General features: G+C 60.2%; 97 protein-coding genes and 4 pseudogenes (2 of these 101 cut by a window edge). 57 read left to right on the top strand and 44 right to left on the bottom strand.

All coding sequences use genetic code 11. The features are described 5' to 3' along the window. The 4 genes from HKK53_RS18700 to HKK53_RS18685 form a co-directional block, all read left to right on the top strand. Positions 1-65: the 3' end of a DUF2164 domain-containing protein gene (locus HKK53_RS18700; protein WP_008024930.1), read on the top strand. 193 nt of this gene lie to the left of the window's left edge; 65 of the gene's 258 nt are visible here — the last part of the coding sequence; its start codon lies off the left edge, out of view; the stop codon is at positions 63-65. A gap of 42 nt (positions 66-107) precedes the next feature. Next, positions 108-845 (top strand): 1-(5-phosphoribosyl)-5-[(5-phosphoribosylamino)methylideneamino]imidazole-4-carboxamide isomerase, encoded by a 738-nt coding sequence (gene hisA, locus HKK53_RS18695; protein WP_010464588.1) that lies wholly within the window; start codon positions 108-110, stop codon positions 843-845. Between the two features lie 9 nt (positions 846-854). Continuing rightward, the gene (gene hisF / locus HKK53_RS18690; RefSeq protein ID WP_092274691.1) at positions 855-1625 is read left to right on the top strand and encodes an imidazole glycerol phosphate synthase subunit HisF; all 771 of its coding nucleotides are present in this window, start codon (positions 855-857) and stop codon (positions 1623-1625) included. A 75-nt stretch (positions 1626-1700) separates the two neighbouring features. Continuing rightward, positions 1701-2456: a substrate-binding periplasmic protein gene (locus HKK53_RS18685; protein WP_169372050.1), complete on the top strand. Its 756-nt coding sequence runs from the start codon at positions 1701-1703 to the stop codon at positions 2454-2456. Here HKK53_RS18685 and HKK53_RS18680 read toward each other — a convergent pair. The 5 genes from HKK53_RS18680 to gpmI all read right to left on the bottom strand — a co-directional run bounded on the left by HKK53_RS18680 (position 2447) and on the right by gpmI (position 9232). Next, positions 2447-3943: a trypsin-like serine peptidase gene (locus HKK53_RS18680; protein WP_169372049.1), complete on the bottom strand. Its 1497-nt coding sequence runs from the start codon at positions 3941-3943 to the stop codon at positions 2447-2449. The two genes, HKK53_RS18685 and HKK53_RS18680, sit on opposite strands and share 10 nt — an antisense overlap. A gap of 186 nt (positions 3944-4129) precedes the next feature. Continuing rightward, a complete protein-coding gene (locus HKK53_RS18675; protein WP_169372048.1) occupies positions 4130-4906 on the bottom strand; it encodes a divergent polysaccharide deacetylase family protein in 777 nt (258 codons plus the stop codon). A 1-nt stretch (position 4907) separates the two neighbouring features. After that, positions 4908-6236: a S41 family peptidase gene (locus HKK53_RS18670; RefSeq protein ID WP_149659104.1), complete on the bottom strand. Its 1329-nt coding sequence runs from the start codon at positions 6234-6236 to the stop codon at positions 4908-4910. 34 nt (positions 6237-6270) lie between these two features. Further along, the gene (locus HKK53_RS18665) at positions 6271-7566 is read right to left on the bottom strand and encodes a murein hydrolase activator EnvC family protein (protein ID WP_169372047.1); all 1296 of its coding nucleotides are present in this window, start codon (positions 7564-7566) and stop codon (positions 6271-6273) included. A gap of 136 nt (positions 7567-7702) precedes the next feature. Further along, a complete protein-coding gene (gene gpmI, locus HKK53_RS18660) occupies positions 7703-9232 on the bottom strand; it encodes a 2,3-bisphosphoglycerate-independent phosphoglycerate mutase (protein WP_169372046.1) in 1530 nt (509 codons plus the stop codon). Between the two features lie 153 nt (positions 9233-9385). Between gpmI and HKK53_RS18655 the strand changes: the two genes are divergently transcribed. Genes HKK53_RS18655 through secB form a run of 3 tightly spaced genes read left to right on the top strand, consistent with a single transcriptional unit; the run spans position 9386 to position 10580 of the window. Then, entirely contained in the window at positions 9386-9799 is a 414-nt protein-coding gene (locus HKK53_RS18655) for a rhodanese-like domain-containing protein (protein WP_169372045.1), read from the top strand. 1 nt (position 9800) lies between these two features. After that, the gene (gene grxC, locus HKK53_RS18650; protein ID WP_010464569.1) at positions 9801-10055 is read left to right on the top strand and encodes a glutaredoxin 3; all 255 of its coding nucleotides are present in this window, start codon (positions 9801-9803) and stop codon (positions 10053-10055) included. A gap of 39 nt (positions 10056-10094) precedes the next feature. Next, positions 10095-10580, top strand: a complete 486-nt coding sequence (gene secB, locus HKK53_RS18645) for a protein-export chaperone SecB (RefSeq protein ID WP_169372044.1) — start codon at positions 10095-10097, stop codon at positions 10578-10580. A gap of 110 nt (positions 10581-10690) precedes the next feature. Here secB and HKK53_RS18640 read toward each other — a convergent pair whose 3' ends face one another. Then, the gene (locus HKK53_RS18640; protein WP_007949025.1) at positions 10691-11146 is read right to left on the bottom strand and encodes a tRNA (cytidine(34)-2'-O)-methyltransferase; all 456 of its coding nucleotides are present in this window, start codon (positions 11144-11146) and stop codon (positions 10691-10693) included. Between HKK53_RS18640 and HKK53_RS18635 the strand changes: the two genes are divergently transcribed. Next, a complete protein-coding gene (locus HKK53_RS18635; RefSeq protein ID WP_169372043.1) occupies positions 11145-11585 on the top strand; it encodes a hypothetical protein in 441 nt (146 codons plus the stop codon). The genes HKK53_RS18640 and HKK53_RS18635 overlap by 2 nt on opposite strands. Positions 11586-12162: 577 nt before the next feature. On the opposite strand, the gene ntrC is transcribed toward HKK53_RS18635, so the two are convergent. The 5 genes from ntrC to glnA all read right to left on the bottom strand — a co-directional run bounded on the left by ntrC (position 12163) and on the right by glnA (position 17723). Beyond that, on the bottom strand, positions 12163-13599 hold the full coding sequence (gene ntrC / locus HKK53_RS18630) for a nitrogen regulation protein NR(I) (protein ID WP_133837829.1): 1437 nt from the start codon (positions 13597-13599) through the stop codon (positions 12163-12165). Continuing rightward, positions 13596-14681, bottom strand: a complete 1086-nt coding sequence (gene glnL / locus HKK53_RS18625; RefSeq protein WP_169372042.1) for a nitrogen regulation protein NR(II) — start codon at positions 14679-14681, stop codon at positions 13596-13598. The genes ntrC and glnL overlap by 4 nt, the downstream gene beginning before the upstream one ends. A gap of 230 nt (positions 14682-14911) precedes the next feature. Next, on the bottom strand, positions 14912-15532 hold the full coding sequence (locus tag HKK53_RS18620) for a DUF4124 domain-containing protein (protein ID WP_169372041.1): 621 nt from the start codon (positions 15530-15532) through the stop codon (positions 14912-14914). Beyond that, a complete protein-coding gene (locus tag HKK53_RS18615) occupies positions 15529-16038 on the bottom strand; it encodes a DUF4124 domain-containing protein (protein WP_169372040.1) in 510 nt (169 codons plus the stop codon). Before HKK53_RS18615 ends, HKK53_RS18620 begins: the two co-directional genes overlap by 4 nt. Positions 16039-16316: 278 nt before the next feature. Beyond that, positions 16317-17723, bottom strand: coding sequence for a glutamate--ammonia ligase (gene glnA / locus HKK53_RS18610; RefSeq protein ID WP_149659114.1), 1407 nt, complete (start codon positions 17721-17723; stop codon positions 16317-16319). Positions 17724-18053: 330 nt separating this feature from the next. Between glnA and thiI the strand changes: the two genes are divergently transcribed. Next, positions 18054-19508 (top strand): tRNA uracil 4-sulfurtransferase ThiI, encoded by a 1455-nt coding sequence (thiI, locus tag HKK53_RS18605; RefSeq protein WP_169372039.1) that lies wholly within the window; start codon positions 18054-18056, stop codon positions 19506-19508. A 139-nt stretch (positions 19509-19647) separates the two neighbouring features. Next, a complete protein-coding gene (gene typA, locus HKK53_RS18600; protein WP_054055316.1) occupies positions 19648-21468 on the top strand; it encodes a translational GTPase TypA in 1821 nt (606 codons plus the stop codon). Positions 21469-21657: 189 nt separating this feature from the next. On the opposite strand, the gene HKK53_RS18595 is transcribed toward typA, so the two are convergent. Next, on the bottom strand, positions 21658-22098 hold the full coding sequence (locus HKK53_RS18595) for a YkgJ family cysteine cluster protein (RefSeq protein ID WP_178117491.1): 441 nt from the start codon (positions 22096-22098) through the stop codon (positions 21658-21660). A gap of 260 nt (positions 22099-22358) precedes the next feature. Here HKK53_RS18595 and HKK53_RS18590 point away from each other — a divergent pair, with 260 nt between their 5' ends. The 5 genes from HKK53_RS18590 to HKK53_RS18570 all read left to right on the top strand — a co-directional run bounded on the left by HKK53_RS18590 (position 22359) and on the right by HKK53_RS18570 (position 31819). Next, entirely contained in the window at positions 22359-24809 is a 2451-nt protein-coding gene (locus tag HKK53_RS18590; protein WP_169372037.1) for a glycogen/starch/alpha-glucan phosphorylase, read from the top strand. A gap of 259 nt (positions 24810-25068) precedes the next feature. Further along, a complete protein-coding gene (locus tag HKK53_RS18585) occupies positions 25069-28683 on the top strand; it encodes a DUF2339 domain-containing protein (protein ID WP_169372036.1) in 3615 nt (1204 codons plus the stop codon). Then, positions 28680-30053, top strand: a complete 1374-nt coding sequence (locus HKK53_RS18580; protein WP_169372035.1) for a DUF3999 domain-containing protein — start codon at positions 28680-28682, stop codon at positions 30051-30053. Before HKK53_RS18585 ends, HKK53_RS18580 begins: the two co-directional genes overlap by 4 nt. Before the next feature lie 148 nt (positions 30054-30201). Next, the gene (locus HKK53_RS18575) at positions 30202-31212 is read left to right on the top strand and encodes a class 1 fructose-bisphosphatase (RefSeq protein WP_123511179.1); all 1011 of its coding nucleotides are present in this window, start codon (positions 30202-30204) and stop codon (positions 31210-31212) included. A 4-nt stretch (positions 31213-31216) separates the two neighbouring features. Continuing rightward, positions 31217-31819, top strand: a complete 603-nt coding sequence (locus tag HKK53_RS18570) for a DUF924 family protein (RefSeq protein ID WP_169372034.1) — start codon at positions 31217-31219, stop codon at positions 31817-31819. A 125-nt stretch (positions 31820-31944) separates the two neighbouring features. Here the strand turns inward: HKK53_RS18570 and HKK53_RS33055 are convergent, their stop codons facing one another. Both HKK53_RS33055 and HKK53_RS33050 read right to left on the bottom strand, forming a co-directional pair. Continuing rightward, positions 31945-32709: a methyl-accepting chemotaxis protein gene (locus HKK53_RS33055; protein WP_371927683.1), complete on the bottom strand. Its 765-nt coding sequence runs from the start codon at positions 32707-32709 to the stop codon at positions 31945-31947. Between the two features lie 93 nt (positions 32710-32802). Continuing rightward, positions 32803-33825: pseudogene (locus HKK53_RS33050) on the bottom strand (HAMP domain-containing protein); the annotation flags it as partial. Positions 33826-34120: 295 nt separating this feature from the next. Between HKK53_RS33050 and HKK53_RS18560 the strand changes: the two are divergent. Next, a complete protein-coding gene (locus tag HKK53_RS18560; RefSeq protein WP_169372032.1) occupies positions 34121-34375 on the top strand; it encodes a hypothetical protein in 255 nt (84 codons plus the stop codon). Positions 34376-34406: 31 nt separating this feature from the next. Then, positions 34407-34976 carry a lipocalin family protein gene (locus HKK53_RS18555; protein ID WP_149659124.1) on the top strand — a complete coding sequence of 190 codons (570 nt, stop codon included), beginning with the start codon at positions 34407-34409 and terminating at the stop codon, positions 34974-34976. Positions 34977-35100: 124 nt separating this feature from the next. On the opposite strand, the gene HKK53_RS18550 is transcribed toward HKK53_RS18555, so the two are convergent. Next, complete coding sequence (locus HKK53_RS18550; RefSeq protein WP_169372031.1) at positions 35101-36465, bottom strand: formimidoylglutamate deiminase; 1365 nt, start codon at positions 36463-36465, stop codon at positions 35101-35103. Positions 36466-36611: 146 nt separating this feature from the next. Between HKK53_RS18550 and hutC the strand changes: the two genes are divergently transcribed. The 21 genes from hutC (at position 36612) to HKK53_RS18440 (ending at position 62556) form a co-directional block, all read left to right on the top strand. After that, entirely contained in the window at positions 36612-37322 is a 711-nt protein-coding gene (gene hutC, locus HKK53_RS18545) for a histidine utilization repressor (RefSeq protein ID WP_178117490.1), read from the top strand. After that, a complete protein-coding gene (locus tag HKK53_RS18540) occupies positions 37319-37885 on the top strand; it encodes a HutD/Ves family protein (RefSeq protein WP_169372029.1) in 567 nt (188 codons plus the stop codon). Before hutC ends, HKK53_RS18540 begins: the two co-directional genes overlap by 4 nt. Before the next feature lie 479 nt (positions 37886-38364). Continuing rightward, a complete protein-coding gene (hutU, locus tag HKK53_RS18530; RefSeq protein WP_169372028.1) occupies positions 38365-40047 on the top strand; it encodes a urocanate hydratase in 1683 nt (560 codons plus the stop codon). Positions 40048-40185: 138 nt separating this feature from the next. Next, a complete protein-coding gene (locus tag HKK53_RS18525; protein WP_169372027.1) occupies positions 40186-41658 on the top strand; it encodes a purine-cytosine permease family protein in 1473 nt (490 codons plus the stop codon). A 69-nt stretch (positions 41659-41727) separates the two neighbouring features. Further along, on the top strand, positions 41728-42696 hold the full coding sequence (locus tag HKK53_RS18520) for an ABC transporter substrate-binding protein (protein ID WP_169372026.1): 969 nt from the start codon (positions 41728-41730) through the stop codon (positions 42694-42696). Positions 42697-42766: 70 nt separating this feature from the next. Continuing rightward, entirely contained in the window at positions 42767-43618 is an 852-nt protein-coding gene (locus tag HKK53_RS18515; RefSeq protein ID WP_133837848.1) for an ABC transporter permease, read from the top strand. Next, positions 43615-44445, top strand: a complete 831-nt coding sequence (locus HKK53_RS18510; protein WP_054054680.1) for a quaternary amine ABC transporter ATP-binding protein — start codon at positions 43615-43617, stop codon at positions 44443-44445. Before HKK53_RS18515 ends, HKK53_RS18510 begins: the two co-directional genes overlap by 4 nt. A 158-nt stretch (positions 44446-44603) precedes the next feature. Next, positions 44604-46127 carry a histidine ammonia-lyase gene (gene hutH, locus HKK53_RS18505; RefSeq protein WP_169372025.1) on the top strand — a complete coding sequence of 508 codons (1524 nt, stop codon included), beginning with the start codon at positions 44604-44606 and terminating at the stop codon, positions 46125-46127. Between the two features lie 114 nt (positions 46128-46241). Further along, a complete protein-coding gene (hutH, locus tag HKK53_RS18500) occupies positions 46242-47774 on the top strand; it encodes a histidine ammonia-lyase (RefSeq protein WP_169372024.1) in 1533 nt (510 codons plus the stop codon). A gap of 146 nt (positions 47775-47920) precedes the next feature. After that, on the top strand, positions 47921-49330 hold the full coding sequence (locus HKK53_RS18495; protein WP_169372023.1) for an amino acid permease: 1410 nt from the start codon (positions 47921-47923) through the stop codon (positions 49328-49330). Positions 49331-49346: 16 nt separating this feature from the next. After that, entirely contained in the window at positions 49347-50552 is a 1206-nt protein-coding gene (hutI, locus tag HKK53_RS18490; protein WP_169372022.1) for an imidazolonepropionase, read from the top strand. Between the two features lie 10 nt (positions 50553-50562). Continuing rightward, a complete protein-coding gene (hutG, locus tag HKK53_RS18485; protein ID WP_169372021.1) occupies positions 50563-51363 on the top strand; it encodes an N-formylglutamate deformylase in 801 nt (266 codons plus the stop codon). A gap of 209 nt (positions 51364-51572) precedes the next feature. Then, positions 51573-52520 carry a choline ABC transporter substrate-binding protein gene (locus tag HKK53_RS18480; protein ID WP_169372020.1) on the top strand — a complete coding sequence of 316 codons (948 nt, stop codon included), beginning with the start codon at positions 51573-51575 and terminating at the stop codon, positions 52518-52520. Between the two features lie 25 nt (positions 52521-52545). Further along, a complete protein-coding gene (locus HKK53_RS18475) occupies positions 52546-53463 on the top strand; it encodes an alpha/beta hydrolase (RefSeq protein WP_169372019.1) in 918 nt (305 codons plus the stop codon). Between the two features lie 104 nt (positions 53464-53567). Further along, positions 53568-54539 carry a prolyl aminopeptidase gene (gene pip, locus HKK53_RS18470; protein ID WP_169372018.1) on the top strand — a complete coding sequence of 324 codons (972 nt, stop codon included), beginning with the start codon at positions 53568-53570 and terminating at the stop codon, positions 54537-54539. Then, positions 54536-54973, top strand: a complete 438-nt coding sequence (gene dtd / locus HKK53_RS18465) for a D-aminoacyl-tRNA deacylase (RefSeq protein WP_169372017.1) — start codon at positions 54536-54538, stop codon at positions 54971-54973. The genes pip and dtd overlap by 4 nt, the downstream gene beginning before the upstream one ends. A gap of 276 nt (positions 54974-55249) precedes the next feature. Then, positions 55250-57073 carry a glucan biosynthesis protein gene (locus HKK53_RS18460; RefSeq protein ID WP_169372016.1) on the top strand — a complete coding sequence of 608 codons (1824 nt, stop codon included), beginning with the start codon at positions 55250-55252 and terminating at the stop codon, positions 57071-57073. After that, positions 57066-59636 (top strand): glucans biosynthesis glucosyltransferase MdoH, encoded by a 2571-nt coding sequence (mdoH, locus tag HKK53_RS18455; RefSeq protein ID WP_169372015.1) that lies wholly within the window; start codon positions 57066-57068, stop codon positions 59634-59636. The genes HKK53_RS18460 and mdoH overlap by 8 nt, the downstream gene beginning before the upstream one ends. 297 nt (positions 59637-59933) lie before the next feature. Further along, entirely contained in the window at positions 59934-60731 is a 798-nt protein-coding gene (locus HKK53_RS18450; RefSeq protein ID WP_169372014.1) for a transporter substrate-binding domain-containing protein, read from the top strand. Between the two features lie 138 nt (positions 60732-60869). Further along, the gene (locus HKK53_RS18445) at positions 60870-61829 is read left to right on the top strand and encodes an amino acid ABC transporter permease (protein ID WP_169372013.1); all 960 of its coding nucleotides are present in this window, start codon (positions 60870-60872) and stop codon (positions 61827-61829) included. Beyond that, on the top strand, positions 61822-62556 hold the full coding sequence (locus HKK53_RS18440) for an amino acid ABC transporter ATP-binding protein (RefSeq protein WP_169372012.1): 735 nt from the start codon (positions 61822-61824) through the stop codon (positions 62554-62556). The genes HKK53_RS18445 and HKK53_RS18440 overlap by 8 nt, the downstream gene beginning before the upstream one ends. 103 nt (positions 62557-62659) lie before the next feature. Here HKK53_RS18440 and HKK53_RS33045 read toward each other — a convergent pair whose 3' ends face one another. The 11 genes and pseudogenes from HKK53_RS33045 to ubiE all read right to left on the bottom strand — a co-directional run bounded on the left by HKK53_RS33045 (position 62660) and on the right by ubiE (position 70846). Beyond that, the gene (locus HKK53_RS33045) at positions 62660-63373 is read right to left on the bottom strand and encodes a methyl-accepting chemotaxis protein (RefSeq protein ID WP_429528432.1); all 714 of its coding nucleotides are present in this window, start codon (positions 63371-63373) and stop codon (positions 62660-62662) included. Between the two features lie 144 nt (positions 63374-63517). Next, positions 63518-64576 (bottom strand): annotated as a pseudogene (locus HKK53_RS33040) (methyl-accepting chemotaxis protein); the annotation flags it as partial. A gap of 207 nt (positions 64577-64783) precedes the next feature. Beyond that, positions 64784-65491, bottom strand: coding sequence for a 16S rRNA (uracil(1498)-N(3))-methyltransferase (locus tag HKK53_RS18430; RefSeq protein ID WP_169372010.1), 708 nt, complete (start codon positions 65489-65491; stop codon positions 64784-64786). Continuing rightward, positions 65488-66282, bottom strand: coding sequence for a twin-arginine translocase subunit TatC (gene tatC / locus HKK53_RS18425; protein WP_169372009.1), 795 nt, complete (start codon positions 66280-66282; stop codon positions 65488-65490). Before tatC ends, HKK53_RS18430 begins: the two co-directional genes overlap by 4 nt. Continuing rightward, positions 66279-66731 carry a Sec-independent protein translocase protein TatB gene (gene tatB, locus HKK53_RS18420; RefSeq protein WP_169372008.1) on the bottom strand — a complete coding sequence of 151 codons (453 nt, stop codon included), beginning with the start codon at positions 66729-66731 and terminating at the stop codon, positions 66279-66281. The genes tatC and tatB overlap by 4 nt, the downstream gene beginning before the upstream one ends. A 10-nt stretch (positions 66732-66741) precedes the next feature. Further along, complete coding sequence (locus tag HKK53_RS18415; protein ID WP_149659152.1) at positions 66742-67020, bottom strand: twin-arginine translocase TatA/TatE family subunit; 279 nt, start codon at positions 67018-67020, stop codon at positions 66742-66744. 25 nt (positions 67021-67045) lie between these two features. After that, the gene (locus HKK53_RS18410; protein WP_007909355.1) at positions 67046-67378 is read right to left on the bottom strand and encodes a phosphoribosyl-ATP diphosphatase; all 333 of its coding nucleotides are present in this window, start codon (positions 67376-67378) and stop codon (positions 67046-67048) included. Continuing rightward, entirely contained in the window at positions 67371-67772 is a 402-nt protein-coding gene (gene hisI / locus HKK53_RS18405) for a phosphoribosyl-AMP cyclohydrolase (protein ID WP_169372007.1), read from the bottom strand. Before hisI ends, HKK53_RS18410 begins: the two co-directional genes overlap by 8 nt. A gap of 79 nt (positions 67773-67851) precedes the next feature. Beyond that, positions 67852-69456, bottom strand: a complete 1605-nt coding sequence (gene ubiB, locus HKK53_RS18400) for a ubiquinone biosynthesis regulatory protein kinase UbiB (RefSeq protein ID WP_169372006.1) — start codon at positions 69454-69456, stop codon at positions 67852-67854. After that, positions 69453-70076 carry a ubiquinone biosynthesis accessory factor UbiJ gene (locus HKK53_RS18395; protein ID WP_169372005.1) on the bottom strand — a complete coding sequence of 208 codons (624 nt, stop codon included), beginning with the start codon at positions 70074-70076 and terminating at the stop codon, positions 69453-69455. Before HKK53_RS18395 ends, ubiB begins: the two co-directional genes overlap by 4 nt. Next, on the bottom strand, positions 70076-70846 hold the full coding sequence (gene ubiE / locus HKK53_RS18390; protein ID WP_007948968.1) for a bifunctional demethylmenaquinone methyltransferase/2-methoxy-6-polyprenyl-1,4-benzoquinol methylase UbiE: 771 nt from the start codon (positions 70844-70846) through the stop codon (positions 70076-70078). Before ubiE ends, HKK53_RS18395 begins: the two co-directional genes overlap by 1 nt. A gap of 155 nt (positions 70847-71001) precedes the next feature. Between ubiE and HKK53_RS18385 the strand changes: the two genes are divergently transcribed. The 3 genes from HKK53_RS18385 (at position 71002) to HKK53_RS18375 (ending at position 72785) form a co-directional block, all read left to right on the top strand. Then, the gene (locus tag HKK53_RS18385; protein ID WP_169372004.1) at positions 71002-71277 is read left to right on the top strand and encodes a polyhydroxyalkanoic acid system family protein; all 276 of its coding nucleotides are present in this window, start codon (positions 71002-71004) and stop codon (positions 71275-71277) included. A 223-nt stretch (positions 71278-71500) separates the two neighbouring features. After that, the gene (locus HKK53_RS18380) at positions 71501-71923 is read left to right on the top strand and encodes a phasin family protein (RefSeq protein ID WP_169372003.1); all 423 of its coding nucleotides are present in this window, start codon (positions 71501-71503) and stop codon (positions 71921-71923) included. Positions 71924-71933: 10 nt separating this feature from the next. Further along, positions 71934-72785 (top strand): phasin family protein, encoded by an 852-nt coding sequence (locus HKK53_RS18375; RefSeq protein WP_169372002.1) that lies wholly within the window; start codon positions 71934-71936, stop codon positions 72783-72785. Between the two features lie 184 nt (positions 72786-72969). Here the strand turns inward: HKK53_RS18375 and HKK53_RS18370 are convergent, their stop codons facing one another. The 10 genes from HKK53_RS18370 to HKK53_RS18325 all read right to left on the bottom strand — a co-directional run bounded on the left by HKK53_RS18370 (position 72970) and on the right by HKK53_RS18325 (position 85949). Next, entirely contained in the window at positions 72970-73590 is a 621-nt protein-coding gene (locus HKK53_RS18370; RefSeq protein WP_149659161.1) for a TetR/AcrR family transcriptional regulator, read from the bottom strand. A 59-nt stretch (positions 73591-73649) separates the two neighbouring features. Beyond that, positions 73650-75332, bottom strand: a complete 1683-nt coding sequence (gene phaC, locus HKK53_RS18365) for a class II poly(R)-hydroxyalkanoic acid synthase (protein ID WP_169372001.1) — start codon at positions 75330-75332, stop codon at positions 73650-73652. 125 nt (positions 75333-75457) lie between these two features. Further along, positions 75458-76312 (bottom strand): poly(3-hydroxyalkanoate) depolymerase, encoded by an 855-nt coding sequence (phaZ, locus tag HKK53_RS18360; RefSeq protein WP_133837875.1) that lies wholly within the window; start codon positions 76310-76312, stop codon positions 75458-75460. Positions 76313-76457: 145 nt separating this feature from the next. Continuing rightward, on the bottom strand, positions 76458-78137 hold the full coding sequence (gene phaC / locus HKK53_RS18355; RefSeq protein WP_169372000.1) for a class II poly(R)-hydroxyalkanoic acid synthase: 1680 nt from the start codon (positions 78135-78137) through the stop codon (positions 76458-76460). Between the two features lie 264 nt (positions 78138-78401). Continuing rightward, entirely contained in the window at positions 78402-78779 is a 378-nt protein-coding gene (locus tag HKK53_RS18350; protein WP_092274514.1) for a gamma-butyrobetaine hydroxylase-like domain-containing protein, read from the bottom strand. 119 nt (positions 78780-78898) lie between these two features. Further along, positions 78899-80239 carry an ATP-dependent protease ATPase subunit HslU gene (hslU, locus tag HKK53_RS18345; protein WP_133837878.1) on the bottom strand — a complete coding sequence of 447 codons (1341 nt, stop codon included), beginning with the start codon at positions 80237-80239 and terminating at the stop codon, positions 78899-78901. A gap of 55 nt (positions 80240-80294) precedes the next feature. Next, positions 80295-80825, bottom strand: coding sequence for an ATP-dependent protease subunit HslV (gene hslV / locus HKK53_RS18340; RefSeq protein WP_007899242.1), 531 nt, complete (start codon positions 80823-80825; stop codon positions 80295-80297). Between the two features lie 221 nt (positions 80826-81046). Beyond that, positions 81047-81754, bottom strand: coding sequence for an SPOR domain-containing protein (locus HKK53_RS18335; RefSeq protein ID WP_169371999.1), 708 nt, complete (start codon positions 81752-81754; stop codon positions 81047-81049). A 1-nt stretch (position 81755) separates the two neighbouring features. Further along, positions 81756-83492 (bottom strand): arginine--tRNA ligase, encoded by a 1737-nt coding sequence (gene argS, locus HKK53_RS18330; protein WP_169371998.1) that lies wholly within the window; start codon positions 83490-83492, stop codon positions 81756-81758. A gap of 237 nt (positions 83493-83729) precedes the next feature. Beyond that, entirely contained in the window at positions 83730-85949 is a 2220-nt protein-coding gene (locus HKK53_RS18325) for a primosomal protein N' (RefSeq protein WP_169371997.1), read from the bottom strand. Positions 85950-86119: 170 nt separating this feature from the next. Between HKK53_RS18325 and rpmE the strand changes: the two genes are divergently transcribed. The 3 genes from rpmE (at position 86120) to HKK53_RS18310 (ending at position 88614) form a co-directional block, all read left to right on the top strand. Then, the gene (gene rpmE, locus HKK53_RS18320) at positions 86120-86347 is read left to right on the top strand and encodes a 50S ribosomal protein L31 (RefSeq protein ID WP_169371996.1); all 228 of its coding nucleotides are present in this window, start codon (positions 86120-86122) and stop codon (positions 86345-86347) included. 14 nt (positions 86348-86361) lie between these two features. Continuing rightward, entirely contained in the window at positions 86362-87165 is an 804-nt protein-coding gene (locus HKK53_RS18315; protein ID WP_169371995.1) for a thermonuclease family protein, read from the top strand. Between the two features lie 180 nt (positions 87166-87345). Continuing rightward, positions 87346-88614 (top strand): malic enzyme-like NAD(P)-binding protein, encoded by a 1269-nt coding sequence (locus HKK53_RS18310; RefSeq protein ID WP_054054610.1) that lies wholly within the window; start codon positions 87346-87348, stop codon positions 88612-88614. 224 nt (positions 88615-88838) lie between these two features. Here the strand turns inward: HKK53_RS18310 and HKK53_RS18305 are convergent, their stop codons facing one another. Next, positions 88839-91280 (bottom strand): penicillin-binding protein 1A, encoded by a 2442-nt coding sequence (locus HKK53_RS18305; RefSeq protein WP_429528431.1) that lies wholly within the window; start codon positions 91278-91280, stop codon positions 88839-88841. 218 nt (positions 91281-91498) lie between these two features. Between HKK53_RS18305 and HKK53_RS18300 the strand changes: the two genes are divergently transcribed. From HKK53_RS18300 to hemE, 11 genes are all read left to right on the top strand, one after another. Then, positions 91499-92563 carry a pilus assembly protein PilM gene (locus tag HKK53_RS18300; RefSeq protein WP_169371993.1) on the top strand — a complete coding sequence of 355 codons (1065 nt, stop codon included), beginning with the start codon at positions 91499-91501 and terminating at the stop codon, positions 92561-92563. After that, positions 92563-93129: a PilN domain-containing protein gene (locus tag HKK53_RS18295; protein ID WP_169371992.1), complete on the top strand. Its 567-nt coding sequence runs from the start codon at positions 92563-92565 to the stop codon at positions 93127-93129. The genes HKK53_RS18300 and HKK53_RS18295 overlap by 1 nt, the downstream gene beginning before the upstream one ends. After that, the gene (pilO, locus tag HKK53_RS18290; protein WP_169371991.1) at positions 93126-93749 is read left to right on the top strand and encodes a type 4a pilus biogenesis protein PilO; all 624 of its coding nucleotides are present in this window, start codon (positions 93126-93128) and stop codon (positions 93747-93749) included. Before HKK53_RS18295 ends, pilO begins: the two co-directional genes overlap by 4 nt. Next, a complete protein-coding gene (locus HKK53_RS18285) occupies positions 93746-94273 on the top strand; it encodes a pilus assembly protein PilP (RefSeq protein ID WP_169371990.1) in 528 nt (175 codons plus the stop codon). The genes pilO and HKK53_RS18285 overlap by 4 nt, the downstream gene beginning before the upstream one ends. A gap of 13 nt (positions 94274-94286) precedes the next feature. Beyond that, positions 94287-96377 carry a type IV pilus secretin PilQ gene (gene pilQ / locus HKK53_RS18280; protein WP_169371989.1) on the top strand — a complete coding sequence of 697 codons (2091 nt, stop codon included), beginning with the start codon at positions 94287-94289 and terminating at the stop codon, positions 96375-96377. A 4-nt stretch (positions 96378-96381) separates the two neighbouring features. Next, positions 96382-96900 carry a shikimate kinase AroK gene (gene aroK / locus HKK53_RS18275; RefSeq protein ID WP_169371988.1) on the top strand — a complete coding sequence of 173 codons (519 nt, stop codon included), beginning with the start codon at positions 96382-96384 and terminating at the stop codon, positions 96898-96900. Between the two features lie 151 nt (positions 96901-97051). Then, positions 97052-98152, top strand: a complete 1101-nt coding sequence (gene aroB, locus HKK53_RS18270; RefSeq protein ID WP_169371987.1) for a 3-dehydroquinate synthase — start codon at positions 97052-97054, stop codon at positions 98150-98152. Positions 98153-98162: 10 nt separating this feature from the next. Further along, positions 98163-99746 carry an SPOR domain-containing protein gene (locus HKK53_RS18265; RefSeq protein WP_169371986.1) on the top strand — a complete coding sequence of 528 codons (1584 nt, stop codon included), beginning with the start codon at positions 98163-98165 and terminating at the stop codon, positions 99744-99746. Positions 99747-100096: 350 nt separating this feature from the next. Beyond that, complete coding sequence (gltB, locus tag HKK53_RS18260) at positions 100097-104542, top strand: glutamate synthase large subunit (protein WP_169371985.1); 4446 nt, start codon at positions 100097-100099, stop codon at positions 104540-104542. A 33-nt stretch (positions 104543-104575) separates the two neighbouring features. After that, positions 104576-105994, top strand: coding sequence for an FAD-dependent oxidoreductase (locus tag HKK53_RS18255; RefSeq protein ID WP_157711003.1), 1419 nt, complete (start codon positions 104576-104578; stop codon positions 105992-105994). A 154-nt stretch (positions 105995-106148) separates the two neighbouring features. Further along, a complete protein-coding gene (gene hemE / locus HKK53_RS18250; RefSeq protein ID WP_169371984.1) occupies positions 106149-107216 on the top strand; it encodes a uroporphyrinogen decarboxylase in 1068 nt (355 codons plus the stop codon). A 59-nt stretch (positions 107217-107275) separates the two neighbouring features. Here the strand turns inward: hemE and HKK53_RS18245 are convergent, their stop codons facing one another. From HKK53_RS18245 to HKK53_RS18235, 3 genes are all read right to left on the bottom strand, one after another. Then, entirely contained in the window at positions 107276-107920 is a 645-nt protein-coding gene (locus HKK53_RS18245) for a retron system putative HNH endonuclease (protein WP_169371983.1), read from the bottom strand. Continuing rightward, complete coding sequence (locus tag HKK53_RS18240) at positions 107917-109182, bottom strand: AAA family ATPase (RefSeq protein WP_169371982.1); 1266 nt, start codon at positions 109180-109182, stop codon at positions 107917-107919. Before HKK53_RS18240 ends, HKK53_RS18245 begins: the two co-directional genes overlap by 4 nt. 78 nt (positions 109183-109260) lie before the next feature. After that, on the bottom strand, positions 109261-110538 hold the full coding sequence (locus HKK53_RS18235; RefSeq protein ID WP_169371981.1) for an MFS transporter: 1278 nt from the start codon (positions 110536-110538) through the stop codon (positions 109261-109263). A 118-nt stretch (positions 110539-110656) separates the two neighbouring features. Between HKK53_RS18235 and HKK53_RS18230 the strand changes: the two genes are divergently transcribed. Both HKK53_RS18230 and HKK53_RS18225 read left to right on the top strand, forming a co-directional pair. Next, entirely contained in the window at positions 110657-111559 is a 903-nt protein-coding gene (locus HKK53_RS18230) for a LysR family transcriptional regulator (protein ID WP_169371980.1), read from the top strand. A 350-nt stretch (positions 111560-111909) separates the two neighbouring features. After that, positions 111910-112239 (top strand): DUF6124 family protein, encoded by a 330-nt coding sequence (locus HKK53_RS18225; protein WP_169371979.1) that lies wholly within the window; start codon positions 111910-111912, stop codon positions 112237-112239. Between the two features lie 206 nt (positions 112240-112445). Here HKK53_RS18225 and queC read toward each other — a convergent pair. The 4 genes and pseudogenes from queC to HKK53_RS18205 form a co-directional block, all read right to left on the bottom strand. Continuing rightward, positions 112446-113147 (bottom strand): annotated as a pseudogene (gene queC, locus HKK53_RS18220) (7-cyano-7-deazaguanine synthase QueC). Positions 113148-113212: 65 nt separating this feature from the next. After that, positions 113213-113458 (bottom strand): annotated as a pseudogene (locus tag HKK53_RS18215) (ribosomal protein bL12); the annotation flags it as partial. A gap of 249 nt (positions 113459-113707) precedes the next feature. Further along, positions 113708-114154: an excinuclease gene (locus HKK53_RS18210; protein WP_169371977.1), complete on the bottom strand. Its 447-nt coding sequence runs from the start codon at positions 114152-114154 to the stop codon at positions 113708-113710. A gap of 29 nt (positions 114155-114183) precedes the next feature. Then, positions 114184-115343: the 3' portion of a beta-ketoacyl-ACP synthase gene (locus HKK53_RS18205; RefSeq protein ID WP_169371976.1), read on the bottom strand. It continues 67 nt past the right edge of the window; 1160 of the gene's 1227 nt are visible here — the last part of the coding sequence; its start codon lies off the right edge, out of view; its stop codon occupies positions 114184-114186.

Genomic DNA, 115343 nt, shown 5'->3' with positions numbered 1-115343 from the left:
AGACGCACCTCAAAGAGAGGTTCGAAAGCATCGAAAGTGACCTGTGGGCGCTCGAGAAAAACTGATTTTCGAGCGAAGCTGAACAATCGAATTTGAAGGTTTGCCAGATGCTGATTATTCCCGCTATCGATCTCAAGGACGGTGCCTGTGTTCGTCTGCGCCAGGGCCGCATGGAAGATTCCACAGTGTTCTCCGATGACCCGGTGAGCATGGCTGCCAAGTGGGTGGAGGGCGGTTGCCGTCGTCTGCATCTGGTCGACCTGAACGGCGCCTTCGAAGGCCAGCCGGTCAACGGCGAAGTGGTCACCGCCATCGCCAAGCGCTACCCGAACCTGCCGATCCAGATCGGCGGCGGTATCCGTTCCCTGGAAACCATCGAGCACTACGTGAAGGCTGGCGTGAGCTACGTGATCATCGGCACCAAAGCCGTGAAAGATCCGGCCTTCGTCGCTGAAGCCTGCCGCGCGTTTCCGGGCAAAGTGATCGTTGGCCTGGACGCTAAAGACGGTTTCGTCGCCACCGACGGCTGGGCTGAAATCAGCACCATCCAGGTGATTGACCTGGCCAAACAGTTCGAAGCCGACGGCGTGTCCGCGATCGTTTATACCGACATCGCCAAAGACGGCATGATGCAGGGCTGCAACGTTCCGTTCACCGCCGCGCTGGCCGCCGCCACGCGCATTCCGGTCATCGCTTCCGGCGGTATTCACAACCTCGGTGATATCAAGTCGCTGCTCGACGCCAAGGCGCCGGGCATCATCGGCGCGATCACCGGCCGGGCGATCTACGAAGGCACCCTCGACGTCGCTGAAGCGCAAGCTTTCTGCGATTCGTACAAAGGCTGAGGACTGACCATGGCGCTGGCCAAACGCATCATCCCTTGCCTGGACGTGGACAACGGCCGGGTCGTCAAAGGTGTGAAGTTCGAGAACATCCGCGACGCCGGTGACCCGGTGGAAATCGCCCGCCGCTATGACGAGCAGGGTGCCGATGAGATTACCTTCCTCGACATCACCGCCAGCGTCGATGGCCGCGACACTACGCTGCATACCGTCGAGCGCATGGCCAGCCAGGTGTTTATCCCGTTGACCGTGGGCGGTGGCGTGCGTACCGTGCAGGACATCCGCAATTTGCTGAATGCCGGCGCGGACAAGGTGTCGATCAACACTGCCGCGGTGTTCAACCCGGAGTTCGTCGGTGAAGCGGCGCAGCATTTCGGCTCGCAATGCATCGTCGTCGCCATCGACGCGAAGAAGGTTTCACTGCCGGGCGAAACCCCGCGCTGGGAAATCTTCACCCACGGCGGCCGCAAGCCGACCGGCCTCGACGCTGTCGAGTGGGCGATGAAGATGGAAGGCCTGGGCGCCGGTGAAATCCTGCTGACCAGCATGGACCAGGATGGTATGAAAAACGGCTTCGACCTGGGCGTCACCCGCGCCATCAGCGATGCGCTGGGTATTCCGGTGATCGCTTCCGGCGGCGTCGGCAACCTGCAGCATCTGGCCGACGGTATTATCGAAGGCCACGCCAGTGCGGTATTGGCGGCGAGTATTTTCCACTTCGGCGAATACACCGTGCAGGAAGCCAAGGCCTACATGGCCCATCGCGGCATCGTGATGCGCTAAAACCGGTACAGGCCAGTGGACAGCATGGCGGGCTCAAGGCACTCTTGGGCACGCCATGGATTTCGGTAGCCCGACATGCTCAAACGTTTTCTTCTTGTCCTCGCCAGCGCTTCTCTGTTGCTCATCAACGCAGCCCGCGCCGAAGAAAGTCCCGCCACCGACCTGGTGCTGCTGACGGAAAACTTCCCGCCCTACAACATGGCGAAGAACGGCAAAAACTTCGCTCAGGACGAGAACATCAATGGCATCGCCGTGGACATCGTCCGCGAGATGTTCAAGCGCGCCAACATCACCTACAGCCTGACTCTGCGTTTCCCCTGGGAGCGAATCTACAAGATCGCCCTGGAAAAACCCGGTTACGGCGTATTCGTGATGGCGCGGCTGCCGGATCGCGAAAAACTCTTCAAGTGGGTCGGCCCGATTGGTCCGGACGACTGGATCATGCTGGCCAAGGCTGACAGCAAGATCACCCTCGAAACGCTGGAACAGGCGCGCAAGTACAAGATCGGCGCCTACAAGGGCGATGCGATTGCCGAAACCCTGGCGAAGCAGGGGTTGAAGCCGATTGTGGTGCTGCGCGATCAAGACAATGCCAAGAAATTGGTCAGTGGGCAGATCGATCTGTGGGCCACTGGCGATCCGGCCGGGCGTTATCTGGCCCGGCAGGACGGCGTGACCGGTCTCAAAACCGTGCTGCGCTTCAACAGCGCCGAGTTGTACTTGGCGCTGAATAAAGAAGTGCCGGACGAGATCGTCGCCAAGCTTCAGTCCGCGCTGGATCAACTGCGCAAGGAAGGCGTGGTGGACGACATCATGGCGCGTTATCTCTGATCCAAGGATTCCAGTAAATCGGTACGTACGCTGGACGTATTCAGATCACTCCTTGTAGTAAAGCTGCAAAGCGTCCGGGGAAGTGAATCCATCCTCACCACAAATCCAGTGTCTGCGCGCTTGTAATCCTGACGGTCAATTTTCGTACAATCGGTTTCCCCTACCGGACCTACATAATATTGAGTCCAGATAGAGCGCGAGATTTCTTCTCGCAACTTGACTCCCAGGTAGTATCCGTAGTTCTCGAGAATGTAAGTCGGTTCTGGCGGTTGAGGAGCGACAGGCTCTACAAGGCGCGCCGTCAATATTTGCGTATTTCTGCGTAACCCGGCACTTGGTCGCTGTTCAGCAGATTCAACGCCTATGAGACAAAGGAAATACAAACCCGCCTCTCGACCAATCGTTGCATCAATCCTCGCATTGGCAGTACTGATAGCGCCACTGTATTGATCCGACGAATAACAAGCGTGTGCATCTCGAACTGTTTTAAAGCGATAAAAAGCTGTGCTCATTGAAAAGTCGACGCCCCAAGTGGGAGCTTTGTCATGACGGTCGACAGGTTTTTTATGCAGTGTAATGTCGGCATTTCGTTCGGATTTGAATTCGAAGTTAGGTTTCAAAGTGCAGCGTTGTGCATCTATATTAAATCGTTCGTTGGTGAAGCAATAAGACAGGAAGTCTACGGGAAGACTCTGAGTCGCTTGGTCATGAGGGATGAACGATGTTTTATCGCCGTCACACAGCCCATGCCAAAAACACTGATCGTCGGGTGAGAGACCGTTGGTTGTTCCAGACAATACCCCGGTAATTTCCCCCGTCGATGCATCAAGTGCCGGCGATCCAGAAGAGCCCGGCGCAATGCCTTTACAGTCTTGTTGCAGGTAATCCGTCAGCACGGTCACCCACTTGACGATCACGATTTTTGAAGGCTCTTGGGTGCAGGTGGAAAGCCTGAGGCCGGGGGCTACGCCAGGCGAACCAATGACGTGTACCAGATCGCGTTTCGTAGGCGCTGTGGTGGCTAACTTGAGTGGCGTTATTCCGTCCTTCAGCAGTGTGTCCAGAGAAGTTTTCAGTTCCAGGATGGCGACGTCAGAGCTTGCCAGGCTGGCCCAACTGACCTTCTCGATGTCGTAACGCTTGGCGCCCTCCAATGTGTCGTGGAAATAATTGAACTGCACCTGGCCTTTATAAGGAACATTGGATATTGCCCCGGAGACGATTGAAGCGCAGTGTGCATTGGTCAGAATGTACGCAGGCCCTGTCGCGGTTTGACTGACATTTCGAGTGTCCAGCAAACTTGCGGTGCAATAACGCCTGCCATCCTTGAATATGTTTCCTATACCGTTCCATTTGTTGTTTTGGCCATCCTTATTACTAAGTAGGACAGCCTCTGGCGATTCGGGAATCGTCTGGGCAAATGTGCCGAAGGAAAGTGAAAGTGTCGCTAGTGCAAAGAATGAAAGTGCCGTAATTTTAGTATGCATAACCGATCCTTGGTCTTGAGCATGTATTAAATAGGTACTGTGAAGTCGTGCGGGGCGAGTGTAATTGAAGGGGGGTGCAGAGGTGAAGTTGAAGTATGTCTTGTTGTTAGAGCGTCGCTCGGTGATTTTTAATAGGGAGTTGTGAATAATTCAGTTGGTTTAACACAAAGCAATGTATTTTGCGGGTTAGCGGTACACACCATCCTTCCCATGCCCCGCCATCGCCTTGTTGCTGCGCACACTGATCATCAACTTGATGTCGATCCAGTCAATCCCCTGAGCCTTCAGCTTCGGCAGTTCACGCTCCAGCACCGCCAGCGTCTGCGGATACGGATGCCCGATCATCACTGCCGAACCCTGCTTGTGCGCCAGGTTTATCGCCGTCTGCAACTGCGTAAAGATCGCCGCTTCAGTGCGCTCGTCATCCAGGAACACATCCCGCGAAACACTCGCTAATCCAATCTTCTGCGCTTCCGCTGCGCCTACGGTTTGCGCACTGGTGCGGCTGTCGACGAAGAACTTGTGCCGGCGCTGCAAATCCGCCATCAGCCAGGCCATGGCCGGTTGTTGCGCGGTCATGCGGCTGCCCATGTGGTTGTTGATGCCGGCGGTGTACGGCACGGCCTGGAACGCGGCGTTGAGGCGTTTCTCAAGTTCTTCGATGGGCAAGTCAGGGTGCCAGGCGAATGGGCCGGTGGCCGGGTCCATGGGCATGTGCAGGATGACGATCTTGCCGGCGCGATGGGCTTCGCGAGCGAATTCGGCGGCGTGGGGCGTGTCGGGCATGATTGCCGTCGTTACCGGGCCGGGCAGGGCGAGCACGCGACGATCCCGGGGCAGGTTCTGCCCCAGGTCATCGATGATCAGTGTCAGGTAGGCCTTGTGCGGCTTGGTCGTGGCGGGTTCCGCGTGAGCAGCACCCGCCAGACAGCACAACAGACCGAGGATGAACCACAGGCGCATCTCAGCGGCCGGAGGTAATGCTCAGCCCTTTGAGCAGGCTCAGGGCCTGGGCCAGCTGATAGTCGTCATCCTGCGGCATCGCCTTGGCTTTGCTGCTGGAGGTCGGCTTGTCGGCGCCGCCGTTGCCATTGCCCAGGTGACCTTGCAGATCGGCTTCCTTGAAGTACTCGCCGTCCTGCTCGTTGGTGATCTTGGCCTTGCGTACTTCGATGTCCGGGACGATGCCTTGGGCCTGGATCGAGCGACCGTTCGGCGTGTAATACAGTGCCGTGGTGATCTTCAGGGCGCGATCGTTGTTCAGCGGCAGCACGGTTTGTACCGAGCCTTTGCCGAAACTGGTGGTGCCCATGACCACAGCGCGTTTCTGATCCTGCAAGGCGCCGGCGACGATTTCCGAGGCCGAGGCGCTGCCGCCGTTGATCAGTGCGACCATCGGCACGGCTTCACTTTCGTCCTTGCCGGTGGCGGAGAAGCGCAGCTCGGAGTTGGCGATGCGGCCTTTGGTGTAGACGATCAGGCCTTTGGTGATGAAGTGGTCGACCACTTCCACCGCTGCTTGCAGCACGCCACCCGGGTTGTTACGCAGGTCAAGGATGATGCCGTTGAGCTTCTTGCCGTTGTCCTTGCGCAATTTGGCCAGGGCCTTGGAGACCTCTTCGCCAGTCTTGACCTGGAACTGGGTGATGCGGATGTAGCCGTAGCCGGATTCCAGCAGCTGTGCCTTGACGCTCTTGACCTGGATGGTGGCGCGGGTCAGCACGACATCGAAGGGTGTGCCGCCATCACGGACCAGGGTCAGGGTGATTTTCTGGCCGATCTTGCCGCGCATCTTGTCCACGGCTTCGGTCATGCTCTGGCCGCGAGTCGGAGCGCCGTTGATCTTGACGATGAAGTCGCCAGCCTGGATGCCAGCCTTGGAGGCCGGGGTGTCATCGATCGGCGACACCACTTTGATGAAACCGTCTTCGGCACCGACTTCGATGCCCAGGCCACCGAATTCGCCGCTGGTGCTTTCCTGCAGCTCGGCGAAATCTTCCGGGCCCAGGTAGGCGGAGTGCGGGTCGAGGTTGCTGAGCATGCCCTTGATGGCATTTTCCAGCAGCGTCTTGTCATCGACCGGTTCGACATAGGCAGCCTTGATCCGGTCCATGACCTCGGCAAAGGTGCGCAACTCGTCCAGAGGCAATGGCGCCTTGGTGGTCGCAGCCGTGCCCGCAGGTGCAGGAGCTGGCGCAGTTGCCGGGGCAGGCTGAGCGGCAAACGCCAGAGGCGCGCCGATCACCAGGGCGATCGTCAGGGCCAGCGAGGTAAGGCGGGACAAATGCAGCATGTCGAACGAACTCCTAATGTAGGTGACTCAACGCCTATCCTTGCGCGCGGCACCATTGCGCCGGATCACTCGGGTGACCCTGCTGACGAATTGCGAAATACAGCGCTGGTGTGTCCTGCCCGCCACTGTTACCGACAGTGGAGATGGACTCACCGGCTTTAACCACATCACCCGCAGACTTGAGCAGCGTCTGGTTGTGACCATAAAGACTCAAGAAACCGTTGCCGTGGTCCAGAATCACCAGCAGCCCGGCACCGCGCAACCAATCGGCGAACACCACGCGACCGCCGTGCACGGCATGCACCTGGCTGCCGGCAGAGGCGCTGATCATCACCCCATCCCACTTGGTCCGGGCATCATCGCCGCGGCTTTCGCCGAAGCGCGCCAACAGTCGACCATCAACCGGCCATGGAAGTTTGCCGCGAGCTGTAGCAAATGCGCCGCCGAAGGTCTCGCCTGAACTTGAAACCAGGGCGCCGGGTGTCGATTTAGGCGGTTTGCGTGGGGCATCAGTGTTGGCGTCGGCCTGTTCCTGAGCCTCACGTAAACGCTTTTTTTCGGCTTCCTGCTGGGCGATCAGCGCTTTTTGCCGCGCTTCTTCTGCCTCACGGGCCTGACGGGTCAGGGTTTCTTCGATGGTTTTAAGGACTTTAGACAGGTCGGCCTGATCCTGCTCGCGGGTGGCGAGCTTCTGATCGCGCGCCTTTACGTCGTCGTTGAGCTTGGCCAGGACTTTTTGCCGCTCCTGGCGGACTTTATCGAGTTCGTCGCGCTGGCTGTCGAGGCTGCTTTTCTGCACCAGCAACTGCGCCTGTTGCATGGAGATGTCTTTTTCGACATTGGCGAGCTGGCGCAGGGTTTCGTTGAAATTCTTCAGCTGCTCCAGGCGGGCCTGGCTCAGGTAGTCGTAATAGGTGAGGGTGCGGGCGAATTTTTCCGGGTTCTGCTGGTTGAGCAGCAGTTTCAGGTACTCCTGACGGCCATTCTGATAGGCCGCACGGGCCTGGATGGCGATCAGTCGTTGCTGTTCAATGCGCGCGCTCTGGAGTTTTTTTTTCTCACCATCGAGTCGCTGCAGCTCGGATTCGCTTTTCTTCAGCTCTTTTTGCAGAGCGTCGACCTGCTTCTCCAGCTTGCCCATCTCGGTCTCGGTGCCCTTGAGATCCTTTTGCACACCGGATTTTTCTTCCTGGAGCTTGCCCAGCAGTTTTTTCAGCTCGGCAATGTCCTGACGCGTGGCGTCCAACTGTTGTTGGGTTTGCGCGCGCTCGTCAGCGAAGGCCGGTTGGAGCAGGCAAGTCAGAGCAAGGGCTATCAGGACGCGAAGCATAGAGGCGGGCGACACCAGGGAAAGGGACGGCCTAGTATGCCCGCCAAGCGCCGCAAAAAAAACGCCTCAAAGGCAACTGCTTTGAGGCGTTCGTCATAAAAAGCCGTTTCGGGCTGTTTATAAGGGGCTTTTACGATCAGACCAGTATCGAAGTGCCAGTCATTTCGGCCGGCTTCTCAAGGCCCATCAACATCAGCATGGTCGGCGCCACGTCCGCGAGCACGCCGCCATCGCGCACCTTGAAGTCACGTTTGCCGACATAAATGAACGGCACCGGCTCGGTGGTGTGAGCGGTGTGGGCCTGGTGAGTTTCTTCGTCGGACATTTTCTCGCAGTTGCCGTGGTCAGCGGTGATCAACGCTTCGCCACCGACTTTATCCAGGGCATCGACGATGCGGCCGACGCACAGGTCCAGGCATTCAACGGCTTTCACCGCAGCTTCAAGGTTGCCGCTGTGGCCGACCATGTCGCCGTTGGCGTAGTTGACCACGATCACGTCATAACGCTGGTTGTCGATGGCATCGACGATGCGGTCGGTAACTTCCGGCGCGCTCATCTCTGGCTGCAAGTCGTAAGTGGCTACTTTTGGCGACGGGATCAGGATGCGTTCTTCGCCCGGGAACGGTTCTTCGCGACCGCCGGAGAAGAAGAAGGTCACGTGGGCATATTTTTCGGTTTCGGCGATGCGCAGCTGGGTCTTGCCGTTTTTCGCCAAGTAGTCGCCCAGCACGTTTTCCAGGCTGCCGGCGGCGAAGGCCGAAGGTGCGGGAATGCTCGCAGCATATTGGGTCAGCATGACGAAGCCGGCCAGTTTCGGCTGGCGCGCGCGTTCGAACTCTTTGAAACCGTCTTCGACGAACACGCGAGTCAGCTCACGGGCGCGGTCGGCGCGGAAGTTCATGAACACCACGGCGTCGCCGTCTTCGACTTTCACCGGCTCGCCGATGGAGGTGGCTTTGACGAATTCGTCGCTCTCGCCACGCTCATAAGCTGCTTCCAGGCCTTCCTGGGCGGTGGCGGCGTTGAATTCGCCCTTGCCGTCGACAATCAGGTTGTAGGCCTGAGCCACGCGGTCCCAACGGTTGTCGCGGTCCATGGCGAAATAACGGCCGACGATGCTGGCGATCCGGCCTTTGCCGAGGGCCTGGAAGGTCGCGTCGAGCAATTCGATGGACGACTGGGCGCTTTTCGGCGGCGTGTCGCGACCGTCGAGGAAGGCGTGCAGGTAGATTTTTTCCGCGCCGCGCTTGAAGGCCAGTTCGGCCATGGCGACCAGGTGATCCTGGTGGCTGTGCACGCCGCCCTCGGACAGCAGGCCCATGAAATGCACGGCTTTACCGGCAGCGACGGCTTTATCCACGGCGGCGCAGATGGTCGGGTTCTCGAAGAACTCGCCGTCGCGGATCGATTTGGTCACGCGGGTGAAGTCCTGATACACCACGCGGCCGGCCCCGAGGTTCATGTGGCCGACTTCGGAGTTGCCCATCTGGCCGTCGGGCAAGCCGACGTCCATGCCGCTACCCGAGATCAGGCCGTTGGGCACGGTGGCCGACAGACGGTCGAGTACGGGCTTCCTGGCCGAGTACACAGCGTTGGCTTCGTGGCTCTCACTGTGACCGAAGCCATCGAGAATAATCAGGACCAAAGGTTTAGGCGTGGTAGTCATGGATTCCACTCGTGGCTGAGTTAAAAAGAGGGCGATGGAAAAGGGAGTGGCAGTTTAAAGCGAAGTTCCGACCGCGTCACCGCCGGACGGGGTTTGGCCCGCCATAGGGGCTGTGTATACTGGCCCACTTTTCACGCCCTGGAACCACCTTAAATGCTTGATCACCTGATTGCATTTGCCACCACCCACTATTTGCTGGCCGGTATTTTCGTTGTTCTGCTGGCTCTGCTGATCGCCCATGAGATGAAAGGTGGCGGTCGAAGCCTGAGCACCGGTGAACTGACCGGGCTGGTCAACAAGGACGCAGGCGTGGTGATCGACATCCGTTCGACCAAGGATTTCGCCGCCGGCCACATCGTTGGCGCGTTGAACATTCCTCACGACAAACTGACTGCACGTGTCGGCGAACTGAACAAGCACAAGGACAAGACCATCATCCTGGTCGACGCCCAAGGCCAGACAGCCGGCACCCACGCCCGCGAACTCTTGAAAGCCGGCTTCACCGCCGCCAAGCTCTCCGGCGGGATTTCCAGCTGGAAAGGCGACAACCTGCCGCTGGTGAAGTGATATGAGTAACGTCGTCGTCTATTCCAGCGATTACTGCCCTTATTGCTCCCGAGCCAAGTACCTGCTCGAGAACAAAGGCGTGGCCTTCGAAGAGATCAAGGTCGATGGCAAGCCGCAGGTGCGCGCCGCGATGGCTCAGAAGGCCGGGCGAACGTCCGTGCCGCAGATCTGGATCGGCGAGCGCCACATCGGCGGTTGTGATGATTTGTTTGCCCTTGAGCGCGCGGGTAAGCTCGACGCCATGCTCAAGGCCTAATGCCTTCCCTATAAGACCCAAGATCAGAAAGGATCTGAGATGACTGACCAACAGAACACTGCAGCTAGCGAAGAAGATACCGCACCGCAATTCTCCTTGCAGCGCATCTACGTACGTGACTTGTCCTTCGAAGCCCCGAAAAGCCCGGCGATCTTCCGCCAGCAGTGGGAACCGAGCGTCGGTCTGGATCTGAACACCCGTCAAAAGGCGCTGGAAGGCGACTTCCACGAAGTCGTGCTGACGTTGTCCGTTACCGTGAAAAACGGCGACGAAGTGGCGTTCATCGCTGAAGTGCAACAGGCCGGGATCTTCCTGATCAAGAACCTGGACGACGCTTCGATGAGCCACACCCTCGGCGCGTTCTGCCCGAACATCCTGTTCCCGTACGCTCGCGAAACCCTGGACAGCCTGGTCACCCGCGGTTCGTTCCCGGCCCTGATGCTGGCCCCGGTGAACTTCGACGCGCTGTACGCACAGGAGCTGCAACGCATGCAGGCGGATGGCGAGACTCCAACCGTTCAATAAGCGTTCGATGCAGTCACGAAAAAAGCGCCGTAACAGGCGCTTTTTTCATGGGCGGTGCATTGATCGTTCCCACGCGGAGCGTGGGAACGATCAGGCGACCAGATGCGGGGTTACTTGAACCCGAGCTGACGCCAGCCTTCGTACACCGCGACGGCCACGGTATTCGACAGGTTCAGGCTGCGACAGCCTTCGCGCATCGGCAGGCGCAGGCGTTGTTCGCCGGGCAGGGCATCGAGCACTTCGGCGGGCAGGCCACGGCTTTCCGGGCCGAACAGGAAGGCGTCACCCTCGGCGAAGCTGGCATCATGGAACGGTCGCGAGCCCTTGGTGGTAAACGCGAACAGCCGTGGATGGCCGAGGCTTTCCAGGCAACTGGCGAGGTCGGCGTGGCGTTGCAGGGTGGCGTACTCGTGGTAATCGAGGCCGGCCCGGCGCAGGCGCTTGTCGTCCATCTCGAAGCCCAGCGGCTCGATCAAATGCAGGTGGCAGCCACTGTTGGCGCACAGCCTGATAACGTTGCCAGTATTCGGCGGAATTTCTGGTTGGAAAAGGATGACGTGAAACATGCACGGCTCCGAAGGTAAAGATGAGCGGCATTCTACGCCGCCCGTGGACAACCGTTCGAAACTATTCCCGCGGGTGATCGGTTCGCTGGCGATTGTCGGGATGATGGTGGGACTGATGATCGGTCGCCTGACCACCCCCGACCCCACTGAATTGCAGCAGGTCGAGGTCACCGACGACGGGCTGGTGGTGTGGTTCAACAACGAACCCAAGACCCACGGCGAGATCGTGGATGGCAGCCTGGCGTTGCTGTTTGGCGCTGAGGGCAAGACGCAGAAAGGTCAGCTCAAGCTCAACGGCAAAGACGTGAACTGGCGCGTGCGTTTGAGTGATGGGGGGTTGCTGCTGACGGTGGTGGCGGCCCGGCCACTGCAGGGCGAGTGGGCCGGTAGCGAGGTCGATGACCGCTGGCGGCTGGAGATCCATCTCCGGGAGCAATAAAAGAGGGAATCCCCGGCCTGCCTGTACCAAGGTTCCCAAAACGGCAAGGACTCGCGCATTGCGTGCAAGTCCCGGTGTAAAGAAGGAACCCCTGACCTGCCTGTATCAAGGGCCCCAAAACGGGTTGGGCTCGTCGCAAGTGCGGTGTGAGCCCGATGTAAAAGAGGGGAATCCCCGGCCTGCCTGTACCAAGGTCCCCGAAACCGGGTAGTGAACTGAATCACTGAATGGACTATTGCAGGGGGCGTGCCAGGTTTTAATAAAATGAAACACAAAGTCGTGTCGAAGCGCTGAAAGCCCCGTTATTCGGGGCTTAGCCGTTTTTGTGATGTGGGTTTCATTGCGAGGGACGGCGGGATTTGAGATCAGTCGCTGTGCGCGATTGCGGTTCACGGTGCATTGCGGCGGTGCACGATGGCCCCAAAAGCTGCGCGGGCACGCCTCGCTGCGCCACTGATCGTTCCCACGCTCTGCGTGGGAATGCAGCCCGGGACGCTCCGCGTCCCATCCAGAGCCGAACGCGGAGCGTCCGTTAAGGCATTCCCACGCGGAGCGTGGGAACGATCAGGCGAAAGAGTTAACCCTCTTCCGCCTCATCATCATCCCCACCATCGACCTTCATCCCCAATTCCTTGATCTTGCGCGTCAGGGTATTACGCCCCCAGCCCAGCAAAACCGCGGCATCGCGGCGGCGGCCGGCGGTGTGTTTGAGGGCGGTTTCGATCATGATCCGCTCGAACGCCGGCACGGCGCTGTCGAGCAGGCTCGACTGGCCGCGAGCCAACGCTTGATCGGCCCACTGACGCAGCGCCTGCTCCCAGTTGGTCACTGGCGCCGAGTCCTGCGGCAGGTTTAGCAACTCTGGCGGCAGGTCGCTGATGTGCACTTCGCGCCCGGAAGCCATCACAGTGATCCAGCGGCAAGTGTTCTCCAGCTGCCGCACGTTGCCGCCCCATGGCAGGTTTTTCAGGTATTCCTCGGTTTCGCTTTTCAGCAGCTTCGGTTCCACCGCCAGTTCTTGCGCGGCGCGGCTGAGGAAGTGCTTGGCCAGGGTCGGGATGTCTTCGCGACGGTCCGACAGCCGTGGAATATGAATGCGGATCACGTTGAGGCGGTGGAACAAGTCCTCACGGAATTTCCCGGCATGCACCAGGGTTTCCAGGTTCTGGTGGGTCGCAGCGATGATGCGCACATCGACCTTCACCGGCGTATGACCGCCGACGCGATAGAACTCGCCATCGGCCAATACCCGCAGCAAACGGGTCTGGGTGTCCGCCGGCATGTCGCCGATTTCATCGAGGAACAGCGTGCCGCCGTCCGCCTGCTCGAAACGCCCGCGACGCAGGTTGGCCGCGCCAGTGAACGCGCCTTTCTCATGGCCGAACAGCTCGGATTCCATCAGGTCTTTGGGGATCGCCGCCATGTTCAACGCAATGAATGGCGACGCCGCCCGTGGGCTGTGGCGGTGCAGGGCGTGGGCCACCAATTCTTTACCGGTGCCGGATTCGCCGTTGATCAACACGGTGATGTTGGAGTGGCTCAAGCGCCCGATGGCGCGAAACACTTCCTGCATCGCCGGCGCTTCGCCGATGATTTCCGGGGTGCGGGTCAGCGCGACCGGGACTTCCAGGCCTTGTTGTTCCTGAGCGTGCTGGTTGGCGCGCTTGACCAGGGACACTGCTTCATCGACATCGAACGGCTTGGGCAGGTATTCGAACGCGCCGCCCTGATACGAGGCAACGGCGCTGTCGAGGTCGGAGTGGGCGGTCATGATGATGACCGGCAGCCGTGGGTGTTGTTCGCGAATCCGCGCCAGGAGGTCCAGGCCACTGGCACCCGGCATGCGGATGTCGGAGATGATCACGTCCGGCTGCTGGCGCGCCAGGCGGCTCATCACGCCATCGGCGCTGTCGAAGCTTTGCGTGGTCATGCCTTCTTGCTGCAAGGCCTTTTCCAGGACCCAACGGATAGAACGGTCGTCATCGACGATCCACACGGTTTCACTACGGCTCATGTCGATGTGGCTCCTTGTTCCAGTGGCAGAAAGATCGAGAACGTGGTGTGGCCTGGGTGGCTGTCACACTCGATCAGGCCCTGGTGCTGGCTGATGATGTTCTGGGTAATGGCCAGGCCCAGCCCGGTACCGTCCGGGCGGCCGCTGACCATGGGAAAGAAGATGGTTTCCTGCAAATCCGCAGGGATGCCCGGGCCGTTGTCGATGATCTCGATCTTGGTCACCAGGCGATGGCGCACGTGGCCGATGGTGAACTGGCGCATGGCACGGGTGCGCAGACTGATGCGGCCCAGGCGCAGCTCGTTCTGGCTGCTGATGGCCTGCATCGCGTTGCGCACGATATTAAGGACGGCCTGAATCATCTGTTCGCGGTCGATCAGGACGTCGGGAATGCTTGGGTCGTAGTCGCGCACCAAGGTGATGCAGCCCTGGCTTTCGGCCTCGACCAAATGGCTGACGCGCTCCAGCACTTCGTGAATGTTGCACATGGCCAGGGACGGCAGCTTGTTCGAGCCGAGCATGCGGTCCACCAGGTTGCGCAGACGGTCGGCTTCTTCGATGATCACGTTGGTGTAATCGCGCAGGCTTTCTTCCGGCAGTTCCCGGGCAAGCAACTGCGCGGCGCCGCGAATCCCACCCAGCGGGTTCTTGATCTCATGAGCGAGCCCGCGCACCAGCATCTTGCTGGTTTCCTGCTTGGACAGTTGCGCCTCTTCCTTGGTGATCCGCAGCAAGCGGTCACGGGGATGCACTTCCAGCAGCAGCATCGTGTCGCCGTTGCTGAGGATTGGCGTGACCGCGTAGTCGACGGTCAGGGTCTGGCCGGTGAGGGCGGTGAGCATCGCTTCGCGCTTGGTGAACGGGTGCGCCTGCTCGACGGCCTGGCGCAGGGAATTCAGCGCTTCGGTGGATTCGGTGAACAACTCACTGATGAACTGCCCATGGCTGCGCTGGCCGCTGATGGCCAGGAGCATCTCCGCCGCCGGGTTCATGTACTCGAGGCGCAGTTCGGCGTCGAGCAGGATGGTGGCGGTGGTCAGGTTGTCGAGTAATAGTCGATGCAGTGCGTCGCTAATGGTCATCCGGACCTCTTTTGGAGCGGGGCGCGCGCAACAAATGAGCGCTGATGCGAGGAAAATGCAAAAACCAAACCAAAGCTCCGAAAAGAAGCGTTTAAGGCCTGAAACGGGCGTTTAGCGCTCGATCGCGTGGCGTTCTGCCAGCTTTCGCGGGTACTTTCGAACCAAAATGGGTTTTGATGTGGGAACGGTGCAACCGTTTGCACCAATATAGTGCGCAAAGCTGAACGGCGTTAGAAGAACCGCAGGAAGGGATTTTTTTCTTCAGGAGGTTTGTCTTTAAGCGGACATTCCGGCCGTTGGCCGTAGTCGGTGAGGGTGCAGGGCTTGACTTGGCGCTTTTGCGCCAACGAGATGCGCAGCATGTGGAACGGTTGATTGGCCGTGCGCTCGACGGTGCGGCCCTGAGCGTCGAGGATTTCCACCGACAGGTTGTGGGAGCCGCGATCAATATTGCTCAAGGCGAACACCGGACTGGGGCCGGGTTCGGCGGTGGGCTGGCCGTCGAGTAACAAACGGTAGCGATGGCCGCGTTGCAGGCCGGGTTCGCTGGTAACGCTGACAATCACCTCGCCGGCGTTGCTGCGGATCGTGGCGTCCGGTTCCGGCACCAGCACGCGCAGCATGTCGTAGTGGAACAGCGGTTTTTCTTCGGTTTTTTGCGCGGCAGTCAGCGGCGCGGCGCCGGTCGGGTTTGAGGGCATGCGATTGCTGGTGGCCAACGGCACACGCTTGGCATTGCCGGGGCGCGGTTGATCGGTGAACACCCGATTGCCCTGGGCGTCGACGTAGGTATAGACGTCGGCCAGCGCCGGGAAGGCGATCAGGCAGGCGAGCAGTAGCCAGCGCTTCAAGGCTTGTGCACCCGTTGCACGGTGAACGTCACGCTCGGGCTCTGCTGGATCACGCTCTCCCCGCTGATCACCTGAACGGCGAGGCTGTGTTCGCCGCGATCAATGTTCACCAATTGCAGAATCGGCACGTTGCTCGGCTGGCCGTAAGGTTGCTCGTCCAGTAATAGCCTGAACAGATGCGGACCTTGCAGGCGCGGCTTGATCAGCACGCTGACGGTGAAGGTGCCGTTGTTGGCGCGCAGGGCTTCGGTGGTGGGCAGGCCGGTCAGTTCCAGCACCTCGTAGGCGCTGCGGGGTTGTTCGCGGCTGCTGGCTTCGTCTTGTGGTGTTGGAGGCGTAGAGGGGGCGACGCTGTTGAGCGGCGGCAACTCCACCGGCTGCGCCTTGACGCCATCGGGCGGCTGATTGCTGTAGGCGGTGTTGCCGTTGGCGTCGGTGTACTTATAGATCTGCGCTGCGGCAGGCAGGGCGATCAACAGCAACATCAGTAGAAAACCACGACCCATAAAAATCGACCGGAAGCGAAGGCGTTGGGGTGCAGCATAGGTCAGGGGCGGCGGTTGGCCCAAGTTGTAAACATTTGGGCATGATTTACCTCGACTTGATCGTTCCCACGCTCTGCGTGGGAATGCAGCCCGTGACGCTCCGCGTCACTGGACGCGGAGCCTCCCTTGAGGCATTCCCACGAGGAGCGTGGGAACGATCAGGTAAACGAGCGCCCACAAAAAAGGCCTCCTGAAGGAGGCCTCTTTTTGTCACGCCGCGTGTAGCCGGCGCTACCGGATCAGCAGCTGTAGTACAGCTCATATTCCAGTGGGTGTACGAAGGTGCGGACCTTGATTTCTTCTTCGCTTTTCAGAGCGATGTAAGCGTCGATGAAGTCATCGGAGAACACGCCGCCCTTGGTCAGGAACGCGCGGCCCTTGTCCAGCTCTTCCAGGGCTTCTTTCAGGCTGCCGCAAACTTGTGGGATCTCTTTCGCCTCTTCAGGCGGCAGGTCGTACAGGTTTTTGTCAGCCGCATCGCCTGGGTGGATCTTGTTCTGGATGCCGTCCAGGCCAGCCATCAACAGTGCAGCGAAGCCCAGGTACGGGTTGGCTGCCGGATCCGGGAAGCGCGCTTCGATACGGCGAGCGCGAGGGCTGGACACGTAAGGAATACGGATCGACGCGGAACGGTTGCGAGCCGAGTAGGCCAGCATTACCGGAGCTTCGAAACCTGGGACCAGACGCTTGTAGGAGTTGGTCGACGGGTTGGTGAAGCCGTTCAGGGCCTTACCGTGCTTGATGATGCCGCCGATGAAGTACAGGGCGGTGTCGGACAGGCCGGCATAGCCTTCGCCAGCGAAGGTGTTCTTGCCATCTTTGGCGATGGACAGGTGAACGTGCATACCCGAACCGTTATCGCCATACAGCGGCTTAGGCATGAAGGTCGCGGTGCGGCCGTAAGCCACCGCTACGTTGTGCACGCAGTATTTCAGAGTCTGAACTTCGTCAGCCTTGGCCACCAGGGTGTTGAACTTCACACCGATTTCGTTCTGGCCGGCAGTTGCCACTTCGTGGTGGTGAACTTCGATGACCAGGCCCATTTCTTCCATGGCGTTGCACATGGAGGTACGGATTTCGTGGTCGTGGTCGAACGGAGGAACCGGGAAGTAGCCGCCTTTGATACCTGGACGGTGGCCGTGGTTGCCGCCTTCGATGTCCTGGTCAGACATCCACGAGCCTTGTTCGGAGAAGATTTTGAACATCGAGCCGGAGATGTCCGACTTGAACTTAACCTGGTCGAAGATGAAGAACTCAGGCTCTGGACCTACGAATACGGTGTCGCCGATACCGGTCGACTTCAGGTATTCCTCGGCACGCTTGGCGATCGCACGTGGGTCGCGATCGTAGCCTTGCATGGTCGAAGGCTCGATCACATCGCAAACGATGATCAGCGTTGGGTCTTCGGTGAACGGGTCGAGAACGGCAGTGCTGTCGTCTGGCAGCAGGATCATGTCGGAAGCTTCGATGCCTTTCCAGCCAGCGATGGAGGAACCGTCGAACATTTTGCCTTCTTCGAAGAAAGCTTCATCCAGCGCATCGCGAGCCGGCATGGTCACGTGGTGCTGAGTGCCTTTGGTGTCCGTGAAGCGCAGATCAATCCACTTGACGTCATGATCTTTGATGAGTTGAACCGACTTCGACATAGTGTCCTCCGGGTGGCTTCGGGCTTAGTAGTGGATGCCCTTAGAATGTGGGTGATGCCGGCGCGAATACTCTGCCAAGGCAACCTGCCTCACAAGGGAGCAAATTGCATGCCAGTGCCCCACCATGGGTTTTTTGCCCCAATTTCAAGCTTATAGAGGTGCAAAGCAGCGCAAAGCTGAAATAAGCGCCCTGTAATGTAGCGTCTATTTCCACAAATGACCCGTTTTGGTGCGCGCAAAACCTTCTGCATATTAACTGGTTAAACCTTGAGCAATTTCCGCTATAATCCGCGCCCCCCTTTTTCGGCTGGCCCAGCGCGCGCTGTTTTCATGAAACTAATCGTAAAAGTCTTTCCCGAGATCACCATCAAGAGCCGCCCGGTACGGATGCGTTTCATCCGCCAGTTGGCCAAGAACATCCGTGCCGTGCTCCGCGATCTGGACCCGGCTGTGGTGGTGAACGGTGTGTGGGACAACCTCGAGCTGGAAACCCGCGTCACTGAGCCCCGGGCCCTGAAGGAGATGACCGAGCGCCTGAGCTGCATGCCGGGCATCGCGCATTTCCTGCAGGTCGACGAATACCCGCTGGGTGACTTCGACGACATCGTCGCCAAGTGCAAAGAGCATTACGGCGATGCATTGGCCGGGAAGATCTTTTCGGTGCGCTGCAAGCGCGGCGGGCACCACACCTTCACGTCCATGGACGTGGAGAAATACGTCGGCAGCCAGCTGCGTCGTCAGTGCGGCGCCGCCGGGATTTCCCTGAAAGAGCCGGAAATCGAAGTTCGCATCGAAATTCGCGACCAACGGTTGTATGTGATCCACAGCCAGCACAACAGCATCGGCGGTTATCCGCTGGGAGCGCTGGAACAGACGCTTGTACTGATGTCCGGCGGCTTTGACTCGACAGTCGCCGCCTACCAGATCATGCGCCGTGGCCTGATGAGCCATTTCTGCTTCTTTAACTTGGGCGGCAGGGCCCATGAACTGGGCGTCATGGAAGTCGCGCACTTCATCTGGAAGAAGTACGGCAGCTCCCAACGCGTGTTATTTGTCAGTGTGCCTTTCGAAGAAGTACTGGGAGAAATTCTCGGGAAAGTCGATAACAGTCATATGGGCGTAGTTTTGAAGCGTATGATGTTGCGCGCTGCATCGAAGATTGCCGATCGGCTCGATATCGATGCGCTGGTCACCGGTGAGGCGATCTCCCAGGTTTCGAGCCAGACGTTGCCGAACCTGTCCCTGATCGACTGCGTGACCGAGAAGCTGGTCTTGCGCCCGCTGATCGCCAGTCACAAGCAGGACATCATCGACCTGGCCAACGAAATCGGCACGGCCGACTTCGCCAAGCACATGCCGGAATACTGCGGGGTCATCTCGGTGAACCCCAAGACCCACGCCAAGCGCAACCGCGTGGAGTACGAAGAACAACAGTTCGACATGGCGGTCCTCGAGCGTGCGCTCGAAAACGCCAAACTGGTGCCGATCGATCGCGTGATCGACGAATTGGGCCAGGACTTGCAGATCGAAGAAGTCAGCGACGCTCTGGCGGGCCAGATCATCATCGACATCCGTCACCCGGATGCCGCTGAAGACGAGCCGCTGGAACTGGCTGGCATTGAGGTACAGACGATGCCGTTTTATGCATTGAACGCTCGTTTCAAGGAACTGGACCCTACTCGCCAGTACCTGCTGTATTGCGACAAAGGCGTGATGAGTCGCCTGCATGCCCACCATTTGCTCAGTGAGGGGCATGCCAATGTGCGCGTTTATCGACCGAGCTAAGTGCCCGGGGCTGTTTGCCTGTGGCCTGCGTCACCGGCCCCCCGACGCCGCCGTCAAGCTGTAACGGCTTTGCCGGACTCTACTGTTAATCGCTGCCAAGACTTGTCAGCACACCGAATCCTCTGATCGAGATACACAAGTGATCGAAAATCTACGCAACATCGCCATCATTGCTCACGTTGACCATGGTAAAACCACCCTGGTAGACAAACTCTTGCGTCAATCCGGCACCCTGGAGCGCAACGAGCTCAACGACGAGCGCGTGATGGACTCCAACGACCAGGAGAAAGAGCGCGGTATTACCATTCTGGCGAAAAACACCGCCATCAACTGGAACGGCTACCACATCAACATCGTGGACACCCCGGGCCACGCCGACTTCGGCGGCGAAGTTGAACGCGTAATGTCGATGGTTGACTCCGTTCTGCTGCTGGTTGACGCTCAAGACGGCCCTATGCCGCAAACCCGTTTCGTGACCAAGAAGGCTTTCGAAGCCGGCCTGCGTCCAATCGTGGTGATCAACAAGGTCGACCGTCCAGGCGCGCGTCCGGACTGGGTTCTGGACCAGATCTTCGACTTGTTCGACAACCTCGGTGCTACCGAAGAACAGCTGGACTTCAAAGTCGTCTACGCCTCGGCCCTGAACGGCATTGCCGGTCTGGAACACACCGACATGGCTGAAGACATGACCCCGCTGTACCAGTCGATCGTCGACAACGTACCTGCGCCGAAAGTCGACCGCGATGGTCCGTTCCAGATGCAAATCTCGGCACTGGACTACAACAGCTTCCTGGGTGTTATCGGCGTTGGCCGTATCGCTCGTGGCCGCATCAAGCCGAACACTCCGGTTGTCGCTATCGACGCCGACGGCAAGAAGCGTACCGGTCGTATCCTGAAGCTGATGGGTCACCACGGTCTGCACCGTATCGACGTTGAAGAAGCAGCTGCCGGCGACATCGTCTGCATCAGCGGCTTCGACCAGCTGTTCATCTCCGACACTCTGTGCGACCCACTGAACGTCGAAGCGATGAAGCCGCTGACCGTTGACGAACCAACCGTTTCCATGACCTTCCAGGTAAACGACTCGCCTTTCTGCGGTAAAGAAGGCAAGTTCGTGACGTCCCGTAACATCAAGGAACGTCTGGACAAAGAACTGCTCTACAACGTTGCCCTGCGCGTTGAAGAAGGCGACACCGCCGACAAGTTCAAAGTCTCCGGCCGTGGTGAGCTGCACCTCTCGGTACTGATCGAAACCATGCGTCGCGAAGGCTTCGAAATGGGTGTTGGTCGTCCGGAAGTGATCATCCGTATGGTTGACGGCGTGAAGCACGAACCGTACGAAAACGTGACCATCGACCTGCCAGAAGAATCGCAAGGTTCGATCATGGAACAGATCGGTATCCGTAAAGGCGACCTGACCAACATGGTTCCGGATGGCAAGGGCCGTGTGCGCCTTGAGTACAACATCCCGGCTCGTGGCTTGATCGGTTTCCGTAACGAGTTCCTGACCCTGACCTCCGGTGCAGGCATCCTGACCTCGATCTTCGACCGTTACGACGTGATGAAGTCCGGCGACATGTCCGGCCGTCAGAACGGCGTGCTGGTTTCGGTTGCTACCGGTAAGGCTCTGACTTACTCGCTGGAAACCCTGCAAGCTCGCGGCAAACTGTTCCTGGGTCACGGCGAAGACGTGTACGAAGGTCAAATCGTCGGCATCAACAGCCGCGACAACGACCTGGGCGTCAACCCAACCAAAGGCAAGAAGCTCGACAACATGCGTGCCTCGGGTAAAGACGAAACCATCGCTCTGGTTCCGCCTATCCGTTTCACCCTGGAACAAGCTCTGGAATTCGTTCAAGAAGACGAATTGTGCGAAGTCACTCCTAAGTCCATCCGTCTTCGTAAGAAGATCCTGGGCGAAAGCGAGCGTACCCGCGCTGCCAAGAAGTCCGGTAACTAAGTTATTTAGTTAGCTGACAAAAAAACGCCCCCGACCGCAAGGTCGGGGGCGTTTTTGTTTGTCTGGCGCAAGATGATCGTTCCCACGCTCCGCGTGGGAATGCCTCAATGGACGCTCCGCGTCCGCTTTGGGACGCAGAGCGTCCCGGGCTGCATTCCCACGCGGAGCGTGGGAACGATCAATTGCGGATCAGAATTTTTCGAGGGTACGGCGGCTCTCGCTGCTCTCACGCGCCACTTCTTTAGGCTTGTAAGCGCAATACCCCGGCCGTGGGCCGATTTTCGGGTGGTTGCGGCAAGTATCCGGGCGCTTTTCATAAATAGTGCACAGACGGCTCTTACGATCCAGGTACAGGCAATCGTTGTTGCTCATGCGCTGGAGAGTGAAGATCTCGGACTTCTGGTTGTAACGCTCGACGATCCCTTCCTTCTGCAAGCGCTTGGCGATGTTCTTCGCCGGCTCGCCGCGCTCGAACTCGTCGACGATGCCGATGCGGATCAGATCCTTGATCTTGACCTCGACCGGCAAGGTGCAGCAGCTGGATATGCAGGAACCGCACATCGGCGCAGAGTATTTGGCCCAGGTATCGAGGCGGTCGATCTCCGCGGCGGCGATCAGGTTGGACTTCATCATCGGTTGTTACCAGCGTGTGCATCAGGGCGCGCGATCATACCGGGACTGGTGGATTTTTGAACAACCTTTCGCCAGTTTTTTTCTGGATCACCCAATAATCACCGTTAATCCGGCACGGCCCCTGCATTGATTCAGACACCCGACAATGTAATGCCGACCTATCTCGCACTATCAGGAAAAACTGCCGAACCAGAGCCCATACCGCCTGTCAGACCGTCTAGGCTCAGACAACTCAAAGCTCGCTCGAGGTCCTATCGATGACTCAAGAACCACTTGTTCGTGAAGCAGAGGTGGCCGCATTTCGCGACGCCGTCTTGACCAAACTCACCTACGCGGTGGGCAAAGACCCGGATCACGCCTTCGACCACGACTGGTTCGAAGCCATTGCCCTGGCAGCGCGTGACCACATGGTCGAGCACTGGATGGACCACACCCGGCAGATCTACCGCAAAGGCCAGAAACGGGTTTACTACCTGTCCCTGGAATTCCTCATCGGCCGCTTGCTCTACGACAGCCTGAGCAACCTTGGCCTGCTCGACGTCGCCCGCGAAGCGTTGACCGAACTCGGTGTCGACCTGGAGCGCATCCGCTTGCTGGAGCCCGATGCGGCGCTCGGCAACGGCGGCCTCGGTCGCCTGGCGGCGTGCTTCATGGAAAGCATGTCGACCCTCGGCATCGCCGGCCATGGCTATGGCATTCGTTATGAACACGGCTTGTTCCGCCAGGCGATTGTCGATGGCTGGCAGCAGGAACAAACCGAGCATTGGCTGGATTTCGGTAACCCGTGGGAGTTCGAGCGGCCAGAGGTCGTGTACCCGATCGGCTTTGGCGGCAGCGTCGAAACCGTCACCGATGAAACCGGCAAGACCAAGCAAGTCTGGACCCCGGCGGAAACCGTGCGGGCGATTGCCTACGATACCCCCGTGGTCGGCTGGCGCGGTGCCAGCGTCAACACCTTGCGTTTGTGGCGTGCCCGCGCCGTGGAAGATTTGCACCTGGAGCGCTTTAACGCTGGCGACCACTTGGGCGCTGTGGCCGAAGTGGCCCGGGCCGAAAGTATTTCCCGCGTGCTTTACCCGGCGGACAGCACCGAAGCCGGCCAGGAACTGCGCCTGCGTCAGGAATACTTCTTCGTCGCCGCGTCCCTGCAGGATTTGCTGCGCCGCCATCGCAACATGCACACCTCGGTGTTGACCCTGGGCGACCACGCGGCGATCCAGCTCAACGACACTCACCCCTCGATTGCCGTGGCCGAGCTGATGCGCCAGCTAGTCGACGTCTACGATGTCGCGTGGGATGCCGCATGGCAGGTCACGGTCGACACGCTGTCGTACACCAACCACACGCTGCTGCCGGAAGCGCTGGAAACCTGGCCGGTCGGTTTGATGGAACGCATGCTGCCACGGCACATGCAGATCATTTACCTGATCAACGCCCAGCACATCGACTCGCTGCGGGCCAAAGGCATTCACGACTTCGACGTGCTGCGCGCGGTGTCGCTGATCGAGGAAGACAACGGCCGCCGTGTGCGCATGGGCAACCTGGCGTTCCTCGGCTCGCACAGCGTCAACGGTGTGTCGGCGTTGCACACGCAATTGATGCGCAAAACCGTGTTCTCCGAACTGCACAAGCTCTACCCGGAGCGGATCAACAACAAGACCAACGGCATCACCTTCCGCCGCTGGCTGTACCAGGCCAACTCCGAACTCACGTCGATGCTGGTCGATGCCCTCGGTCCTGATTTGCTGGATAACCCGGAGGAGCGGTTGCGTGATCTGGAACCGTTCGCTGAGAGGACCGCATTCCGCAAGGCTTTCGCCGAGCAGCGGCTGCACAGCAAGAAAGCCTTGGCGTATCTGATTCATGAACGGCTGGGGATCGCGGTCAACCCGGCGGCGATGTTCGACGTGCAGGTCAAGCGGATCCACGAATACAAACGCCAGTTGCTCAACCTGCTGCACACTGTCGCGCTGTACCAGGCGATTCGTGCCGAGCCGGAAATCGACTGGGTGCCACGGGTGAAGATCTTCGCCGGCAAGGCGGCGGCGAGTTATCACCAGGCCAAGTTGATCATCAAGTTGACCAACGACATCGCTCGAGTGGTCAACAACGACCCGACTGTGCGCGGTTTGCTCAAGGTTGTGTTCCTGCCCAACTACAACGTCAGCCTGGCGGAGAGCATCATTCCGGCGGCGGATTTGTCGGAGCAGATTTCCACGGCCGGCTTCGAGGCGTCGGGCACCAGTAACATGAAGTTCGGCCTCAACGGCGCGCTGACCATTGGCACGCTCGATGGCGCCAACGTCGAGATGAGCGAGCAGATCGGCGTGGAGCACATGTTCATCTTCGGCCTCAGCGCGCAGCAGGTGGAAGCGCGCAAGCAGAATCATGAGTTCAATGCCGTGCCGGACATCGCAGCGTCCCATCGCCTTAATGATGTGCTGCAAGCGATTCGCGGCGGGGTGTTCTCGCCGGATGATCCATCGCGCTATACCGGGCTGATCGACTCGCTGATCGACTACGACCGCTTCCTGGTCTGTGCCGACTTCGATTCCTATTGGGACGCGCAGATGCGTGTCGAAGCGCATTGGCATGATTCGCAAGCATGGTGGCGTTCGGCGGTATTGAACACCTCGCGGATGGGCTGGTTCTCGTCGGATCGGACGATTCGTGAGTACGCCACCGATATCTGGAAGGCTTTGGAGTAACTTTTAGCAATAATTGCGAGCAAGGCCCAACGTACGTTGGGCCGGATCGATATACTAAGCGTCAGTTTTGCCGGATGTTTCAGTGGCGTCTGCGTAAACGCTTTCGCGGGCAAGCCTCGCTCCTACAGGTTTTGCGTGTGCCATGGATTGGGCCACGACACAAAACCCGTAGGAGCGAGGCTTGCCCGCGAAGACGTCAGCGCAGACGCCTCCAGGCTTCTGGACTTGCCCGCCAATGGGCCGCTTAGGGATATCGACCATGCAATGGATTTTCATGCTGATTGGCTTGGTGCTGGGCTGGGTAGTCGACGAGTCGCTCAGCGATGCGCTGTTAGGTGCGTTGCTCGGGTTGGGCATCGGTCAGGCCATTCGCATTGGTCGTCTGGGCTCGCAAGCGGCCGAGCAGCACCGTCTGCTTGAGCAGACACAAGTGGCGCTCAATACGCTGCTGCAACGCTTGATAGCGCTGGAAGGTGCGGGCGTCAAAGCGCCGGAAGTCGCTCAGCCCGAAGCCAGTCAACCTGAAGTCAGCGCACCCGTCGTCTCCCCTGAATTCATTCTCGACGACATCTCCTTTAAAGCCCCCGCCGAATCCCCGGAGATGATCTGGGATCTCCCGCCTGAACTCGAACCGATCAGCGCCGCCGCCACCGAAGCCAGTCGTCCGCTGCCCGCCGATGTCTGGACCCCGGAACCGGTCGCCCGCGAACCGCGTCAACCGTCGGCCCCGCGCGAACCTAATGTGTTTGACCGCGCGATCACCGGCGCCCGCAACTGGCTGTTCGGTGGCAACACTGTGCTGCGGGTCGGCGTGGTTCTGTTGTTCCTCGGTCTGGCGTTCCTGCTGCGCTACGCCACTGAAGGCATGGTGGTGCCGATCGAGATGCGTTACGCCGGCGTTGCTGCCAGTGCCCTGGGCTTGCTCGGTCTGGGTTGGTGGCTGCGTCACCGCAACAACCAATACGCGTTGATGTTGCAAGGCACCGGGATTGCCGTGCTGTACCTGACGGTGTTCGCGGCGATGCGCTTGCACCCGTTGCTCGACCCGACGGCGGCCTTGGGCCTGCTGGTGGCGGTGACGGTGTTCTCGGCGATTCTGGCGATCACCCAGGATTCCCTCGCCCTGGCCTGCGCCGCAGCGTTGGGCGGTTTCGCCGCGCCGATCCTGACGTCGACCGGTGCCGGCAGCCACGTCGCGCTGTTCAGCTACTTCGCCCTGCTCAACACCGGCATCCTCGCCATCGCCTGGTTCAAGGCCTGGCGTCTGCTCAACCTGATCGGTTTTGTCGGCACCTTCGGCATCGGCTTCGCCTGGGGCCTGCGCTCTTATGCGCCGGAACTGCTGTGGAGCACCGAGCCGTTCCTGATTCTGTTCTTCCTGATGTACCTGGGCATCGGCCTGCTGTTTACCCGGCGCAAGCTGCTGGAAATGACCGATGCGCCGGAAGACGACAGCCGCCAGGCGCTGCTGCACTGGTCGGCGCGCAAGGGCGACTACGTCGACGGCACCATGCTGTTCGGGCCGCCGCTGGTGGGTTTCGGTCTGCAGTTCGCGTTGGTCCAGCATCTGGAATTTGCCGCTGCGTTCAGTGCGTTGGCGCTGGGCATGCTCTACATGGGCCTGGCCCGCTTGCTGATGGGCGGTCGCGCGTTGCTGCTGGCGGAAACCTGCCTGGCGCTGGGCGTGATTTTCACCAGCCTCGCGATCCCGTTGGGCCTCGATGCGCGCTGGACCGCTGCCGCTTGGGCCGTGGAAGGCGCGGGGATCTTCTGGCTCGGCCTGCGTCAGCAGCGGCCGCTGGCCCGCGCCTTCGCCTTGCTGCTGCAACTGGGCTCGGCGCTGGCTTTCCTCAGCAAGTTGCAGCCCAGCGAAGACAGCCTGCTCGACGGTTCATGGCTGGGCGCATTGATGCTCGGCGTGGCGTTGCTGTTCAGCTTCTACCAATTGCGCAAGGCCTTGCCAGAACAGACTTCGCCGTTGGAGCGCCAAGGCCTGCCGGTGTTGGCATGCCTGGGCCTGACCTTCCTGTACCTGCTGGCGCCGTTGTTCTTCCAGACCCATGGCACGGCGATCAGTTGGGCGCTGGCCGGGTTGGCGACGCTGTTCGTCGGTCTGCGCCTGCAATCGCGTACGTTCCTGTTCACCGCGTTTGCCGTGCAATTGCTTGGCGGCGCGTTGTTCCTGATGCGGCTGAAAGGGGCGGGCGGTGATTCGGCGGCGGTGCTCAGCGCCGGCTGGAGCGGTTTGCTCAGTGCCTCGCTGATTGGCTTGGCGTTGATCGGCGGCATGTTGCTGGCGGCCCGCGATGAGATGGTGCGCAACGATGCGCGGTTGCTGCGCGGCTTGTCGGTGATCCTGCTGGCGGGTCTGGTGCTGATCAACCTGGCGGTGCTGTTCGTGCTGCCGTGGCAAACGGCGAGTGCGGTGTGGGCCGCCAGCGGGTTGTTCATCATCTGGCTGAGTCTGTACCTCAAGCAGCGCGTGAGTTTTGTCTTTGGTCTGTTGTTGCAGGTGATCGGTGGCGCGGCGTTCCTGTTCGCCGGGCCGGAACTGCTGGGGCCGTTGGCCAGTGAAGGATTGAAGCCTCTGGCCCACAGTGGTTTCTGGACGCCGCTGGTGCTGGGCTTGGCCGCGCTGGTCGGTGCCTGGCGTTTGCAGCTTGGCAATCACGCTTCGGCGTTCGATGTGCTGAGCCTGAATCGCTTGTCCGAGTTGCTGCTGGTGTGGAGCGTGGGCTGGTGGGCGCTGGCGTGGCTCAGCGAAGTGCTGCGCTTTGCGCCGCTGGATCTGCAAGCGACGTTGTTGCTAGGCGTCGCGGCGTTGAGTGTGGCGTTGTGGTCAGTGTTGGCGCTGCGCTTGAAATGGTCGTCGCTGGGCTTGCTCTGCACCTTCCTGACGCCGGTGGCGGGGCTGGTGTTGCTAGGCGCGTGGCATTCGCGTTATCACCCGGCGGCCAACTTCGGCTGGCTGGTGTGGGCAGCGGTGTTCGTTGTGCATTTCATCTCCCTGCGGCGTCTGGCGCCGATGCTGCCGGCACGCGCCCTCAGCACCGCCCACGTGCTCGGCTGCTGGCTGTTGCTCGGTGTGCTGGCCCTGGAGCTGCGTTACGGCCTGCTGTTGTTGTCTGAGCAGTACAACGCCTGGCGCTGGTTGGGCTGGGCGATTCTGCCGAGCCTGTATCTGGTGTTGGCGGCCGCGCCACGGAGCTGGCCATGGCCGGTGTCGGCGTATGCACGCGAATACCGGATCTATGCCGCCGCCCCGCTGGCGCTGCTGATGCTGGGCTGGTTCTGGCTGGCGAACGGTGTCAGCGACGGCACCGCCGAGCCGCTGCCGTACGTGCCGCTGATCAACCCATTGGAATTGGGCCTGCTGTTTGCGCTGTTCGGCGTCTACGTCTGGTCGCGCAGCGCGGTGACGCAGTTTGCCCTGCCGAAGGTTTACGCCGAGAACGCCACGCAGTTGATCGCCGGAGCTTCGTTGTTCGTGTTTTTCTCCGCCGTGGTCACGCGCACCGCTCACCATTGGGGCGGCGTGCCGTTCGAGCTGGATCAATTGCTGGTGTCGATGCAGGTGCAGGCCGGTCTGTCGATCGTCTGGACCTTGATGGCGCTGGGCTTGATGATCGGCGGCCATCTGCGCCATCGCCGCGAAGTGTGGCTGATCGGTGCTGCGCTGATCGGCGTGGTGGTCGCCAAGTTGTTCTTTGTCGAATTGAGTAACCGTGGCGGACTCGCCCGGATCGTCTCGTTTATCGGCGTTGGCGTGTTGCTGCTGGTGGTGGGCTATTTCGCCCCGTTGCCGCCCAAGCGCGTCGAAGCCGAGCCGGAGGCTGAAACACCGGCCCCTGAAACCGAAGGAGTGTCGTCTTGAGTCAGAAGCTGAACCTGGGGTGGCTGGGCGCTGTTGCGCTGGGCGTGGCGATGTCGGCCAACGCCCAGGAAAAACCGTCGGACTTCAGCACTCAGGTGCCGTTGTCCGTGAGCGGCGAAGGTCCGTGGTATCGCCTGGAGCTGCCGCTAAGCGTGCAACTGAACGCGCGGCAGACTGATCTCAGCGACGTGCGCGTATTCAACGCGGCTGGCGAGGCGCAAGCCTATGCCCTGGCCCGGGAAACCGCGCAGTCCGCCGAAAACCGTACCACCACCGACGTGAAGTGGTTCCCGCTGTACAACTCGGCAGACGCCACCGAACGCGCGCCGAGTGTGCGCGTGCAATCGAGCGCCAACGGCACGTTGGTGGAGGTGCAGCCTTCCAGCCAATTGGAGGCGGGCGAAGAAGTGCTGCGTGGCTGGTTGCTCGACGCCAGCTCTATCAAGGCACCGTTGCAGCAGTTGATCCTCGACTGGACCAGCGAGCGCGACGGCTTCCAGCGGTTCAGCATCGAAGCCAGCGACGACTTGCAGCATTGGCAGTCGTGGGGCGAAGGTCAGGTGGCGCGGTTGTCGTTTGCCGACGAGCGGGTCGAGCAGCATGAAGTCGGCCTGCCGGGGCAATCGGCGCGTTATCTGCGCTTGCTGTGGAACACCCCGCAATCGGCGCCGACCCTGACGTCCGCGCAACTGGAAAGCGCCAGCACCCGCAGCCTGCCGCTGCCGTTGGTCTGGTCGCAACCGTTGGCCGGCAACAGCGTGAAGGCGGGTGAATATACCTGGCAATTGCCGATGGGGCTGAATGTCGAGCGGGTGCAGGTCGAGTTGAATCAGCCCAACAGCCTGGCACCGGTGACCTTGTCCGGGCGGCGCGAGAGCAGTTTGCCGTGGCAGCCGCTGAGTGGCGGTTTGCTGTATCGCCTGACCCAGAATGGCCAGGACGTGGTGCAGAACGAATTGCAGTTGTCGGGGCAAACCGTGCAGCAGTTGAAGCTGACTGTGGATGAGCGCGGTGGCGGCCTGGGCGCTGAAGCGCCGACGGTGAAATTCGCCGTGCGCTCGACGCAAGTGGTGTTCCTGGCCCGCGGTGCCGGGCCGTATACGCTGGCGCTGGGCAGTGCGACGGTGAAGACGGCGAACTTGCCGTTGTCGACGTTGATTCCGGATTACAGCGCGGCGAAGTTTGCTTCCCTGGGCAAGGCCACGGTCGATGGCGGGGCGCTGGTGACCGTCGCGCCGACAGCGGTGGCGGCGGCGAAGGCGGACACCAACTGGAAGAAATTCGGGTTGTGGGCGGTGTTGTTGCTCAGTGTGCTGTTTTTGGCGGTGATGGCGTTCAGTCTGTTGCGCAAGCCGCCGGTCAAGCCCTGATCCCTCGCCACAATTGAGCGCAATTGCGGCTACGCTCAACCCCGCACATGAACTCTATTGGGCGTATCACGTCTGATAGGAGGAAATGCGCCCCGACTCGCGTTAAACTGCGCGGGTTTTTAGCCCCCCCATTCCACCGGAGCCTTCCATGTCCCGCGTTACCCTGAGTCGCTATTTGATTGAGCAGACCCGTAGCAACAACACCCCTGCCGATCTGCGTTTCCTGATCGAAGTGGTGGCGCGCGCCTGTAAAGAAATCAGCCACGCCGTCTCCAAGGGCGCCCTCGGTGGTGTTCTGGGCAGCATGGGCACTGAAAACGTCCAAGGCGAAGTGCAGAAGAAGCTCGACGTGATCTCCAACGAGATCCTGCTTGAAGCCAACGAATGGGGCGGTCACCTGGCCGGCATGGCGTCCGAAGAAATGGACAATGCCTACCAGATCCCGGGCAAATACCCGAAAGGCGCGTACCTGCTGGTATTCGACCCACTGGACGGTTCTTCGAACATCGACATCAACGCCCCGGTCGGCACCATCTTCTCGGTGCTGCGTTGCCCGAGCGAATACCTGAGCCAGAACGAAGCCTTGAACGAAAAGGCCTTCCTGCAGCCAGGCACCGAGCAGGTCGCTGCCGGTTATGCCATCTACGGCCCGCAAACCATGCTGGTGCTGACCCTGGGCGATGGCGTCAAAGGCTTCACTCTGGACCGTGAAATGGGCAGCTTCGTACTGACCCATGAAGACATCACGATCCCGGAGTCCACTCAGGAATTCGCGATCAACTCGTCCAACCAGCGTCACTGGGAAGCGCCGGTACAACGCTACGTCGGCGAATTGCTGGCGGGCGATGAAGGCCCGCTGAAAAAGAACTACAACATGCGCTGGGTGGCCGCGATGGTCGCTGATGTGCACCGCATCCTGACCCGTGGTGGCCTGTTCATGTACCCACGCGACAGCCGCGAGCCATCGAAGCCGGGCAAACTGCGCTTGATGTACGAAGCCAACCCGATGTCGTTCCTGGTGGAACAAGCCGGCGGCGCCTCCACCGATGGTCACCAGCGCATCCTCGACATCAAGCCCGATGGTCTGCACCAGCGCGTAGCGGTGTTCCTCGGCTCGAAAGAAGAAGTCGCACGCGTTACGGCTTACCACAAGGAATAAACCCATGACCACGCCCTGGCAGCCGTTGCTCGAATGGTGGTTCGGATCAGCCGAAACCCCTGACGATATTCAGGCTGACAAGGGCAAGTTATGGTTCGGCAAGCGCGACAGCCAGGACCTCGAAGCGCGCGAGCGTTTCGGGGACTGGGTCGAGCAGGCATTGGCCGGCGGTTTGACCGACTGGGCGCAACGTCCCGAAGGTTGGCTGGCCCTGGTGCTGCTCCTCGACCAACTCCCGCGAATGATCTTTCGCGACACTCCCAAATCTTTTGCCGGTGATCTCCGGGCCCAGGCCCTGGTGGCGCAAGGCATTGCTGCGGATTTCGATCGACAGCTGCGGCCGATTCAGCGGGTGTTCATCTACCTGGTGTTTGAGCATTGCGAGAATCTGGCGGTGCAGAACGAGGCGGTTTCGCGGTTTATCGCACTGGTTGCCGAACAGCCGGAAGCGGATCGCGCGGTGTTCGCCGATAACCTGGATTATGCCGAGCGGCATCAGAAGGTGATTGCGCGGTTTGGACGGTTTCCCCATCGCAATGCGGTGTTGGGGCGGGCGTCTACGGCTGAGGAGATTGAGTTTCTTTCGGGGCCGGGTTCCCGGTTCTAACTGATCGTTCCCACGCTCTGCGTGGGAATGCCTCTTCGGACGCTCCGCGTTCGGCTCTGGATGGGACGCGGAGCGTCCCGGGCTGCATTCCCACGCAGAGCGTGGGAACGATCAGGGCTAGACAGTCAGATACGGAAACTACCCACCAACTGCTTCAACCGCGCCGCTTGCTGCTCAAGATCCGAGCAAGCACGCAAGGTCGCCTGCAGGTTCTCCACCCCTTCCTGGTTCAGCGTGTTGATCTCGGTGATGTCGACGTTGATCGACTCCACCACGGCGGTCTGCTCTTCAGTCGCGGTGGCCACGGACTGGTTCATGCCGTCGATCTCGCCAATCCGCTGCGTCACGCTGCCCAGGCGTTCGCCGGCCTGGTTGGCGATGCCGACGCTGCTTTCGCTCTGGCGCTGGCTGTCGGTCATGGTGCTCACGGCTTCCCGGGCGCCGACTTGCAGCTCTTCGATCATCTTTTGCACTTGCTGTGCCGAATCCTGCGTCCGGTGGGCGAGGTTGCGCACCTCGTCGGCCACTACCGCAAAACCGCGTCCGGCTTCACCGGCACGGGCGGCTTCGATGGCAGCGTTGAGTGCCAGCAGGTTGGTTTGCTGGGAGATGCTGGTGATCACTTCCAGAATCTGCCCGATGTTCACCGTGTTGCTGTTGAGCGTCTCGATGTTGCCGCACGAATCGCTGATCTTCGCCGACAGTTGTTGCATCGCCGCGATGGTTTTATCCACCACTTGCTGACCGTCTTCGGCCAGGGCGCGAGCGTCGCTTGAATGTTGAGAGGCGAGGGCGGCGTTCTGGGCGATTTCCTGGGCGGCGGCGCCCAGTTCGTTGATCGCCGCGGCGACGCTGCTGGTGCGCGAGGCTTGCTGGTCGGAGTTGAACATCGACGAGTTCGACGCCGCCACCACACGCAGGGCGACTTCGTTGACCTGGCCGGTGGCCGAGGCCACTTCACGGATCGAGGTGTGAATCCGCTCCACGAAGCGGTTGAACGATGTGCCCAACGCACCGAATTCATCGTGGCCGTGGATGGTCAGGCGCTTGGTCAAATCGCCTTCACCTTCGGCGATGTCATGCATGGCGCGTCCCATGGTCAGCAGCGGCTGCATCAGGAAGCTGATCAGCATGCCCAGCAGCGCAATGATGATCACCACGGCGATGGCCATGGCGATGATCGCCGAGGTGCGGAATTCGCTGAGCATCGCGAACGCGGTGTCTTGATCCAGCACCAGCGCCACGTACCAGTCCGCCGACGGCACGCCGTTGACGTGGGTGAAGGAGATGAACTGCGACTTGCCGTCGACCTCGACTTCTTTCATGCCCGGACTGACCCGTGGCGCACCGTTCGGGTAGGCCTCGGCCAGCGTCTTGAGCACCAGTTTGCTGTTCGGGTGAATCAGGATCTTGCCGTCGGCACTGACGATAAACGCATGGCCATGACCGCCGAAGTTCAGCGAGTTGATGATCGCGCTGACGCTGGTCAGGTCGATGTCCGCACCGGCGACGCCGATCATCTTGTTCTCATGCTGCACCGGCGTGGCGACGGTGATCACCAGTTTGCCCGACGACGCGGCGATGTACGGTTCGGTGACGATGGTTTGCCGCGCGCTGTCGGCAGCCTTGTACCAGCCACGGGCGCGCGGATCGTAGTCGGCGGCTCGGTTGCCGGCCGGAATCGAGGTCATGACGCCTTCGGTGCTGCCGAAGTAGCTCAACTGGAAGTTGCCGGTGTAGGCGGGCAGGTCGATGGCGCGTTTCAGGCTGGCCGGGGCGCTGCCGTCCACGGCGATCTGTTGCGACAACGATTGCAGCAACTGGATGCGGCTTTCCAGCCAGGTCTGGATGTTGCTGGTGGTCAGGCTGCCGAGCTCCTGCATCGAGGATTCGGTACTGCTGCGCAAAGTCTGGCGCTGGCGGTAGTCGTTGAAGAGGATGAAACAGACGAATGCAACGGCTACTACGAGGGCGGCAGCCAACAAAATCTTGTGGCTGAACTTCATGTTTCTGGTCATTAGGTGAACTACCGCAAAAGGGCTGGTCAACGAGGGAGCGGCAATTTGCCACAGTAGCGGGCTTTGCGCTGCCTCTATTTCGACTGACCAGCGCCAAAGATTAGGCGTTATTCAGCGAAAACCGACGAATTGCCCAACGGCGCGACAAAGTCGCTGATTTATTGGCAAAAGGCAGACGAGCGGCCAAACAAATAGCCGGGCGGTCGGGGAACCAGATAAGGGTTTTCTCTTCTAAGCTTCAGCTTGGCAGCCATGCCAATTCCCTTCCCCCAGGAGCTACACCATGTCGCTGCGATCTTTCGCCTTGCTCTCGTTCTGCGTGTTGTTGGCCGCGTGCAGCAAGGTCAATCAGGAGAACTACTCCAAGCTGTCGGCCGGCATGCCCAAGGCCGAGGTAGAAACCTTGCTGGGCAAACCCGCCGATTGTTCTGGCGCGCTTGGCATGTCCAGTTGCACCTGGGGCGACAAAAACAGCTTTATCAGCGTGCAGTATGCCGGTGACAAAGTGCTGATGTTTTCTGGCCAAGGCCTGAAGTAAACCGGGGCTACGCGCCCGCGGGAGAAAAACAATGAAGCGGTTATTGATAGTTCTTTTTGCCGGCCTGGTATTGGCCGGCTGCGCCTCTTCTGGCGTAGATCCGTTGGCGCCCAAGACAGCCAACAGCGTCAATCTCAAGAAATACCAGGGAACCTGGTACGAGTTGGCCCGGCTGCCGATGTATTTCCAGCGCAATTGCGCGCAATCCGAAGCCCATTACACGCTCTTGCCCGACGGTAACGTAGCGGTGCTCAATCGCTGCCTGACACCCGATTGGCAGTGGGAAGAAGCCAAAGGCACGGCCTGGCCACAGGTGCCGGGCAAGACCGACAAACTGTGGGTCCAGTTCGATAACTGGTTTTCGCGTTTGATTCCGGGTGTGGCGAAGGGCGAATACTGGGTGCTGTACGTCAGCGACGACTACAAGACCGCCATTGTTGGCGACCCGAGCCGCAAGTACCTGTGGCTGCTGTCACGGACCCCGACGGTCAACGGTGTGGTGCGTGAAGAACTGCTGAGCAAGGCACGGCAGCAGGGTTACGACACCACGCGACTGATCTGGCGCGCGTCGGATACGAAGATGGCCAAGACGTCGAACTGATCACTCGGCTACAGATCGTTCCCACGCTCTGCGTGGGAATGCCTCTAGGGACGCTCCGCGTCCAGTGACGCGGAGCGTCACGGGCTGCATTCCCACGCAGAGCGTGGGAACGATCGGTTAGGGATTATCCGAGCAGATCGCGCAGCACTTGAGTGAACGCCCGGCTGCTTTCTTCTTCACCAGCATGACGCCCATCACGCACAACCCACTGGCCATTGACCAGCACATCGCGCACCTGGCGATCACCACCGGCAAACAACCAGCGATTCAGAATCCCGTCGCCACTGGCCGTCGCCAGGTACGGATCATTGCCGTCGAGCACCAGCCAATCCGCACGCTTGCCGACTTCCAATGCACCGATCGGCTGGCCCAACGCCTGAGCACCGCCATCCAGCGCCGCGTCGTACAGTGTGCGGCCGACCATCGGCTGATCCGCGCCATACAAGCGGTTACGCCGCTGATCCCGCAACCGCTGGCCGTATTCCAGCCAACGCAATTCTTCCACCACGCTCAATGACACATGGCTGTCGGAACCGATGCCCATGCGCCCGCCCTGGGCGAGGAAATCCACCGCCGGGAAAATCCCGTCGCCGAGGTTGGCTTCGGTGGTCAGGCACAGGCCGGCGATGGCGCGACTCTTGGCCATCAACGTGACTTCTTCCGGGTTGGCGTGGGTCGCGTGGACCAGGCACCAGCGCTGATCGACGTCGGTGTTTTCGTACAGCCATTGCAGCGGACGACGACCACTCCAGCTCAGGCAGTCATCGACTTCTTTCTGCTGTTCGGCAATGTGAATGTGCACCGGGCATTGCTTGTCGCTGGCGGCCAGTACTTCGCTGATCTGCTGCGGCGTGACCGCGCGCAACGAGTGGAAACACAAACCCAGCGACTGCGCCGGTTGCTGCGCCAGGATCGGCTGCAAACGCGACTGAAGCGTGAGGTAGTTTTCGGTGCTGTTGATAAACCGGCGCTGACCGTCGTTCGGAGCCTGGCCACCGAAACCGGAATGGCTGTAGAGCACCGGCAGTAAGGTCAAACCGATACCGGCGGAGCTGGCGGCCTGGCTGATGCGCAACGCCAGTTCGGCCGGGTCTGCGTAAGGCTGGCCATTGGTGTCGTGGTGTACGTAATGAAATTCCGCGACCGAGGTGTAACCGGCCTTGAGCATTTCGATGTACAGCTGACGGGCGATGACGCCGAGTTGCTCCGGGCTGATTTTTCCGACGAGGCGATACATCAGATCGCGCCAGGTCCAGAAACTGTCATTCGGATTACCCGCCACTTCGGCCAATCCGGCCATGGCGCGCTGGAAGGCGTGGGAGTGCAGATTGGGCATCCCCGGCAGCAGCGGACCGCTTAGCCGTTCGGCGCCATCTGCATGGGAATCGGCCTGGATATGGGTCAAGACGCCGTCGGCGCTGACCTCAAGACGTACATTGTTGGCCCATCCACTAGGCAGCAGCGCGCGTTCGGCAAAGAAGGCGGACATGGTTCAGCACCCCATCGTGTGTTATTTGTATATACATATACAGACGTTTGCCTGCTCGGTAAACTCCGGCAAGCTAGCAACCTCTACCAAATGAACAAGGATTAACCGTGCCGACTCCGCCTGCAGTCTCTCCGTTGGCCGCACACATGGGCGACAGTCCGGCGCCCTTGTACGCCCGCGTCAAACAGATGATCACCCAGCAAATCGACAGTGGAAACTGGCCGCCGCACTACCGCGTTCCGTCGGAAAGCGAGCTGGTCAATCAACTGGGCTTCAGCCGCATGACCATCAACCGCGCCCTGCGCGAAATGACCGCCGACGGTCTGCTGGTGCGCATGCAAGGTGTCGGCACTTTCGTTGCCGAGCCGAAAAGCCAGTCCGCGCTGTTTGAAGTGCACAACATCGCCGACGAAATCGCCTCCCGCGGTCATCGCCATACGTGCAAGGTCATCACCCTTGAAGAAGAGGCCGCCGGCTCCGAGCGCGCGCTGGCCCTGGACATGCGCGAAGGGCAGCGGGTGTTCCACTCGCTGATCGTGCATTTCGAAAACGACATTCCAGTGCAAATCGAAGACCGTTTCGTCAATGCGCTGGTCGCCCCGGACTACCTCAAGCAGGACTTCACCCTGCAAACGCCTTACGCCTACTTGAACCAGGTCGCGCCGCTGACCGAAGGTGAGCACGTGGTCGAGGCGATTCTGGCCGAGGCCACCGAGTGCAAATTGCTGCAGATTGAAAAGGGCGAGCCGTGCCTGCTGATTCGTCGCCGCACCTGGTCCGGCCGCCAGCCCGTGACCGCCGCCCGTTTGATCCACCCCGGTTCCCGTCATCGTCTGGAAGGTCGGTTTCATAAATGAAAACACAGGTTCTACGCGCCAAAGATTACCCGCGCATGCCGTGGAAAAACGGCGGCGGCAGCACTGAAGAAATCACCCGCGATGCCGGCACCGGCCTCGATGGTTTCGGCTGGCGCCTGTCGATTGCCGACATAGGCGAGTCGGGCGGCTTCTCGACGTTCGCCGGCTACGAACGGGTGATCACCGTGCTGCAAGGCGAGGGCATGACCTTGCGCGTTGACGGCCAGGACACTCGGCCGTTGTTACCGCTGGACCCGTTTGCCTTCAGTGGCGAAAGTCAGGTCTCCTGCACCTTGCTCGGCGGGCCGATTCGCGACTTCAACCTGATTTACGCGCCGCAGCGGTATAGCGCGCGGTTGCAGTGGTTGGATGGTGAGCAGCGGTTTTTCAGTTCCGCGAATACTGTGTTGGTGTTCAGCGTCACCGAAACGTTGGAAGTGAAGCTCGGTAACAACGATGCACAACTGGGTCGCCATGATTGCCTGCAACTCGACGGCAATACCGGTCTGCTGGAAGTCTCCGCCAGCGGCCAATGCTGCGTGATCGAACTGATCGCACGCTGATCCAAACCCTCCACTGATCGTTCCCACGCTCCTGCGTGGGAATGCATCCCGTGACGCTCCGCGTCACCGTAGCAACGGCGGACGCGGAGCGTCACTGACGGCGTTACCACGCAGAGCGTGGGACCGATCATGCGATTCGAAACTGCGCACCACTTTGTTACCGAACGCCCCAGCGTGGCGCAAAACCACGCTTAAGTAACAGCCGCCACGCCCACGCAAAATCCCCGCGAAAAATTTCATCTTCCGCAAAACCCTTGATCTACAAGCCTTCCAGCCCTTCCAAAACTTTTCTTGAATGCCCATCCAACAAGTTGGCCGCTTGATTGCATATGCTTGTATGTACAAGTAAAGACGTATGCGTATGAGTCGACCGAGACTCCTCGCAGCGTCCACTGATTCGCTTGTGTCGCGTTGACGCGCACAGGCTGGCTTGCCCACCGCCCGGGTTGGTTTGAATTGATCGCTGAGGAGTCTTTTTCGTGACTGACAATAAACCTACGAAATACCGTGACGTCGAAATCCGCGCAGCCCGCGGTAACAAGCTGACCGCCAAGAGCTGGCTGACTGAAGCACCGCTGCGCATGTTGATGAACAACCTCGACCCGGAAGTCGCCGAGAACCCTAAAGAATTGGTGGTTTACGGTGGTATCGGTCGTGCGGCGCGTAACTGGGAATGCTACGACAAGATCGTCGAAAGCCTGACCAACCTGAACGACGACGAGACCCTGCTGGTGCAATCCGGCAAGCCGGTCGGCGTGTTCAAGACCCACACCAACGCACCGCGCGTGCTGATCGCCAACTCCAACCTGGTACCACACTGGGCGAGCTGGGAACACTTCAACGAACTCGACGCCAAAGGCCTGGCCATGTACGGCCAGATGACCGCCGGCAGCTGGATCTACATCGGCAGCCAGGGCATCGTCCAGGGCACTTACGAAACCTTCGTCGAAGCCGGTCGCCAGCATTACAACGATGACCTCAAAGGTCGTTGGGTCCTGACCGCAGGCCTCGGCGGCATGGGCGGCGCTCAACCGCTGGCCGCAACATTGGCCGGCGCGTGCTCGCTGAACATTGAATGCCAGCAGGTCAGCATCGATTTCCGCCTGAACAGCCGCTACGTCGACGAACAAGCCAAAGATCTCGACGACGCCCTGGCCCGCATCGAGAAATACACCAAAGAAGGCAAGGCAATCTCCATCGCCCTGCTGGGCAACGCGGCGGAAATCCTGCCGGAACTGGTCAAGCGCGGCGTGCGCCCGGACATGGTCACCGACCAGACCAGCGCCCACGACCCGCTCAACGGTTACCTGCCGGCCGGCTGGACCTGGGAAGAGTACCGCGCTCGCGCCAAGACCGAGCCAGCTGCCGTTGTGAAGGCCGCCAAGCAATCGATGGCTGTGCACGTCAAAGCGATGCTCGAATTCCAGAAAATGGGCATTCCGACCTTCGACTACGGCAACAACATCCGTCAGATGGCCCAGGAAGAAGGCGTCGAGAATGCATTCGACTTCCCAGGCTTCGTACCGGCTTACATCCGTCCGCTGTTTTGCCGTGGCATCGGTCCATTCCGTTGGGCTGCACTGTCGGGCAACGCCGAAGACATCTACAAAACCGACGCCAAGGTCAAAGAACTGATCCCGGACGACGCCCACCTGCACAACTGGCTGGACATGGCCCGTGAGCGCATCAGTTTCCAGGGTCTGCCGGCACGTATCTGCTGGGTTGGCCTGGGCCTGCGCGCCAAGCTCGGCCTGGCGTTCAACGAAATGGTGCGTAGCGGTGAATTGTCCGCGCCAATCGTGATCGGTCGCGACCACCTGGACTCCGGTTCGGTTGCCAGCCCGAATCGCGAAACCGAGTCGATGCAGGACGGTTCCGACGCCGTGTCCGACTGGCCACTGCTCAACGCTCTGCTGAACACCGCGAGCGGCGCGACCTGGGTTTCCCTGCACCACGGCGGCGGCGTCGGCATGGGCTTCTCCCAGCACTCGGGCATGGTGATTGTCTGCGACGGTACCGATGAAGCGGCCGAGCGTATTGCTCGCGTGCTGCACAACGACCCGGCGACTGGCGTTATGCGTCACGCCGATGCGGGTTACCAGATCGCGATCGATTGCGCCAAGGAACAAGGGCTGAACTTGCCGATGATTACCGGCAAATAAAACGGGCTGGCTTAACGCAATACCTGTAGGAGCGAGGCTTGCCCGCGAAGGCGTCATAACTGACACACCGCGATTCGCGGGCAAGCCTCGCTCCTACAGGGATCATCAACACTGACAACAATCCACAGAGGTTGAATCATGGCTGTTAACAGCGATCGTGCAGGCAACAAACCGTTGATCGAGAAACGTTCGATCGACTACATCCCGGAAGCGGAAAGACACGGTCGTCTGTTGAGCCAGTTCACCCTGTGGATGGGTGCCAACCTGCAAATCACCGCGATTGTGACCGGCGCTCTGGCCGTCGTACTGGGCGGTGATGTGTTCTGGTCGTTGATCGGTTTGCTGATCGGGCAACTGATCGGCGGTGGCGTGATGGCGCTGCATGCCGCGCAAGGGCCCAAGCTTGGCCTGCCGCAGATGATCTCCAGCCGCGTGCAGTTCGGCGTGTATGGCGCGGCTATCCCGATCGTCCTGGTGTGTCTGATGTACCTCGGTTTCACCGCAACGGGAACCGTGCTTTCCGGCCAGGCGCTGGGCCAGTTGTTTGGCGTCAGCGACACCGTCGGTATCCTCCTTTTCGCCAGTGTCATCGTGCTGGTCACGGTGCTCGGTTATCGGGTTATCCATTGGATAGGCCGTGTTGCCAGTGTCATTGGCGTGATTGCTTTTGTTTATCTGTTCAGCCGTCTGATCAGTCAGGTTGACGTTGGCGCACTTCTGCAAATCCGTCACTTCAGTTGGAGCAGCTTCCTGCTTGCGGTGTCGCTGGCGGCATCCTGGCAGATCGCCTTCGGCCCTTATGTGGCTGATTATTCACGCTACCTGCCGAGCAAAATTTCCTCGGTGAAAACCTTCTTCGCTGCAGGCGCAGGTTCGGTCATTGGCGCCCAGGTGGCGATGGTCCTTGGCGTATTCGCCGCCGCTTCGTCCAACGGCCAATTCGCCGGCCACGAAGTGGCTTACATCGTGGGTCTGGGCGGTGCCGGTGCCACCGCAGCGCTGCTGTACTTCAGTATCGCGTTCGGCAAGGTCACCATTTCCACGCTCAACTCCTACGGCAGCTTCATGTGCATTGCGACCATCATCAGCGGTTTCCGTGGTGAGCTGAAGGTCACGCGCTTGCAGCGTCTGGTCTTCGTACTGGTCATCGTCGGTGCTGCGACCCTCATGGCGTTGCTCGGTCAGCACTCGTTCCTCGGTGCGTTCAAGTCGTTCATCCTGTTCTTGCTGGCGTTCTTCACGCCATGGAGCGCGATCAACCTGGTGGACTACTACTGCATCACCCGCGAACGCTATGACGTGCCGGCGCTGGCCGATCCGAACGGTCGCTACGGTCGTTGGAACGCCCTCGGTATCAGCGTTTATGTCTTCGGTGTACTGGTGCAACTGCCGTTCATCGCCACCAAGTTCTATACCGGTCCGCTGGTAGACGCTCTGGGTGGTGTGGATATTTCCTGGATCATCGGCCTGGTGCTTCCCTCAGCCCTGTATTACGTGTGCGCGAAAAAATGGCATGGCTCGGTGCCCGATCACCTGATTCTGCCGGTTGAGCAGGACAGCGTTGTACAACAAAAAACAAGTGGGGCTGGTCGCGCTGCGGCGCAGGCCTGATTGGACGTGGACAGGGCTGGATGCCTCTTGACTGCCGTAAGCCAACTCATGATTAGGAGCGTCACTACAATGAAATCGAACAAGACCCTGCTGACCACATTGCTTTCCATGGGCCTGCTCGCCAGCGCCGGCGCCACCCAGGCTGCCGGTTGGTGCGAATCGGGCAAACCGGTGAAATTCGCCGGCCTGAACTGGGAAAGCGCCATGTTGCTGACCGACGTGCTGCAAGTCGTGTTGGAGAAAGGCTACGACTGCAAGACCGACAGCCTGCCGGGCAACTCCATCACCATGGAAAACGCCCTGAGCAGCAACGACATCCAGGTGTTTGCCGAAGAGTGGGTTGGCCGCAGCGAGGTCTGGAACAAGGCCGAGAAGGCCGGCAAAGTCGTCGGTGTCGGCGCTCCGGTGGTGGGCGCAGTGGAAGGCTGGTACGTGCCGCGCTACGTGATCGAAGGTGACGCCAAGCGCAAGCTGGAACCGAAAGCCCCGGACCTGAAAAACATCGCCGACCTGGCCAAGTACTCCGCGGTGTTCAAGGATCAGGAAGAGCCATCCAAGGGTCGTTTCTACAACTGCCCGGCCGGCTGGACCTGTGAGCTGGACAACAGCGAAATGCTGAAAAGCTACGGCCTGGAAAGCACCTACACCAACTTCCGCCCAGGCACCGGCCCGGCGCTGGATGCAGCGGTGTTGTCGAGCTACAAGCGTGGCGAGCCGATCCTGTTCTACTACTGGTCGCCAACCCCGCTGATGGGCCAGGTGGACCTGGTCAAACTCGAAGAGAAGCCAGGCGTCGACAAGCGCGTGACCATCAAGGTCGGCCTGTCCAAGACCTTCCACGAGCAAGCCCCGGAACTGGTGGCCGTGCTGGAAAAGGTCAACCTGCCAATCGACCTGCTGAACCAGAACCTCGGACGCATGACCAAAGAGCGGATCGAATCGCCAAAACTGGCCAAGATCTTCTTGAAGGAACATCCTGAAGTCTGGCACGCATGGGTGAGCGACGACGCAGCCAAGAAAATCGACGCGGCCTTGTAGGTTGAGCCTCTCCGACTGCTGGCGACGGCAGTCGGACGCTTGATCGCAACCCCTTGATTGAGAGTCTCTTATGTTTCCCGAAAGCTTTACCTTTTCCATCGCCGACTGGGTCAACAGTTGGGTCGATTCGCTGGTCACCAACTACGGCGACGTGTTCCGGCACATCTCCGACACCCTGTTGTGGGCCATCGTCAATCTTGAAGGCATGCTGCGTGCGGCGCCGTGGTGGCTGATGCTGCTCATCGTGGCGGGCGTGGCCTGGCATGCAACCCGTAAGGTCGTGACCACGGCGGTGATCGTCGGTCTGTTGTTCCTGGTGGGCGCAGTCGGTCTCTGGGACAAGCTGATGCAAACCCTGGCGCTGATGATGGTGGCGACGATCATTTCGGTGCTGATCGGCATTCCGCTGGGCATTCTCTCGGCGCGCAGCAATCGCCTGCGTTCGGTGCTGATGCCGTTGCTGGACATCATGCAGACCATGCCGAGTTTCGTGTACCTGATCCCGGTGTTGATGCTGTTCGGCCTGGGCAAGGTCCCGGCGATTTTCGCCACGGTGATCTACGCCGCGCCGCCGCTGATCCGCCTGACCGACCTCGGCATCCGCCAGGTAGACGGTGAAGTGATGGAAGCGATCAACGCCTTCGGTGCCAACCGCTGGCAGCAACTGTTCGGCGTGCAACTGCCGCTGGCCCTGCCGAGCATCATGGCCGGGATCAACCAGACCACCATGATGGCCCTGTCGATGGTGGTGATTGCCTCGATGATCGGTGCCCGTGGCCTGGGCGAAGACGTGTTGGTGGGGATTCAGACCCTCAACGTCGGACGTGGCCTTGAAGCCGGTCTGGCGATCGTGATTCTGGCAGTGGTCATCGACCGCATTACTCAGGCGTATGGTCGACCACGGCATGAGGTGAGCAAATGAACGACGCAACCGTGAGCAAAATCGAAGTCAAAAACGTCTTCAAGATTTTCGGCAACCGCTCCAAGGAAGCCCTGGGCATGATTGGCCAGGGCAAGACCAAGGATCAGGTGCTGGCCGAAACCGGCTGCGTGGTCGGCGTGAATGATTTGTCCCTGAGCATCGGCACTGGCGAGATCTTCGTGATCATGGGCCTGTCCGGCTCCGGCAAATCGACGTTGGTGCGCCATTTCAATCGCCTGATCGACCCCACCAGCGGCGCGATCCTGGTGGACGGCGTGGACATCCTGCAATACGACATGGAAGCCTTGCGCCAATTCCGTCGCCACAAGATCAGCATGGTGTTCCAGAGCTTCGGTCTGCTGCCGCACAAGACCGTGGTCGACAACGTCGCCTACGGCCTGAAAGTACGCGGCGAGAGCAAGCAAATGTGCTCCGAGCGTGCGCTGCACTGGATCAACACCGTGGGCCTCAAAGGCTACGAAAACAAATACCCGCACCAGCTCTCGGGCGGCATGCGCCAGCGTGTGGGCCTGGCCCGCGCCCTGGCGGCGGACACCGACATCATCCTGATGGACGAAGCGTTCAGTGCCCTTGACCCGCTGATCCGCGCCGAGATGCAGGACCAGTTGCTGGAACTGCAAAAGACCCTGCACAAGACCATCGTCTTCATCACCCACGACCTTGATGAGGCCGTGCGCATTGGTAATCGCATCGCGATTCTCAAGGATGGCCGACTGATTCAGGTGGGCACGCCGAGAGAGATCCTGCATTCGCCGGCAGATGAATATGTCGACCGGTTCGTACAGCGGCGGGCGGCGGTGGTTTAACAGTCGATCGTTCCCACGCTCTGCGTGGGAATGCATCCCGTGACGCTCCGCGTCACCCATGCGCAGGGCGTGAACCTTGCGCTGAACACGGGACGCGGAGCGTCCCAGGCGGCATTCCCACGCAGAGCGTGGGAACGATCAACTTCAAGAGGTCAATGATGTCCCAGGCTGAAAAAATCGTTATCGCCGATGCCCCGTTGCGTTGGCAGGATGTGGTCGCCGTCGCCCGTCACGGCGCGCAGCTTGAGCTGTCGGCCGAGACTTGGGCACGGATCGACAATGCCCAGGCCATCGTCCAGCGCATCGTCGCCAGCGGCGAGCGTGCGTATGGCGTCAACACCGGGCTCGGCGCCTTGTGCAACGTCTCGCTGAAAGACGAACAGCTCAGCCAACTGTCGCGCAACACCTTGCTCAGCCACGCCTGTGGCGTTGGCGCGCCATTGGCCGACGAACAGACCCGCGCGATTATTTGCGCCGCGATCCGCAACTACAGCCACGGCAAATCCGGCATTCACCGCCGGGTGGTCGAAGGCCTGCTGGCGCTGCTCAATCGCGGCATCACCCCGCAAGTGCCGTCCCAGGGTTCGGTGGGTTACCTCACCCACATGGCCCACATCAGCATCACGCTGCTGGGTGTCGGCAATGTCAGCTATCGCGGGCAGATCGTCTCGGCGCAGCAAGCCCTGGCCGAAGAAGGCCTGGAACCGGTTCAGCTCGGCGCCAAGGACGGTTTGTGCCTGGTCAACGGCACGCCGTGCATGTCCGGCCTCAGCTGCCTGGCCCTGGCCGACGCCACGCGTCTGGTGCAATGGGCCGACGTGATCGGTGCCATGAGTTTCGAAGCCCAGCGTGGCCAGATCGCCGCGTTCGACGCCGAGATCATCGCGCTCAAACCGCACCCGGGCATGCAGCACGTCGGCAGCAACCTGCGAGCGTTGCTCGATGGCAGTGAAGTGATTGCTTCGAGCTTTGGTATTCGCACCCAGGATGCCTTGAGCATTCGTTCGATTCCGCAGGTTCACGGCGCCGCTCGCGATCAGCTTGAGCACGCGAAAAAGCAGATTGAAACCGAACTCAACTCCGTCACCGATAACCCGATGCTGCTGGGCACACCGGACAACTTCCGGGTGATGTCCCAGGCCAACCCGCACGGTCAGTCCGTGGCGATGGCAGCGGATCTGCTGGCGATTGCCATGGCCGAAATCGGCTCCATCGCCGAGCGGCGCCTGGACCGCTTGATCAACCCGCACGTCAGTGGCTTGCCAGCGTTTTTGGTAGCCAATCCGGGGGTGAACTCCGGGATGATGATCGTCCAGTACGTCGCCGCTTCGCTGTGTGCGGAAAACCGCCAATTGGCGCAACCGGCCGTGCTCGACAACTACGTCACCTCGGGTTTGCAGGAAGATCACCTGAGCCTTGGCACCAATGCCGCGCTGAAGCTGCATCGCGCCCTGGAAAACGTCACGCAGATCCTCGCCATCGAGTACCTGCTGGCGGCCCAGGCGTTTGAATTCCTCAAGGAGCAACGCTTCGGTGCCGGCACCGATACCGCCTGGCGCCTGCTGCGCGAACGCGTTCCGGCCTACGACCAGGACCGTTGGTTGGCACCGGACATCGCCGCCGCAGCCAGCGTGTTGAAAGACCCGATTTTGCTGCAAATGGCTTTACCCAATCTGAACTGAAATCCACAACACCAGCGTGCCAAGGCGCGTCTCCCCACAAACGAGACGCGACGGACAACGGACATCTCCGGAGCGTCTGGTGAGTTAATAAGAAACTCTCAAAAGGAGAACGATGTGACTGCGCTTAATTTGATTCCCGGCCAACTGAGCCTTGCCCAACTGCGTGACGTGTATCAGCAACCGGTGAAACTCACCCTCGACAACAGCGCCTCGGCCCAGATCGAAGCCAGCGTTGCCTGCGTGGAACAGATCCTCGCGGAAAACCGCACCGCCTACGGCATCAACACCGGCTTCGGCCTGCTGGCCTCGACCCGCATCGCCAGCGAAGACCTGGAAAACCTGCAGCGCTCGCTGGTGCTGTCCCACGCCGCCGGTGTCGGCGAGCCGATCAGCGACGCGCTGGTGCGCCTGGTCATGGTGCTCAAGGTCAACAGCCTGAGCCGTGGCTTCTCCGGTATCCGCCGCGTGGTGATCGATGCGCTGATCGCACTGATCAACGCCGAGGTTTACCCGCACATTCCATTGAAAGGTTCGGTCGGTGCATCCGGCGACCTGGCACCGTTGGCGCACATGTCTCTCGTGCTGCTGGGCGAAGGCAAGGCGCGCTATAAGGGCGAGTGGATGGAAGCGACCGAAGCGCTGAAAGTTGCCGGTTTGACGCCGCTGACCCTCGCGGCCAAAGAAGGCCTGGCGCTGCTCAACGGCACCCAAGTGTCGACCGCTTATGCATTGCGCGGCCTGTTCGAGGGCGAAGACCTGTTCGCCGGCGCCCTGGCCATCGGTGGCATGACCGTTGAAGCGGTGTTGGGCTCGCGCTCGCCGTTCGACGCACGCATCCATGCAGCTCGCGGCCAGAAAGGCCAGATCGACGCCGCTGCCGCTTACCGCGATTTGCTGGGCGAACGCAGTGAAGTCTCCGACTCGCACCAGAACTGCGAAAAGGTCCAGGACCCTTACTCCCTGCGCTGCCAGCCGCAAGTCATGGGCGCCTGCCTGACTCAGTTCCGTCAAGCCGCCGAAGTGTTGGCCGTCGAAGCCAACGCCGTGTCCGACAACCCGTTGGTATTCGCTGCTGAAGGCGACGTGATTTCCGGCGGCAACTTCCACGCCGAGCCGGTGGCCATGGCCGCTGACAACATGGCGCTGGCCATCGCCGAAATCGGTTCCCTGAGCGAGCGTCGCATCTCGCTGATGATGGACAAGCACATGTCGCAACTGCCGCCGTTCCTGGTGGCCAATGGCGGCGTGAACTCCGGCTTCATGATCGCCCAGGTGACTGCGGCGGCCCTGGCCTCCGAGAACAAGGCGTTGTCCCATCCGCATTCGGTGGACAGCCTGCCGACGTCGGCGAACCAGGAAGATCACGTGTCGATGGCGCCGGCCGCCGGCAAGCGTCTGTGGGAAATGGCCGAAAACACTCGCGGTGTTCTGGCCGTGGAATGGTTGGCGGCGTGCCAGGGCCTGGATCTGCGTGACGGCCTGAAGACCTCGACCAAGCTGGAAAAGGCCCGGGCCATCCTGCGTGCCGAAGTGCCGTTCTATGAGAAGGACCGTTTCTTTGCGCCGGACATCAATGCGGCGAGCGAGTTGTTGGCGACCCGTTGCCTGAACGAGCTGGTGGCGGTGAAGTTGTTGCCGAGCCTGTAAGTCTGATGGTGATCGTTCCCACGCTCTGCGTGGGAATGCCTCTGGGGACGCTCCGCGTCCAGTGACGCGGAGCGTCACGGGCTGCATTCCCACGCAGAGCGTGGGAACGATCTTTTCCGCCAAATAAGAATAATTAAGGACGAGCAATGCAACCGCAAACAAAAAGATTAAAACGCGGGCTCTCTGCCCGACATATTCGCTTCATGGCGCTGGGGTCGGCTATCGGCACCGGGCTGTTCTACGGTTCTGCCTCGGCCATTCAAATGGCCGGGCCGGCGGTACTGCTCGCCTACCTGATCGGTGGCGCGGCGGTGTTCATGGTCATGCGCGCCCTCGGTGAGATGGCGGTGCACAACCCGGTGGCCGGCTCTTTCGGTCACTACGCCAGCACCTACCTGGGGCCGATGGCAGGCTTCATCCTCGGTTGGACCTACGCGTTCGAAATGGTCATCGTCGGCATGGCTGACGTCACCGCGTTCGGTATCTACATGGGCTTCTGGTTTCCGGAAGTCGCGCGCTGGATCTGGGTCCTGGGCATCGTTTCGGTGGTCGGCGGCCTGAACCTGTGCAACGTCAAAGTCTTTGGCGAAATGGAGTTCTGGTTGTCGCTGCTCAAGGTCGCGGCCATCGTCGCGATGATCCTCGGTGGCTTCGGCATCATGCTGTTCGGCATCAGCACCGCGCCCGGCGCCCAGGCGACCGATATCAGTAACCTGTGGAGCCATGGCGGCTTCATGCCCAACGGCGTGGGCGGTCTGATCGCTTCGTTTGCCGTAGTGATGTTCGCGTTTGGCGGCATCGAAATCATCGGCGTTACCGCTGGTGAAGCCAAGGATCCGCAGCACGTGCTGCCCCGGGCGATCAACGCCGTGCCGTTGCGCATTTTGCTGTTCTACGTGCTGACGATGTTTGTGCTGATGTCGATCTTCCCGTGGCAGCAGATTGGCAGCCAGGGCAGTCCGTTCGTGCAGATTTTCGACAACCTGGGGATCAGCTCGGCAGCGACCATCCTCAATATCGTGGTGATCTCTGCAGCGGTGTCGGCCATCAACAGTGACATCTTCGGCGCGGGCCGGATGATGTACGGCCTGGCCCAGCAAGGTCACGCACCCAAAGGCTTCGCTCGCCTGTCGGGCAATGGCGTGCCATGGATGACCGTTGTAGTGATGAGCGCTGCGCTGCTGTTGGGCGTGTTGCTGAACTACCTGATCCCGGAGAACGTGTTCCTGCTGATCGCGTCCATCGCGACCTTCGCCACGGTGTGGGTCTGGCTGATGATCCTGTTCACCCAGGTGGCGATGCGCCGTTCCATGAGCGCCGAACAGGTCGCTGAACTGAAATTCCCGGTGCCGTTCTGGCCTTATGCGCCGATGGCGGCGATTGCGTTCATGCTGTTTATTTTCGGCGTGCTCGGCTACTTCCCGGATACCCAAGCCGCGCTGATCGTTGGCGTGGTCTGGATTGTGTTGCTGGTGCTGGCCTACCTGACCTGGGTGAAACCGGCGGCAGGTAAAGCGGCATTGGTGACGCGGGACTCTACTTTTTCTCATCGATAACCTAACGGAGGCCAGGATGAAAACGCTCTGGCAACACTGCCACGTCGCAACCATGGCGCAAGGCGCCTACTCGATCATCGAGGATGCGGCCATCGTGACGTCCGGTGCGCACATCGAGTGGATCGGCCCACGTGCTGAATTGCCGTCGGGCGATTACCCGGCGGTCAACGACCTGAAAGGGGCCTGGGTCACTCCGGGCCTGATCGACTGCCACACTCACACGGTGTTCGGCGGTAACCGCAGCGGTGAATTCGAACAGCGCCTGCAAGGCGTCAGCTACTCGGAAATCGCTGCGGCCGGTGGCGGCATTGCCAGCACCGTGCGCGCCACCCGCGCGGCCAGCGAAGACGAACTGTTCGCCAGCGCCGCCAAGCGTCTGAAGAGCCTGCTGCGCGATGGCGTGACCACGGTCGAGATGAAGTCCGGCTACGGCCTCGACCTGGCCAGCGAACGCAAGATCCTGCGGGTCATCCGTCGCCTCGGCGCCGAGTTGCCGGTCAGCGTGCGCAGCACCTGCCTGGCCGCTCACGCGTTGCCGCCGGAATATGCCGATCGTGCCGACGCTTACATTGATCACATCTGCGCCGAAATGCTCCCGGCACTCGCCGCTGAAGGATTGGTGGATGCGGTGGATGCGTTCTGCGAATACCTGGCGTTCTCGCCGGCGCAGGTCGAGCGGGTGTTTATCACCGCACAGGAACTCGGTCTGCCGGTGAAGCTGCACGCTGAACAGTTGTCGTCCTTGCATGGGTCGAGCCTGGCCGCGCGTTACCACGCGTTGTCCGCCGATCACCTGGAATTCATGGACGAAGACGACGCCATCGCCATGGCCAAGTCCGGCACCGTCGCGGTGCTGCTGCCCGGCGCTTTCTACTTCCTGCGCGAAACCCAATTGCCGCCGATGGACGCCCTGCGCAAGCACGGGGTGAAAATCGCCATCGCCAGCGACCTCAACCCCGGCACCTCGCCGGCGCTGTCGCTGCGCCTGATGCTGAACATGGCCTGCACCTGTTTCCGCATGACCCCGGAAGAAGCCCTGGCTGGCGCAACCATTCATGCCGCCACCGCGCTGGGCATGGCCGACACCCACGGTTCGCTGGAAGTGGGCAAGGTCGCCGACTTTGTGGCCTGGCAAATTGATCGTCCCGCCGACCTGTCGTACTGGCTGGGCGGCGACCTGGAAAAACGCGTCGTGCGTCACGGCGTCGAGACAAGCCTTTAGGAGAGCAGTTGTGGATAAGGTTCTGAACTTCAAACAAGGCCGCGTGCCGCTGCTGATCAGCATGCCCCACGCCGGTTTGCGCCTGACGCCTGTGGTCGAAGCCGGGTTGATCCCCGACGCGAAAAGCCTGCCGGACACCGACTGGCACATCCCGCAGCTTTACGATTTCGCCACCGAACTGGGCGCCAGCACCCTGGCCGGCGAGTACTCACGGTTTGTCATCGACCTGAACCGACCGTCCGACGACAAACCGATGTACGTCGGCGCCACCACCGGCCTGTACCCGTCGATACTGTTCGATGGCATTCCATTGTTCCGCGAGGGCATGGAGCCGACGGCGGTCGAGCGCGCGACGTATCTGGAACAGATCTGGACGCCGTATCACAGCACCTTGCAGAACGAGTTGGCGCGACTCAAAGCCGAGTTCGGCTACGCGCTGCTGTTCGATGCGCACTCGATCCGCTCGATCATCCCGCACCTGTTCGACGGCAAACTGCCGGACTTCAACCTCGGGACCTTCAACGGTGCCAGTTGCGATCCACAGTTGGCCACGCAAATGGAAGCGATCTGCGCCAAACACACCGAGTACAGCCATGTGCTGAACGGACGCTTCAAGGGCGGCCATATCACCCGCCATTACGGCAAGCCGGCCGAGAATATCCACGCGGTGCAACTGGAACTGGGGCAGTGCACGTATATGGAAGAGTTTGAGCCGTTCCGCTATCGGCCTGACCTGGCGGCACCAACGCAGGTGGTGCTCAAGGAATTGCTGCAAGGGTTGTTGGCTTGGGGCCAGAAGCACTACGCGTAACGGATCGCCGACCATTCCCACGCAGAGCGCGCCGATCGTTCCCACGCCGCAGAGCGTGGGAACGATCGGCACTTCGCTATCAAGTCGCCACCGTGCAAATCTCGGTCGCCACAGGTCGCTTTTACCGCTCGTCTGCTGCGTAATGTTCTGGGCACGGTGCACAAAGACGCCGAATCCCACAATAATCGCTGCCGCACGAGTTCCCTCCGATGAAAAGACTGTTCACCCGCTGTCTCTCAATCCTCTGCGGCACCGCTCTGTTGAGCACCAGCGTCCTGGCCAGTGACGATGCGTCCTGCAAAGCCGTGCGCATGGGGGTGGTCAACTGGACCGACGTGATCGCCACCAGCGGCATGGCCGATGTCTTGCTCAATGGCCTCGGCTACGAAAGCAAGCAAACCAGCGCCGTGCAGCAAATCATCTTCGCCGGCATCCGCGACAAGCGCCTCGATATCTTCCTCGGTTACTGGAAACCGGCGATGGACAAGAACATCGCACCGTTCGTGGCGGCCAACCAGGTCAAGGTCATGGACAAACCGAGCCTGGCCGACGCCCAGGCGACCCTCGCCGTACCTGAGTACGTGGCGGCGGCCGGGCTGAAAACCTTCGCCGACATCGCCAAATTCAAAGAACAGCTCGGCGGCAAGATCTACGGCATCGAGCCGGGCAGCGGCGCTAACACCACGATCAAGACCATGATCGAGACCAACCATTTTGGCCTGAAGGATTTCAAACTGATCGAGTCCGGCGAGGCCGGCATGCTCGCCGCTGTGCAGCGGGCGGTGAACCGCAAGGAGTTCGTGGTGTTCGTCGGCTGGACCCCGCACCCGATGAACATCAACATGAAAATCGCCTACCTGACCGGCAGTGAAGACGTCTACGGCCCGAACGAAGGCGCGGCGACGGTCTCCACCGTCACCGCGCCGGACTACGCCGAACGCTGCCCGAACGTGAATCGCCTGCTGCAAAACCTGACCTTCACTGCGGCCCAGGAAAGCCAGTTGATGGTGCCGATCATGGAGCGCAAGACGCCGCAGGAGGTTGCCAAGGCTTGGCTGCGCGAGCATCCGGAAGACCTTCAGCGTTGGCTGGCGGGAGTCAGCAGTTTTGATGGCAAGGAAGGGGTGGCGGCTGTGCAGGCCAGCCTGAAAAACTGATTCTGAACAGGCTGACACGAAGCCCATGGCTCCTTACCTCCTTTCCGCCCAGATGTCGGTCTTCGTCGAGAAAACCCTCGGCTTCAACAGCACCGACAGCAGCCTCACCGGGTTGCGCCAGACCTACAGCGAGATGTGCCGGGCGTTTACCCCAACCCGTCCTGCCGGGCTTGAAGTCACCGACTTCACGTTGGCAGGCGTGGCGGTGCGTTCCTATCGACCGCCAGTGACACCACCGGCCAGCGGCTGGCCATGCATTTTGTATTTGCATGGCGGCGGCTGGGTGGTGGGGGACCTGGATTCCCATGATTTCATCTGCGCCGAACTGGCGGCGGCGCTGGGGGCGATGGTGGTTGCGGTGGATTATCGGTTGGCGCCCGAGCACCCGTTCCCGGCCGGGTTCGACGATTGCCTGAAGGTCTGGCGGGCGTTACGGTCAGGGCCGTTCTGGTTCGACCCGGAGCGAATGGTCGTCGCCGGAGACAGCGCCGGCGGCAATCTCGCCGCCGCGTTATGCCTGGCATTACGCGATACGGGTGAACCGCTTCCCACCGCCCAGGTGCTGATTTATCCGGGGCTGGGCGGCGATCACCATTTGCCGTCTCGCAGCGAGTGCGCCGACGCGCCGCTGCTCAGCAGCAGCGACGTAGATTGCTATCACGCCCTGTACTTGCGTGGCAGTGCACAACCGAGCGCCTATGCCATGCCCTTGCTCGCCGACGATTTCAGCGGTTTGCCGCCGGCGTGGATCGCCGTGGCGCAATTCGACCCGCTGCGCGACGACGGTGTGCACTATGCCAAGCGGCTCAACGCCGCGGGCGTCAACGCGACGCTTTACTACGGCGAAGGGCTGGTGCACGGCTGTCTGCGGGGGCGCGGACAGGTCGCCGAGGTCGACCGACTGTATGAAACGCTGGTCGGGTTTCTGGCTGACAGGCTCTGACGTTGCAAGGGCATGCTCATTGACGTAATTCGGGTTTATGATGCCGGACGGCAGAATAATAGAAGTCCCCCCAGGGATGACCTCGACCCCTTACGGAGCGCGCAATGCAGACTTTGTTCCCGCAGATCAAACCCTACGCCCGGCACGATCTGGCCGTCGATAAACCCCACACGCTGTACGTCGACGAAAGCGGTTCACCGGAAGGTTTGCCGGTGGTGTTCATCCATGGCGGCCCCGGCGCCGGGTGTGATGCCCAAAGCCGTCGGTATTTCGATCCGAACCTGTATCGCATTGTCACCTTCGACCAGCGCGGCTGCGGTCGCTCCACGCCCCACGCCAACCTTGAAAACAACACCACCTGGGATCTGGTTGCCGACCTGGAACGGATCCGCAAACACCTGAATATCGAAAAATGGGTGTTGTTCGGCGGTTCCTGGGGCTCGACCCTGGCGCTGGCCTACGCGCAAACCCACCCGGAGCGTGTGCACGGCCTGATCCTGCGCGGGATTTTTCTCTGCCGTCCGCAGGAAATCGAGTGGTTCTACCAGGCCGGCGCCAGTCGCCTGTTTCCCGACTACTGGCAGGATTACATCGCGCCGATCCCTTTGGACGAGCGCGGCGACCTGCTCACCGCTTTCCACAAGCGCCTGACCGGCAACGATCAGATCGCCCAGATGCACGCGGCCAAGGCCTGGTCCACCTGGGAAGGTCGGACCGCGACCCTGCGGCCGAACCCGCTGGTGGTCGATCGTTTCTCCGAGCCGCAACGCGCACTGTCGATTGCCCGCATCGAATGCCATTACTTCACCAACAACGCCTTCCTTGAGCCGAACCAGTTGATCCGCGACATGGGCAAGATCGCCCATTTGCCCGGTGTGATCGTCCATGGCCGTTACGACGTGATCTGTCCGTTGGACAACGCCTGGGAATTGCATCAAGCCTGGCCGAACAGCGAACTGCAGGTGATCCGCGACGCCGGCCACGCCGCGTCCGAACCGGGCATCACCGATGCCCTGGTACGTGCCGCTGGTCAGATGGCCCGGCGCTTGCTTGATCTGCCGCCTGAAGAAGCATGAAGGGTCTGTTGCAGCGCGTGCGAGGCGCGCGCGTCGAGGTAGCGGGGGAGGTGGTGGGTGCAGTCGACCAGGGATTGCTGGTGCTGGTGGCCGTTGAGCCCGAGGACACTCGGGCCAGTGCCGACAAACTTCTGCATAAGATGCTTAACTATCGTGTATTCAGTGACGCCGAGGGCAAGATGAATCTGTCCCTGGCGGATGTCGGCGGAGGGTTGCTGCTGGTCTCGCAGTTCACCCTGGCGGCCGACACCAAGAGTGGGCTGCGCCCGAGTTTTTCGACCGCGGCGCCTCCGGCCCTGGGTGAAGAACTTTTCGACTATCTATTAGGCAAAGCGAAAGAGGTGCATGGCACTGTGGCATCAGGTAGATTCGGCGCGGATATGCAGGTGCATCTGGTCAATGATGGCCCGGTCACCTTCCTGTTACAGACCTGAAACGCCTTGAAACCTGTTTTTAAGGGCGTTTCCACTGAAAACAGGGGTTTTCCCCGATAAATACTTTGTTACCCCCTGATGCTTTGTAACGCGGCCTACTAGATAATCGCGCGCTACGGGGATCAGCATTCGTTGGCCCATTTTGACTTAGGTAGAGACTTGCCCGGACCTGTTGGGGAATCATTTAGCCCCATAGGAGTCGGAACAATGCTCGCCAACCTGGCATATAGATAGCTGGCCGTTGGTTTTTTGATCTGTTTTCGGCGAGGGTTGCTCGTGATTGTTAGTCCCTGTAATGCACCAAAATTGTCTGCCCAACGGTTCCGAAGCGCTCTGGTAGCGGGCTCTGCACTGCTGTGCCTGCTCAGCGCCGGCCAGCTTTGGGCATTCAACCTGGATGATGTGTCGGTCAAGGCGAAAGAGCTGGCCGGGCAGAAATACGAAGCCCCGCGCAGTAACCTGCCGAACGAATTCCGCGAGATGAAATTCGCGGACTATCAGAAAATTCGTTTCCGCACTGAAAAAGCCGAGTGGGCCGATCAGAAAACCCCGTTCAAGCTGTCGTTCTATCACCAGGGCATGCACTTCGATACCCCGGTGAAAATCAACGAAATCACGGCCAATACCGTCGAAGAGATCAAATACGACCCAAGTCGTTTCGATTTCGGCGACGTATCGTTCGATCCTAAAGCCACCGAACAACTGGGTTATGCCGGTTTCCGTGTGCTGTACCCGATCAACAAGGCCGACAAGCAAGACGAAATCATGACCATGCTCGGCGCGAGTTACTTCCGCGTGGTCGGCAAGGGTCACACTTATGGCTTGTCCGCACGCGGCATGGCCATCGATACCGCATTGCCGTCCGGCGAAGAATTCCCGCGTTTCACCGAGTTCTGGATTCAACAGCCGAAGCCGGGTGACAAGCACCTGGTGATCTTCGCCCTGCTGGATTCGCCACGTGCCACCGGTGCCTATCGCCTGACCCTGCGTCCAGGCAGCGACACCGTGGTCGACGTCAAGGCGAAGATGTTCCTGCGTGACAAAGTCACCAAGCTTGGCGTTGCGCCGCTGACCAGCATGTTCCTGTTCGGCGCCAACCAGCCGTCGAAAGTGCTGAACTATCGTCGCGAACTGCACGACTCCAGCGGTCTGTCGATCCATGCCGGCAACGGCGAGTGGATCTGGCGCCCACTGAACAATCCAAAACACCTGGCGGTCAGCAACTTCGCCATCGAAAACCCGCGTGGCTTCGGCTTGCTGCAGCGTGGTCGCGACTTCAGCCACTATGAAGACCTCGACGACCGCTACGACAAGCGCCCAAGTGCCTGGATCGAGCCAAAAGGCGATTGGGGCAAGGGTTCTGTAGACCTGGTGGAAATTCCGACCGCCGACGAAACCAACGACAACATTGTGGCCTTCTGGAGCCCGGACAAACTGCCTGAGCCAGGCCAGCCACTCGATGTCGCCTATCGCATGCACTGGACCATCGACGAAGCCTCGATTCACGCACCGGACAGCGCCTGGGTCAAACAGACCCTGCGTTCCACCGGCGACGTTAAACAGTCGAACCTGATCCGTCAGCCGGATGGCAGCGTTGCCTACCTGGTGGACTTCGAAGGCCCGTCGCTGGCCGCTTTGCCGGAAAACGCCGACGTGCGCAGCCAGGTCAGCATTGGCGACAATGCCGAACTGGTCGAGAACACCGTGCGCTACAACCCTGAAACCAAGGGCTGGCGCCTGATGCTGCGCATGAAAATCAAGGATCCGAGCAAGGCCACCGAGATGCGTGCGGCGCTGGTCCAGAAGATCCAGCCTGAGGATCTGGCCAAGTCGTTGGTACCTTCCTCCAGTTCTTCTGTTGCCAAGGCCGACAAAGTCGCCGCCAAGCAGCAAGAGAAAGTGGACAAGGAAGCCAAGGAAGCCAAGCAGGCAGACGCCAAGCAGGCCGATGCCAAGCCGGTCGCCGATGCCAAGAACAAGGACAACAAAGACGCCAAGCAGCCAGTCGCTGCGGACGCGGCCCCAGCCACACCGGAATCGAACGAGACTGAAGAAGTCCTGACCGAGACCTGGAGCTACCAGTTGCCTGCCGATGAGTAATTCTCAACTTAAGCCAGAGACTCTCTCCGAGTATCTGGCGCATTTACCGATGACCGACGAGCAGCGCGCGGAACTCGCGGGCTGCCAGTCGTTCAGTGAACTGCACCAGCGTCTTTCGTCCTCGACGTTCGACGCACCGACCGAGGCCGCGCAGGCCTCGGTGGGCAAACGCTTGCTCCTGAACAGTGCTGAAGAGCTGGAAGAAGCGGAGATGCTGGCGGTTGACGCCAGTGGTCGTGTCGTACTCAAGGCGACTCCGCCGATCCGTCGGACCAAAGTCGTGCCGGAGCCATGGCGCACCAACATTCTGGTGCGCGGCTGGCGCCGGATGACCGGTCGCACCAATCCGCCGGCCCCGCCGAAAGATGAACGCGTGTTGCCGGCGGCTCGCTGGCGCACCGTCGGTTCAATCCGTCGCTACATTCTGCTGGTGCTGATGCTCGGCCAGACCATCGTGGCCGGCTGGTACATGAAAGGCATCATGCCGTACCAGGGTTGGTCGTTCGTCGACATGGACGAAATCATCAACCAGTCCCTGACGCAAACCGCGATGCAGGTCCTGCCTTACGCCTTGCAAACCAGCATCCTGATTCTGTTCGGGATTCTGTTCTGCTGGGTCTCGGCCGGTTTCTGGACCGCGCTGATGGGCTTCCTCGAGTTGCTCACCGGTCATGACAAATACCGCATTTCCGGCAAAAGCGCCGGCAATGAGCCGATCGCCAAGGACGCACGCACCGCACTGGTGATGCCGATCTGCAACGAAGACGTGCCGCGTGTATTCGCCGGTCTGCGGGCGACTTTCGAGTCGGTTGCGGCCACGGGTGACCTGGATCGCTTCGATTTCTTCGTCCTCAGCGACAGTAACGAAACCGATATCTGCGTCGCCGAGCAGCAGGCCTGGCTGGACGTCTGCCGCGAAGCCAAAGGCTTCGGCAAGATCTTCTATCGCCGCCGTCGCCGTCGCGTCAAACGCAAAAGCGGCAACCTCGACGACTTCTGCCGTCGTTGGGGCGGTGACTACAAGTACATGGTCGTGCTCGACGCGGACTCCGTGATGAGCGGCGAATGCCTGACCAGTCTGGTGCGCTTGATGGAAGCCACGCCGGACGCCGGGATCATCCAGACCGCGCCACGGGCGTCGGGCATGGACACCCTGTATGCGCGGATGCAGCAATTTGCGACCCGCGTGTACGGTCCGCTGTTCACCGCCGGCCTGCACTTCTGGCAGTTGGGCGAATCCCACTACTGGGGGCACAACGCGATCATTCGCATGAAGCCGTTCATCGAGCACTGCGCCCTGGCGCCGTTGCCGGGTAAAGGCGCGTTTGCCGGTGCGATTCTGTCCCACGACTTCGTCGAAGCCGCGCTGATGCGCCGTGCCGGCTGGGGCGTGTGGATTGCCTACGACTTGCCGGGCAGCTACGAAGAACTGCCGCCGAACCTGCTGGACGAACTCAAGCGTGACCGTCGCTGGTGCCACGGTAACCTGATGAACTTCCGCCTGTTCCTGGTCAAGGGCATGCACCCGGTGCACCGCGCGGTGTTCCTGACCGGTGTGATGTCTTACCTGTCGGCGCCGTTGTGGTTCTTCTTCCTGGTGTTGTCCACTGCGCTGTTGGCGGTGAACACCCTGATGGAACCGCAGTACTTCATGGCGCCGCGCCAGTTGTATCCGTTGTGGCCACAATGGCACCCGGACAAGGCTGTCGCGCTGTTCTCGACCACTGTCGTGCTGCTGTTCCTGCCGAAGTTGCTGAGCATCATCCTGATCTGGGCCAAGGGCGCGAAAGAGTTCGGCGGCAAGTTCAAGGTGACCGCCTCGATGCTGCTGGAGATGCTGTTCTCCATGTTGCTGGCGCCGGTGCGGATGATTTTCCACACCCGTTTCGTACTCGCCGCGTTCCTCGGCTGGGCCGCGACCTGGAATTCGCCACAACGTGACGACGACTCCACGCCATGGAGCGAAGCGGTCAAGCGCCACGGTCCGCAAACCTTGCTGGGCTTCTTCTGGGCCCTGCTGGTGATCTGGCTGAACCCGAGCTTCCTCTGGTGGCTGGTACCGATCGTCGGTTCGCTGATGCTGTCGATCCCGGTGTCGGTGATCTCCAGCCGTGTCGGCCTGGGTCTCAAGTCCCGTGACGAGAGCCTGTTCCTGATCCCTGAGGAATACAATCCGCCACAGGCCTTGGTGGCGACCGATCAGTACACCCATGAAAACCGTTATCACGCGCTGAATGACGGCTTCATCCGGGCGGTGGTCGATCCCCAGCAGAATGCGTTGGCATGCGCGCTGGCGACCTCCCGTCACGGTCAGGCCGAACCGATCGAATGGTTGCGTATCGAGCGGGTTCGTCATGCGTTGAAGGCCGGTCCTGCCGGGCTGACCAACCATGAGCGCCTGCAACTGTTGAGTGACCCGGTGGCATTGGGTCGTCTGCATGACGCGGTCTGGAGCGAAGGTCACGCCGAGTGGCTGGACGCCTGGCGCAAATCGGTGAAAGCCGATCCCCATGCGCCGCTGTTGCCGCTCAAGCCATTGAGTGCACAGCCTCAGTTGGCGTAATGAAAAACCCCGCGAAAGCGGGGTTTTTTTTGCCGATCATTCCCACGCTCTGCGTGGGAATGCCTCAACGGACGCTCCGCGTTCGGCTTTTGGGGCGCGGAGCGTCCCGGGCTGCATTCCCACGCAGAGCGTGGGAACGATCAAATTCCTGCGCTAACCCTTGTGCAAACGAAAGAGTGCGATAGGATCCGTCCCCGAATTGGTGCGCCCGGACAGCTTTCTGTTCGTATCTGCCGGTTTTCTAACGAAAACCGCCGATTGCGCGTCTCACAACGCAATGGTTTTGGGGACTTGATGATGAAGAAGTATCTCTCGATGCTGCTGGTCGGCGTCACGGCATTGGTTGCAGTCAACGCGGCGCAGGCCGGTGCCATCGATGACGCGGTCAAGCGCGGCACGCTGAAAGTGGGCATGGACCCGACCTACATGCCGTTCGAAATGACCAACAAGCGCGGCGAGATCATCGGCTTCGAAGTCGACATCCTCAAGGCCATGACCAAGGCCATGGGCGTCAAGCTGGAGCTGGTGTCCACCGGCTACGACGGCATCATCCCGGCCCTGATGACCGACAAGTTCGACATGATCGGCAGCGGCATGACCCTGACCCAGGAACGCAACCTGCGCCTGAACTTCAGCGAACCGTTCATCGTCGTCGGCCAGACCCTGCTGATCCGCAAGGACCTGGAAGGCACCATCAAGTCCTACAAAGACCTGAACACCGACGACTACCGCATCACCTCCAAGCTCGGCACCACCGGCGAAATGGTGGCCAAGAAGCTGATCTCCAAAGCCAAGTACCACGGCTACGACAACGAGCAGGAAGCCGTGCTCGACGTGGTCAACGGCAAGGCCGACGCGTTCATCTACGACGCGCCGTACAACGTCGTCGCGGTGAATAAGGTCGGCGCCGGCAAACTGGTGTTCCTCGACAAGCCGTTCACCTACGAGCCGCTGGCCTTCGGCCTGAAGAAGGGCGACTACGACAGCCTCAACTTCATCAACAACTTCCTGCACCAGATCCACGAAGACGGCACCTACGACCGCATTCATGACAAGTGGTTTAAAGACACCGCCTGGCAGAAGGACATGGAATAGCCCCACCGCTGATCGTTCCCACGCTCTGCGTGGGAATGCCGCCCGGGACGCTCCGCGTCCCTTCGCTGGTGACGCAAGGCGTCACAGGATGCATTCCCACGCAGAGCGTGGGAACGAGCGAATCTAAGAGTCCCACAAATGAAACATAAAAAATCCCAACTGCCCTGGCACGTGTTAACCGTGCTGGTGCTGATCGGCCTGGCCGGCGCGTTGTATTACGCCACCTCGCTGATGTCCTACGAATGGCGCTGGAACCGCGTGCCGCAATACTTTGCCTACCACGCCGAAGAGTCCCAGCGCGCCGCGGATATTTCCACGGTCAGCGAACTGGTGCGCCAGGGCGACAAGGCCGAAGTCACCCTGCGCAATGACGCCGGTACAGAACAACACCTGACCGTCGACGACAACAGCCTGCAAGTTGCCCAAGGCGATGATGTGGCGGAAGGCGACGTGATCGGCGTGACCCGACATTGGGCCGCCGGACCGTTGCTGTGGGGCCTGTGGACCACGTTGTGGCTGTCCGTGGTGTCGGGCGTGCTCGGGCTGTTGATCGGCCTCGCTACCGGCCTCTGCCGTCTCTCCAACAACCCGACCCTGCGCGATCTCTCGACCATTTACGTCGAACTGGTGCGCGGTACGCCGCTGCTGGTGCAGATCTTCATTTTCTACTTCTTCATCGGCACCGTGATGAACCTGTCCCGGGAATTCGCCGGGATCGCCGCGCTGTCACTGTTCACTGGCGCCTATGTGGCGGAGATCATCCGCTCCGGCGTGCAATCGATCGCCCGTGGCCAGAACGAAGCGGCGCGCTCGCTGGGCTTGAGCGCCGGCCAGTCGATGCGCCACGTGGTGCTGCCGCAAGCGTTGAAACGCGTGCTGCCGCCGCTGGCCGGGCAGTTCATCAGCCTGGTCAAAGACACCTCGCTGGTGTCGGTGATCGCGATTACCGAGCTGCTGAAAAGCGGTCGCGAAGTCATCACCACCTCGTTCTCGCCGTTCGAAATCCTGTTCTGCGTGGCCGGGCTGTACCTGTTGATCAACCTGCCGCTGTCGAAGATCGCCAGCCGGCTTGAGCGGAGGCTCGCGCAAAGTGATTGAAGTCCGCGAACTGGTAAAAGTCTTCGACACCCGCGGCCAAGTGGTGCGCGCGGTGGATAACGTCTCCACGAAAGTGGCCAAGGGCGAAGTGCTGGTGGTGATCGGTCCGTCTGGCTCCGGCAAGTCGACCTTCCTGCGCTGCCTCAATGGCCTCGAAGAATTCGACTCGGGTTCGGTGAGCATCGACGGCTTGCAACTGGCCGATCCGAAAACCGACGTGAATGCCTATCGCCGGGAAGTCGGCATGGTGTTCCAGCATTTCAACCTGTTCCCGCACATGACCGTGCTGGAAAACCTCTGCCTGGCGCAGAAGGTCGTGCGCAAACGCGGCAAGAAAGAGCGCGAGGCCAAGGCAATGGAATTGCTGCAAAAGGTCGGTATCGCGCAGAAGGCCAACGAGTTTCCGTCACGCCTGTCTGGCGGCCAGCAACAACGCGTGGCAATTGCCCGAGCGTTGGCCATGGAGCCGAAGGTCATGCTGTTTGATGAGCCGACGTCGGCACTCGACCCGGAAATGGTCGGTGAAGTGCTGGACGTGATGAAAACCCTGGCCGTGGAAGGCATGACCATGGTCTGCGTCACCCACGAAATGGGTTTCGCCCGGGAAGTGGCGGATCGGGTGCTGTTCTTCGATCACGGCAAATTGCTGGAAGACGCCTCGCCGGCCGAGTTCTTTGATGCGCCGAAGGATCCTCGGGCGCAGGCGTTTTTGCGCCAGGTTTTGTAACCCCGGCGCCTGACCCGACGCCTTCGCGGGCAAGCCTCGCCCCTACTTTGGAATGCATTCCCTGTTTGATCGTTCCCACGCAGAGCGTGGGAACGATCGGCGGTCAGACTTTGAACCGTCCAACCAACATCTGCAAATGCGTGCCCAACCGCGCCAGCTCAACGCTGGACGCCGCGGTTTCTTCGCTCGCCGCCGAGGTCTGCTCGGACACATCGCGCACGTTCAGCACGCTACGGTTGATCTCTTCGGCGACGGCGCTCTGCTGCTCGGCAGCCGCGGCGATCTGCTGGTTCATCGACTGAATCGCCGACACCGTGCGGGTGATGCTTTCCAGTGAACCACCGGCACGGCGGGTCAGTTCGACGCTGCTGTCGGTCAGGCTGCGGCTGTTGTCCATGATGGTCGCGACTTGCTGGGTGCCGGTTTGCAGGCCGACGATCAGCTCTTCGATTTCTTCGGTGGATTTCTGAGTGCGCTGGGCCAGGCTGCGGACTTCGTCGGCGACCACGGCAAATCCACGTCCGGCCTCACCGGCACGGGCAGCTTCGATGGCGGCGTTGAGCGCCAGCAGATTGGTCTGTTGCGCCACGGACTTGATCACATCGAGCACGCTGCCGATCTTGTCGCTTTCGCGCTTCAGTTCGCTCATGGCGACCGTGGAGTTGCCGACTTCGATGGCCAGGCGTTCGATCTGGGCGATGGCTTCGCCGACCACTTTGTCGCCTTCGCGGGCCTGCTGATCAGCAGCGACGGCGGCTTCCGAAGCTTCCTCGGCGTTACGCGCGACTTCCTGCACCGTGGCGGTCATCTCGTGCATGGCGGTGGCGACCTGATCGGTTTCGACCTTCTGGCTGTTGACCCCGGCGCTGGTCTGCTCGGTGACGGCGGACAACTCTTCGGCAGCGCTGGCGATTTGCGTGACGCCATCGCTGATGCCGCCGATCAACTCGCGCAGGCCCAGGGTCATGCTCTGCATGGCGCGCTGGAGCTGGCCCAGTTCGTCCTGACGTTCTGAGATGAGGTTGTGGGTCAGATCACCCGAAGCGACGCGCTCGGCGACTTTGAGGGTCTGGCTCAGGGGAATGACGATCTGCCGAGTGATGGCCCAGGCGGCGAGCAAACCAAAGGCCAGCGCCAGGATAGACGCCATCAGCAGTTGGTTCTTGGCGTGGGCGGCGTCGGTGTCACGCACGATGGTTTGTGAAACGGTGAGTTTTTTGCTGACGTCGAGCAACAGGTCGCCTTGCTCTCCCATGCGTTTGAGCGCGGCGGCACTGGCCACCTGGGAATCGCGGAACTGGCTGACGGCGGCGCGATAGGCCTTGAGCGAGTCGGTGGCCTGTTGCAGATTGGCGATGTGCTGTTCCGGCAGTTTGCCTGGCAGGCTTTCGAGGTTTTTCAGGGCGTTGTCGATGGCGTCCAGCGCCGGCTGCTCGGCTTCGGTCTTGGCACTGTAGGTGTAGCCGCTGACCTGGAAGCGTGCTTGCTGGATCAGTTTGCTCAGGTCGATCACCGCGTTGAACTGGGCGACGCTGTCACCCTGCAACAAGGACTTCTCGACTTCAGCGACCTTGGCCACGGCGTTGTCGGCGGTGGCACCGAGCTTGCTGCGGGCGTCTTCGCGGTTGGCGCCGGCCTGGGTCATGGCGGTGAAGGCTTGCTTATACTGGCTGACGGCGGCCAGTTGCTGGTCGATCATCGCCACGTCGGCGGGTTGCTCGATCAGCTTGCGCGCGGTTTGCAGGCCGGCGTCAAGTTGACCCAGCAAGTCGTTGACCGCGCCCGGGCCTTGTTCGCCACGGCGCATTTCGTAGTCCAGGCGGGCGAGGCGCAGGTCCTTGGTCAGGTCATTGAGACTGGCGATGAACCCGAGCTTGTCGCCACGGCTCATCACACCCGTCAGGCCGGTCCAGCCGGTGAAGGTGATCAACAAGGTCAGAAGCAGGACGAGACCGAAGCCGACACCCAGTTTGCGATTAACGCTTACGTTTCCCAGTTTCTCGGCTAGCCAACGGTACATGCTGCAACTCCCCTTGGAACACTATTTGGTTTTATGGGGGCTGTATCGGCTGGCGAGTGGGAATCTGTAGGCGCACACGTTGGTTGTGGCGACGAAATCCCCTGTAGGAGCAAAGCTTGCTCGCGATGGCGGCGTGTCAGTCAATAGAGGGGTGACTGACCGTTCGCTATCGCGAGCAAGCTTTGCTCCTACAGAAGAAGGGTGCGGTTAGAAGAGGCGCGCGAGCAGCGCGGTGACGGCGGTTTCAACCCGCAGAATGCGATCACCCAGTTGCACCGGATTCAGCCCGGACTTACCCAGCAATTCGATTTCGTAGGGAATCCAGCCGCCCTCGGGGCCGATGGCCAGGGTCACCGGTTCGTCCAGGCCACGAGGGCAGGGCGGGTAATTGCCGGGATGCCCGACCAGGCCGAGGGTGCCTTCAGTAATAGCCGGCAGACGGTCTTCGACAAACGGCTTGAAGCGCTTCTCGATGACAATCTCCGGCAGCACGCTGTCCCGAGCCTGTTCCAGGCCGAGGATCAACTGCTCACGAATGGCCTCGGGTTCCAGGAACGGTGTCTGCCAGAAGCTCTTCTCGACGCGATAGCTGTTCACCAGCACGATCCGTGGCACACCCATGGCGGCCACGGTCTGAAACACCCTGCGCAGCATTTTCGGCCGTGGCAGAGCCAACACCAGGGTCAATGGCAGCTTGGCGGGCGGTGGTTGGTCGAGGGTGACGCGCAATTCTGCTTCGCCGGCGTCCAGGCGCAGCACTTCGGCCGAGCCCATCAGCCCGTCAATCCGGCCGACGCGCATGCTGTCACCGACGACGCAGCGATGGACTTCCTGCATATGGGTCAACCGCCGATCACGCAGGATCACCCGGTCGGCCGCAATGAAATCGGCCTCTTCGAGGAGCAACAGGTTCACGGCTGGGTCGCTGGCGGCTGGTCGTTGTGATCGTCAGCCGGTTGATCGTCCGGGTGCTCGCCGCGCTTGCTGACCAGGCTGCCGAACAGGATGCCGATTTCGAACAGCAACCACATCGGTACCGCCAGCAGGGTCTGGGAGAAGATGTCCGGCGGGGTCAGAATCATGCCGACCACGAAGCAGCCGATGACCACGTACGGGCGAATCTTCTTCAGGTAAGCGACGTTGACCACGCCGATCCACACCAGCAGCACCACGGCCACCGGGATCTCGAACGCCACGCCAAAGGCGAAGAACAAGGTCATGACGAAATCGAGGTAGCTGCTGATGTCGGTCATCATTTCCACGCCGGCCGGGGTGGCGGCGGCGAAGAATTTGAAGATCAGCGGGAACACCAGGTAATAGGCGAACGCCATGCCGGTGTAGAACAACAGGATGCTGGAGACCAGCAACGGCACCGCGATGCGCTTCTCGTGCTTGTACAGGCCCGGCGCGATAAAGCCCCAGATCTGATGCAGGATCACCGGGATCGCCAGGAACAGCGACACCATCATCGTCAGCTTCAGTGGCGTCAGGAACGGCGACGACACGTCGGTGGCAATCATCGTCGCGCCCACCGGCAGGTACTGGCGCAGCGGCGTGGAGACGAAGGTGTAGATCTGCTGGGTAAACGCGAACAACCCGGCGAAGATGATGAAAATCGCCGCTACACAGCGCAGCAGGCGGGTACGCAACTCGGTGAGGTGCGAAACCAGCGGCATGTGCTGGTCGTTTTCAGGAAGATCGCTCATGGGGCTCGCGGCGGCAGTGTGGGGTCATGAGGAGCGGGAGCGATGGGCGCCGCCGCAGGAGCAACAGGTTCTACGGGTGTCGGCGCGGGGACAACAGGTGCGGGTTCGACGCCGCCCATGGAGGCCACCGGTTCGGTGCCCGGCGTGTGAATCGTCTGCTCGGCCACCGGTTCAACCGGCTGCACCGGCGTGGCTTCCTGCTGGGTCGGCGTGAAGATCTTCCGCGCTTCCTGCTCCAGGGACAGGATGTGTTCGTTGTGCAGTTGCCGGCGAATCTCGTCGGCACCGATTTCACGTTCAACTTCCTGTTTGATCGCGTTGAAGCTGCGCTTCAGCCGCCCGATCCACAGACCGGCGGTGCGCGCAGCACCCGGCAGACGTTCGGGGCCCAGCACCAGCAGGGCCACGAGGCCGACGAGCAGCAGTTCAGAGAAGCTGATACCAAACATTAGTCAGTGCTCACACGTCTTTGCGGATCGGCTCTTCGACTTTCTGTGCCTGCACGTCGATGGTGTGCGGCTGGTTCAGCGGCGAGGTCGTCGTAGGTTGAGCAGGTGGCACCGGTTGGGCCGGGGTCACGGTCGGATCGGCCGGTTTCTCTTCATCGTTCATGGCTTTGCGAAAGCCTTTGATCGACTCACCGACGTCAGTGCCGAGGTTTTTCAGTTTCTTGGTGCCGAACACCAGCACCACGACAACCAGGATGACGATCCAGTGTTTCCAGTCAAAAATGCCCATGTTGCTGCTCCTCTCAAATAGATATTCAGGCGGACGGACGCGAGGCTTTCTCGACGTGTCCGGACAGACCGAAGCGACGGTCCAGTTCATCGAGCACAGCCTGTGGATGCTGCCCCAGTTGGGCGAGCATGACCATGCTGTGGAACCACAAATCGGCGGTCTCGTAGATCACGTCGCTGCAGTCACCGCTGATGGCGGCGTCCTTGGCGGCAATGATGGTTTCGACCGACTCTTCGCCGACTTTTTCCAGAATCTTGTTCAAGCCCTTGTGGTACAGGCTGGCGACATACGAGCTGTCGGCGGCGGCGCCTTTGCGCTCCTCCAGCACTTCGGCCAGGCGGGTCAGGGTGTCACTCATGGCTGTGTCCTGCGGAATAGATGGCATGCGGGTCTTTCAGGACCGGGTCGACGGTTTTCCAGTCGCCGTTCTCGAAGACACGGTAGAAGCAGCTCTGGCGGCCGGTATGGCAGGCGATGCCTCCGATTTGCTCGACCATCAGGATGATCACGTCGGCGTCACAGTCCAGGCGCATCTCATGCAGGGTCTGCACGTGGCCGGACTCTTCGCCCTTGCGCCACAACTTGCCACGGGAACGTGACCAGTAGATGGCACGGTTCTCGGCAGCGCTCAGTTCCAGCGCTTCGCGGTTCATCCAGGCCATCATCAGGACGCGCCCGGTCTTGTGGTCCTGGGCAATCGCCGGCACGAGGCCGTCAGCGTCCCACTTGATCTCGTCCAGCCAGTTGTTCATCTTCGACTCCGACAGCGGGCCCGACACTTCATTAGTCGGGCAGGCGTTGAAACAGTGTGCCAGCGTGCGATGGCTCTGGCTATCGGCGAACGACCAGATACAAACCGACGATCATCATGATCCCGGCCGGCCAATGCCCAAATTCATTCAGCGGGCCGCCCGCGGCGAGTACCGCGCCACCGCCCAGGTGCGCGCAACCGAGCAGGCGCAGGAACCAGTCGTCCTTGCGTCGATGCCACGGTGGCGGCGGGTCGTAGGCGTGGGGTTGGGACATGCGTTCCAGCAGGTCGCGGGCCATGTTGGCCAGGTGCGGCAGTTGTTCGAACTGGCTCTGCACGTTGCCGATCAAGGCTTTCGGGCTGACGCGCTCGCGCATCCAGCGTTCAAGGAACGGCTGGGCGGTGTTCCACAGATCGAGGTCCGGGTACAGCTGACGGCCCAGGCCTTCAATGTTCAACAGGGTTTTTTGTAGCAACACGAGCTGCGGCTGCACTTCCATGTTGAAGCGCCGAGCGGTCTGGAACAGGCGCATCAGCACCTGGCCGAAGGAAATATCTTTTAACGGTTTTTCGAAAATCGGTTCGCACACCGTGCGGATCGCCGCTTCGAATTCGTTGAGCTTGGTTTCCGCCGGGACCCAGCCCGAATCGATGTGCAACTGCGCCACACGCCGGTAATCACGCTTGAAGAACGCGAACAGGTTGCGCGCCAGATAGTCCTGGTCTTCCGGGGTCAGGCTGCCGACGATGCCGCAGTCGATCGCAATGTACTGGGGGCTCCACGGACTCACGGTGCTGACGAAGATGTTGCCCGGGTGCATGTCGGCGTGGAAGAAGCTGTCGCGGAACACCTGAGTGAAGAAGATCTCCACACCGCGTTCGGCGAGCATTTTCATGTCGGTGCGCTGGTCGGCCAGGGTCGCGAGGTCGGTGACCTGAATCCCGTAGATGCGCTCCATCACCAGCACTTTCGGCCGGCACCAGTCCCAATAGACTTGCGGCACGTACAGCAGATCCGAGCCTTCGAAGTTGCGCTTCAACTGGCTGGCGTTGGCCGCCTCGCGCAACAGGTCGAGTTCGTCGTAGATGGTTTTTTCGTAGTCCTGGACCACGTCCACCGGGTGCAGCAGGCGTGCATCGGCCGAGAGTTTTTCGGCGGCGCGGGCGAGGATGAACAGCCACGCCAGGTCTTGCTTGATGATCGGTTTCAGGCCCGGGCGGATCACCTTGACCACCACTTCTTCACCGGTTTTCAGCTGCGCGGCATGCACCTGCGCCACCGAGGCCGAGGCCAGCGGTTCGACGTCGAAACGGCTGAACACTTCGCTGATCTTTTTCCCGAGCTGTTCTTCGATCAATTTGATCGACACTTGCGAGTCGAACGGCGGCACCCGGTCCTGCAGCTTCATCAGCTCATCGGCGATGTCTTCCGGCAACAGGTCGCGGCGAGTGGAGAGGATCTGTCCGAACTTGATGAAGATCGGCCCCAGGTCCTGCAACGCCAGGCGCAATCGTGCGCCACGGCTCAGGTCCAGGGTCTTGCGCGGGAACCAGCGCCACGGCAAGGCATAACGCAGCGCCAGCAGAAACCAGGGCAGCGGCAGGGCGAACAGCAGGTCATCGAGGCGGTAGCGGATCACGACGCGCTGGATGCGCAACAAACGGCGGACGGCAAGCAGCTTCATGCGTTATCGCTTGGGTCTAGGGATCGGGAAAGGCGCTCGAAACGCGCCTCGAGACGTTCAAGATCAAGTTTGATCTGGTCCAGTTCACTGAACCGGGCTTCGGCTTCGCGCTGCCCGACGAGGGTGCGCGATTCTTCGGCCAGGTATTCGCCAAGGTTTTGATTCAGGCTGGCAAACCCTTGCTGATAAAAACGTGCGCGGCTGCGCAGGTGACCGCCGACCAGTTGCGTGGCGACAGGTCCCAGCCAGCGCGAGAGTTCGTACTCCCAGTCCAGCTCCAGGTCTTGCAGGATGGCCGCCAGTTCCAGCAGCACGCCGCTGTCACCGTCGAGTTCGACTTCCGGGCTGTGCAAGATCGAAGTCTTGTCCTTGCTCAGCGCCAGTTTCAACAGGCTCGCGGCCGGCGCACGCAAGGTGCAATCGGCGCCGGTTTCCCACTGGGAAGCGAGCATCAGGCCTTCGTCGCTGGGCAGGATGAACAGCTGAAATGCCGGGCTGCGGCAATCGACGGCAATCACCCGGCCGCTCAAATGCGCCAGGCGCGGCAGCGCGGTGCTGTCGAGACGCAGCACCCGGTTCAGACCGAGTTCAACGCTGGCGAGCAGGCCGGCCAGCAACATCAGGGCTTGATGCCGCGGTGCAGGGCGACGATGCCTGCGGTCATGTTGTGGTAGGTCACGCGGTCGAAACCGGCCTCGACCATCATCGACTTCAGGGTTTCCTGATTCGGGTGCATGCGGATCGATTCGGCCAGGTAGCGATAGCTTTCCGAGTCGTTGGTGATCAGCTTGCCCATCAGCGGCATGAAGGCGAACGAGTAGGCGTCGTAGGCTTTGGACATCAGCGCGTTGGTCGGCTTGGAGAATTCCAGCACCAGCAGACGACCGCCAGGCTTGAGCACGCGCAGCATCGAGCGCAGGGCGTCTTCTTTATGCGTCACGTTGCGCAGGCCGAAAGCGATGGTCACGCAGTCGAAATGGTTGTCCGGGAACGGCAGTTTTTCCGCATCAGCCTGGACGAATTCAACGTTGCCGGCCACACCGAGGTCCAGCAGGCGGTCACGACCGACCTTGAGCATGGATTCGTTGATGTCAGCCAACACCACCTGGCCGGTCGGGCCGACGAGGTGCGAGAATTTCTTGGTCAGGTCGCCGGTGCCACCGGCAATGTCCAGCACGCGGTTACCGGTGCGCACGCCCGACAGTTCGATCGCGAAACGCTTCCACAGACGGTGCATGCCGCCCGACAGGAGGTCGTTCATCAAGTCGTACTTGGCGGCTACCGAGTGGAAAACCTCAGCGACTTTTTCCGCTTTTTGGCTTTCCGGAACGTTTTTGAAACCGAAGTGAGTGGTGGGTTCGGCATCGCTGCCTTTGCGCTGATCAGTCATATCGCTGTCACCAGAAGAGAATGCGGGACATTCTAATCCCGGTGGCCTGCTTTGTCTTGGCAAGGCTGAAGGTAAGATAGGCGATCACCGGGACGTTTTGCCGCAGCAGCGGTCAAGATGCTTCAGGAAAGTATCCATAAAGCAGGAGTCATTCGATGGCCCGAATTAGTGTTGAACGTGCCCACGGCCTGGGCAAGGAAGCGGCGCGCGAGAAGGCCGACCTGTTGGCGCAGAAACTGTCCGAGCAATATGGCCTGGAGCCGTCGTGGTCGGGCGACACCCTGAACCTCAAGCGTTCGGGGGTGAAGGGCGCGGTGCATGTAGGCGAGGATTCGATCAAGGTCGATGTCGAGCTGGGCCTGTTGATGTCGGCCATGAGCGGCACCATCAAATCGGAAATCGAAAAGGCGTTGGATAAAGCGTTGGTGTGACGCCGAAAAGATCGCAGCCTCGTTTCACTCGACAGCTCCTACAGATGCGCGCCGCCACCCTCTGTAGGAGCTGTCGAGTGAAACGAGGCTGCGATCTCTTCCACAGGCACCACCGGTTTATGTCAGTTGTTAGGGTGCCGTTTCTAATTTTTCTCCCTACTTTGTGCCTGAGCCCGACACTTTCGCGGGCAGTTCCTCAAACCTTCTGCGCGTGAGGTGCACCATGGCCAAAGTTATTTTGAAGAAAAAAATCGACGCATCGACTAATGCTCTGCAAGACGTCAGATCGTATGCCCGCAAGATCTGGCTGGCAGGCCTGGGTGCCTACACCAAGGTTGGAATCGAGGGCGGCGAGTACTTTCAAGAGTTGATCAAGGCTGGTCAAACTGTTGAAAAGAAAGGCAAAAAAGTCGTTGCTGAAAAACTCGAAGCGGCCAATGCCGAGATCGATGAAGCCAAGACTGAAGTGAGCACTTTCAAAGGCAAGGTCGAAGTGCAACTCGACAAGGTCGAGAAGGCTTTTGACTCGCGTGTCGCAAGTGCCTTGAATCGTATCGGCATTCCGTCTAAACATGACGTTGAGACACTCTCTGCTAAGCTCGATGAGCTGACGGCATTGCTCGAACGTGTCGCGCGTAAATCTTAAGGAGAACGGGATGGCTGGTAAAAAGAATACTGAAAAAGAAGGCAGCTCGTGGATCGGGAAAGTCGAAGACTACTCCCGCAAAATCTGGCTGGCTGGTTTAGGCGTGTATTCGAAGATCGACACTGACGGCAGCAAACTCTTCGATACATTGGTTAAAGACGGCGAGAAAGCCGAGAAGCTCACCAAAAGCGCTGTTGGCAAAAAAGTCGACGCCGCCAAGGACTCCGCTTCGACGGCCAAGTCGCGCATCAGCGGCGTGAAAGACCGTGCACTGGGCAAGTGGGATGAGCTGGAAGGGGCTTTCGACAAGCGCCTGAACAGCGCCATTTCGCGCCTGGGTGTTCCGAGCCGCAATGAGGTGAAGGCACTGCACAGCAAGGTCGATACCCTGACCAAGCAAATCGAAAAACTCACCGGTGCCAAGGTTGCGCCTGTTGCGGCGAAAACCGCAGCGGCCAAACCAGCGGCTAAAACTGCTGCCAAGCCACTGGCTAAAGCTGCCGCGAAACCGGCTGCCAAACCAGCCGCCAAAACGGCCGCAGCAAAACCTGCAGCAGCCAAGCCAGCAGCCAAACCGGTCGCTGCCAAAGCCGCGGCAAAACCAGCGGCTAAAACAGCAGCGAAACCAGCTGCCAAAACCGCAGCGGCAAAACCTGCAGCCAAGCCAGCGGCAAAACCTGCCGCAGCGAAGAAGCCAGCGGTGAAAAAACCGGCCGCTCCAAAAGCCGCCGCGCCAAAACCAGCAGTGGCTGCCGCCAAACCGGCAACCCCGGCCACTTCAGCGAACTCCGCTGCAGCGCCGACCCCTGCTGTAACCCCGACTGCCGCGCCAGCTCCATCGACGCCAACCAGTCAGTCCTGATGATCGTTCCCACGCTCTGCGTGGGAATGCCTCAACGGACGCTCCGCGTCCACTGCGGCAGTGACGCAGAGCGTCACCGGCTGCATTCCCACGCGGAGCATGGGAACGATCACGCCCGGCCTGCAAAGGTCGGGCGTTTTTTTATGCGCGGGTTGTAGTGATGAATGGGGTGGTTCCAACTGACTCACTCGTGTTCTTCCAGGTATTGAAGGGCCAGTTGCTCCGTCGCAGCCTTGATCGGCGGCAGCAAGTGCGGCGCCACCAGCATCATGATCTGGTACACCACCAACCTCACTTCCCCTTCGCGATCCAGAATCCGCTGATAGTCCAGTGAGAACAGCAACGTCATGGTGATCTGTTCCACCAGTTGCCCCAACGCCTGGGTATCGCTGACCAATTGCCCCTGAGCCTTCAGCCGTGCCAGCAACGAAGCCAATGTGCGCTTCAGGGCATTGAGCAGGTTGCGGATACCCTTGGCCAGTTTCGGCAGGCGGCCGGCGAGGTTCGACAGGTCCTGGAACAGAAACCGGTAATGCGCCAGGCGCTCGACGATCAGGTGCAGGAACAGCCAGTAATCTTCGGGGCCCAGTTCCACATCGGAAGGCGGATCGAGCAGCGGCGCCAATTCATTCTGGAAGCGTTCGAACAACCCCAGAATCAGCGGTTCCTTGCCGTGGAAGTGGTAGTAGAGGTTGCCGGGGCTGATCCCCATTTCGTTGGCAACTTCCATGGTGGAGACGTTCGGTTCGCCCTTGTGATTGAACAACTGCAGGGCACATTCGAGGATCCGGTCGCGGGTTTTCATCCAGTCTTCTTAATGGTCGAGTCATGCCACGGCCGGCGGCGGCCGTGGTGGTTTGAGCGTCAGCGCACGCGGACGTAAGTGCCGGGAGCGGCTTCCATCGGTGGATAGTTCTGGTTGCCGAGGGCCATGTGGGTTTCTTTTTGTGCCCCGGAGCGTTCCTGAATCCAGCTCAACCATGGTGTCCACCAACTGCCATCGGTTTGCTTGGCGTCGTAATACCAGGCCCGTGGGTCGCTGCTCAATTTCGGGCTTTCGACGAAGTTGGCTTTCGGGTTGGAAGGCGGGTTGAGAATGCTCTGCACATGGCCGCTGTTGGACAGCACGAAGCGCCGTTCGCCGCCCAGCAACAGCGTCGAGCGATACACCGCATCCCACGGGGTGATGTGATCGTTCATGCCGGCCACGCTGAAACTGTCGACCGTGACTTTCTGCAAGTCGATTGGCGTGCCGCACACCTCAAGACCACCCGGATGGCTCAGCGGGTTGTGCTTGAAGAAGTCCAGCAGGTCGCCGTGGAACGCCGCCGGCAGCCGCGTGTTGTCGTTGTTCCAGTAGAGAATGTCGAACGCCGGCGGCTCCTTGCCCAGCAGGTAGTTGTTGACGAAGTAGCTCCAGATCAAATCGTTGGGACGCATCCAGGCGAACACCTTGGCCATGTCGCGACCATCGAGCACACCCTTTTGATAGGAGCGGCGCTTGGCTGCTTCCAGGGTCTGTTCGTCAGCGAACAGGGTGGCCGGGCTGTCCATCTGACTGTCGAGCAGGCTCACCAGATAGGTCGCGCTCGACACCCGCCGCAGTTGCCGCTTGGCCTGGAGATGCCCTTGCAGCGCGGCAATGGTCAGCCCGCCAGCACAAGCGCCCATCAGGTTGACCTCGCGCGCGCCAGTGATCGCCCGGCAGACGTTCATCGCTTCTTCCACTGCTTCGACGTAGGTCGACAACCCCCATTCGCGATGGCGCACATCCGGGTTGCGCCAGCTGATCATGAAGGTTTGCAAACCGTTTTTCAGGGCGAACTGGACGAAGCTGTTGTGCGGGCTCAGGTCGAAAATGTAGTACTTGTTGATCTGCGGCGGCACCACCAGCAGCGGTTTTGAATACTGCTTTTCACTCATTGGCTTGTACTGGATCAGCTCCAGCAACTCGTTGCGAAACACCACTGAGCCGGTGGTGGTGGCGACGGTTTTACCGACCTCGAAGGCTTGTTTTGTGACCTGCCGGGGCAAGCCATCGTTGTGCAGGAAATCGTCGATCAGATGCCCGACACCACGCACCAGACTGTTGCCGCCGGAGTTGAAGATCTCCTTGATCGCCAGCGGATTGAGCAAGGTGTTGGACGGCGCCACGGCGTCGTTGAGCAGAGCAAAAGCGAAGTGGGCGCGGGCCCGATCATCCGGGCTCATGGCGCTCTCGTCGATCCAGCTCTTGACCTGTTTCTGCCAGCTCAGATAAGCCTGCAAACTGCGCCGATAGAACGGGTTGAGACTCCACGCCGGGTCGGCAAAGCGACTGTCCTGCGGGTTGGTCGGGTGCAGGGTTTCCCCCAACAGCACACGACCCAACTGGCCACCCAGTTTCAGGGCGTGCCGGGCGCTGTGCACCGGGTTGCGCAAACCATGGGCGGCAACACTGCGCAGGGTCGAAAACAGATCCCGACCACGCAGGCCGGTAATCGCACTCTGTGCGTTGATGAACGCGGCGGGAGTGGGCAAAAACTCCCTCGCTGGTTTTTCGCGCATGAATCAACACTCCTTCGTCTTCAGGCCAAAAACAAACACACCGAACCAGAACACCATAGACGCTGTTGCGGGTTGTTGCGCGGAACGGCGTCCTGCCATTCCCTTTCCGTCGACTAAACGGCGGATTAGCCGCCCAATGGCGTGGGATGCGGATGCATCACCGCACGCTGCCGTTCTTCCTCGAGGAATTTCATGATGATCGGCGCCACCGCTTCGGCGCGGGTAATCAGGAACAGATGCCCATCATCGATGATGTGCAGCTGGGCGTTGGGAATCCGCCAGGCCAGGATGCGCATGTTGATCAGCGGGATCAGCGGATCATCATCGCCGGCCAGTACCAGCGTCGGCTGGTGGATCTTGTGCAGCCAGTGAATGCTGGTCCAGCCGAGGCCGGCGAACAGCTGCCAGTAGTAACCGAGCTTGCCCGCCGAACGCACCTTCGCCGCATGGCTGGCCGCCAGCGTCGGGTCGCGGCGGAACGAGCCGCCGTAGATCATCGGTGCAATGCGGATCACGTGGGACGGCTGGATATAACGCCTGGGGCTGGCCATCATCCACAACACTTTCGGCTTGCCGGGCACCATCACTGCACCCGCCGCCGTGGCCGCGAGGACCAGTTTCTTGCAGCGTTCGGGATAGTCATAGGCGAACTGCTGCGCCAGGGCGCCGCCCCAGGACACGCCGATCACGTTGACTTGCCCATAGTCGAGATAGTCGAGCATCCGTGCCGTGAGTTTTGCCAATCCCGGGAAGCGATACGGGTGATTCGGCGTTGACGAGCCGCCGACCCCGGGAACGTCGAAGGCGATGACTTCCAGGTCCGGGTCCAGCGCTGCGACGAACGGAAACACCAGCTCCAGGTTGGCGCCGATGCCGTTGAAAATCAGCAAGGGCGTCAAGTGAGGCTTGCCGGGGCGTACCGCGGTGCGGAGGGTCTGGCCATCCAGGTCGACGGTACGAAAAATGAACGGTTGCGGCATGCTTCAGGCCCTGTGGGTGAATTCATCCCCGATCCCTGTAGGAGCGAAGCTTGCTCGCGAAGAGGTCAGTCCAGTCGACATCTACGTTGAATGAACGACCGCTTTCGCGAGCAAGCTTCGCTCCTACAAGGGCGAGGTGTGTCAGTTACCGCTCATGCACGTAGGTACCCGGCGCAGCTTCGCCCGCCGTGTAGGTTTTGTTGCCCAGAGTGGTCGGGGATTTCTTCAACTTGCCCGAACGCTCGGCTTGCCACGCTTGCCAGTGCAGCCACCAGGAATCGGTGTGCTTGGTCGAGTTCTCTTGCCAGTCCTCGGCCTTCACCGGCATGTCGGCGCTGGTCATGTAGCGCGACTTCGGGTTGCCCGGCGGGTTGAGGATGCTCTGGATATGCCCGCTGCTGGACAGGACGAATTCAACGTTACCACCGAACAGTTGCGCCGACTTGTAGCAGGACTTCCACGGCGTAATGTGGTCGTTGGTGCCGGCCAGGGAAAAGATGTCGGCCGTGACCTGCTTCAGGTCGATCGGCGTGCCGCACACTTCCAGGGCGTTGGCGCGGATCAGTGGATTACTTTTGAACATCTCGATCAGGTCGCCGTGGAATGCGGCCGGCAAGCGGGTGGTGTCGTTGTTCCAGAACAGGATGTCGAACACTGGCGGCTCGTTGCCGAGCAGGTAGTTGTTGACCCAGTAGTTCCAGATCAGGTCGTTGGGGCGCATCCAGGCAAAGACCTTCGCCATGTCGCGGCCTTCCAGCACACCGGCCTGGTAGGAATGGCGCTTGGCGGCTTCGAGGGTCTGCTCGTCGACGAACAGGGCCACGTCGCTGTCCAGGGTGGTGTCCAGCACGCTCACCAGCAAAGTCAGGGCGTTGACCTTCTTCTCGCCGATCGCCGCGTAGTGGCCCAGCAGGGCGGTGCAGGTGATGCCGCCGGAGCAGGCGCCGAGCATGTTCACGTCTTTGCTGCCGGTAATCGCCATGACCACATCAACCGCTTCCTTGAGCGCTTCAATATAGGTGGACAGGCCCCACTCGCGTTGTTCCTTGGTCGGGTTGCGCCAGCTGACGATAAAGGTCTGCACGTTGTTGCGCAGGCAGAAGCGCGCCAGGCTCTTGTCCGGGCTCAGGTCGAATACGTAGAACTTGTTGATCTGCGGCGGTACCACCAGCAATGGGCGCTCGTGCACCTGCTCGGTGATCGGTCGGTACTGGATCAGCTCCAGCACGTCGTTGCGAAATACCACCGCGCCTTCGGTCACGCCCAGGGATTTGCCGACTTCGAAGGCACCCATGTTGACCTGGCTCGGCATGCCGCCGTTGTGCACGATGTCCTTGGCCAGATGGGAGAGGCCGTCGAGCAGGCTCTTGCCGCCGGTTTCGAAGAAGCGCTTGACCGCCGCCGGGTTGGCCGCACTGTTGGTCGGGGCCATGGCTTCGGTCATGAGGTTGATCACGAAGTGCCCGCGGGCGACGTCTTTGGGCGACAGGCTGCTGTCGTCGATCCAGGCATGGAGTTCCTTGCGCCACGCCAGGTAGGTTTGCAGATAACGTTTGTAGAGCGGGTTCTGGCTCCAGGCCGGATCGGCAAAGCGACGGTCATCGCCTGGCGGGTGCAGCTCGGATTTACCGAACAACACATTCTTGAGTTCGAGGCTGAAATGAGCGACATGCTTGACGCTGTGAATCGGTTGTTTGATGGCCTGCCTGAGCACCATCCGAGCAGAAGCCAGTAGATCCTTTCCACGCAGCCCAACAACAGGATTAAGCCCCAGGGTGTTTTCCGAGGCTTGGTACTTCAGGTCATCGTTGTTCTTGTTACTCATCTACGACGCTCCATTGTCCTGAGACGAGTACCCGGGTCCAGCTGAGAAGTCACACAGCCAATGCCAGGTACTGCTGCTCGGGTGACCGTTAATTCCACAACGCAAATGCTGCTTTCTAGTTCACAGAGCACTGCAGGGAACTTGCCAGTTCCATTGGTTACCCGAGTTTAATTTTTTTCGCAAGCGGGCCGATCCTCGACGCCGCAGCGGAGCATTCAAACAGATGAAATTAGAAAATGCCCTCTAAAGAGCAAGAGGCCTGACCTAGAGCATCAGCTTGACGATGGACTGGCTCGGGTCGCGGGTTTTGCCGGCGGCTTTGAGCTCGGCAAGATAATCGTTCCAGAGGTCTTCCTGGCGTACCGCCAACTGGTACAGATATTCCCAGGTGAACAGGCCGCTGTCGTGGCCGTCATCGAAAGTCAATTTCAGTGCGTACTGACCGGCCGGTTCTACTTTGCTCAAGCCGACGGCGATTTTGCCAAATTGCAGGATAGGTTTGCCGTGGCCCTGGACCTCGGCGGAAGGAGAGTGCACGCGCAGGAACTCGGCGGGCAGGTGAAATTCCTCGCCGGACGCGTATTTCAGCGACAGGGTTTTCGAGGCTTTGTGCAGTTTGATGTCGGTGGGGAGTTGGGTCATGACCTGGAGTCCGTCTGTAGGCGCGTGGTCTGACTCCTGTAGGAGCACGGCTTGCCGGCGATGGCGATTTCAAGTACGCCATCGCCAGCAAGCTGTGCTCCTACAGAGGGTCGCTTGGCTTACAGGATATAACGGGACAGGTCTTCGTTCTGCGCCAATTCGCCGAGGTGGCTGTTGACGTACTCGGCGTCGATCAGGATCACCTTGTCATCGTGGGCGCTGGCCAGGTCACCGGCGCTGAACGACACCTCTTCCAGCAGACGCTCAAGCAGCGTGTGCAGGCGACGGGCACCGATGTTCTCGGTTTTCTCGTTGACCTGCCAGGCGATCTCGGCGATGCGCTTGATCCCGTCCGGCTGGAACTCGATGGTCAGGCCTTCGGTTTTCAGCAGTGCGCAGTATTGCTCAGTGAGCGACGCGTGCGGCTCGCTGAGAATGCGCTCGAAGTCTTCCGGGGTCAGGGCTTTCAGTTCGACGCGAATCGGCAGGCGACCCTGCAGCTCAGGCACCAGATCGCTCGGCTTGCTCAGGTGGAACGCGCCGGAGGCGATAAACAGGATGTGGTCAGTCTTGACCATGCCCAGCTTGGTGTTGACGGTGCAGCCTTCGATCAGCGGCAGCAAATCACGCTGCACACCTTCGCGGGAGACGTCGACGCCACCGGAATTGCCGCGCTTGGCGACCTTGTCGATTTCGTCGATGAACACGATGCCATGCTGCTCGACTGCTTCCAGGGCCTTGGCCTTCAACTCTTCGTCGTTGACCAGACGCCCGGCTTCTTCGTCACGCACCAGTTTCAGTGCTTCCTTGACCTTGAGCTTGCGGCTTTTCTTTTTGCCCTTGCCCATGTTGGCGAACAGGCTTTGCAACTGGTTGGTCATCTCTTCCATGCCCGGTGGCGCGGAGATATCGACGCCCGCCACTTCGGCGACTTCGATTTCGATCTCCTTGTCATCCAGCTGACCTTCACGCAGGCGCTTGCGGAACAGCTGACGGGTGTTGGAATCGGCAGACGACGTCGATTCCTCGTTGCTGAAACCCATGCGTGCCGGCGGCAGCAGGGCATCGAGGATGCGATCTTCGGCAGCGTCTTCGGCGCGGTGGCGAACCTTGGTCATTTCCTGTTCGCGCAGCAGCTTGATCGCCGCGTCAGCCAGGTCACGAATGATCGACTCGACGTCACGGCCGACATAGCCGACTTCGGTGAACTTGGTCGCTTCGACCTTGATGAACGGCGCGTTGGCCAGTTTGGCCAGGCGACGGGCAATCTCGGTTTTACCGACACCGGTCGGGCCGATCATCAGGATGTTCTTTGGCGTTACTTCAACACGCAGCTCTTCCGGCAGCTGCATCCGGCGCCAGCGGTTACGCAGCGCGATGGCGACGGCGCGCTTGGCATCGTCCTGGCCGATGATATGGCGATTGAGTTCGTGGACGATTTCACGGGGAGTCATGGACATAGTAATTGGCGGTCCTCTGGCAAAAGCGAGCCGTGGCACTAAGGCCTAAACAGGCTTACTCGGCGAGGTCCTGCTCCTCAATGGTGAAGGTGTGGTTGGTGAATACACAGATGTCGCCGGCGATGCCGAGCGCGGTTTCGACGATTTCCCGGGCCGACAGGTCGGTTTTCTTCAGCAAGGCGCTGGCTGCCGCTTGAGCGTAGCCGCCACCGGAACCCATGGCGATCAGGCCTTCTTCGGGTTCGACCACGTCACCGTTGCCGGTAATGATCAGGGATGCGTCTTTGTTGGCGACCGCGAGCATGGCTTCGAGGCGGCTGAGGGAGCGGTCGGTGCGCCATTCTTTGGCGAGTTCGACGGCGGCACGAACCAGGTGGCCCTGATGTTTTTCGAGCTGGCCTTCAAAGCGCTCGAACAGGGTGAAGGCGTCAGCGGTAGCCCCGGCAAAACCGGCGATGACCTGACCGTGGTACAGGCGACGAACTTTCTTCGCGTTGCCTTTCATCACGGTATTGCCGAGCGAAACCTGGCCGTCGCCGCCCATGACGACTTTGCCGTGGCGGCGAACTGAAACGATGGTGGTCAAGGGAGAGTCTCCACGCAGCGGGGCGAAAATGCCTTATGCCAACTCATATGGGGGTGGTGGAGATTTTTTCAACTGCAGGGCGGGAGAGAGGACGAGCGGCGTGAGTACTGATCGTTCCCACGCTCCGCGTGGGAATGCAGCCCGTGACGCTCCGCGTCACTGGACGCGGAGCGTCCCTTTGAGGCATTCCCACGCGGAGCGTGGGAATGATTGGAGGACGGTCAGCGGCTCTGGCGTTGTTGTAACAACAGGTTGCTGAAACCGCTGCCGGCCAGTTGTTTCTGGGCGGTGGTCAGTTGTTCGCGGTTGCTGAACGGCCCGACCAAGACCCGATACCAGGTTTCATCCTTGACCATGCCGGACTCAACCGCCACGGCCTGGCCGAGCAAGATGATCTGCGCGCGAACCTTATCGGCATCAGCCTCTTTGCGGAACGAACCGGCCTGCAGGAAGAACTTGGTCACCGGCGCCGCTTTGGAAACCGGTGGTGGCGGTGGCGGGGTAATCCCGGCCAACGCTGCCTGGGCCCGCGCGGTGTCGATCTTCGCTGCTTGCTCCGGCGTTACCGGCGTCGTCGGAACTGTCGGCACTTGCGGCGTCGGCAGGGTTTTCTCCGGCACGGCGTCCGGCGGCACGATCACTTCCGATTCCGGCAGCAAGGTGTAGAAGTCGTACTTCGGCTTCACCGGTTGCGTCGGGCTCGGCGGGGTCTTGTTGGCCTCGGCGATCTTGCTGGCTTTCTGCTGCTCGATCTTCTCGCGCTTGGCGCTTTCGCTGCCCTTGCCCGGCTCCAGCTTCATCAGGAACACGATGAACGCACCGACCGTCAGGCCGATGGCCATCCACAGCCAGCCCGGGATCGGCTGCTTGGCAGGAGCGGTGTAACGACTGGCGCCACGCTTGGGTGCAGGTTTTTTCTTGGCAGCCAACTTACATACGCTCCAGAGTTTCCAGACCCAAGAGTTCCAGGCCTTGCTTGAGTGTGCGGCCGGTCAGCGCGGCGAGGCGCAGGCGGCTCTGCATTTGCGCCGGAGTGTCGGCGGTGAGGATCGGGCAGTTCTCGTAGAAGCTGGAGAACAGGCCGGCGACATCGTACAGGTAGGTGCACAAAATGTGCGGCGTTCCTTTATCGGAAACGTTGTTCAACACTTCGCCGAATTGCGCCAGTTTGGCCGCCAGTTCGTGTTCGTGCGGCGCTTCGAGGACGATCTGGCCTTCGACTTCGCTGAAGTCCTTGCCGAGCTTGCGGAACACACCGGCGACGCGGGTGTAGGCATACAGCAGGTACGGCGCGGTGTTGCCTTCGAAGTTCAGCATCAGGTCGAAGTTGAAGCTGTAGTCGCTGGTGCGGTGCTTCGACAGGTCGGCGTATTTCACCGCGCCGATGCCCACGACCTTGGCGATGTTGCGCAAATCGTCTTCGGCCAGCTCCGGGTTTTTCTCTTTCACCAGGGTATAGGCGCGGTCCTTGGCTTCGGTCAGTAGATCGACCAGTTTCACGGTGCCGCCGTCACGGGTCTTGAACGGACGGCCATCGGCGCCGTTCATGGTGCCGAAGCCCATGTGTTCCATTTCCATCGGGTGCGTCACGAAACCGGCCAGGCGTGCGACCTGGAACACTTGCTGGAAGTGCAGGGCCTGACGCTGGTCGACGAAGTACAGCGCGCGATCAGCCTTCAGTTTGCCGCTGCGGTAGCGCACGGCCGCCAGGTCAGTGGTGGCGTAGAGGTAGCCGCCGTCGGCCTTGACGATGATCACCGGCAGCGGGTCGCCGTCGGCATTCTTGAATTCGTCGAGGAACACGCACTGGGCGCCGTTGCTCTCGACCAGCAGGCCGGCGGCCTTGAGGTCGTTGACCACGTTTATCAGGTCGTCGTTGTAGGCACTTTCGCCCATCACGTCGGCCATGGTCAGTTTGACGTTCAGTTGTTCGTAGATCGCTTGGCAGTGGGACAGCGAGATATCGCGGAAGCGCGTCCACAGCGCCAGGCACTCGGCGTCGCCGGCCTGCAGCTTGACCACCAGGCCGCGGGCACGGTCGGCGAACTCTTCGGATTCGTCGAAGCGTTGCTTGGCGGCGCGGTAGAAGTTTTCCAGGTCCGACAGCTCGTCGCTGGTGATCGGGTTTTCCTGCAGGTAGGCCATCAGCATGCCGAACTGGGTGCCCCAGTCGCCAACGTGGTTTTGCCGGATCACGGTGTCGCCGAGGAACTCCAGCACCCGCGCCACGCCGTCGCCGATGATGGTCGAGCGCAAGTGGCCGACGTGCATCTCTTTGGCCAGGTTCGGTGCGGAAAGGTCTACCACAGTGCGCTGCACTGGGCTGGCCTTGCGCACGCCGATGTTCTTGTCGGCCAGGGCGGCGTCCAGGCGCGAGGCCAGGGCGTCAGTGTTCTGGAAGAAATTCAGGAAGCCCGGCCCGGCGATTTCGGTCTTGGTGACGTTTTCGTCAGCCGGCAGGGCCGCGATGATTTTCTCGGCCAGGTCGCGGGGTTTCATGCCCGCCGGTTTGGCCAGCATCATCGCGATGTTGCTGGCGAAGTCGCCGTTTTTCTTGTCGCGGGAGTTTTCCACCTGGATCGCCGGCGACAGGCCTTCAGGCAACACACCTTCGTTGACGAGTTGGGTGATGGCTTGTTGGATCAGCTGGCGAATGGTGTCTTTCATGGTGTTCTCTTTCGACCGCAAGCGCGGCGGCGCCTGGATGCGCTAGTGGAAAAACTGGGCATTATCCGTGGCACGGACGTGCTTGCCAACTATAGCGGGCAGGTTATGGATATGTGGTGACAAATCGGGCCTCTTCGCGGGCAAGCCTCGCTCCTGCAGGTTATGTGTCATCCGCATCATTTTCGAGCGACACATAACCTGTAGAAGCGAGGCTTGCCCGCGAAGGCAATCTTCCAATCAATACAAGTCGACGGGATCAACATCCAGCGACCAACGCACCGCCCGCCCACTCGGCATCTGCTCCAACGCCAACAACCAGCTACTGAGCAGCCGATGCAACGGCGCCCGCGCCGTAGCCTGCAACAACAACTGCGCCCGATAACGCCCGGCCCGACGCTCCATCGGTGCCGGTACCGGTCCGAGCAATTCGATCCCGCTCAGATTCTGCTCCGCCAGCAAGCGTTCCGCCTCGCTGCACGCCTCATCGAGAAAGCCTTCGGCCTGCCCCGGTTTGTGCGCTTCGGCCCGCAGCAGTGCCAGGTGCGCAAACGGCGGCAGGCCGGCGGCGCGGCGTTCGCTCAAGGCCTGTTCGGCAAAGGCGAAGTAACCCTGTTCGGTCAGTTGCACCAGCAGCGGATGGTCGGCCAGGTGCGTCTGGATGATCACTCTGCCCGGCTCTTCGGCCCGGCCCGCACGGCCGGCGACCTGGACGATCAGCTGCGCCATGCGCTCGCTGGCGCGGAAGTCGCCGGAGAATAGCCCGCCGTCGGCATCGAGAATCGACACCAGCGTCACCCGTGGAAAATGGTGCCCTTTGGCAAGCATCTGTGTACCGACCAGAATGCACGGCTGGCCTTTCTGAATCGTTGCAAACAGCTGATTCATCGCATCCTTGCGCGAGGTGCTGTCGCGATCGACCCGCAGCACCGGCACGTCCGGGAACAGAATCGCCAGGCGCTCTTCGGCGCGCTCAGTGCCCGCGCCGACGGGCCGCAAATCGACCTTGCCGCATTTCGGGCAATGCCGGGGCACGCGTTCGACGTAGCCGCAATGGTGGCAGCGCAGTTCGCCGGAGCGTTGGTGCACGGTCATCCGTGCATCGCAGCGCTGACACTCGGACATCCAGCCGCAGTCGTGGCAAAGCAAAGTCGGGGCGAAGCCGCGGCGATTGAGAAAAACCAATACTTGCTGGCCGGCGGCCAGGGTCTGACCGATGGCTTGCTGCATCGGCCCGGAAATGCCGCTGTCCAGCGGACGACTTTTCACATCCAGGCGTAGGAAGCGTGGCTGCTTGGCGCCGCCAGCGCGCTCGTTCAAGCGTAGGAGACCGTAACGGCCGGTGTAGGCGTTATGCAGGCTTTCCAGCGAAGGCGTGGCGGAGCCGAGGACAATCGGGATGTTTTCCTGCCGCGCCCGGACCAGAGCCAGGTCGCGAGCGTGGTAGCGCAGGCCTTCCTGCTGTTTATAGGAGCCATCGTGCTCTTCATCGATGATGATCAGGCCGGGGTTTTTCATCGGCGTGAACAGCGCCGAACGGGTGCCGATAATAATGTCGGCATCGCCGTCCCGGGCGGCGAGCCAGGCTTCCAGGCGTTCGCGATCATTGACCGCCGAGTGGATCAGCGCGATGCGCGCATTGAAGCGCTGCTCGAAGCGCGCCAGGGTCTGCGGCCCGAGGTTGATCTCCGGGATCAGCACCAGCGCTTGCTTGCCGGCTTCGAGGGTTTCGCGGATCAACTGCAAATAGACTTCGGTCTTGCCACTGCCGGTGACGCCGGCCAGCAGGAACGCGTGATAGCTGTCGAACCCGGCGCGGATCGCCTCGTAGGCTGCGCGCTGTTCCGGGTTGAGCGGCAGTTCCGGTTGCGCCAGCCAGCGTTCGTGGCGGGCGTCGGGGGCGTGCTTGCGGATTTCGACTTGCACCAGGTCTTTGGCCAGCAACAGGTCGAGGCTGTCCTTGCTCAGCATCAATTTGCTCAGCAACTGATGAGCGACGCCGTGGGGGTGCTGGGCCAGCGTGGCCAGGGCTTCACGCTGACGCGGAGCGCGAGCGATGCGCGGATCATCCAGGCTGGCGCCGGGGGCGGCGGACCAGAAGCGCTCCTGGCGGGCTTCGGCCAGTTCGCCCTGGCGCAGCAGCACCGGCAGCGCCCAGCTCAAGGTATCGCCGAGGCTGTGCTGGTAATACTGGGACGTCCACAGGCACAGCTTGAACAGCGCCGGTGGCAGCGGCGGTGTGGCATCGAGCAGGGCGATGGCCGGTTTGAGCTTTTCCACCGGCACTTCGCTGGTGTCGGTGACCTCGACCAGAATGCCGATCATCTCCCGCCGGCCGAACGGTACCCGCAGGCGCATACCCGGCTGCAACTGGGCGCGCAGGACCCCGGCCGGGGCACGGTAATCGAACAGGCGGCGCAGGGGCGAGGGCAGGGCGAGGCGCAAAATGGCGTCGGGCACGCGAAGGTTTTCTCGATGATGGGGCGGTGAAGAAGGCAGGGAGCCTAGCAGACGGTCGGTAGAAGGGACAGCTTGCGTGATGAGGAATGTCTGGTAGAATCCGCGGCCTAATTACGTGCGGTATTCAACAATAGTGTTGAGTGGCGGCACGCTAGCCTGAGGAATACACCATGAAAGCCGATATCCATCCAGCGTACGAAGTCATTGCAGTAACTTGCAGCTGCGGCAACAAGTTCGAAACTCGTTCGAACCTGTGCAAGCCACTGGGTACTGACGTATGCAACGAGTGCCACCCGTTCTACACCGGTAAGCAGAAGACTCTGGATACTGGCGGCCGTGTACAGCGCTTCGCAGACCGTTTCGGTGCCTTCGGCAAGAAACCTGCAGCAGCAGAGTAAGGTTCAAGAGCCCTATGGGCTTTTCCTTGCTAATGAAAAAGGCGTCCCTCGTGGGCGCCTTTTTTGTGTCTGCGATTTGGCTTTCCGGCGCCCAGGCCTTTTGCCCGGCGCCGAGCGGTTTGACGCCTGTCGCCGTGCAACGGGTGGTGGACGGCGACACCCTGCGCCTGAGCGACGGCCGCAGCGTGCGCATGATCGGCTTGAACACTCCGGAACTGGGCAAGCAAGGTCGCAGCGACGAACCCTTCGCCGTGGCCGCGCGCAAACGCCTCGAAGCGTTGGTGGCCGCCAGCAATGGCCGGGTCGGTTTGCTGCCCGGTAAAGAGGGCAAGGATCGCTACGGTCGCGTGTTGGCCCATGTCTACAGCGTCAAAGGCGCCAACCTCGAAGCGCAGATGCTCGCCGAGGGCCTCGGTTTCCAGGTGGCGGTGGCGCCGAATGTCGATTTGGTGAGCTGCCAACAAGCAGCGGAGCGAACGGCCCGACAGGCTGGCCTCGGGCTGTGGCGGCAATCGCCTGTACTGAAAGCGCAGCAGATCCGTGCGTCCGGCTTCGCGGTGCTCAGCGGTCGTGTGAGCAAGGTGCAGCGCAATCGCGGCGGGGTTTGGATCGAGTTGCAGGATTCGGTTGTATTGCGCGTTGCACCCAATGTGCTGGGGCGATTCGATGTTGCCGCGCTTGAGCGGCTGAAGGGCAAGCAGATCGAGGCCCGCGGCTGGGTGCTGGACCGCTCGCGCCGTGGCGGACTCGATGAGGGCCAGGCGCGCTGGTTGCTGCCGCTGACTGATCCTTCGATGCTGCAAACGACCTCTCGATAAAAAGTTGTAGACATTTTTTATCTGGATTGTGAACAGTCAATCCCTTGTGTTCCGTGGCTCTTGGCCCAAAGTCGCAGGGCCGGGCGCTTGACAGGGGTGACCGGTCAGTCTTGTAGGGACTTTGCGACACGCGTATCCTCGGCGGTCCGTCTGTCCAACAGTAAAAAGCGGAATGCCCACATGTCTGATTTGAAAACTGCCGCTCTCGAATATCACGCCCATCCTCGTCCAGGGAAGCTGAGTGTCGAGCTCACCAAGGCCACCGCTACCGCCCGCGACCTGTCGCTGGCCTACAGCCCCGGCGTAGCCGAACCAGTACGCGAAATCGCCCGCGATCCTGAACTGGCCTACAAATACACCGGCAAAGGCAACCTGGTTGCAGTCATTTCCGATGGCACCGCGATTCTCGGTCTGGGTAACCTCGGCCCATTGGCTTCCAAACCCGTGATGGAAGGTAAAGGCGTGTTGTTCAAGCGCTTCGCCGGCATCGACGTGTTCGACATCGAAGTCGACTCCGAAAGCCCGCAAGCCTTCATCGACACCGTCAAGCGTATCTCCATCACCTTCGGTGGCATCAACCTGGAAGACATCAAGGCGCCTGAGTGCTTTGAGATCGAACGTGCCCTGATCGAGCAGTGCGACATTCCGGTATTCCACGATGACCAGCACGGCACCGCGATCGTTACCGCGGCCGGCATGATCAACGCCCTGGAAATCGCTGGCAAAACCCTTGCTGACGCCAAGATCGTCTGCCTGGGCGCTGGTGCAGCCGCCATCTCCTGCATGAAGTTGCTGGTAAGCATGGGCGCCAACATCGAAAACATCTTCATGGTTGACCGTACCGGCGTGATCCACTCCGGCCGTGACGACCTGAACCAGTACAAGGCTGTGTTCGCTCACGCGACTGAAAAACGCACCCTGGCTGACGCCCTGACCGGTGCAGACGTGTTCGTTGGCCTGTCCGGCCCGAACCTGCTGAGCGCCGAAGGCCTGAAGTCCATGGCGGCCAACCCGATCGTGTTCGCGTGCTCCAACCCGGATCCGGAAATCGCCCCGGAACTGGCTCACGCCACCCGCGACGACGTGATCATGGCCACCGGCCGTTCGGACTACCCGAACCAGGTCAACAACGTACTGGGCTTCCCGTTCATCTTCCGCGGTGCCCTGGACGTTCGCGCCAAGCGCATCAACGAAGAAATGAAAGTGGCCGCGGCAAACGCCCTGCGTGAGCTGGCCAAACTGCCGGTGCCCCAGGAAGTGTGCGACGCCTACGGCGGCATCAAGCTGGAATTCGGTCGTGAGTACATCATCCCGAAACCAATGGATGCCCGCCTGATCACCGTGATCTCCGATGCCGTGGCCAAAGCCGCCATCGAGACCGGCGTAGCGACCCTGCCGTATCCGAAGAACTACCCGCTGAAAAGCGTGGATGACGTGTTCAACGGCTAAGTCGTTGTAGTGCCTCAACCAAAAGCCCCGGCTCATGAGTCGGGGCTTTTTTATGCCTGCCGGCTGATCGTTCCCACGCTCTGCGTGGGAATGCAGCCCGGGACGCTCCGCGTCCCTGCTCGTAGCCGAACGCGGAGCGTCCGTAGAGGCATTCCCACGCAGAGCGTGGGAACGATCAGCCCCGCACTTCTCTCGAAGGCGGGGCTTTTTGTTGCGTCACCGGATCAGAACAAATCGATCGGTGCCGCTTCGTCCGCTGGCAGCGGGCTGCCCGGGGCGGTGCCGTTGCCCAGTTCGTTTGCCGACGGTGGCGTGTCTTCGGCCTTGAACAGCTCGAAGTAGGCCCCAGGTGTGCTTGGCGAGGCCGCACGGCCGCTGACCGGGTCGACCCGCAGACTGAGGATGCCTTCCGGCTCCGCTTGCGTGTGCGGCGGCTTGTCCTTGAGCGCGGCGGCCATGTAGTTCATCCAGATCGGCAGCGCGACGGTGCCGCCGAACTCTCTGCGGCCAAGGCTCTCGGGTTGGTCGAAACCGGTCCAGACCGTGGTCACGTAATCGGCGTTGTAACCGGAGAACCAGGCGTCCTTGGATTCGTTGGTCGTACCGGTCTTGCCTGCGATGTCGGAGCGGCCCAAGGCCAGTGCGCGACGGCCGGTGCCGCGCTTGATCACGTCTTCCAGCATGCTGTTGAGAATGAACGTGGTGCGGCCATCGACGATACGTTCAGCCAGGGCCGGGGTTTGCGGCACCGCCCCGGGAGCGGTCGTGGCCTCGCCTGGGGGCGGGTTGACCGTGAACGACTGGGAGACCGGTGCGGCAATGCCACTGGTCGCCGCATCGCCCTGAGGCACGCTCGGCGGATTGGCGACGAACAGCGTGTCGCCGTTGCGGCTGTCGATCTTGTCGATAATGTACGGCGTGATCTTGTAGCCGCCGTTGGCGAATGTGCTCCAGCCGGTGGCGATTTCCATCGGCGTGAGGGTCGCGGTGCCGAGGGCCAGGGACAGGTTGCGCGGCAGGTCCTGCTTGTTGAAGCCGAACTTGCTGATGTAGTCGATGGTGCGATCAACGCCCAAGGCCTGCAGCAGACGGATCGACACCAGGTTACGCGACTTGTACAGGCCTTCGCGCAAGCGGATCGGGCCGAGGAACGTGTTGGTGTCGTTCTTCGGACGCCAAACCTTGTCCAGGTACTCGTCGACAAACACGATCGGCGCGTCGTTCACCAGGGTGGCGGCGGTATAGCCGTTATCCAGGGCGGCGCTGTAGACGAACGGCTTGAAGCTCGAGCCCGGCTGACGCTTGGCCTGCAAGGCACGGTTGTAATTGCTCTGCTCGAAAGCGAAACCGCCAACCAGCGAGCGAATGGCGCCGTTCTGTGGATCCAGGGAAACCAAGGCACCTTGCGCCTGCGGGATCTGGCTGAACTTCAGCGAGTTGTCCGGCTGGCGCTGCACACGAACCAGGTCACCGACCTGGGCCACGTCCGCCGGCTGCTTCGGATTGGCGCCCATGCTGTTGGTGTTGAGGAAGGGGCGTGCCCATTTCATGGTGTCCCAGCTGACGTGTTCGTCACCGGTGCGGGTCATCACTTGCAGGCCGTTCTTGTCGACCTGGGTGACGATGGCCGGCTCAAGGCTGCTGATGGTGCGCTGCTTGGTCAGCTCGGTGGCCCAGGCTTCACGGGTCTTGCCCGGCAGGCGCGACTCGGGACCGCGATAGCCGTGACGCTGGTCGTAGGTCATCAAGCCTTCGTGGAGCGCGGTATTGGCCATTTCCTGCAGATTGCTTGGCACCGTGGTGGTGACGCGGAAACCTTCGGTATAGGCGTCGCTGCCATAGCGGCCGACCATTTCGGCACGGGCCATTTCCGCGATGTACGGTGCATTCACTTCCGGGGTCGGCACGTGATAGCTGGCGTTCAGTGGTTCGTTGATCGCGGTGGTGTAGTCGGCTTCGGTGATTTTTCCGAGCTTGTACATGCGCCCAAGAATCCAGTCGCGACGCTCTTTACTGCGGGCCGGGTTGGCCAGCGGATTGAAGCGCGAGGGGGCTTTTGGCAGGCCGGCGATCATCGCCATCTGCGCCAGGCTGACGTCACGAATCGATTTGCCGTAGTAGACCTGCGCGGCGGCTTCGATGCCGTAGGCGCGGTTACCCAGGTAGATCTTGTTGACGTACAGCTCAAGGATTTCGTCCTTGGTCAGCTGTCGCTCGATCTGCAGGGCCAGGAGGATTTCGGTGGTTTTGCGCGAGAAGCTGCGTTCGCTGGTCAGGAAGAAGTTCTTCGCGACCTGCATGGTGATGGTGCTGCCGCCGGATTGAATGTGGCCGCTTTTGACCAGTTGGGTCGCGGCACGCATCAGGCTGCCCGGGTCGACGCCATAGTGGTTGGCGAAGTTATCGTCTTCAGCACTTAGTAACGCATTAATGAAATTGGGGGGAATGTCGGCGAAACGGATCGGAGTGCGGCGCATTTCGCCGAATTCTGCAATCAACTTGTTATCGCTGCTGTATACCCGTAGAGGAATCTGCAACTGAATGCTTCTCAGCGCCTCCACGGACGGCAAACCCGGACTAAGGTAAAGATAGGCGCCACTGAGACCTAAAAGCAGTCCGCAGAAAACGGCGACGATGGACCAACCGAAAAATTTCAGCAGACGAATCAAGGCGTTTGGACATCCAGGGTAAAGAATGAATTTGGCGTCAGGGTCCCGGCTACACAGAGAACGACCCGCGCTGGCAGTAAAAGCGGAAAAAATCGCTGGGCATTATAAGCATTTTTCCGCCGTGGGCGTCATTTGCGCTTCTGTCAAGCCGCAGGGATTGAACGCAATGCACATTACAGAGTCCGTAACTCACGGATAGTCATAGGGAATTGGTAGTGCTAGGACTCTTCAATAAAAAGACCAGAACGCTTCTGGGGATCGACATCAGCTCCACGTCGGTGAAGCTTCTGGAACTGAGCCGCCAGGGCGACCGCTATCGGGTCGAGGCCTATGCGGTCGAACCGCTGCCAGCCAGTGCCGTCATCGAAAAAAACATCGCCGAGCTCGAAGGCGTGGGCCAGGCCCTGTCTCGCGTGCTGCTCAAGGCCCGGACCGGGATCCGCAATGTCGCCGTGGCCGTGGCCGGTTCGGCGGTGATCACCAAGACCATCGAGATGGACGCCGGGCTGTCCGACGACGAGATGGAGAACCAGCTCAAGATCGAGGCCGATCAGTACATTCCCTACCCGTTGGACGAAGTCGCCATCGACTTCGAAGTCCAGAACGTATCGGCGCGCAACCCCGAACGGGTCAATGTTTTGCTTGCCGCCTGTCGAAAAGAAAACGTCGAGGTTCGCGAGGCTGCCCTGGCTCTGGCCGGGTTGACCGCCAAGGTGGTGGACGTCGAGGCCTACGCCCTTGAACGTTCCTTTGGTCTGCTGGCGACCCAGCTCGCCTCCAACCAAGAGCGCCCGACCGTCGCGGTGGTGGACATCGGCGCGACCATGACCACCCTGAGCGTGCTGCACAACGGCCGGATCATCTACACCCGCGAACAATTGTTTGGTGGTCGCCAGCTCACCGAAGAGATTCAGCGCCGCTACGGGCTGACCATTGAACAGGCCGGGCTCGCCAAGAAGCAGGGCGGCTTGCCGGACGATTACGTCAGCGAGGTGCTGCAACCGTTCCGCGAGGCCCTGGTGCAACAGGTCTCTCGTTCATTGCAGTTTTTCTTTGCGTCCGGCCAGTACAATGCGGTCGACCATATTCTGCTGGCCGGCGGCACCGCCTCGGTGCCCGGGCTCGATCGGCTGATCGAGCAGCGGCTGGGCACTCCGACGCAGGTCGCCAACCCGTTCGCCGACATGTCGCTGAGCAGCAAGGTCAATGCCGGCGCCCTGGCCAGCGATGCACCGGCCTTGATGATTGCCTGTGGTCTGGCGCTCAGGAGTTTCGACTGATGGCGCGGATCAACCTTTTACCCTGGCGTGAAGAACTGCGCGAAGAACGCCGAAAGCGCTTTCTGCTGACGTTAGTGGGCGTGCTGGTCGTTTCGGTGGGCCTGGTGGTGATTGCCGACCAGGTCTTCAGCAGCGCCATCAGCCAGCAGGTGGCGCGCAACGACTACCTCGGCAAACAGATTGCCATCGTCGATGAACGGATCAAGCAAATCAGTGACCTCAAGGCCCGTCGCCAGCAACTGGTGGAGCGCATGCGCATCATCCAGGATCTGCAAGGCAACCGGCAGATCAGCGGGCGAATCTTCGAGCAGTTGGCGCGCACCCTGCCGGACGGCGTGTATTTCACTGAAGTGAAAATGGCGGGCAAGAGCCTGGCCATCACCGGCGCGGCAGAGTCGAACAACAAGGTCTCGGAGCTGATGCGCAATCTGGATGCCTCGGACTGGTTCGACGCGCCAAGCCTGACCGAGGTCAAGGCGACGACCGCCGGTCAGTTGGATCAGGCCAACGTCTTTCAGTTGACCGTGCGTCAGACCCGGCCAGTTGTCGTGGAGGGTGCCAAATGACGCCATCCGAATGGTTCGAAGGGCTGCGCAAGATCGACATCAACGATCTGGACACCAACAACATCGGCTCCTGGCCGCCGGCAATCAAGGCGGCGGCGGGCATACTGCTAATGGTCCTGGTGTTGGCGCTGGGCTACAACTTTTTCATCAGCGACCAGCAAAACGAGCTCAATCTCAAGCGCACGGAAGAGTTGACGCTCAAGGAACAATTCGCCAGCAAGGCCCGCCTGGCGGCCAACCTGGAGCTCTACACCCAGCAGATGAAGGAGATGGAGAATTCCTTTGGCGTGCTGTTGCGCCAACTGCCCAGCGATACCGAAGTCCCCGGCCTGCTGGAGGACATCACCCGCACCGGCCTGGGTAGCGGCCTGGAGTTCGAAGAGATCAAGTTGCTGCCGGAAGTCACCCAGCAGTTCTACATCGAATTGCCGATCCAGATCACCGTCACCGGCGCCTATCACGACCTGGCGACGTTTGTCAGTGGCGTGGCCGGCCTGCCGCGTATCGTCACCCTGCATGACTTTGACCTGGCGCCGGCCAACCCTGACGGCGGGACGAAGCTGCGCATGAGCATCCTCGCCAAGACCTACCGCTACAACGACAAGGGGCTGCAAAAATGACCCCGTTTCGTTGTCTATCGATGGGGCTGTTGCTGGCAGGCCTGGCCGGTTGCGGCGGCGACAATGGCTTCGGCGACCTGGACGCTTACCTGAACGAAGTGCGCCTGCGTCCGCCGGGCAAGATTGAACCAACGCCGACATTCCGGTCTTACCCCACATTCACTTACAGCGCGGCGAACCTGCGCAGCCCGTTTTCCCGACAGGTCAGGGTTGACCTGACGGCTCAGAAGCACGGTTCACGCAACGTCAAGCCCGACCCCAGTCGGGTCAAGCAATACCTCGAAGGTTTCAACATCGAGCAGTTTGAAATGGTCGGCACGATCTCCAATGCCTCCGGCTCCTTTGCGCTGCTGCGCGGGGCGGGCGGTGTGCACCGGTTGAAAGTCGGCGATTACCTGGGGCGTAACGATGGGCGGATCGTCGCCATCAGCGGCTCGCAAGTCGATGTGGTCGAAATCGTTCCCGACGGCGAAGGTGCCTGGCTGGAACGACCACGGACCATCCCTTTGAAAGAGCACTCATAGTGGAACTCGAACAATGAACAGGATTTTCTCAACCTTCGGTATTTCGCTATGGATAGCGCTGCTGTCGCCGATGGTACTAGCGGCCAACCTCAATGCGCTGGATGTCGCAGCGCTGCCGGGTGACCGCGTCGAGTTGAAGTTGACCTTCGACGGGCCGCCACCGCCGCCCCACGGCTACACCACGGAGCAACCGGCGCGCATTGCGCTGGATCTGCCGGGTGTGGTCAGCAAACTGGCCAACAGGAATCGTGACCTGGGTGGCGGCAACGCCCGCAGTGCCACGGTGGTGGAGGCCAAGGACCGGACGCGACTGATCATCAACCTGACCCAGCTGGCGCCCTACAGCTCCAGGGTTGAAGGCAACAATCTGTTCGTAGTCGTTGGGCAGGGCGCTAAAGGCACGGCGCCCAAACCCGTCGCCAGTGCTCCGCGCACCGCCACGGCCACGCCAGCCCCGGCGAAAGCCTACGCGCCGGCGGGCAAGGCCATCCGGGGCGTGGACTTTCAGCGCGGCACCCAGGGTGAAGGCAATGTGGTGATCGACTTGTCGGATCCGTCCATCGCGCCGGACATTCAGGAACGGGACGGCAAGATCATCCTCGGTTTCGCCAGGACCCAATTGCCCGAGCCGTTGCGCGTGCGTCTCGACGTCAAGGATTTCGCTACCCCGGTGCAATTCGTCAACGCCAGTGCCACCGGCGACCGTGCCGTGATCAGTGTTGAACCCAGCGGTGCCTTCGAATATTCGACCTACCAGACCGACAACAAGCTGACCGTTAGCATCCGTGCGGTCACCGCCGACGACTTGCAGAAGCGCAACGCCGAACGCTTTGCCTACACCGGTGAAAAACTCTCGCTGAATTTCCAGGACATCGATGTGCGCTCGGTGCTGCAACTGATCGCCGACTTCACCAACCTCAATCTGGTGGCCAGCGATACGGTGCAGGGCGGCATTACCTTGCGCCTGCAGAACGTGCCGTGGGATCAGGCGCTGGACCTGGTGCTGAAAACCAAAGGCCTGGACAAACGCAAGATCGGCAACGTGTTGCTGGTCGCGCCGGCCGATGAAATTGCCGCGCGGGAGCGTCAGGAACTGGAGTCGCAGAAGCAGATCGCCGAGCTGGCGCCGCTGCGTCGGGAGCTGTTGCAGGTCAACTACGCCAAGGCTGCGGATATCGCCAAGCTGTTTACCTCGGTGACCAGCGCCGAGGCGAAAATCGATGAGCGCGGTTCGATCACCGTCGATGAACGGACCAATAACATCATTGCGTACCAGACCCAGGATCGCCTCGACGAGCTTCGGCGCATCGTCGCGCAGCTGGATATCCCGGTGCGCCAGGTAATGATCGAAGCGCGGATCGTCGAAGCCAATGTCGATTATGACAAAAGTCTCGGCGTGCGCTGGGGTGGGTCGATCCAGAACAAGGGCAACTGGAACACGTCGGGCGTCAGCAATAATGGGGCTAATGCTTCATCGACCATCGGTACGCCTGGCAGCACCAGCACCAACTCACCGTTCGTCGACTTGGGTACTGCGGCCAATACCTCGGGGCTCGGTATCGCTTTCATCACCGACAACGTACTGCTCGACCTCGAGCTGACGGCCATGGAGAAGACCGGTAACGGCGAAATCGTCTCGCAGCCCAAGGTGGTCACGTCCGACAAGGAAACCGCGAAAATCCTCAAGGGCACGGAAATTCCCTATCAGATGGCCAGCTCTAGCGGTGCGACATCAGTCGAATTCAAGGAGGCCTCGCTGTCCCTCGAAGTGACACCGCAGATAACCCCGGACAACCGAATCATCATGGAGGTCAAGGTCACCAAGGATGAGCCGGACTATCTGAACAAGCTCAACGATGTCCCGCCGATCAAGAAAAACGAAGTCAACGCCAAGGTGCTGGTCAACGACGGCGAGACCATCGTCATCGGCGGGGTTTTCTCAAATACTCAGAGCAAGGTTGTAGATAAGGTGCCATTTCTCGGCGATGTGCCGTATCTTGGCCGCCTTTTCCGGCGTGACGTGGTTTCGGAGAAAAAATCCGAGCTGCTGGTGTTTCTCACTCCGCGTATCATGAATAACCAGGCGATTGCTGTGAGTCGTTGATTCTGTGCGAAATTTGATTCTTGTTGGACCGATGGGTGCTGGCAAAAGCACCATCGGCCGTTTGCTGGCCAAAGAGCTGCGCCTGCCATTCAAAGATTCCGACAAGGAAATTGAATTGCGCACGGGCGCCAATATCCCGTGGATCTTCGATAAGGAAGGCGAGCCCGGCTTTCGTGATCGCGAGCAAGCGATGATCGAAGAGCTGTGCGCTTGCGACGGCGTCGTACTGGCGACCGGCGGCGGTGCCGTGATGCGCGAAGCCAATCGTCGGGCCTTGTATGCCGGGGGGCGCGTGGTCTATCTGCACGCATCGGTCGAGCAGCAAGTTGGCCGCACCTCCCGCGATCGCAATCGTCCGCTGTTGCGCACCGCCGATCCGGCCAAGACCCTGCGCGATCTGTTGGCGATCCGCGATCCGCTTTATCGGGAAATCGCCGATCTGGTGGTGGAAACCGATGAGCGGCCGCCGCGAATGGTCGTGCTCGACATCCTTGAACGCTTGCAGCAGCTTCCTCCCCGTTAAAGCGCGGCGCGAAATGCGCTATCCTCGGCGTCCTGTCATGGCCGCTCAAGGTTGTGGCGGATGGCTATCAAACGGCGTCACACCAGCAGACACCGCGCACATTCGTTAACTCAAGGCAGGACGCCTGATTCCATCTTCACTGTGGGGACACATGCAGACACTCAAGGTCGATCTAGGCGAGCGCAGCTACCCGATTCATATTGGCGAAGGTTTGTTGGATCAGCCCGAATTGCTGGCCCCGCACGTTCGCGGACGGCAAGTGGCAATCATCTCCAACGAGACCGTAGCGCCGCTCTATCTCGAACGTCTGACCAAAAGCCTCGCCCAGTTTTCAGTGGTCTCGGTGGTGTTGCCCGACGGCGAAGCCTTCAAGACCTGGGAAACCCTGCAACTGATTTTCGACGGTCTACTGACCGCCCGGCACGACCGCCGCACCACGGTGATCGCCCTCGGTGGCGGCGTGATCGGTGACATGGCCGGTTTTGCCGCCGCCTGCTACCAGCGTGGCGTGGACTTCATCCAGGTGCCGACCACGCTGCTGTCGCAAGTCGACTCGTCGGTGGGTGGCAAGACCGGGATCAACCATCCGCTGGGCAAGAACATGGTCGGCGCCTTCTATCAGCCCAATGTGGTGCTGATCGACACTGCGACGCTCAATACTTTGCCAGCTCGCGAACTGTCTGCTGGCCTGGCCGAAGTCATCAAGTACGGGCTGATCTGCGACGAGCCGTTCCTCACCTGGCTCGAAGAAAACGTCGATCGCCTGCGCGCCCTGGATCAGGTCGCCCTGACGTACGCTATCAAGCGCTCCTGCGAGGCCAAGGCTGAAGTGGTGGGTGCCGACGAAAAAGAAACCGGCGTGCGCGCCACGTTGAACCTGGGCCACACCTTCGGCCACGCCATCGAAACCCACATGGGCTATGGTGTGTGGCTACATGGTGAGGCGGTCGCTGCTGGCACCGTAATGGCGCTGGAAATGTCCGCGCGCCTGGGCTGGATCAGCGAACAAGAGCGAGATCGCGGTATTCGTCTGTTCCAGCGTGCCGGCCTGCCGGTCATCCCGCCGGAAGAGATGACCGAAGCCGATTTTCTCGAACACATGGCAATTGACAAGAAAGTGATCGACGGTCGTTTGCGCCTGGTGCTGCTGCGCCACATGGGCGAAGCGGTGGTGACCGACGATTATCCGAAAGAGGTTCTACAGGCCACGCTGGGAGCGGATTACCGCGCCCTGGCTCAGCTTAAAGGTTAATAAGATCCCGATGACTAGTTTGCATGCCGACGAGGCTTTCCTCGGCCATTTCCAGTTAAGTCATGACCCTTTTGCTCCACGGGTGCCTGGCTTCAAATTTTTCCCGGCCCAGCGCAAACCGGTGCTGGGGCAACTGCATCACCTGGCGCGCTACAGCCAGTTGCTGCTGGTGGTCACCGGCCCGCAAGGCAGCGGCAAAACCCTGTTGCGCCAGGCCCTGGTGGCCAGCACCAACAAGCAGTCCGTGCAAAGCGTGGTGGTTTCCGCCCGTGGTGCCGGCGATGCCGCGGGTGTGCTGCGTCAGGTCACCCAGGCACTGAACGTGGCCCAGGCCGAGATCAACGCGATCCTGGCCCAGGTGGTGCAACTGGCCCTCACCGGGCAGGAAGTCTACTTGCTGGTGGATGATGCCGAGCAGCTCGACGAATCCGCGCTGGAAGCCTTGATGGCGCTGGCGGCCGGCGCACCGGAAGGGCGCCCGCACGTGTTCCTGTTCGGCGAATCGTCGCTGATTGCGCAACTGGAGGCCTTGAGCCTCGAGGAAGAGCGCTTCCACGTCATTGAATTGCAGCCTTACACCGAAGAAGAAACCCGCGAATACCTGGATCAGCGTCTCGAAGGCGCCGGTCGGGGTATCGAACTTTTCACCGCGGATCAGATCTCTGATATTCACGAAAGCTCCGACGGTTGGCCTGGCAACATCAACCAGGTCGCCCGCGATGCGATGATCGAAGCCATGATTGCCAGCCGCACAGCGGTTAAGCGTCCAAGTATGGGGTTCAACATGCCGAAGAAACACGTATTGGCGATTTCCGCCGTAGTCGTGGTCGCGGTAGCCGCCGCCTGGTTGATGCCGGGCCGCAGCAAGACACCGACCACCGGCGCACCGGCCAACGAACAGGCGCAACTGCCGTTGGGCACGCCGCAACCGAATGCTGCTGGCGGGGCTCCGTCCGTGGAGTTCGCCGGTAATACGCAACCGATGCCGTTGCCGCTGGTCGGCCAGCAGCAACCGGTCATGCGCAGCCCGCTGGCCGAAGCGGCCGGTGGTATCACTGAAGGCGACGACGGCGTGCCGGTCGAAGGCTCCAGCGCTACACCGCCGACCGTGACCACCATCGCACCGCCGACCGGCATCCAGCCTGGCCCTGCGCCAACGCCTACCGCTAAACCGGCGCCGGCACCGACTCAGGTCGCTACCGCCAAGCCAGCGCCTGCGCCAGTGGCCAAACCGGCTCCAGCGCCAGCCAAGCCAGTCGTCGCCGCCAAACCGGCCGAGAAGCCGGTTACCGTGGCCAAGGCCGCCGGTGGCGCCTGGTATGCCGGGCAGCCGACGAGCAACTACGTGGTGCAGATCCTCGGCACCAGCTCCGAGGCCGCTGCGCAAACCTTCGTCAAGGAGCAGGGCGGCGAGTACCGTTACTTCAAGAAAGTGCTGAACGGCAAACCGCTTTTCGTCATCACCTACGGCAGCTTCGCCAACCGCGATGCAGCCGTTTCCGCTATCAAGGCCTTGCCAGCGAAGGTTCAGGCTGGTAAACCTTGGCCTCGCACCGTCGCCAGTGTCCAACAGGAACTGGCTACAGCTCGCTGATGATTCGGCGGCCTTACCCAGGCCGCCTCTCCCGGCACCTCAAAATTTTCCACATGCGCATGCCGCCCTAGAGGCCGCGTGCGTTGTGGTGTCTGCGTCATAGTGGTCTTTGAGTCGTTGCGGTCAAAATTAAAAAAGTTTTGACTAGCACAGCATATCGCTTTAAACCTTTCACAAATGCGACATAGATTTGCGACATTTCGTCGTCAAATTTGTGAGCCTAAGTGTCGGTGTGTACAATGACCTCCCTTTTGCCCCCGCAAAGCTGACGTACGTTCGGCGTGGATGGCAAGTGGTTGAATTGAAAAGAAATTTGCTTCGAAAAGAGGCAGCCTGGTGAGAAAGTGTCTATGAAAGCAGGTCTGTACCAACCAGATGAATTCAAGGATAACTGCGGTTTCGGCCTGATAGCCCATATGCAGGGCGAGCCCAGTCATACCCTTTTGCAAACGGCCATTGAGGCCCTGACCTGCATGACCCACCGCGGTGGGATCAACGCCGACGGCAAGACCGGTGACGGTTGCGGCTTGCTGATTCAAAAGCCGGATGTGTTCCTGCGAGCCATTGCCCAGGAAACCTTCGGCGTCGAATTGCCCAAGCAATATGCCGTGGGCATGGTCTTCTTCAACCAGGACCCGGTCAAAGCCGAAGCCGCTCGCGAGAACATGAACCGCGAGATCCTCGCGGCCGGCCTGACTCTCGTCGGCTGGCGCAAAGTGCCGATCGACACCAGCGTCCTCGGCCGTCTAGCCCTTGAGCGCCTGCCGCAGATCGAGCAGGTGTACATCGGCGGTGAAGGCCTGAGCGATCAGGACATGGCGATCAAGCTGTTCACCTCCCGTCGTCGCTCGTCCGTGGCTAACGCCGGTGACGCTGATCACTACATCTGCAGCTTTTCGCACAAGACCATCATTTATAAAGGCCTGATGATGCCGGCGGATTTGACCGCCTTCTATCCAGACCTCAGCGACCAGCGCCTGCAAACCTCGATTTGCGTGTTCCACCAGCGCTTCTCGACCAACACCCTGCCGAAATGGCCGTTGGCGCAGCCGTTCCGTTTCCTCGCCCACAACGGCGAGATCAACACCATCACCGGTAACCGCAACTGGGCCGTGGCCCGTCGCACCAAGTTCACCAACGATTTGATGGACCTGGAAGAACTCGGCCCGCTGGTCAACCGTGTCGGTTCCGACTCCTCGAGCATGGACAACATGCTGGAGCTGATGGTCACCGGTGGCATCGACCTGTTCCGTGGCGTGCGGATGATCATTCCGCCAGCGTGGCAGAACGTCGAAACCATGGACCCGGACCTGCGTGCATTCTACGAATACAACTCGATGCACATGGAACCGTGGGACGGCCCGGCCGGCGTAGTAATGACCGACGGTCGTTACGCGGTGTGCCTGCTCGACCGTAACGGTCTGCGTCCGGCGCGTTGGGTCACCACCAAGAACGGCTTCATCACCCTGGCCTCGGAAATCGGTGTCTGGAACTACCAGCCTGAAGACGTGATCGCCAAGGGCCGCGTGGGCCCGGGCCAGATCTTTGCCGTGGACACCGAAACCGGTCAGATCCTCGACACCGATGCGATCGACAACCGCTTGAAGTCCCGTCATCCGTACAAGCAATGGCTGCGCAAGAATGCCCTGCGCATCCAGGCGACCATGGAAGACAACGACCACGGTTCGGCTTTCTACGACGTCGACCAGCTCAAGCAGTACATGAAGATGTACCAGGTCACTTTCGAAGAACGTGATCAGGTGCTGCGTCCGCTCGGCGAGCAAGGCTACGAAGCCGTTGGCTCGATGGGCGACGATACGCCGATGGCCGTGCTGTCCCAGCGCGTGCGCACGCCGTACGACTATTTCCGCCAGCAGTTTGCGCAGGTTACTAACCCGCCGATCGATCCGCTGCGTGAAGCTATCGTCATGTCGCTGGAGATCTGCCTCGGTGCCGAGCGCAACATCTTCCAGGAGTCGCCGGAACACGCCTCGCGCGTGATCCTCAGTTCGCCGGTCATTTCCCCGGCCAAGTGGCGCTCGCTGATGAACCTCGATCGTCCGGGCTTCGAGCGCGCGATCATCGATCTGAACTACGACGAAAGCGTCGGCCTCGAAGCGGCGATCCGCAACGTTGCCGATCAGGCTGAAGAAGCTGTGCGCTCCGGTCGTACCCAGGTTGTGTTGAGTGACCGGCACATTGCCCCGGGCAAGTTGCCGATCCACGCTTCACTCGCCACCGGCGCGGTGCACCATCGCCTGACCGAAAAAGGCCTGCGTTGCGATTCCAACATCCTCGTGGAAACCGCCACCGCCCGCGACCCGCATCACTTCGCGGTGTTGATCGGTTTTGGCGCCTCGGCGGTTTATCCGTTCCTGGCCTACGAAGTGTTGGGCGACCTGATCCGTACCGGTGAAGTACTGGGCGACCTCTACGAGGTGTTCAAGAACTACCGCAAAGGCATCACCAAAGGTCTGCTGAAGATCCTGTCGAAGATGGGCATCTCGACCATTACGTCGTACCGCGGTGCGCAGTTGTTCGAAGCCATCGGCCTGTCCGAAGAAGTCTGCGAATTGAGTTTCCGTGGCGTGCCAAGCCGTATCAAAGGCGCGCGTTTCGTCGACATCGAAGCCGAGCAGAAAGCCTTGGCCGCCGAAGCCTGGAGCCCGCGCAAGCCGATCCAGCAGGGCGGTCTGCTGAAGTTCGTCCACGGTGGTGAATATCACGCCTACAACCCTGATGTGGTCAGCACCCTGCAAGCCGCTGTGCAGCAGGGCGACTACAGCAAGTTCAAGGAATACACGGCGCTGGTGGACAACCGTCCGGTGTCGATGATCCGCGACCTGTTCAAGGTCAAGACCCTGGACACGGCGCTGGACATCAGCGAGATCGAACCGCTGGAATCGGTGCTCAAGCGCTTCGACTCCGCGGGCATCTCCCTTGGCGCCTTGTCGCCGGAAGCTCACGAAGCCCTCGCCGAAGCGATGAACCGCCTCGGTGCGCGTTCCAACTCCGGCGAAGGCGGCGAAGACCCGGCGCGCTACGGCACAATCAAGAGCTCGAAAATCAAGCAGGTCGCCACTGGTCGTTTCGGTGTAACCCCGGAATACCTGGTCAACGCTGAAGTGCTGCAGATCAAGGTCGCTCAGGGCGCCAAGCCCGGCGAAGGTGGTCAGCTGCCAGGGGGCAAGGTCAACGGTCTGATCGCCAAGCTGCGTTATGCAGTACCGGGCGTGACCCTGATTTCGCCGCCGCCGCACCATGACATCTATTCGATCGAAGACTTGTCGCAGCTGATTTTCGACCTGAAACAAGTCAACCCGAAGGCTTTGGTCTCGGTGAAGCTGGTTGCAGAAGCGGGCGTCGGCACCATCGCTGCCGGTGTGGCCAAGGCCTACGCGGACTTGATCACCATCTCCGGCTACGACGGCGGCACGGGCGCATCGCCGCTGACCTCGATCAAATACGCGGGCGCACCGTGGGAACTCGGCCTGGCCGAAACCCACCAGACCCTGCGTGGCAACGACTTGCGCGGCAAAGTCCGGGTACAAACCGACGGCGGCCTGAAAACCGGCCTCGACGTAATCAAGGCTGCGATCCTCGGCGCTGAAAGCTTCGGCTTCGGCACCGCGCCCATGATCGCCCTAGGCTGCAAATACCTGCGCATCTGCCACCTGAACAACTGCGCCACCGGCGTGGCGACGCAGAACGAGAAGCTGCGCAAGGATCACTACATCGGCACCGTCGACATGGTGGTGAATTTCTTCACCTACGTCGCCGAAGAAACCCGTGAATGGCTGGCCAAGCTCGGCGTGCGCTCCCTCGAAGAGCTGATCGGTCGTACCGATCTGCTGGAAATCCTCGAAGGCCAGACCGCCAAGCAGCAACACCTCGATCTGACGCCGTTGCTGGGCAGCGATCACATTCCGGTAGATAAGCCTCAGTTCTGCCAGGTGGATCGCAACCCGCCGTTCGACAAGGGCCTGCTGGCCGAGAAAATGGTCGACATGGCCACTTCCGCGATCAACGACAAGAGCGGCGCGGATTTCGAGCTGAATATCTGCAACTGCGACCGTTCGATCGGCGCGCGGATCTCCGGTGAAATCGCCCGTAAGCACGGCAACCAAGGCATGGCGAACGCGCCGATCACCTTCCGCTTCAAAGGGACGGCCGGTCAGAGCTTCGGCGTGTGGAACGCCGGCGGCTTGAACATGTACCTGGAAGGCGACGCCAACGACTACGTCGGCAAAGGCATGACTGGCGGCAAGCTGGTTATCGTTCCGCCGAAGGGTAGCGTCTACAAGACCCAGGACAGCGCCATTATCGGCAACACCTGCCTGTACGGCGCCACCGGCGGCAAGCTGTTCGCCGCTGGCACCGCGGGCGAGCGTTTCGCCGTGCGTAACTCCGGTGCTCACACCGTGGTGGAAGGCACTGGCGATCACTGCTGCGAGTACATGACCGGTGGTTTCGTCTGCGTCCTGGGCAAGACCGGTTACAACTTCGGCTCAGGCATGACCGGCGGTTTCGCCTACGTGCTCGACCAGGACAACACCTTCGTCGACAAGGTCAACCATGAGTTGGTCGAGATCCAGCGGATCAGCGGCGAAGCGATGGAAGCCTATCGCAGCCACCTGCAACGCGTGCTGGACGAATACGTCGCGGAAACCGACAGCGAATGGGGTCGTAACCTCGCTGAAAACCTCGATGACTATCTGCGTCGTTTCTGGTTGGTCAAGCCTAAGGCTGCCAATTTGAAATCGTTGCTTTCCAGCACCCGTGCCAATCCGCAGTGATATGCGCCTGAAGAGTTTGATGAGGTTTTAACAATGGCTGAACGTCTGAATAACGACTTCCAGTTCATCGACGTCGGGCGCAAAGATCCGAAGAAGAAACTGTTGCGTCAACGCAAGAAAGAGTTCGTGGAAATCTACGAACCGTTCAAACCCCAGCATTCGGCCGATCAGGCCCACCGCTGCCTGGGTTGCGGTAACCCGTATTGCGAATGGAAGTGCCCGGTGCATAACTTCATTCCGAACTGGCTGAAACTGGTGGCCGAGGGCAACATCCTTCAGGCCGCCGAGCTGTCGCACCAGACCAACACCTTGCCGGAAGTGTGCGGCCGAGTGTGCCCGCAGGATCGTCTGTGCGAGGGTGCCTGCACCCTTAATGACGGGTTTGGTGCGGTGACCATCGGCTCGGTCGAGAAGTACATCACCGACACCGCGTTCGCCATGGGCTGGCGCCCGGACATGTCCAAGGTCAAGCCGACCGGCAAGCGTGTTGCGGTCATCGGCGCAGGCCCGGCCGGTCTGGGCTGTGCCGACGTTTTGGTACGCGGCGGCGTGACCCCGGTGGTGTTCGACAAGAACCCGGAAATCGGTGGTCTGCTGACTTTCGGCATCCCCGAGTTCAAGCTGGAAAAGACCGTGCTGAGCAATCGCCGCGAAGTCTTCACCGGCATGGGCATCGAGTTCCGCCTGAACACCGAAGTGGGCAAGGACGTGACCATCGAGCAGTTGCTCGAAGAATACGATGCCGTGTTCATGGGCATGGGCACCTACACCTACATGAAGGGCGGCTTTGCCGGTGAGGACCTGCCGGGCGTGCACGATGCGCTCGATTTTCTGATCGCCAACGTCAACCGCAACCTGGGCTTTGAAAAGTCGCCGGAAGATTTCGTCGACATGAAAGGCAAGAAGGTTGTGGTCCTGGGCGGCGGCGACACGGCGATGGACTGCAACCGCACCTCGATTCGCCAGGGCGCCAAGTCGGTGACCTGCGCTTATCGTCGCGACGAAGCGAACATGCCGGGCTCGCGCAAAGAGGTGAAGAACGCCAAGGAAGAAGGCGTGAAATTCCTCTACAACCGCCAGCCGATCGCCATCGTTGGTGAAGACCGCGTCGAAGGCGTGAAAGTGGTCGAGACCCGTCTCGGCGAACCGGATGCCCGTGGCCGTCGCAGCCCCGAGCCGATCCCGGGTTCCGAAGAGATCATCCCGGCGGATGCCGTGGTTATCGCGTTCGGTTTCCGTCCTAGCCCGGCGTCGTGGTTCGAGCAGTTCGAGATCCAGACCGACAGCCAGGGCCGCGTCGTGGCCCCGGAGCAGGGTCAATACAAACACCAGACCAGCAACCCGAAAATCTTCGCCGGTGGCGATATGGTTCGCGGCTCTGACCTGGTGGTGACGGCGATCTTCGAAGGCCGCAATGCCGCCGAAGGGATCCTGGATTACCTGGGCGTCTAAACCCTCCGCTGATCGTTCCCACGCAGAGCGTGGGAACGATCTGGCGAGTGAAAAACCGCGACAAATTGACCCGATAGACAAAAGGTGCGGCGCTTGCCGTGCCTTTTGCGTCGCGCTCTGAGAAAATGCCCGCACTTTTTTTCCGGATGCCGACATGACTGCCCTGAAGAACGACCGTTTCCTTCGCGCCCTGCTCAAGCAACCTGTAGACGTCACGCCGGTATGGATGATGCGTCAGGCCGGTCGCTACCTGCCTGAATACCGCGCCAGCCGTGCCAAGGCCGGTGACTTCATGAGCCTGTGCATGAACCCGGAGTTCGCTTGCGAAGTCACGATGCAACCGCTCGACCGCTATCCGCAACTGGACGCGGCGATCCTCTTCTCCGATATCCTCACCATCCCCGACGCCATGGGCCAAGGCCTGTACTTCGAAACCGGTGAAGGCCCGCGCTTCAAGAAAGTCGTCAGCACGATGGCCGACATCGAAGCCCTGCCGATCCCGGATCCGCACAAAGACCTCGGCTACGTCATGGACGCGGTCAGCACCATCCGCCGCGAACTGAACGGCCGCGTGCCGCTGATCGGCTTTTCCGGCAGCCCATGGACCCTGGCCACCTACATGGTCGAAGGCGGCTCGTCGAAAGACTTCCGCAAGACCAAGGCCATGCTCTACGACAACCCGCAAGCCATGCACCTGCTGCTGGATAAACTCGCGCAGTCGGTCACCAGCTACCTCAACGGCCAGATCATGGCCGGCGCCCAAGCCGTGCAGATCTTCGACACCTGGGGCGGCAACCTCTCGGCGGCGGCGTACCAGGAATTCTCCCTGGCCTACATGCGCAAAATCGTCAGCGGCCTGATCCGCGAACACGAAGGCCGCAAAGTACCGGTCATCCTCTTCACCAAGAACGGCGGGCTGTGGCTGGAAAGCATCGCCGACGCTGGCGCGGACGCCTTGGGCCTGGACTGGACCTGCGACATCGGCGAAGCCCGTCAGCGTGTTGGCAACAAAGTTGCGCTGCAAGGCAACATGGACCCGACCGTGCTCTACGCCAAGCCAGAAGCCATCCGCACCGAAGTCGGCCGCATCCTCGCCAGCTATGGCAAGGGCAGTGGCCACGTGTTCAACCTCGGCCATGGCATTACCCCGGAAGTCGATCCGGAGCATGCGGGCGCGTTCATGCGCGCGGTGCATGAGTTGTCGGCGCAGTATCACGAGTGATGACTACCCGATAACGAAAACGCCCGGCTTATGCCGGGCGTTTTTGTTTGTGTCGATTTTCAGTGGCCGAGGAGCTGTTCCGCGTAGCGGGCGATGATGTGGTCGAAAGGTTTTTGATCGGAGATGTCAGTTGAACGAATCGCGGTGACGAGACGATTGAGGTCTTCTTCACTGGCCTGCGTGATGAATTCTTCATCGAACAGCAGCCGGATGGTGTTCTGACGACGATTGTTCAGGTAGGCAATATCTAGCGCCAACACTTCGATCATCTTCGATGCAGGCAGGTCTTCAGAGTCTGTTGGTTGGATTTCACCGGTTCTCAGATACCGGAAGCGCAGTTCACATCGTTCATCCATTGGAGAGATATGTAGCGCTTCGTCAAACCAATTGCTTTTGCGATGGCCGCAGTGCAATGGGTTGCCGGGTTTTGTCTCCCGCAGGCAAGAGGCATGGAGATTCCGATACTCCAATGCCAGTTCTTCGAAATGCTCTTGAGGTTTGAAATGCTCGATATGGCTGTTGGACGCCTCTATTTCTCTACCGCAGTAGCAGCAGAAGAATCCTTGTTCCGTTAACAAGCTGTTGTGAAGGTCGCGTTTTTGCGGGTTTTGCAGCGTTGGGTAAGTAGGAGTCCACTCATCATTTGCCGAGTTTTTCCATTCTGTAAATGAAGCAGGTTCAGTTCCTTTGAGCACTCGCTTCATTTTCCGAGGATCTCCTTGCGCCTCATCAGCGCTTCGGCTCCTGCAAACTCAGGGAGGTCAGGGGCTTTTTTCTTCAGCGCCTCAAGCTGGACTTTTGCTTTTTTGAGATCGTTGTCTTCCAGGGTGGAGAACAGCTCGGTGAGCAGTCTTTCAATTTCGGGCTCGCGTTGTGTAACACCCATGACTTCTTCCAGCACGCTGCTGGAATCCAGGCCATAGGTGACCCGTGGGTGGGATGCGTCGCCATTGTTTAGAACGATCACTTCTTCGGGTTTCAGGCTGCCGATGATTTGAGGAGAGTGGCTGGCGGCGATGAACTGGATTTTCGGAAAAGCATTCCTGAGTACCGACACTATTCTGCGTTGCCATGCAGGATGAAGGTGGATGTCCAACTCATCAATGATGATCACGCCGGTGGTTAGTGCCAGTACTTTGCTACCCATTTGCGGATTCAGGAGACAAATACGCCGTGCAATATCAGCTACGAGAGCAATCATTCCCCGTTGACCATCACTGAGATCGCTGAAGAGAACTGATTTGCTTCCGAGGGTTACTATCAAACTACGCAGGTCTAAGTCGTACTCAATGCCTTGGGACTCGGGTAATGCAATTTTCAGTGTCGAATTTACCCATTGTAATTCGTCATCAAAATGCTCTCGAGGACCTGAGCGAGACATTCTCTGAAGCCTCTCCAGAGTTTTTCCGATAACCCAGCTTTCGAACTCTTGAAGGTTGGCGGCCGCATCAAACCACTTAGAATAAGCATCAAATCTTGATGGCTGTTGCTTAACAGCAGATTCTGCTGAGGTTTTGCTCGATAGCCATCTACGATTTGCCTGGTACACGGCGATCATCGGGAGGTCAAGAGTGCTTCCGGAATCTATAAGCTCAAGTTGCTTTGATATAGCTATGTTGATGTCTACGTTAAAACTAGTTGAGACACCATTGCGTTCTTTAGATACGCTCCAAGTCTTAAAGCCAAATGCAGCTCCAGCAGCATTTACCTTTAGTGGGTAAGCCCTTTCAAATCGAAGTCGATCTTCAAATTTTTGAATAACAGATCGTGCATCTTCATCTGCTAACAGCGGAGCTGGATGTCCCAAGGAGTTGACAAAATTTCTGAAGCATAAGGCCACCGCCTGCAATAACGAAGTCTTCCCACTCCCGTTAACCCCCACCACCAGATTGAAACCCGGCTGAAAGTCGAAAGTGGCATCTTCGTAGCAACGAAAATTCTGAATGTGGAGACTGTCCAGGCGCATTCTGGCTTCCCTTTACCAAGACTGACGAATGCCGTCAGTGTACCTTGGCTCGCGATTACCGCTAGGGCGCAGTTGTGGCTAAACCTGTGCGGTGCCCGGCAACGGCGGCAACTTCGCCAGTTTCAGCGCCACCAACAGCGCAATCACCAGCAACCCACCTATAAACAACCCGATCCCGTTCCACCCGCCAAGGTGCCAGAACACCCCACCGGCCGTGCCGGCAATGCTCGACCCGGCGTAATAGCTGAACAGATACAGCGACGACGCCTGCCCCTTGGCCTTGATCGCCCGCCGTCCGATCCAGCTACTCGCCACCGAATGCGCGCCGAAGAAGCCGAAGGTGAAGATCAGCATGCCGATGATCACCAGCGGCAGCGGTGTAAACATGGTCAGCGCCAGGCCTGCGAGCATCAAGGTGATCGTTGCCCACAACACTTTGCGGCGACCCAGTTTGTCCGCCAGGGAACCGATTTTCGCCGAGCTGTAAATCCCCGACAGATACACCACCGACAGCAGCCCGACGAAGGCCTGGTCCATGTTGTAGGGCGCCGCCAGCAGGCGATAGCCGATGTAGTTGAACAGCGTGACGAAGGCGCCCATCAACACAAAGGCTTCGAGGAACAGTAACGGCAGGCCGGCATCGCGAAAGTGCATGGTGAAGCCGTCGAGCAAGCTGCGCGGGTGCATTGAGCGAGCGCAAAAGTTGCGCGATTCGGGGAGGATTTTCCAGAACACCGTCGCCGCGATCAGCGCCAGGCCGCCAATCACCAGCATCGCCGTGTGCCAGCTGACAAAGTCGATCAATACGCCAGTGATCAAGCGGCCACTCATCCCGCCAATCGCGTTGCCGCCGATGTACAAGCCCATGGCCAGGCCGATGTGCTGCGGATGGATCTCTTCGCTCAGGTAAGTCATGGCCACCGCCGCCAGGCCGCTCAACGACAACCCGATCAGCGCACGCATGATCAGCACGCCTTCCCAGCTTGGCATCATCGCGCTGGCCATTGTGCACAACGCCGCGGCGAACAACGCGGTCACCATCACCGGTTTGCGCCCGACACGGTCGGAAATCGGTCCGGTAATCAGCAGGCCAATGGCGAGCATGCCCGTAGCCACTGACAGAATCAGGCTGCTCTGCGCCGCATTGATCGAATACTCGTGGGACAGCAACGGCATCATCGGCTGCACGCAATACAGCAGGGCGAACGTCGCGAAGCCGCCAGAGAACAGCGCCAGCACGGTGCGCATGAACATCGGCGTGCCTTTTTCGATGTAGATCTCATTCAGCTCGGCGACGACATCGTCCAGCACAGTGGGCGGAACTTCATGGGCGAGTGGGGCGACAGCAGTTTTCACTTCGGACCTCGGAGGGCGCAGCCGGTCAGGCAATGAAAAAAGCATATAGCTGCCTAACGATTCAATCCAATATATTATTCGACCTGTTTAAGACGTTTTACGACCTAATGGAGTTTTCATGGAATTGCGCCATTTGCGCTACTTCATCGCCGTCGCCGAAGAACTGCATTTTGGCCGGGCTGCCCAGGTGCTCGGCATCTCCCAGCCGCCGTTGAGTCAGCAGATTCAGGCGCTGGAAGCCGAGGTCGGCGCGCGGTTGTTCGAGCGTACCAATCGTCGGGTCGAGCTGAGTGAGGCCGGTCGGTTGTTTCTGGAAGAGGCGCGGCTGGTGTTGGCCCAAGTCGACAAAGCAGCGGATGTTGCCCGTCGAGCGCAGCTGGGCGAGTTGGGCGAACTGAAAATCGGCTTCACCTCGTCGGCACCGTTCAACTCGACCATCCCCCAGGCGATCTTCTCGTTTCGCCAACGCTTCCCGGCGGTGCACCTGAACCTGCGAGAGATGAGCAGCACCCAAGTGGCCGACGCGCTGGTGGATGAGTCGATCGAAGTCGGGATCATGCGGCCGCTTGGCCTGCCGGATTCCCTCAGCGTCGTGGAGTTGATGCGCGAGCCTCTGGTGGCGGTGCTCAGTTCCAAGCATCCATTGGCGAACGACAGCGAAGAAGGCCTGTTTCTATCAGCCCTTGCCCTCGAGCCTTTCGTCTTTTTCCCACGCAGTTATGGCAGTGGTCTGTACGCCCAATTGCTCAGCCTGGCGCGGGATGCCGGTTTCAGCCCGCACTTCGCCCAGGAGGCCGGCGAGGCGATGACCATTATTGGATTGGTGGCGGCGGGGCTTGGGGTGTCGGTGCTGCCGGCGTCGTACCAGCGGATGAGGATTGATGGTGTGGTTTATCGGCCGCTACTGGATCCGGAAGCGGTGTCGGCGGTGTGGCTGGTGCAGCGCAAGGACCAGAAATCGCCGATGGCGAAGGCGTTTGTGGAGTTGTTGACGAGGAAGGTGGAACCCCTGAAATCGTGATGCCCTCTGTGGGACATTTCCGAAGCTATGTTCCGAAAGACTACAACGCCTTGCGGCGGAGCTTACGACAGGCTCAGAATCCGCCGGCTTGTACGCTTTGGGGGCCATCGGTAACTTGATTCGCATCACTGCTCATCAGTGATCGGGTTTAGTAGCTCGTGGTTACACGAAGCGTATTTGCGTTCCAGACAGTCAGGTATTTTCCATGCCTGTGCTTGATGGTAGCTGTGCGCAGGGCGCTCTCGGGCGCGCCGGTTTCGTGTCTCCCCGGTCTACTAACCTGCGTTCAGCTGCCACCCTTTTGTTTAGTAGCAATTCGGTGACGGCTCCACTTTTTTGGAGACCGAATTATGTTCAAGGACACACCAAACCCGCCGGATGGTCATTCGGCATCTCTCGACACGTCCCCGGACGCAGAAACGCTCAATCAGTCCGCCGATAACGTAGCGCCCCTCTACAAGCGAAAACCCAGCAACATCGTTTTCATCGCGCCCGAAGTCGACAACCGGACCTTGCTGGAATACGCGAGTGAATCGCTGGCATCGGCGAATGTCATGGCGAGTGATTTCGTGAGATTTCTGGAGGGATCGCAGTGCAACACACTACTTGGGATTCAGCAGTCGATCATGTTGGGAGAGCTGGCGGTCAACCGGGTGCTGGATAACTTCGACTCACCTTGAAAACGACAGAGATGATCGTTCCCACGCTCCTGCGTGGGAATGCCTCAATGGACGCTCTGCGTCCGCCTCGGCAGGGACGCGGAGCGTCCCGGGCTGCATTCCCACGCAGAGCGTGGGAACGATCAATACTTGTTCAAAAAATACGTAGCGGTGGTTCCTGCTGCATAAGAATGCAAGGGGAGTGGGCCGCGTCCCTTGCGGTATAGTTACGTAGTTATATCCAGTTTTTCCTTTAGGCTGTTCGTAATGGCTGTTTTGTTTTTCATAAAGTCATTTAAACCCTTTGCACGAAGAACGCACGCATCGCAATCGCTACACCCACTACCTATTATTCCGTTGTAACAGGAAAGCGTATGGTTATGAATCAAATCCAGCTGTTTGTAGCAGTCGGCTAGGGCCCAGGTTTCTGCTTTGTTCAACCACATGAGCGGTGTTTCAATTTGTAACTTGTAGTCCATTCCCAGTTCAACTGCGTTATTCAACGCCTTGATAAATTTGTCCCTGCAATCCGGATAGCCTGAAAAATCTGTTTCGCAAACACCTGTGATGACCGTTTTCGCACCAACTTGATAGGCATAAATAGAAGCCAGCGTTAAAAATAGAATATTTCGACCAGGCACGAATGTGTTCGGCAGGCTACCCCCTGAACTGGCAGCAATGGGTACGGGGATGTTGTCGCGAGTTAAACTGCTGATTGCCAACTCATTTAATAACGATATGTCGAGGATCTTATGTACTTTTACACCGAGCTTTTCTGAAAGCTGTTGTGCAACTTAAATTTCCGCACGGTGCCGCTGTCCATAATCAAACGTGATGCAGTGTATTTCATCGTAGTTTGGCAATGCGTGGATCAAGCAGGTTGTTGAGTCTTGGCCGCCACTGAAAACGATAACTGCTTTTGTACTCATATTCTTCATCCTTGGAAGGTCCCGAAAGGGTCGCTGGACCAAGAAGGCTGTCATCTATCTAGTGCTTATCTGATTTCAACTTTCGCTCCAGCCTCTTCAAGTATTTTTTTAATCGTCTCTGCGTTTTGCTTAGCCACTGCTGCTCCCATTGAATTAACAGTCAGAATTTGTGCTGGTGCAGCATCTACTATCGCCTTGGCTTCTTTTAAACCAAGGCCTGTACTTTCTCGAATGGCCTTTATTACGTCGGTTTTCTTCACTCCGGCATCTAACAACACGACTACGAATTCGGTTTCTTCGTACGCTGCGGCTTCTTGTTCATCGGTTGACATTGAAGGATGCTCCATATTGGTCAGGTAACTATCACGATATTTATTTTTATCAAAAAACTGACCTGTTACTTTTGACAGTTTTTAATATCGATTTGGAATAATTTCTATATGGATTTGATCTTTCTACAGATACAGGTATTGGGCGACTGCTTGGTGGATAACTGCGACTTACCTTGATTCAACGATAAAAAAAGGGCGCCAGAGAGGCGCCCTTTGTCGTTTCTGGCCTTACTGAACCTTCGCCAAATCCCCTTTCAACGCAACACCCGCCATGATCGCCCCGGCGTGGCATTCATAGTTCTTGGCGTCTTTACGCTCATTGCTCTTATAGAAACTCACAATGTTGGTCACGGCATTGGCGCCGGCGCTTTTGGCCGCCTGGTGCAGGCTGATGATGGCCGATTGCGCGACCCATTCGCAGGCCACTGTGTCGGACTTGTTGAAGGCGTTGGTTTTCTTGTTGGTCACCGAGCCTGCAGTGAGGACGGTGACGGTGCCGGCCGGGTTGTTGCCCGCCAGGTAGAACTTCACGCTGCCATCGATTTTGCCGGTGCGGGTGGCTTCGGCGACGGCTTTGTCGAAGGGCAGGTACACGGCGGTGTCACGGGCCTGGCTGATGGCCGGCAGGGCGCAGATCAGCAGGGTGGCGGCGGTAGCGAGTTTCTTGAAGTGCATGGAGGTCTCCTTGACCCTGATTAATTCGGTTACGACCAGCGGCGGAAGATCAGCGAAGTGTTGACGCCGCCGAAGGCAAAGTTGTTGTTCATCACGTATTGGTTGCTCATCTGCCGGAATTCGCCGCGCAGGTAATCGAGCTTGCCGCAGTGCGGGTCGATCTCGTCGAGGTTGAAGGTGTGCACGTACAGGTCGCGGTTCATCATTTCGATGCTGAACCACGACTCCAGCGCACCGCAGGCCCCCAACGTGTGACCGAGGAAGCTCTTCTGCGAACTGATCGGCATGTGCTCGCCGAACAGCGCGCTGGTTGCCAGTGTTTCGGCAATGTCGCCCTGTTCTGTAGCGGTGCCGTGACCGTTCACATAGCCAATGTCCGACGGCTGCAAACCGGCATCTTCCAGCGCCAGTTCCATCGCCCGGCGCATGGTCACCTGCTCTGGGCGTGTAGTGTGCTGGCCGTCGGCGTTGCTGCCGAAGCCGACGAGTTCGGCGTGGATGTGCGCACCGCGAGCCAAGGCATGTTCGAGTTCTTCGAGCACCAGCATGCCGCCGCCTTCGCCGATCACCAGGCCATCGCGGCCCTTGTCGTACGGACGTGGGCTGGTTTGCGGCGCGTCGTTTTTCAGGCTGGTGGCGTAGAGCGCGTCGAAGACCATGGCTTCGGTCGGGCACAGTTCTTCGGCGCCGCCGGCGAGCATCAGCGGCAGGCGACCGAACTTGATCGACTCGTAGGCGTAGCCGATGCCCTGGCTGCCGCTGGTGCAGGCACTGGAGGTCGGGATCAACCGGCCGGTGAGGCCGAAGAAGATGCTGATGTTCGCCGCTGTAGTGTGCGGCATCATCCGCACGTAGGAGTTGGCGTTCAGGCCTTCGGCCACCGAGTTGAGCAGCATGTTGCCGAATGCCTTGATCTCGTCGGTGCTGCCGGTGGACGAACCGCAGGCGACACCCATGCGTCCATCCTTGATCGATTCGTCACCCAACAGCCCTGCGTCGGCCAGTGCCTGTTCTGCCGCACCAACAGCGAGGCGCGAAACACGACCCATGCTGCGCAGTTGCTTGCGGGTCCAGTGGCTCGGGACCTTGAAGTCATCGATAGGGCCGGCCAGGCGCGTATTGAGTTCGGTAAAACGATCCCACTCGTCCATGCGGCGGATACCGCTACGGTTGGCCGCGAAGTTGCCGG

It is taken from the genome of Pseudomonas sp. ADAK7 (assembly GCF_012935675.1).
Lineage (GTDB): Bacteria > Pseudomonadota > Gammaproteobacteria > Pseudomonadales > Pseudomonadaceae > Aquipseudomonas.
Note: the sequence above shows the minus strand (reverse complement) of the source record. Positions and strands in the feature narration are given on the sequence as shown.

Coding starts and splice junctions, on each gene's coding strand:
- HKK53_RS18590 (WP_169372037.1), top strand. CDS start 22,359: ATGACTCAAGAACCACTTGTTCGTGAAGCAGAGGTGGCCGCATTTCGC.
- hisA (WP_010464588.1), top strand. CDS start 108: ATGCTGATTATTCCCGCTATCGATCTCAAGGACGGTGCCTGTGTTCGT.
- HKK53_RS18515 (WP_133837848.1), top strand. CDS start 42,767: ATGTTTCCCGAAAGCTTTACCTTTTCCATCGCCGACTGGGTCAACAGT.
- HKK53_RS18310 (WP_054054610.1), top strand. CDS start 87,346: ATGTCTGATTTGAAAACTGCCGCTCTCGAATATCACGCCCATCCTCGT.
- HKK53_RS18575 (WP_123511179.1), top strand. CDS start 30,202: ATGTCCCGCGTTACCCTGAGTCGCTATTTGATTGAGCAGACCCGTAGC.
- secB (WP_169372044.1), top strand. CDS start 10,095: ATGACTGACCAACAGAACACTGCAGCTAGCGAAGAAGATACCGCACCG.
- HKK53_RS18585 (WP_169372036.1), top strand. CDS start 25,069: ATGCAATGGATTTTCATGCTGATTGGCTTGGTGCTGGGCTGGGTAGTC.
- HKK53_RS18685 (WP_169372050.1), top strand. CDS start 1,701: ATGCTCAAACGTTTTCTTCTTGTCCTCGCCAGCGCTTCTCTGTTGCTC.
- HKK53_RS18210 (WP_169371977.1), bottom strand. CDS start 114,154: ATGCACTTCAAGAAACTCGCTACCGCCGCCACCCTGCTGATCTGCGCC.
- rpmE (WP_169371996.1), top strand. CDS start 86,120: ATGAAAGCCGATATCCATCCAGCGTACGAAGTCATTGCAGTAACTTGC.
- HKK53_RS18445 (WP_169372013.1), top strand. CDS start 60,870: ATGAAACATAAAAAATCCCAACTGCCCTGGCACGTGTTAACCGTGCTG.
- HKK53_RS18640 (WP_007949025.1), bottom strand. CDS start 11,146: ATGTTTCACGTCATCCTTTTCCAACCAGAAATTCCGCCGAATACTGGC.
- hutI (WP_169372022.1), top strand. CDS start 49,347: ATGAAAACGCTCTGGCAACACTGCCACGTCGCAACCATGGCGCAAGGC.
- HKK53_RS18450 (WP_169372014.1), top strand. CDS start 59,934: ATGAAGAAGTATCTCTCGATGCTGCTGGTCGGCGTCACGGCATTGGTT.
- HKK53_RS18370 (WP_149659161.1), bottom strand. CDS start 73,590: ATGAAAACCCGCGACCGGATCCTCGAATGTGCCCTGCAGTTGTTCAAT.
- HKK53_RS18525 (WP_169372027.1), top strand. CDS start 40,186: ATGGCTGTTAACAGCGATCGTGCAGGCAACAAACCGTTGATCGAGAAA.
- HKK53_RS18385 (WP_169372004.1), top strand. CDS start 71,002: ATGGCCCGAATTAGTGTTGAACGTGCCCACGGCCTGGGCAAGGAAGCG.
- HKK53_RS18555 (WP_149659124.1), top strand. CDS start 34,407: ATGAAGCGGTTATTGATAGTTCTTTTTGCCGGCCTGGTATTGGCCGGC.
- HKK53_RS18380 (WP_169372003.1), top strand. CDS start 71,501: ATGGCCAAAGTTATTTTGAAGAAAAAAATCGACGCATCGACTAATGCT.
- HKK53_RS18675 (WP_169372048.1), bottom strand. CDS start 4,906: ATGCGCCTGTGGTTCATCCTCGGTCTGTTGTGCTGTCTGGCGGGTGCT.
- HKK53_RS18680 (WP_169372049.1), bottom strand. CDS start 3,943: ATGCATACTAAAATTACGGCACTTTCATTCTTTGCACTAGCGACACTT.
- HKK53_RS18375 (WP_169372002.1), top strand. CDS start 71,934: ATGGCTGGTAAAAAGAATACTGAAAAAGAAGGCAGCTCGTGGATCGGG.
- argS (WP_169371998.1), bottom strand. CDS start 83,492: ATGAAAGACACCATTCGCCAGCTGATCCAACAAGCCATCACCCAACTC.
- ntrC (WP_133837829.1), bottom strand. CDS start 13,599: ATGAGCCGTAGTGAAACCGTGTGGATCGTCGATGACGACCGTTCTATC.
- hisI (WP_169372007.1), bottom strand. CDS start 67,772: ATGAACAACTGGCTGGACGAGATCAAGTGGGACGCTGACGGCCTCGTG.
- ubiE (WP_007948968.1), bottom strand. CDS start 70,846: ATGACTGATCAGCGCAAAGGCAGCGATGCCGAACCCACCACTCACTTC.
- HKK53_RS18265 (WP_169371986.1), top strand. CDS start 98,163: ATGACTAGTTTGCATGCCGACGAGGCTTTCCTCGGCCATTTCCAGTTA.
- HKK53_RS18255 (WP_157711003.1), top strand. CDS start 104,576: ATGGCTGAACGTCTGAATAACGACTTCCAGTTCATCGACGTCGGGCGC.
- HKK53_RS18415 (WP_149659152.1), bottom strand. CDS start 67,020: ATGGGCATTTTTGACTGGAAACACTGGATCGTCATCCTGGTTGTCGTG.
- hutC (WP_178117490.1), top strand. CDS start 36,612: ATGGGCGACAGTCCGGCGCCCTTGTACGCCCGCGTCAAACAGATGATC.
- glnA (WP_149659114.1), bottom strand. CDS start 17,723: ATGTCGAAGTCGGTTCAACTCATCAAAGATCATGACGTCAAGTGGATT.
- HKK53_RS18560 (WP_169372032.1), top strand. CDS start 34,121: ATGTCGCTGCGATCTTTCGCCTTGCTCTCGTTCTGCGTGTTGTTGGCC.
- HKK53_RS18410 (WP_007909355.1), bottom strand. CDS start 67,378: ATGAGTGACACCCTGACCCGCCTGGCCGAAGTGCTGGAGGAGCGCAAA.
- phaC (WP_169372000.1), bottom strand. CDS start 78,137: ATGAGTAACAAGAACAACGATGACCTGAAGTACCAAGCCTCGGAAAAC.
- phaC (WP_169372001.1), bottom strand. CDS start 75,332: ATGCGCGAAAAACCAGCGAGGGAGTTTTTGCCCACTCCCGCCGCGTTC.
- glnL (WP_169372042.1), bottom strand. CDS start 14,681: ATGACCATTAGCGACGCACTGCATCGACTATTACTCGACAACCTGACC.
- tatC (WP_169372009.1), bottom strand. CDS start 66,282: ATGAGCGATCTTCCTGAAAACGACCAGCACATGCCGCTGGTTTCGCAC.
- hisF (WP_092274691.1), top strand. CDS start 855: ATGGCGCTGGCCAAACGCATCATCCCTTGCCTGGACGTGGACAACGGC.
- HKK53_RS18350 (WP_092274514.1), bottom strand. CDS start 78,779: ATGACCCAACTCCCCACCGACATCAAACTGCACAAAGCCTCGAAAACC.
- HKK53_RS18635 (WP_169372043.1), top strand. CDS start 11,145: ATGCACGGCTCCGAAGGTAAAGATGAGCGGCATTCTACGCCGCCCGTG.
- HKK53_RS18615 (WP_169372040.1), bottom strand. CDS start 16,038: ATGGGTCGTGGTTTTCTACTGATGTTGCTGTTGATCGCCCTGCCTGCC.
- HKK53_RS18595 (WP_178117491.1), bottom strand. CDS start 22,098: ATGAAGTCCAACCTGATCGCCGCCGCGGAGATCGACCGCCTCGATACC.
- HKK53_RS33045 (WP_429528432.1), bottom strand. CDS start 63,373: ATGCACGAGATGACCGCCACGGTGCAGGAAGTCGCGCGTAACGCCGAG.
- HKK53_RS18655 (WP_169372045.1), top strand. CDS start 9,386: ATGCTTGATCACCTGATTGCATTTGCCACCACCCACTATTTGCTGGCC.
- HKK53_RS33055 (WP_371927683.1), bottom strand. CDS start 32,709: ATGTTCAACTCCGACCAGCAAGCCTCGCGCACCAGCAGCGTCGCCGCG.
- thiI (WP_169372039.1), top strand. CDS start 18,054: ATGAAACTAATCGTAAAAGTCTTTCCCGAGATCACCATCAAGAGCCGC.
- pilO (WP_169371991.1), top strand. CDS start 93,126: ATGACGCCATCCGAATGGTTCGAAGGGCTGCGCAAGATCGACATCAAC.
- grxC (WP_010464569.1), top strand. CDS start 9,801: ATGAGTAACGTCGTCGTCTATTCCAGCGATTACTGCCCTTATTGCTCC.
- HKK53_RS18475 (WP_169372019.1), top strand. CDS start 52,546: ATGGCTCCTTACCTCCTTTCCGCCCAGATGTCGGTCTTCGTCGAGAAA.
- HKK53_RS18315 (WP_169371995.1), top strand. CDS start 86,362: ATGGGCTTTTCCTTGCTAATGAAAAAGGCGTCCCTCGTGGGCGCCTTT.
- pilQ (WP_169371989.1), top strand. CDS start 94,287: ATGAACAGGATTTTCTCAACCTTCGGTATTTCGCTATGGATAGCGCTG.
- HKK53_RS18240 (WP_169371982.1), bottom strand. CDS start 109,182: ATGCGCCTGGACAGTCTCCACATTCAGAATTTTCGTTGCTACGAAGAT.
- hutH (WP_169372025.1), top strand. CDS start 44,604: ATGTCCCAGGCTGAAAAAATCGTTATCGCCGATGCCCCGTTGCGTTGG.
- HKK53_RS18395 (WP_169372005.1), bottom strand. CDS start 70,076: ATGTTGCTGGCCGGCCTGCTCGCCAGCGTTGAACTCGGTCTGAACCGG.
- HKK53_RS18570 (WP_169372034.1), top strand. CDS start 31,217: ATGACCACGCCCTGGCAGCCGTTGCTCGAATGGTGGTTCGGATCAGCC.
- HKK53_RS18245 (WP_169371983.1), bottom strand. CDS start 107,920: ATGAAGCGAGTGCTCAAAGGAACTGAACCTGCTTCATTTACAGAATGG.
- gpmI (WP_169372046.1), bottom strand. CDS start 9,232: ATGACTACCACGCCTAAACCTTTGGTCCTGATTATTCTCGATGGCTTC.
- HKK53_RS18540 (WP_169372029.1), top strand. CDS start 37,319: ATGAAAACACAGGTTCTACGCGCCAAAGATTACCCGCGCATGCCGTGG.
- HKK53_RS18670 (WP_149659104.1), bottom strand. CDS start 6,236: ATGCTGCATTTGTCCCGCCTTACCTCGCTGGCCCTGACGATCGCCCTG.
- HKK53_RS18510 (WP_054054680.1), top strand. CDS start 43,615: ATGAACGACGCAACCGTGAGCAAAATCGAAGTCAAAAACGTCTTCAAG.
- HKK53_RS18495 (WP_169372023.1), top strand. CDS start 47,921: ATGCAACCGCAAACAAAAAGATTAAAACGCGGGCTCTCTGCCCGACAT.
- ubiB (WP_169372006.1), bottom strand. CDS start 69,456: ATGAAGCTGCTTGCCGTCCGCCGTTTGTTGCGCATCCAGCGCGTCGTG.
- hslU (WP_133837878.1), bottom strand. CDS start 80,239: ATGTCCATGACTCCCCGTGAAATCGTCCACGAACTCAATCGCCATATC.
- dtd (WP_169372017.1), top strand. CDS start 54,536: ATGAAGGGTCTGTTGCAGCGCGTGCGAGGCGCGCGCGTCGAGGTAGCG.
- phaZ (WP_133837875.1), bottom strand. CDS start 76,312: ATGCCGCAACCGTTCATTTTTCGTACCGTCGACCTGGATGGCCAGACC.
- HKK53_RS18225 (WP_169371979.1), top strand. CDS start 111,910: ATGTTCAAGGACACACCAAACCCGCCGGATGGTCATTCGGCATCTCTC.
- gltB (WP_169371985.1), top strand. CDS start 100,097: ATGAAAGCAGGTCTGTACCAACCAGATGAATTCAAGGATAACTGCGGT.
- pip (WP_169372018.1), top strand. CDS start 53,568: ATGCAGACTTTGTTCCCGCAGATCAAACCCTACGCCCGGCACGATCTG.
- HKK53_RS18295 (WP_169371992.1), top strand. CDS start 92,563: ATGGCGCGGATCAACCTTTTACCCTGGCGTGAAGAACTGCGCGAAGAA.
- hemE (WP_169371984.1), top strand. CDS start 106,149: ATGACTGCCCTGAAGAACGACCGTTTCCTTCGCGCCCTGCTCAAGCAA.
- HKK53_RS18550 (WP_169372031.1), bottom strand. CDS start 36,465: ATGTCCGCCTTCTTTGCCGAACGCGCGCTGCTGCCTAGTGGATGGGCC.
- tatB (WP_169372008.1), bottom strand. CDS start 66,731: ATGTTTGGTATCAGCTTCTCTGAACTGCTGCTCGTCGGCCTCGTGGCC.
- HKK53_RS18665 (WP_169372047.1), bottom strand. CDS start 7,566: ATGCTTCGCGTCCTGATAGCCCTTGCTCTGACTTGCCTGCTCCAACCG.
- HKK53_RS18520 (WP_169372026.1), top strand. CDS start 41,728: ATGAAATCGAACAAGACCCTGCTGACCACATTGCTTTCCATGGGCCTG.
- mdoH (WP_169372015.1), top strand. CDS start 57,066: ATGAGTAATTCTCAACTTAAGCCAGAGACTCTCTCCGAGTATCTGGCG.
- HKK53_RS18285 (WP_169371990.1), top strand. CDS start 93,746: ATGACCCCGTTTCGTTGTCTATCGATGGGGCTGTTGCTGGCAGGCCTG.
- aroB (WP_169371987.1), top strand. CDS start 97,052: ATGCAGACACTCAAGGTCGATCTAGGCGAGCGCAGCTACCCGATTCAT.
- HKK53_RS18230 (WP_169371980.1), top strand. CDS start 110,657: ATGGAATTGCGCCATTTGCGCTACTTCATCGCCGTCGCCGAAGAACTG.
- HKK53_RS18480 (WP_169372020.1), top strand. CDS start 51,573: ATGAAAAGACTGTTCACCCGCTGTCTCTCAATCCTCTGCGGCACCGCT.